The following is a 115,343-nucleotide window of genomic DNA, read 5'->3' as shown; positions in this document are numbered from 1 at the left end:
GGCGTGGATGTTCTTGGTCATCTGGGGTCCTGAATGTGGCCGGATTCATACGGCCGTGTGCCACGGGGTTGGTGGCCGAATGAATTCGGCCCTACAGGATCGGTGTATCCCTTTGTAGGGCGCAATTCATTGCGCCGTGTTTTGGCAGAATGAATTCGGCCCTACAGGGTCGGTGTATCCCTTTGCAGGGCGCAATTCATTGCGCCGTGTTTTGGCCGAATGAATTCGGCCCTACAGGGTTGGTGTATCCCTTTGCAGGGCGCAATTCATTGCGCCGTGTTTTGGCCGAATGAATTCGGCCCTACAGGGTTGGTGTATCCCTTTGTAGGGCGCAATTCATTGCGCCGTGTTCTGGCCGAATGAATTCGGCCCTACAGGGGGCCATGCCCCCCTATAAGTTTGGCCGGGGCGCTGTGCCTAGCGCACCGGGTAGTTCGGCGCCTCCTTGGTGATGGAGACATCGTGCACGTGGCTCTCGGACATGCCGGCCATGGTCACCCGCACGAACTCGGGACGGGTGCGCATCTCTTCCATGGTGCGGCTGCCGGTGTAACCCATGGCCGAGCGCACGCCGCCCATCAGCTGGTGGATGATCGCGGAGACCGGGCCCTTGTAGGGCACGCGGCCCTCGATGCCCTCGGGCACCAGCTTCTCGGCGCCCTTGCTGGCATCCTGGAAATAGCGGTCGGAGGAGCCCTGGGTCTTGGACATGGCGCCCAGGGAACCCATGCCGCGGTAGGCCTTGTAGGTCCGGCCCTGGTACAGCTCCACCTCGCCGGGGGCCTCCTCGGTACCGGCGAACATGCTGCCCATCATCACCGCGTGGGCGCCGGCGACCAGCGCCTTGGCGATATCGCCGGAGAAGCGGATGCCGCCGTCGGCGATCACCGGAATGTCGCGGCCCTCCAGGGCCTCGATCACATTGGCGATGGCGGAGATCTGCGGCACCCCGGTGCCGGTGACGATGCGGGTGGTGCAGATGGAGCCGGGACCGATGCCCACCTTCACCCCGTCGGCGCCGGCCTCGGCCAGGGCCAGGGCCGCGGCGCCGGTGGCGATATTGCCGCCGATCACCTGGATCGAGGGGTAGTCCGCCTTGATCTTGCGCACCCGCTCGATCACGTTGCGGGAGTGGCCGTGGGCGGTATCCACCACCAGCACGTCGACACCCGAGCGCACCAGGGCGGCCACGCGATCGTCGGTGTCGGGGCTGGTGCCCACGGAGGCCCCCACCCGCAGCTGCCCGTAGGAATCCTTGCAGGCGTGGGGGAAACTCTCGGCCTTGTCGAAGTCCTTGACGGTGATCATGCCCCGCAGGTCGAAGTCGTCGTTGACCACCAGGATCTTCTCGATGCGGTGCTGGTGCAGCAGGCGCTGGACCTCCTCGGCGCTGGCGCCCTCCTTCACCGTGACCAGCTTCTCGCGGGGGGTCATGATGCTCGACACCAGCTTGCTGGGGTCGGACTCGAAGCGCACGTCGCGGCGGGTCACGATGCCCACCAGGTCGGGGCCGTCCAGCACCGGCACGCCGGAGATGCCGTTGGCGCTGGTCAATTCGTGGAGTTCGGCGATGGTCGCGTTCTGCTGAATGGTGATGGGGTCCTTGACCACGCCACTCTCGAACTTCTTCACCCGGCGCACCTGCTCGGCCTGCTCGGCGATGGACATGCTCTTGTGGATGATGCCAATGCCGCCCTCCTGGGCCATGGCGATGGCCAGGCGCGCCTCGGTGACGGTATCCATGGCGGCGGACACCAGGGGAATGTTAAGCTCGATATCGCGGGTAAGGCGGGTTTTCAGCGACACATCGGTCGCCACCACCTCGGAGTAGCCCGGCAGTAACAGGACATCGTCGAAAGTCAGGGCTTCCTGGGCTATTCGCAGCATGGGGCACACTCTCCGGCTGGCGGGTTGAGGAAAAACGTGAAATTATAAATCCTCAGCCTACCCCAGGTAAACAAAAGTCAAGCCCACTAAATACACAAGCCAGCGCCTACACAGGCATCCATGCCACCAGCCACAGTGAAACCGTGCCCCCGTGCCCTATTCCAGAGACAGCAGCGACAGCCCTTTCAATAGCCCCCCCCCCGAGACCCTCACCGTCAGCGAGCTCAACCGGCGGGTGCGCCGGCTGCTGGAATCCAGCTTCGACTTCGTCTGGGTGGAGGGCGAGATCAGCAACTTCGCGGCGCCCTCCTCCGGCCACTGGTACTTCTCGCTGAAGGACAACGGCGCCCAGGTGCGCTGCGCGATGTTCCGCAACCGCAACCAGCGGGTGCGCTTCCGCCCCGAAAACGGCGCCCACATCCGGCTGCGCTGCCGGGTGTCGCTGTACGAGGGCCGCGGCGAGTTCCAGCTGATCGTGGAGCACATGGAGCACGCCGGGGCCGGCGCCCTGCAGGCGGCCTTCGAGCAGCTCAAGGCCAAGCTGCTGGTCGAGGGTCTGTTCGACCCGGCGCGCAAGCGCCCCCTGCCCGCGCAGATCGCGCGGCTGGGGGTCGTCACCTCGCCCACCGGCGCCGCCATCCACGACATCCTCACCGTGCTCCGGCGGCGCTGGCCGGCCATGGAAGTCTACATTCTGCCGGTGGCGGTGCAGGGCGAGGCCGCCGCCGGCGAAATCGTCGCCGCCATCGAGCGCGCCAACCGGCTCGCCGCCAGTGGCGAGGTGGCGCTGGACGCGCTGATCGTGGGCCGCGGCGGCGGTTCGCTGGAAGATTTGTGGGCCTTCAACGAGGAAGTGGTGGCCCGGGCCATCGCCGCGAGCACGCTGCCGGTGGTCAGCGCGGTGGGCCACGAGGTGGATTTCACCATTGCCGACATGGTCGCCGACGCGCGCGCGGCCACCCCCTCGGCGGCAGCGGAACTGCTCAGCCCCGACCGCGAGGAGTGGCTGCTGCGCCTGCAACAACTGGAGCGCAACCTGCAACGGCAGATGCAACGCCACCTGGCCGAGGCCCGGCGCCACCTGGAACACCTGCAAAAGCGCCTGCGCCACCCCGGCCAACAGCTGCGCGAGCAGGCCCAGCGGCTGGACGAGCTGGAGCAGCGCCTGGTCCGCGCCCAGCACCACCAGCTACAGCGCCGCCGTGGCGAACTCGCCCTGCTGGAGAGCCGCCTGCAGGCGCGCTCGCCGCTACCGCGCATCCAGCGCCTGGGCGACGAACTGCGGGGACTCCAGCAGCGCCTGGAGGCGGCCATGCGGCGCAAGCTGCAACTCGCCGCCAGCCAGCTGTCCCACCTGGGCCAACTACTGGATTCGGTAAGCCCGCTGGCCACCCTGGACCGCGGCTACGCGATCCTCACCACCGACGGGCAGCAAGTGGTCCGCGACGCCCGGGCGGTCGCGCCGGGTCAGCGCCTGGAAGCGCGCCTGGCGCGGGGGCGCCTGGAACTCACGGTGGATGCCGTGCTAGATAACGAGAAAGGCGACGACGATCAGCAGCGCCGTGAATGAGGCTGTACCGAGCAGGACTGTTTCCGCGACATCGTACTTCTGTGCCATAGCGAACCCTCCCCCTGTCGATACCGGCTCGACGCCGGCCATCGCAGGCAGTCGCGGGTGCCGCAGGCGACCCGCCAGACTAAGCCTAGCAGGCCCGCCGCGAATCGCGGGGGAATTTTCCCGGAGAATGTCGCGCGGCCCGGCATTGACACCCGGGCCGGTGGAGAGGACTAATATTTCGCCGGTAAGCGAGTATTAATTATGATATGCCGGCCCTCGAAGCGGATGTACTCGCCGATGGTGAGGTCCTTGAGGATGCGCGCCACCATTTCCCGGGAGGCGCCCACCCGGTCGGCGATATCCTGCTGGGTGAGCTTTTCCGGGATATAGAGCGTGCCGTCGCCGCGCTCCTCGGAGAGGTCCATCAGCACGTTCGCCACCCGGCCGTACACGTCCTGCAGTGCCAGGCTCTTGACGTCGGCGGTGAGCTTGCGCACCCGCTGGGCGAGATTGCGGATCAGCTGGCGACTGATGTTCGGGTACTGGTCCAGCACCCGGCTGAAGTCGTCCTTGTAGATGATGCAGAACGAGGACTTCTCCACCGTGCGCACGGAGGCGGAGCGCACCGAGTCGTCCAGCAGGGCCAGTTCGCCGAAGTAATCGCCGGCGCCCTGGGTATTCATAATGAATTCCTTGCCGTTCTTGTCGCTGCAATACACCTTGACCTTGCCGCTCTCGATAATGAACAGCGAATCCGCAGGATCGTTCTCGTGGATGACCACCGTATTCTTGGGGAACGACCTGCTGGTACTGCTGGAAGCCAGTGCATCCAATTCTTCCCGGGACAAGCCCTGAAAGATTTCTACCTGTTGCAACATGCGTTCTGTACCTGCCCCGTGTTGAGCCTAGTCCCTGTAGCTACGCGCCAATAGTACCCCAAAGTCCCATGATTGCGCACCCGTGGGGGCGCAAAACGGCGCCCCTATACCACTGTGACGAATCAATCCGGCGTTTCCACACCCCCACGCGCCTCGTTATACTCACAACCCGGCACCGACTGCAGGACAAAACCACGCGTGAGCAGCATTTCCCCACAGGCCTCATCCCTCTGGAGCGACGCCCTGCTGCGCGCCCTGATCGAACTGCGGGAATTCTACGGCCGGCTGGAGAGCGCGCTCGACGCCGACGCCCGGGAGGATTTCGGCAAGCTGTTCGAGAGCGCCGATCGCCTGGAACGGGTCATTGGCGGCGGCCAGGACCGCGAGGGCCGCCACGACCTGATGAACGTGCTGTCGGCGATCCGCGGCTACGCCGAAATGCTGCAGGAGGACGTTGGCGCGCACCAGGCGGAACTGGGCGACAGCCTGACCCGCCTGCTGATGGCCATTCGCACCGCCGACGCCGGCGGGGAATCCTCGGCGGTATCGCGCCGGCCCGCCATCACCTCCGAACCCGGCTTCATCCTCGCGGTGGACGACCGCCGGGAGAACCGCGAGCTGGTGGCGCGCTACCTGGCGCGCTCCGGCCACCTGGTGGTGACCGCCGCCAGCGGCGAGGAGGCCCTGCGCACCCTGGAGCAATCCGACGTGGACGTGGTGCTGCTGGACCTGGTGATGCCGGAAATGGACGGCCGCGAGGTGCTCAGGCGCATCAAGGAGCACGAGGACTGGCGCGCGACGCCGGTGATCGTGATCTCCGGCCACCAGGACATGGAAGACATCATCGACTGCATCGAGGCCGGCGCCGACGACTACCTGTTCAAACCCTTTAACCCGGTACTTTTGCAGGCGCGCATCAAGGCGGGCATCGAGCGCAAGCGCTGGCACGACCGCGAGGAACTCTACCGGCAGCAGCTCGAGCGCAGCGAGAAATTCATCCGCGCCACCTTTGGGCGGTACCTGTCGGACGAGATCGTCACCGACATCCTCGAGCGCCCTGAGGGCCTGGAGCTGGGCGGCGACTTGCGGGAGGTGACCATCATGATGTCGGACATCCGCGGTTTCACCACCCTGAGCGAGCACCTGGAGCCGGCCCAGGTGGTGCGCATGCTCAACCGCTACCTGGGGGCGATGACCGACATCATCATGGCCCACCAGGGCACCATCGACGAGTTTCTCGGCGACGCCATCCTGGCGGTGTTCGGCGCCCCGCTACAGCGCGACGACGACGCCGACCGGGCGGTGCGCTGCGCCCAGGCCATGCAGGCGGCCATGGCCGGCATCAACGCCGAGAACCGGGCCGAGGGCCTGCCGGAGGTACAAACCGGCATCGCCCTCAACACCGGCTGCGTGATCGCCGGCAATATCGGCTCCGAGCGCCGCAGCAAGTACGGCTTCGTGGGGCACCCGATGAACGTCACCTCGCGTATCGAGGACCACTGCGCCGGCGGCGAGATCCTGGTCGCCGACAGCACCCTGCAAAAACTCAGCGGCCACTACGCCGTCGGCGATCGCCGCAGCCTGAAGGTCAAGGGCATTCACCAACCGGTGGTGGTGCACCGGCTGCTGGAGGCGAACTCATGAGCGAGACACGCCCGGTCCTGCTGGTGGAGGACAACGAACTCAACCGCGACATGCTGACCCGGCGCCTGAAACGCGCGGGGCTGGCGGTGATCGCCGCCGGCGACGGCGCCGAGGCGCTGCGACTGATGGCGGAATCCGCTCCCGCGGTGGTGCTGATGGACATGAACCTGCCGGTGATGGACGGATGGACCGCCTGCCGCCGGGCCCGCGAGGACGCGCGCCTGCGCCACATCCCGATCATCGCCCTCACCGCCCACGCCATGGAAGCCGACCGCCGCAGCGCCCTCGAGGCCGGCTGCGACGACTACGCCACCAAGCCCATCGATTTCCCTGGCCTGCTGGCCAAAATAGAGAAGCTCTCCGCTGAATGAGCCTGCGCCGCCGACTCACACTATCGCTGTTCACGATCCTGATCCTGTTCGCGGCCAACGTGGGCACCCATTTCTGGGGCAGCTACGCGCGGAACGAGAGCATGATCGCCTACCGCAACTCGGTCACCGCGGCGCAGCTTTCCACCGAGGTGGAGCAGCTGCTGGACAACCAGCGCCAGCAGATCCTGGTACTGGCCACCCTGCGCGAAACCACCAGCGACCCGCTCGAACCGCGGGAGCTGGCCCAGGCGGAGGCCGATATCGCCAGCGTTCGCGGCAAAATCAGGCAGTTGGGCGATCTCAGCCACGAGGTCACCCAGCACCACTACCAAAAGCTGTGGCAGAGCAGCAACACCCTGCTGGACGGCTGGCTGGCCTACTACCGCAACTACAATGACCCGGACTTTCGCGCCGACATGGACGACCCCATCCCCTTCCTGGAGGCCAACCAGCGGCTGAAGGAGCTGGAGCAACGCCAGGCGTTCATCGCGGTGCAGCGGGCCAATATCATCGACCGCACCATCGCCCTCACCGACCGCATCACGGTGATCGGCTTCCTGGCGTCGATCTTTCTCACCGCGACCCTGGGCTTCTTCCTGGTGCGCTACACCAACCGCTCGCTCAAGCGGCTGAAAACCGGCACCCAGCGCATCGGCAGCGGCGAGCTGAACTACCGCATCAATAACATCGACGACAGCGGCGAACTGGGCGATCTGGCCAAGGCCTTCAACGACATGGCCGACAAACTGCGCAACGCCATCTACGACGTGCGCCAGGCCAAGGAAGCGGCGGACGAGGCCAATGCCGCCAAGAGTATCTTCCTGGCCAATGTCAGCCACGAACTGCGCACGCCGCTCAACGCCATTATCGGCTACAGCGAAATGCTGCACGACGAACTGGACGACAACGCCGAGGTCGACCGCGAGCAGTTCCAGCGCGACCTGGACAAAATCGTGCTCTCCGGCCGCCAGCTGCTGTCACTGATCAACGATATCCTCGACCTGTCGAAGATCGAAACCGGCAAGATGTCGGTGCACTGCGAGGACTTCGACCCCGCGGAAATCCTGCGCCAGGTGTGCGATTCCATGCAGCCGCTGTTGCTGGAGCGCGGCAACCGCCTGCACCTGGAGGGGCTTGAAACCCTCCGCCCCCTGCACAACGACGCCACCAAATTCCGCCAGATCTTTTTCAACCTGCTCAGCAACGCCTGCAAGTTCACCGAGGGCGGCGACATACGCCTGCTGGCGCGGCCGCGGCCAGGTCGCGAGGGCTGGTTTGAATTCGCGGTGAGCGACACCGGCATCGGCATGGACCAGGAGCAGCAGGCGCGGATTTTCGACGCTTTCGTACAGGCCGACTCCTCCACCAGCGCCAACTACGGCGGCACCGGTCTGGGGCTGGCCATCTGCAGGGATTACAGCGAGTTGATGGGCGGCGATATCGCGGTGCGCAGCCAACCCGGCAAGGGCGCGACCTTTACTGTCGAGCTCCCCGCTGACCGAGAGTCAGCTCCCGCAGCCGCTTGAGGGCCTCCTCGCGCTTGGCGAGATCCTCCTGAAGGGTGGCGTTGCTGGCCTCCAGGGCGGTGATGTGCCGGTCGAGCAGCATGAAGGCTTCCAGCGAGTCGCGCATTAGCAGGCTCTGCTCGTGCACCTGCATGCTGCCGCTGTAGGCCGCCTCCAGGCTGCCCCAGCTGGTGCGCGCGGCTTCCGGGTCGAAGAACGGGCTGCCGGGCAACATGCTGACATAGGCGATGCCGATCGCCGCCTCCCAGTCGGCTTCCGGGGAAGATTCCAGGCGCTGGTAGCGCTGGAAGTACTGCACCGCGTCGATATGCTCGCCCCGGGCCAGGGCGGCGTAGCCCCGCTCCAGGAAGGTCAGGTCGCGGGACTCGGTCTCCGCGGCGTCGACCACGCAGCGGCAGTCCTCGCGCTGCCTGGGCAGGTTGAGGGTGAGCTCGGGAACCGCTTGCGGTTGCTCGGAGACCGCAGCTTCCATTTCGGCGTCCGGCGCCGTAGCGCAGGCCTGCAACAGGCCGGCAGCCGCCAGCAGCATCGCCACGGGTAATTGCCTGGTCAGTGTCGCCATCGTCTCACGTTTCCTTGCCATCGCGCCCAGTGTAACACTATCGCCGCGCGGGACCGCCGCTATTGGGGCCGCATGTGCGGGAACAGCAGCACGTCGCGAATCGACGGCGAGTCGGTCAACAGCATCACCAGGCGGTCGATGCCGATACCCTCGCCGACGGTGGGCGGCATGCCGTATTCCAGTGCGCGCACGTAGTCGGCGTCGTAGTGCATCGCCTCCTCGTCGCCGGCGTCTTTCTCTGCCACCTGGGCGCGAAAGCGCTCGGCCTGGTCCTCGGCGTCGTTGAGTTCGGAGAAGCCGTTGGCGATTTCCCGGCCGCCGACGAAGAACTCGAAGCGTTCGGTCACGAAGGGGTCGTCGTCGCTGCGCCGCGCCAGGGGCGAGACCTCGGTCGGATAGGCGGTGATGAAGGTGGGTTGGTCGAGCCGGTGCTCCACGGTCTTCTCGAAAATCTCGATCTGCACCTTGCCCAGGCCCCAGCTGTCCTTGAGTTCGATACCCAGGCCGCGGGCGATGTCCCGCGCCGCCTGGTCGTCGCCCAGCTGGTCCGCCTTGATATCCGGATTGTAGTGGAGGATGGCGTCGAACACGGTCATCCGCGCGAAGGGCCTGGCGAAGTCGTAGCTGCTGCCCTGGTACTCGACCGTGGTGTTGCCGAGCACGTTGGCGGTCAGCTCGCGCAGCATGTCCTCGGTCAGGTCCATGGCGTCGTTGTGATCGGCGTAGGCCCAGTAGAACTCCAGCATGGTGAACTCGGGGTTGTGCCGGGTGGACAGGCCCTCGTTGCGGAAGTTGCGGTTGATCTCGTAGACCCGCTCGAAACCGCCCACCACCAGGCGCTTGAGGTAGAGCTCCGGGGCGATACGCAGGTACATGTCCAGATTCAGCGCGTTGTGGTGGGTGACGAAGGGCTTGGCCGCGGCGCCGCCGGGGATGACCTGCATCATGGGGGTTTCCACCTCCATGAAGGCGCGGCCGTTCATGTAGTCGCGGATAAAGCCGACAATCCGCGAACGGGTGCGGAACACCTCCCGGGACTCGGCGTTCACGATCAAATCGACATAGCGCTGGCGGTAGCGCAGCTCCTGGTCCGCCAGGCCGTGGTATTTGTCGGGCAGCGGGCGCAGGGCCTTGGTCAGCAGGCGCGCCTGCTCCATGTTGATGTACAAATCGCCCTTGCCGGATTTATGGATGGGGCCGGCGGCGGCGACGATGTCGCCCAGGTCCCAGGCCTTGATCGCCGCCAGGGTGTCCTCGTCGAGGGCCTTGCGGTTCACGTACAGCTGGATTTGCTCGGAGCCGTCCTGGATCAGCAAAAACGCCCCGCGATTGCGGATCAGGCGCCCGGCCACCGCATAGTGCTGGTTCAGCTCCTCCAGCTCGGCCTTGTCGCGTTCGCCGTACTCGCGCTGCAGGTCGCCCGCCAGCGCGGTGCGCCGGAAGTCGTTGGGGAAGGGGTTACCGCTCTCGCGCAACGCGGCGAGTTTGGCGCGCCGCTCGGCGATGAGCTTGTTTTCCTCTTCCGCGCTGGGGATGTTGTGGTCGTCGCTCATAGTTTCCAATTCCTGTCTGTCCGGCCGGGTTATGGGCCCGGATGGAGGCCTGTTGTCTGTCCTGCTAGGGTCGCGGCTTGGCGCGCTGTTATCGGCCGAATGCATTCGGCTCTACATGTGGGCGGGCTGGCCCGTCCTTGGTCGAATGAATTCGACCCTACATTGGGGCGGGCTGGCCCGTCCTTGGTCGAATGAATTCGACCCTACATGGGGCGGGCTGGTCCGTCCTTGGTCGAATGAATTCGACCCTACATGAGGCGGGCTGGTCCGTCCTTGGTCGAATGAATTCGACCCTACATGGGGCGGGCTGGTCCGCCCTTGGTCGAATGAATTCGACCCTACATGGGGCGGGCTGGTCCGTCCTTGGTCGAATGAATTCGACCCTACATGGGGCGGGCTGGTCCGTCCTTGGTCGAATGAATTCGACCCTACATGGGGCGGGCTGGCCCGTCCTTGGTCGAATGAATTCGACCCTACATGGGGCGGGCTGGCCCGTCCTTGGTCGAATGAATTCGACCCTACATGGGGCGGGCTGGTCCTCCCTTGGTCGAATGAATTCGACCCTACATGGGGCCTGCGGGTCCTACAGGGGGATGTGCTTGCCCGCTGTAGGGTCGAATTCATTCGACCGAATTACTCCGCAAACCACCCGCCCTCACAACCCGCTTTTCAGCGATGCCTCGATAAACGGGTCGATATCGCCGTCCAGCACCGCCTGGCAATTGCTGGTCTGGACGTTGGTGCGCAAATCCTTGATGCGCTGGTCATCGAGCACGTAGGAGCGGATCTGGCTGCCCCAGCCGATATCCGCCTTGCTCTCCTCCATGGCCTGCTTCGCCGCGTTGCGCTTGAGTATCTCCTGCTCGTACAGGCGGGCGCGCAGCATCTTCCAGGCCTTGTCGCGGTTCTGGTGCTGGGAGCGCTCGCTCTGGCAGGCCACCACGATGCCGCTGGCCTCGTGGGTCAGGCGCACCGCGGAGTCGGTCTTGTTGACGTGCTGGCCGCCGGCCCCGGAGGCGCGGTAGGTATCCTCGCGCACCTGGGACTTGTCGACCTCGATCTCGATATTGTCGTCGATCTCCGGTGACACGAAGACCGAGCTGAAGGAGGTGTGCCGGCGGTTGCCCGAATCGAAGGGCGACTTGCGCACCAGCCGGTGCACCCCGGTCTCGGTGCGCAGCCAGCCGAAGGCGTGATCGCCGGCGAAGTGGATGGTGGCGCTCTTGATGCCGGCAACCTCCCCCGCGGACACCTCTTCCAGGGTGGTCTTGAAGCCGTGGGCCTCGCCCCAGCGCAGGTACATGCGCAGCAGCATCTCCGCCCAGTCCTGGGCCTCGGTGCCGCCGGAGCCCGCCTGGATGTCGAGGAAGGCGTTATTGCCGTCGTTCTCGCCGCTGAACATGCGGCGGAATTCGAGCTGTTCCAGGGACTTCACCAGGGTGTCGATGTCGGCGGCGACCTCCTGCACGGTATCCTCGTCGTCCTCCGCCGCGGCCATTTCCAGCAGGTCGGCGGCATCGGCGGCGCCGGCCTCGAGCTGCTCAATGGTGTGGACCACCGCTTCCAGGGCGGCGCGCTCGCGGCCCAGCTCCTGGGCCCGGTCCGGGTCGTCCCACACGCTGGGCTCGGCCAGCTCCAGCTCTACCTCCGCGAGGCGGTCCTTGCGGTTGGCGAAGTCAAAGATACCCCCTAAGCACGTCGGTGCGCGCCTCGATGTCCTTGAGGGTCTGCAGCAGGGCGTTGGTCTCTGCCATGACGATGGGCACTCCTGTCAAAAAGGCGCGCATTTTAACCGAAAATGCGCCTGTTTCGCACTGTTCGTGCGGGGAGGGGCGGTCGAATGAATTCGACCCTACAGTGGCTTGCGCCCCTTTGTAGGGCGGAATTTATTCCGCCAAACGGCGGTCGGTCGAATGAATTCGACCCTACAGTGGCTTGTGCCCCTTTGTAGGGCGGAATTTATTCCGCCAAACGGGGGCTGGTCGAATGAATTCGACCCTACAGTGGCTTGTGCCCCGCTCCTGGACAGGTTGTTCCCGAGAGGTCGTCGAGGATGGCGCACTCCGGGCCCTCGTCGCCGTTGCAGCGACGGGCCATGTCGTCCAGTTGGCGCTGCATGGCCTGCAGCTCCTCGATGCGCCGGCGGACCTGCCGGCCCTTCTCCAGCACCAGCTCCCGGGCGTGTGCGCTGTGGCGGCCGTGGTCGCGCAGCAGTTCCAGCAACTGCCGGCACTCACCCAGATCGAAACCCACCTGCCGGGCCCGGGACAGGAACAGCAGCTCTTCCAGATCGCTCTCCTGGTACTGGCGGTAGCCGTTGTCGGCCCTTGCGGCGGGGATCACCAGGCCGATCTGCTCGTAGTAGCGGATGGTCTTGGCGCTGAGGCCGCTCTGGCGGGCCGCTTGCGAGATATTCATGGGCTGCGACACTCCTTCCAGTGACTCTGACGGGAAGCTTAAACCTTCCAGCCACTAGAAGGTCAAGGGGCGCGTTCGAGCAGTTCGATCACCAGCTGCACCGAGCGCTGGCCGCGAAATTCGTTCACGTCCAGGCGGTAAGCGGCGCGGACCGTGGTCACCGACTCATCGGGCCACTGCGCGGGGTCGATGTTGAAGGCAATGGCGTCGACCACGGTGTCGCTGTCCGGCAGGGCCAGCACCAACTTAAGGTGGCGCTCACCGACCAGGCGCTGGCTGACCATGCGGAAGTGGCCATCGAATACCGGCTCGGGGAAGTGCTGGCCCCAGGGGCCGGCAAAGCGCAGGGTGGCCGCGGTGTCCAGGTCGAAATCCGCCGGACGCAGCTCGCCGTCGGACTCCACCACCGCCTGCAGGTCCACCGCCCCCGCGTGGCGGGCCACTTCCTCGACAAAGGCTGTGTTGAAGTCCGTGTAGCGCTCGCGCGGCAGGCTGAGCCCCGCGGCCATGGCGTGGCCACCAAATTTGCTGATCAGGCCGGGGTGGCGGGTGGCCACCGCGTCGAGCACGTCGCGGATATGGATACCGGGGATCGAGCGGGCGGAGCCCTTGATCTCGCGACCCGCGTCATCGGCATTGGCAAAGGCGATCGTGGGACGGTGCAGGCGATCCTTGACCCGCGAGGCGAGGATGCCGATCACCCCCTGGTGCCAGTCCGGCTCGTAGAGGGTCACCGCCATGGGCGGGCCGGCCTCGTCCAGGTCCAGGGACTCCAGCATGGTCAGCGCCTGCTGCTGCATGCCCTGCTCGATCGCGCGCCGGTCCTGGTTGAGCTGGTGCAGCTCCCCGGCGATGCGGCGGGCATTGCCCGCATCGGCGCTGAGCAGGCACTCGATACCGATACTCATGTCGTCGAGGCGGCCGGCGGCGTTCAGCCGCGGCCCGGCGGCAAAGCCCAGGTCCGAGGCCACCACGGAGTGCGCGGCGCGGCCCGCCACCTCCAGCAACGCCGCGATGCCGGGCCGCGCGCGGCCGGCGCGAATGCGCTTGAGTCCGGCGTCGACGAGGATGCGGTTGTTGCGATCCAGCGGCACCACGTCGGCCACCGTGCCCAGGGCCACCAGGTCCAGGGCCTGGCCCAGATTGGGCTCAATGATGCCCCGGGCGCCGAACCAGTCGCGCCGGCGCAGCTCCGCCCGCAGGGCCATCATCACATAGAAGATAACCCCCACTCCCGCCAGGGCCTTGCTGGGGAAGGCGCAGTCCGGCTGGTTGGGGTTGACGATCACCTCCGCCGCGGGCAGCTCGGCGCCGGCGAGGTGGTGGTCGGTCACCAGGGTGCGAATACCCCGCGCCCGGGCCGCCGCCACCCCCTCGATACTGGAGATGCCGTTGTCCACGGTGATGATCAGGTCCGGCGCGCGCTGCGCCGCCAGGTCGACGATTTCCGGGGTGAGGCCGTAGCCGTAGTCGAAGCGGTTGGGCACCAGGTAGTCGACATCGACGGCGCCGAAGGCCCTCAGGGTGCTCACCGCCAGCGCGGTGCTGGTGGCGCCATCGGCGTCGAAATCGCCCACCACCAGGATGCGCTGCCGCGCGGCCAGCGCCTCGGCGAGCAGCACCGCCGCCTCCTCGGCGCCGGTGAGCCGGGTCGGGGGCAACAGGGATTTCAGGTCGAGGCCCAGCTCCTCGGCCGAGGCGGCGCCCCGGTTGCGGTAGACCCGCGCCAGCAGGGGGTGCAGGCCGGCCGCTTCCAGGGGCGCCGGGTCGGCGGCTCGCCGGCGACGGATTTGCCGTTCCATCTCAGCCCCCGTGCTCGCGTGGGCCGGACATCAGGCGCCGAGGTTATCCGCCATGAAGGCCTGCACCGCGGCCAGGTCGTTGGGCAGCACCTCGCAGCGCTCGGGGCGCTCGAACAGGTCGCGCAGGTGCAACGGCAGGCCGGGCGTGTCGCCGACCCCCGCCTTCGCCACCGCCTCGGGGAACTTGGCTGGATGGGCCGTGGCCAGGGTGACAACCGGCACCGCCGGATCGAGCCCGGCGCTCTGCGCTGCGTTGACGCCAATGGCGCTGTGCGGATCGAGCAGGTATTCGCAGCGCTCCCAGGTGGCGGCGATCTGCGCGCAGGTCTCCTCGTCGGACACCCGGTGGCTGGAAAACAGCGCCGACGCGCGGGCCATGGCCGCCTCGGAGAAGTGGACATCACCTGCGTCGAAGTCGCGCATCAGCCCGGCAATGGCGGCGCCGTCGCGATCGTAGAGGTCGAACAGCAGGCGCTCGAAGTTGCTGGACACGGTGATATCCATGCTCGGCGACAGGGTGTGCTCCAGCGGCTGGCGGCCGTAGGTGTGGGTGGTCATCACCCGATGCAGCACGTCGTTGGTGTTGGTGGCGATGATCAGGCGCTCCACCGGCAGCCCCATGTTGCGCGCCAGGTAGCCGGCAAAGATGTCGCCGAAGTTGCCGGTGGGCACCGAGAAGGCCACCCGGCGATCCGGCGCGCCCAGCGCCACCCCCGCGTAAAAGTAGTACACGATCTGGGCCATGATGCGCGCCCAGTTGATCGAGTTGACCGCCACCAGGCTGCGGTCCGCGGGCAGGAAGCCGCGGTCGCCGAAGCTGGCCTTGACCATCGCCTGGCAGTCGTCGAAGTTACCCTGCACCGCCAGGTTGTGGATGTTGTCGCCCACCACGGTGGTCATCTGCCGCCGCTGCACCTCGGACACCCGTTGGTGCGGGTGCAAAATAAAGATATCGATGTTGTTGCAGCGCTTGCAGCCCTCGATGGCCGCGGAACCGGTATCACCGGAGGTCGCGCCCATGATCACCACTTTCTGGTGGCGCCGCTCCAGTACGTAGTCGAGCAGGCGGCCCAGCAGTTGCAGCGCGAAATCCTTGAACGCCAGGGTCGGGCCGTGGAACAGTTCCAGCACCCACTGGTTGGCGCCCAGCTGCACCAGCGGCGCCACGGCGTCATGGCGGAAGGCGGCGTAGGTGTCGACGATGATCGCCTTCAGGTCGTCCTCGGGAATGCTGTCGGCCACGAAGGGGGCGATGATGCGCTGGGCCAGCGCCGGGTAGTCCAGCGCGGCCATGTCGCGGATTTCCTGCGCCGAGAAGGTCGGCAGGGTTTCCGGCACATAGAGCCCGCCGTCGGCGGCGAGCCCGGTGAGCAGGACTTCCTCGAAACTGAGTGCGGGGGCCTGCCCCCGGGTGCTGATGTATTTCACGGCTGTTTCCTGTGTTGTACGGCCTAACCGTCCAGCACTTCCACGCGGATGCGGGAAATGCTGTTGCTGATGCTGTCCAGCGCCTCGATCCGCGCCGCCGCCTCGTCCACCTTGCCCTGGGCCGCGCGGTTGGTCAGCAGGATCACCGGCACCCGGGTCGCGCCCGGCGCCGGGGCTTTCTGGATCAGGGCCTCGATGCTGATGCCCTGGTCGCTGAGGATGCTCGCCACCTGGGACAGCACCCCCGGCTTGTCCTCGGCCTCCATGCGCAGGTACCAGGGCGTGACCACGTCGGCCATGGGCACGATGGGCAAATCACGCAGGGCGTCGTCCGTCACCGACAGCGCCGGTACCCGGCTAACCTGGTTGGCGCTGATGTCCCGCGCCAGATCCACCAGGTCCGCCACCACCGCCGAGGCAGTGGGCGCGGCGCCGGCCCCGGCGCCGTAATAGAGGGTGGGCCCCACGGCGCTGCCCTCCACCAGCACGGCGTTTTTGACGCCGTTGACGTTGGCCAGCAGGCGCTCCTTGGGAATCAGGGTCGGGTGCACCCGCAGCTCCACGCCGTCCGCGCCGTGCCGGGCGACGCCCAGGTGCTTGATGCGGTAGCCCAGCTCCTCGGCGTAGTCCATGTCCTGGGGTGTGAGCCGGGTGATGCCCTCGGTGTAAACCGATTCGAACTGCAGGGGAATGCCGAAGGCGATGGAGGCCAGGATCACCAGCTTGTGGGCCGCGTCCACGCCCTCCACGTCGAAGGTGGGGTCGGCCTCGGCGTAACCCAGGGCCTGGGCCTCGGCCAGCACATCGGCGAACTCGCGGCCATGCTCGCGCATCTCGCTGAGGATGAAGTTGCCGGTGCCGTTGATGATGCCCGCCAGCCACTCGATGCGGTTGCCGGCCAGGCCCTCGCGCAGGGCCTTGATGATGGGGATGCCCCCGGCCACCGCGGCCTCGTAGCGCACCGCGACGCCGTGCTCCGCCGCCAGGGCGAAAATTTCGTTGCCAAACTCCGCGATCAGCGCCTTGTTGGCGGTGACGATGTGCTTGCCATTGCGGATCGCGGTTTCCACCAGCTCGCGGGCCACGGTGGTGCCGCCAATCAACTCGACCAGGATATCGACCTCGGGGTCCCGCGCCACCTCGAAGATGTCGCGGCTGACCCGTGTTTCGCTGAGGTCGCACAGCGGGTTGTCGCGGCGCGCGCCCACCAGCGTGATTTCCAGGGGCGCCTGGGCGCGCGCGGCGATCTCCACCGCGTTCTCGCGCAGTACGTTGAACGTGCCACCGCCCACGGTACCCAGGCCACAAATTCCTACTTTGACGGCTTTCAATCTACACCTATCTGTTGTTGTTGCTCGAAGTCACTCGAAGATCATCCCGCGGTGTCGCGCCTCAGGCCTCGACGGCGCCGTCCTGGCGGAACATGCGACGGATATTGCGGATCGCCTGGCGCGTGCGGTGCTCGTTCTCGATCAGGCCGAAGCGCACATAGCCCTCGCCGTACTCGCCGAAGCCCACGCCCGGCGACACCGCCACCTTGGCGTCCTGCAACAGCTTTTTGCTGAATTCCAGGGACCCCATCTCGCGGTAGAACTCGGGCAATTGCGCCCACACGAACATGGTGGCACGGGGCGGTTCCACTGGCCAGCCCGCGGAATTGAGACCGCTGCACAGCACGTCGCGCCGCGAGCGGTACATGGCGTTGATTTCCGCCACGCAGCTCTGGTCGCCCTCCAGCGCGGCGATCGCCGCCACCTGGATCGGGGTGAACATGCCGTAGTCCAGGTAGGACTTCATCCGCGCCAGGGCGCCCACCAGCTCGGCGTTGCCGCAGCAGAAACCCACCCGCCAGCCGGGCATGTTGTAGCTCTTGGACATGGTGAAGAACTCCACCGCCACGTCCCGCGCCCCTTCCACTTGCAGGATCGAGGGCGCCTCGTAACCGTCGAAGCACAAGTCGGCGTAGGCCAAATCCTGCACCACCCAGATGCCGTGCTCGCGGGCCACCGCCACCACCTTCTCGTAAAAGTCGAGTTCCACGCAGTGGGTGGTGGGATTGGAGGGGAAGTTCAGCACCAGCATCTTGGGCCGCGGCCAGCTGTTGCGGATAGCGTTTTCCAGCTCCTCGAAAAACTCCCGCTCGCCGACCATCGGCACGTGGCGGATATCGGCGCCGGAAATCACAAAGCCGTAGGGGTGGATCGGGTAGGAGGGGTTGGGCACCAGCACCGCGTCGCCGGGACCGGTGGTGGCCAGCGCGAGGTGGGCCAGGCCCTCCTTGGAGCCCAGGGTCACAATGGCCTCGGTTTCCGGGTCCAGCTCCACATCGTAGCGCCGGCGATACCAGTCGCAGATGGCCTTGCGCAGGCGCGGAATGCCCTTGGACTGGGAGTAGCGGTGGGTATCGCCGCGCTGGGCGGTCTCCACCATCTTGTCGACGATGTGCGACGGCGTGGGCTGGTCGGGGTTGCCCATGCCGAAGTCGATCACGTCCTCGCCCGCGGCGCGCGCCTGCTGCTTCAGGTCACCGATAATATTGAATACATAGGGCGGCAGGCGCTGGATGCGCTGGAACTGTTTTTCCACGTCGTTTGAACCCGGTCGAATGGCCGCTCGCGGGCGGCGGGATTGTCAAAAAAGGTGGGAAACAGTACTCAGTCCACCGGGGGCTGTCAACGCGCCCGGCGGAGCGGAGGGGGATTCAGTGGAATTCGCGGTATTAAGGCCGCTTATTCGGGCTATTCCAGCCCCAGGGACACCATCAATTCGTCCGCCGACTGGTAGCCGGGGATCATCTGGCCGCTCTCGGTGACGATGGCCGGCGTACCGCGCACGCCCATCTCCTGGCCGAGCTTGTACTGCCTGGCGACGGGATTGCCCGGGCAGACTTTCTCGGGCACGTTCTCGCGGTTTTTCAGGCGGGTCAGCGCGCCCTGGGGATCGTCGGCACACCAGGCGCTGGCCAGCTGGCGGAAGCCCGGGGAACCCAGGCCGGCCCGGGGATAGGCCAGGTAGCGCACCTCCACGCCGCGCTTGTTGAGCTCGGGAACCTCCTTGTGCAGCTTCTGGCAGTAGAAACAGGTGACATCGGTGAACACGGTAATGTGGCCCCGGGTCTCGCCCTCGGCGGCGAACACGATCATGTCCTTGTTTTCCACCCCGGCCAGGCGCTCCAGGCGCATTTTGTCGCGGCGCTGCTCCGCCAGGTTGACGTAACCCTTGGGGCCCACGCTGAACAGGTCGCCCACCACGAAATAACTGCCATCCGCGGTGGCGTAGACCAACGGCCCGTCCTTGAACTGCACCTCGTACATGCCCGGCATTTCGCTGGTGGAAACCGTGTCGATCTTGAGTCCGACGCTCGGGACTTCCATGGCCGAGCGCAGCTTGTCGATCACCGACTTGTCGACGGGCTCGCCGGCGCGCGCCAGGGCGGCCGCCAGGCACAATGCCAGCGCCGGCAGGGTAAACAGGTGTTTTAACGTCATATTGTCGTCCTTATCGCCCCGCCAGCCCGGGGTTGTTGTGTCAAGTATGCCAATTGGAGGCTGCTGCCCGGCTTTAGTTCCTTGTAGCCGGTTGCGGCCGCCCCAGTGCACCCGCCGCGCCCGGCAATGCCGGCCAGCCGATTCGCGAAGGCGCCTGCGCGGGGTCGGGCGCGGCGTCGCGGCGTCGCGGCGTCGCGGCGTCGCGGCGTCGCGGCGTCGCGGCGTAGAGTGTAATACGATAACGGAAGGCCTGGCGAGTCGGGGCACTGCGCGCCGGCGCGCCCTACAGCACCAGGCCCAGCAGCGACTGGTGCTTGAGCTGCTTGATGCAATGCGAGGGAGCGGTGCTCTTGACGCCGGGAATGCTGATCACTTTGTCGTGCAGCACTTCGGTCAGCTCCTCCAATTCCGTGACGTGGATGCAACAGATGATGTCGTGGCGGCCGAGGGTGGTGCAGACGAACGTGATCTCATCGATGGCCGACAGCGCCCGGCAGACCGACCGGCTCATGCCTCCCCGCACCCGCAGACCGACGAAGGCGTCGTTCACCGCTCTCGCCGGAATCGGGTAGGGTGTCGCCATGCTGAGCTGCTTGTTGGCCTGCATGCGCCGGATACGGGTGCGCACCGCGCTTTCCGAGATCGCCAGTTCACCGGCGATGGCGCGGTTGCTCTTGCGCACGTCCTCGGCGAGGCAGTGGACAATCTTCAGGTCCAGCGGGTCCAGCCGGTCGCGCCGCAGCGGCGCCTCGCGGTGGGGCGCGGTGAGCCGCCCCCGCTGGAATTTCCAGACTTCCAGGGCCAGCGCGGAGTCGACATGGGCGACACCGGCGATGGCCACCAGGGACTCCGCCAGCAGGGTGCTGACCGCCTCGCGGCTCTTCACCGCGGCCACCACCTCCACGTCGCAGGCACCCACCACCACATTGACCGTCAGCGCGGGCTCCAGGGCCGCGACATCCCCGGCGACCAGCAGGGGCGAGCGCCCCTCGACCTTGATACCGATAATCAACAGGTACTCGTAGCCGGCGGCGTGCAAATCCAGCACCGGCCCGAGGTGTAGCAGGCCGGCGCCGCGCAGGCGCTCGATCCGGCGCTTGGCGGTGGGGGCGGAAATGCCGATTTCATCGGCGATCTCCCGCGTGGGCCGCCGCACATTGCCCTCCAGGGCCGCCGCCAGGGCGCGGTCGGTATCATCCATCGAGGCTGGGATGGGGGCCGGGGTGGGGGTTGCCGTGTCGTCCATGCAAGATCCGCGGGTTGGCCGGGCGCGGGAACAACAGCGCCCGGCGCACCGGATTACAGGCGATACTTGAAACTCGCCAGGTAAGTGCGGGGCGCATTATAGCTGCCCTCGACGAAGCCGAAAAACCCGGCGCCGTCGAAGCCCGCATTCAGCACGCGCTTGTCACCCAGGTTCAGGCCCTGGAGCGACAGCTGCCACTGCTGGTCTTGCGGCTCATAGCTGAGGCTGGCGTTAAAGAGCGTGTGACCCGCCGGGTGCAGCTGCTCGGTATTGACCGCGTTGAGGTAGTAGTCCGAGGTGTACTTCATATCCGCGCGGGCGAGCACCGAGCCCCTGGCGCCGAGGTCGAAGCGGTAGTCGGCGGCCAGGTTCACGGTCCAGTCCGGGGTTTGCTTGAGCTCGGTGTCGGTGAAGTCGCCGGTGACATCGACCCAGCCGTCGGAATCGTCCCGCAAATAGCCCAGCCCCGCCTGGATTTGCCAGTCGGCGCCCGGCAGCCAGGTGGCCTCCAGCTCGAAGCCGGAGATACTGGCTTTGGAGGCGTTTTCGGTGGCCACGGAACCGGCGCGGGTGATCAGCAGCTGGATATCCTCGTAGTCGTTGTAGAACACCGCCGCGTTCAGCCGCAGGCTGCGCGCCAGCAACTCCGCCTTGAGGCCCGCCTCGTAGCTGGTCAGGGTTTCGGGATCGTATTCCTGCAGGTCGGCGGCGCTGCCGAAGGCCCGGCCGTTGTAGCCGCCACTGCGAAAACCGCGGCTGACGTGGGCATAGGTCATGATGTCGTCGTCCAGCTGGTAGCTGATGCCCAGCTTGGGCGAGGTGTTAGACCAGTCCTGCGAGCAATCGAAGTAGGTCCGTGCCGCGTCAAAGCGACAGCTGCCGACGGGCTGGCCCGGTGCCGGGAACACAAAGGGCGCGTCGAAATCGTAGTAGCTGATTTGCTGCTGGAAGTCCTTCTCCTCCACGGTGTGACGCAACCCGGCATAGAGATTCCATTTTTCGGTCAGGGCGTAGTCGCCGTGCAGGTAGGCCGCGTAGCTGGTGGTTTCCTGCAGGTTGTCGTAGCGCACCGAGGTGCCGATGCCCTCGATAATGATCAGGTCGGTGTTGTCCTGGCTCTCTTCCTCGAAGTAGTACAGGCCAGCCACCCAGTCCAGCGCCCCGTGCTGGCCGGTCAGTTGCAGCTCCTGGCTGAACTGCTCGTGCTCCAGGTCGTGGCTGTCGCCGGTGTAGTTCAGGGCGCTGTTGTCGCCGTCGCGACCGAACAGCGCGTCGGTTTCGCGGTAGCCGGTGATCGCCTTCAACTCCACCGCGCCCAGTTGCCAGGTATTGGTCCAGTTCAGGCCGAGGCCGTCGACGTCGTCGTTCGGCAGGGATCCGCTGGCGCCCGACACATCGATATCGGCATTGGGCGTACAGCAGGGGGTGGCGGGATTCAGGGTGTTCCACAGGTCGCCAAAGAACGAACCGTCCTGGAAGGACAGCATCACGTTGGGATAGCCGGTCTGGTCCTGCTCGTGCCAGTCGATGAACAAGGTCGACTCAAACGTATCCGAGGGTGTCCAGTTCAGAATCAGCCGCGCGGTGGCCAGGTCCACGTCGCCGGCGTCGGGGCCGGGACGGGACTGCCAGCCGTCGGCGTCCTTTTGCAGGTAGGACAGGCTCGCCGCGAGGGTGTCGGTCAAGGCCGTCTGGCCGTAGAACGACAGGCCGCGAAAGTCGCGCGAGCCGGCGCTGAGCTCGATTTCCGCCTCGGTGTTGCCGTCGGGTTTGCGCGTGACCACATTGATGGCGCCGCCAATGCTGTTCTTGCCGAACAGGCTGCCCTGGGGCCCGCGCAGCACCTCGATGCGGCCGACGTCCTTCAATTCCATGTTGGCGCCGAAGGCGCGGGCGATATACACGCCGTCCAGGTACAGGCCGACAGTGGGATCGGTGGTGATGATGAAGTCGGTTTCGCCAACGCCGCGGATAAAGGCATTGACGGTGGAACTGCCGCCGCCGGTGCCGACGGTGAAGGTGAGGTTCGGCGTCTGCCGGTCAATGGCCGTCAGCTGGCTGATACCGGCCTCGGACAGGGTTTCGCCAGTCAACGCGGTGACGGCGATGGGCGTCTGCTGCAGGTTTTCCGCCCGCTTGCGCGCGGTAACGACCACCTCTTCCAGGGCCGCCTGGGCTTGAGGGACGCCAAGCGCCAGGGGCACGGCGACGGTCAGGGGCAGGGCCACTGGGAGGGCCGCGCCAAACAGCGCCGCCCGACCGAGGGATGAAGCTGGGGTTTTCATGGTGTAACTCCTCGCGGTTTTATCCTGGTTTTGTTGTTTGCTCGATGGCGTGCCTATACATCAGGCGTCCGGCATGCGGCTGCCGGCGTAGGTCACCACCGATTGCCCGGCGGCAAAGTCCTGCATTTCCACCGCGGTGACGGTGAAGCGGCTGGCGGTGATCAGCCACTCGCCGTCGACGCGCTGGTAGTGATCGTCGTAGTGGCCGCCCAGTTGTATCCGGGTCTTGTCGCGGGTATTGAGGCTCAAAAAGCGCAGGCAGATTTTCGCCGTGGCCCGGTCCGCGCCCTGCAACTCGACCAGGGGATTCTGGGCGTGGTGCATGTCGACGATGTGTTCGTGGCAACCCAGCTCCTTGAAGACCTCGACGAAGGCCTCGCGGCTGTCGAACTGGCCGATATGGCCGAAGTCGATGGCCACGGGCCCCGGGGCGAAACAGGCCAGCACCTGCTCCGGGCGCTTCTCGTCGCAGGCGTTGAGGTAGCGGTACTTGAGCGCCTTGATGGCATCGATGGCTTCCAGCTGCTCGACGCGCCGGGCCAGTACATTCAGTTCGTTCATAGCGGTTTCCATAATACAAAGCCCTAATCGCGGTGCTCGCCGAGCAGCGGCATGCCGCCATCGACCGGATACACCGCGCCAGTAATGTAGGAGGCCGCCTCACTGGCCAGAAAGCTCACCAGCTCGGCCACTTCCCGCGGCTCGCCCACGCGCTTGAGCATGGTGGTCGCGGCCAGCGGCGAGGCGTTGACCTGCGCCAGGCTGCCGGCGGTGATCATCATGTCGGTGTAGATCGGGCCCGGGCAGATCGCGTTGACGCGAACCCCGCGCGGGCCGAACTCCGCGGCTGCGGCTTTGACCAGCCCGACCACGCCGTGCTTGCTGGCGACATAGGCGGGCAAACCGGCGCTGCCTTCACGGCCGGCGAAGGAAGCGGTGGCGATCACCGAGCCGCCACTTGCGGGCATGATCGGCACCAGGTGCTTGAGGCCCAGAAAGACGCCATTGAGGTTGATGTCGATGACCTGCCGCCAATCGTCCAGGGTACTGTCGAGGATGGCGGTCTGGCGCAGGATGCCGGCATTGAGGTGGATAATCCGCGGCGGGCCCAACTCGCGCGCGACACGCTCGGCCAGGGCCGCGTTGTCCGCTTCGAGGCTGACATCCAGCTCGGCGGCGATAGCCTGCGCGCCGCGCTGGCGGATACCCGCGGCCACCGTCTCGGCCCCCGCCAGGTTGATGTCCGCCACACAGACCCGCGCACCGCGCTCGGCCAGCAACTCGGCGCTGGCGCGGCCGATACCGGTCGCCGCGCCGGTGACCACGGCCACACGGTCGGCGAATAGCTTATTCATTACAAAAACTCTCCAGACAAATATTTTTCGTTTGCGTTTTATTTCTACAAAATTAAACGCATATGGAATATCTGTCCAGAGCCGGCTGGATGCATAGTTAGTCCAGGCGGGCCGGAGAGCCGTCCGCCGGGGCGGCGATGCGGGAGGAGATCGCTCGCGCAGGGCGGAGAACCCGCCCCACAACGAAAAAGCGGCCACTGGGGCCGCTTTGGGGTACTGCTTGGAGAAGGAGTGCCGGCTTAGTTGGCCAGCTTCTCCTTGATGCGGGCCGCCTTGCCGCTCAGCTCGCGCAGGTAGTACAGCTTGGCCTGGCGCACGTCGCCGCGGCGCTTCACCTGGATGCTGTCGACCAGCGGGCTGTAGCTCTGGAAGGTACGCTCGACACCCACGCCGTGGGAGATCTTGCGCACGGTGAACGCGGAGTTCAGGCCGCGGTTGCGCTTGCCGATCACAACGCCTTCAAAGGCCTGCAGGCGCTCGCGGGTGCCTTCCTTTACTTTCACCTGCACAACCACGGTGTCACCCGGGCTGAACTCAGGCAGTTCTTTTTCCATCTGTTCAGCGTCAAGCTGAGAGATAATCTTGTTGGTGCTCATGGTGCGCTCCTGTCGTATCAAACTCGTAGCTTCACAGCTAGCGATCATCTAAAAGCCTTGTCGCGGCGCCGCTCTCATGACGAGGGGTTCTCGCTGAGGTACTCGGCCAGCAATTCCTCTTCCTCGGGCGTCATCGCCCTGCCCTCCAGCAAGTCCGGGCGCCGCTCCCGCGTGCGACCCAGCGCCTGCTTCAGGCGCCAGCGGCGGATCCGCTCGTGATCCCCGCTGAGTAATACTTCCGGCACGACCTTGCCCTGGTAAGCCTCGGGCCGGGTGTAGTGCGGGCAATCCAGCAGGCCGTTGGCGAAGGAATCCTCATCCGCCGAGGCCTCGTGGCCCAGCACCCCGGGCAACTGCCGGGTCACCGCGTCGATGACCACCATGGCGGCCAGCTCGCCACCGGTCAACACGTAGTCGCCGATCGACAACTCCTCGTCCACCTCGGCCTCGATCAGGCGCTCATCCACGCCCTCGTAGCGACCGGCGACCAGGATCAGCGCCTCCTTCTGTGCCAGCGCCACCGCCCTGCGGTGGTCGAAACGCCGCCCCTGGGGCGAGAGGTAGACCACATGGGGCCTCGCCCCGTCTTCTCCCCTCACCTGCTCCCGCGCGGCGGCGATGGCCTGCTGCAGCGGGTCGATCTTCATCAACATGCCCGGGCCGCCGCCGTAGGGCCTGTCGTCCACCGTGCGATGCCTGTCCACGGTGTAGTCACGCGGGTTGCTGTGGCTGATGCCCACCAACGCCTGCCTGACCGCCCGGCCCGTCACCCCGTGCTCGGTGACGGCGCCGAACATTTCCGGAAACAGGCTCACCACTGCGATGCGCATTGTGCCCTGCCCCCGTTTACGTTCACTCCGTCGGTGTCGGTTCCTACTCGTCGGGGAACCAGTCCACCTCTATTCGGCCTGCTTCCAGGTCCACCCTGCGCACGACATCGCCGGGCAGGTACGGGATCAGGCGCTCCCGTTCGTCGATACTCCGCGCGCTGGCTTTCACCACCAGCACGTCGTTGGCGCCGGTCTCGATGAGGTAGTCCACCGTGCCCAACAGGACATCGCCGTCATCGGTACCACACCAGACTTCCAGGCCCTCCAGCTGGTGCCAGTAGAAGTCGCCTTCCTCCAGCGCCGGCAGGCTGCCGGCCGGTACCGCCACTTCCAGGCCCTGGTAGCTCTCCGCCGTGGTGCGATCATCCACACCGCGGATATGGGCCACCAGCCCCTTGCCGTGACGCTTGCCGGCATCGAAGTCGATGGGGCCTGGCCCCTCGCGACGCCGGATTACCCACCCCCCGTACTTGAGGAAGTTTTCCTGGGGGTCGGTATAGGAGTGCACCTTGACCCAGCCCTTGATGCCGTAACAGCCGGTGATCTTGCCGACCGTCAGCAGCTCACCCGGGTCATGGTCTCCCATCGGACGCAAGCACTCAGGCCGCGGCGCTGTCCTTCAGCAGCTTGGCCACGCGATCGGACAGCTGGGCGCCCTGGCCCTGCCAGTACTCGATGCGGTCGGCGTCGATGCGCAGGCGCTCTTCCTGGCCGCGGGCGACCGGGTTGAAGAAGCCGACGCGCTCGATGAAGCGGCCATCGCGTGAGTTGCGGCTGTCAGTCACCGTCAGGTGGTAGAACGGGCGCTTCTTGGCGCCACCGCGCGACAAACGAATTGTTACCATAATTGCGTAAATTCCTGAAAATTAGTGGGGAAATGCGGCGAACCCCACCACAATTCCACGGCAAACACCGGCACCAGGGCCGGAAAGGTGGCGTATCATACGGAAAATCCCGCCGCATGGAAACCCCCGGCGGCGGAAATTTTGCAGCGATTTCGGGGGTTTAGATCGCCCTGTGGGGTGGGATTTTTCTGCCGGGGCGGTCGGGCGGGCGGTGGTCGAATGAATTCGACCCTACACGGACGGTGGCGCATCCCCTGTAGGGCGGACAGCGGGCCCCTCTTTTCGGGTCATTCATTCCGCCGCTTTTGGTCGAATGAATTCGACCCTACACGGATGGTGGCGTATCCCCTTGTAGGGCGGAATTCATTCCGCCGCTTTTGGTCGAATGAATTCGACCCTACACGGACGGTGGCGCCTCCCCTGTAGGGCGGAATTCATTCCGCCGCTTTTGGTCGAATGAATTCGACCCTACAGGGAGAGGGATTAGCGGAAGGGGAAACCGCCCCCCGCGCCGCCGGGGGGCATCATGCCGCCACCGCCGCCGCCCATTCCGCCCAGGCCGCGCATCATTTTCTCCATGCCGCCGCCCTTCATTTTCTTCATCATCTTCTGCATCTGCTTGTGCTGCTTGAGCAGGCGGTTCAGGTCCTGCACCTGGGTGCCGGAGCCCTGGGTGATGCGGCGCTTGCGCGAGCCGGAGATGAGCTCGGGCTTGCGCCGCTCCATCGGCGTCATGGAATTGATCATCGCCTCCATGCGCGCGAACATCTTCATGTCCAGGTTCTGCTGGGCCATCTGCGCCATGTTGCCCATGCCCGGCAGCTTGTCGAGCATGCCGGTGATGCCGCCCATGTTGTTCATCTGCTGCAGCTGGTCGCGGAAGTCCTCCAGGTCGAAACGCTGCCCCTTCTTGACCTTGCGCGCCAGCTTCTCCGCCTTCTTGCGGTCGACCTTTTGCTCCGCCTCCTCGATCAGCGACAGCATGTCGCCCATGCCGAGGATGCGCGAGGCCAGGCGGTCGGGATGGAAGGGGTCCAGGGCGGCGGTCTTCTCGCCCACCCCGAGGAACTTGATCGGCTTGCCGGTGATGGTGCGCACCGACAGCGCGGCACCGCCGCGGGAGTCCGCATCGACCTTGGTCAGGATCACGCCGGTGAGCGGCAGGGCCTCGCCGAAGGCCTTGGCGGTGGTGGCCGCGTCCTGGCCGGTCATGGCGTCGACCACGAACAGGGTCTCCGCCGGATTAACGACTTTGTGCAGCTCGGCGATCTCCGCCATCATCGCCTCGTCCACGGTAAGGCGGCCCGCGGTATCGACGATCAGCACGTCGGAAAACTTCACTTTGGCGTGATCGATCGCCGCCCGGGCGATATCCACCGGCTTCTGGTCGGGCTCGCTGGGGAAGAAATCCACCCCCACCTCGCCGGCCAGGGTCTCCAGCTGCTTGATCGCCGCCGGGCGGTAGACGTCGGCGCTGACCACGGTAACGGACTTCTTGTCGCGCTCCTTGAGCAGCTTGGCCAGCTTGGCCACCGAAGTGGTTTTACCGGCGCCCTGCAGGCCCGCCATGAGGATCACCGCCGGCGGCTGCACCGCCAGGTTGAGGCCCTCGTTGGCCTCGCCCATTACCGACTCCAGCTCGGTCTGGACGATTTTCAGGAAGGCCTGGCCCGGGCTCAGGCTCTTCGTCACCTCCATGCCCAGGGCGCGCTGCTTGACCGCCTCGACGAACTGTTTCACCACCGGCAGGGCGACATCGGCCTCCAGCAGGGCCATGCGCACCTCGCGCAGGGTGTCCTGGATATTGTCCTCGGAGAGCCGCGCTTTGCCGGTGACGTTGCGCAGGCTGTTGGACAGGCGATCTGACAAACTCTGGAACATGGGGAGTCTCTTGGTAAAGCTGCAATGACGGCTTCGCGGCCGGGCCTGAAACCCGGCCCGGGCCCGGGGCTATTGATTCCGCCGGAACACTTAGGTACAAAGGTGCGCAGTATACGCCACCCGAGCCCATCCCCCAAACCCATGCCCTTGCCCTTCATTGCCACCCTGGCCGCCCTGCTCTACCTGGTGGCGACCGGGCTGCAGGTGCTGAGCCTCGCCCAGCGCGCGGCGCACGCCAGCCGCACCCTGGTGCTGGTCACCGTACTCGCCCTCGGCTGCCACGCCCTGGTGGCCTGGGACAACGTCGCCGTCGGCGAGGGGGTCCACCTGGGCTTTTATAAAATCTCGGCGCTGATCTTCCTGGTGATCAATATCGCCTGCCTGGCCTCCATCCTGTGGCGCCGGCCTTTGCAGAACCTGCTGCTGGTCACCTTCCCCCTGTCGGCGGTGGCCGTGCTGGTGTCGACCTTCGGCCCGCAGACCGACACCAGCAGCGGCCAGCTGGGGCCCGGCCTGCTGGTGCACGTGGCCAGCTCCATCCTCGCCTATGCGGTGCTCACCCTGGCGGCGGTGCAGGCGGCGCTGGTGGCGGTGCAGGACTACCAGCTGCGCCACCGCCACCCCGGCGGCATCGTGCGCGTGCTGCCGCCATTGCAATTGATGGAAACCATGCTGTTCGAACTGCTGTGGGCCGGCGTGCTGCTGCTCACCCTGGCCATCGCCACCGGCTTTTTATTCGTGGAGGACCTGTTCGCCCAGCACCTGGTGCACAAGACCACGCTGACCATCATCGCCTGGCTCACCTTCTCCACCCTGCTGTGGGGGCACTACCAGCTGGGCTGGCGCAGCCAGACCGCGGTGCGCTTCACCCTGGCGGGGTTCGCGGCGCTGATGCTGGCCTTTTTCGGCTCCAAACTGGTGCTGGAGCTGATCCTCACCTGACCCTCACCTTTTCCCACCGGGGCGCGAACGGGCTTGCCCCGCCCGGGGATTTTCTTCAAGATAGCCGTTTCCAGAATTTCAGGGGTTCATTCCTGCTTTGAACGAAGCACCGCTGGGTCTTTTAAGCTCAGTTCTGGTAGTCCTCATCCTGCTCTCCGGTTTCTTCTCCAGTTCGGAAACCGGCATGATGTCCCTCAACCGCTACCGGCTGAAACACCTCCGCAAGAACAAGCACCGTGGGGCGCACCGGGCCAGCAAGCTGCTGCAGCGTCCGGACCGCCTGATCGGCTTGATCCTGATCGGTAATAACCTCGTCAACATCCTCGCCTCGGCGATCGCCACCGTGATCGCGATCCGCCTGTGGGGCGACGCCGGTATCGCCATCGCCACCGGCGGCCTGACCCTGGTCATCCTGATCTTCGCCGAGATCACCCCCAAGACCATCGCCGCCCTGCACCCGGAAAAGGTCGCCTTCCCGGCCAGCGTAATACTGCTGCCGCTGATGAAGCTGATGTACCCGCTGGTATGGCTGATCAACTCGGTGACCAACGGCCTGCTGCGCCTGTTGGGCGTGGACCCCTCCAAGGCCGGCGACGAGCACGTGTCCACCGAGGAACTGCGCACCATCGTCACCGAGGCCGGGCAGCTGATTCCCACCCGCCACCGGGGCATGCTGCTCAACATCCTCGACCTCGAGGAAGTGTCGGTGGACGACATCATGGTGCCGCGCAACGATGTGTACGGCATCGACCTCGACGACTCCGACGAGGACATCCTGCGCACCATCCAGTCCAGTTCCCACACCCGCCTGCCGGTGTGGCGCGACGACATCAACAACGTGGTCGGCGTGCTGCACATGCGCAACATCAGCCGTATTATCGACTCCCAGGGCCTGGACCGCGCGGCGCTGGAACGGGAGATGGAGACCCCCTACTTCATCCCCGAGAGCACCCCGCTGCACACCCAGCTGTTCAACTTCCAGAAGAACAAGCTGCGCCTGGGCATCGTGGTGGACGAATACGGCGACGTGATGGGCCTGGTGACCCTGGAGGACATCCTCGAGGAGATCGTCGGCGAGTTCACCTCCAACCTGCTGGATACCGCCGACGTGATCTTCCCCCAGCGCGACGGCAGCTACATCATCACCGGCAACGCCAACATCCGCGAGATCAACAAGTCGCTGGACTGGGAGCTGCCCACCGACGGGCCAAAGACCGTCAGCGGCCTGGTGCTGGAATACCTGGAATCCTTCCCCGACGCCAACGTGGGCCTGGCCATCGACGGCTACCTGCTGGAAACGCAGGAGCTGCAGGGCAACGTGGTACAGGCGGTACGGGCCCGCGTGCAGGCCGCCTGATTCAGCCCAGGCGGATCGGGTTGTCGGCGATCAGGCGCGCCCGGGCGCGCTCGAGGATGGCGCGTTTTTCCTCGGCGCTGGCCATGAACCAGTCGGTGATCTCATCGGCGCTGCGGTAGCAGCCCAGGCACACGTCCTCTTCATTGAGAACGCACACCGCGATGCAGGGGGATTGGGGTTCCGCACTGTCGCTCATGGACGGCCTCAGTCCTGTTCCGCCAGTAGCGCGCTGAACTGCGCGGCGTTGTTGACGTAGTGCTCGGCGTTGAGTTGCAGCATCTTCCGCGCGTCCTCGTCCAGGGTCCGCTTGATCTTCGCCGGCGCGCCCAGCACCATGCTGCCATCGGGAATCTCCATGCCCTCGGTCACCAGGGCGTTGGCGCCGATCAGGCAGTTTTTGCCCACTTTGGCGCCGTTGAGCACCACCGCGCCAATACCCACCAGGGAGCCGTCGCCGATGCTGCAGCCGTGCAGCATGGCGTTGTGGCCCACGGTCACATTCTCGCCAATGACGGCGGGAAAGCCGGGGTCGGCGTGGATCACCGTGCCGTCCTGGATATTGCTGCCGGCACCCACGGCAATGCGCTCGGCATCGCCGCGCAGCACGCAGCTGAACCAGACGCTGGCGCGCTCGCCCAGGGTGACATCGCCGATCACCGCCGCATTGGGGGCGATGAAATGGCCCTCGCCCTCCAGTTTGACCTGCTTGTCCCCGAGGCTGTATTTCATGGTGTTTCCTTCCAGTTGCGTTTCAGATCGAAGCCGGCATCGTAGACCACGTTGACGATCTGGGCCAGCACCGCGGCGGTGACACCCCAGACATTATCGTCGCCGATGCAGTAGTGCGGCACGTGGACCTGCCGGCTGCCGGCGGACATCAACTCCAGGCGGAACAGCGCCGGATCGGCAAAGCGCGCCAGGGGCGGCAGGAACACGCTGTCGAACTCCGCCGGGTCGGCGCTCAGCTCCACGTCCGCGGGAATCACGCCGATGCAGGGGTAGACACAAAAACCCGTGCGGGTGATCAGGGGCGACAGTTCGGCGCGGCGCTTAACCAGCGCCGGCGACAGGGCCACTTCCTCTTGCGACTCACGCAGCGCGGTGTCCCAGGGAGAATGATCCTCCGCCTCGCGCTTGCCGCCGGGAAAGGCGATCTCGCCGGGGTGCAGGGGCAGGTGGTCGGCGCGCCGGCCCAACACCACCCGGGGCGCGGGCTCGTCGGTCAGGGCCACCAGCACGCCGGCCTGGCGCCCCACCCCCTCCCAGGCTTCGCGCCGGCAGGGGTGGCGCTCGGCGAGGCCGTCCAGTAGTCCGTCGGCGCCGGCCATCTAGGCGGGGAACTCCGTCACCACCTGCAGTACATCGTAGGCCGGCTCTTCATAGGGATGGGCCGCCTTCAGGGCGGCGAGTACGGTGGCGATATGCGCCTCGTCGCACACCAGCTCCACCCGGTACTCGTCCACCTGTTCGATTTCGCCCTGTTTGCCCAGGAAGGGGTCACTGCCCGCCAGCGGACGGAACTGCCCCTGGCCGAGCACCTGCCAGCAACAGCTGTCGTAATCGCCGATACGGCCGCCGCCAGCGGCGAAGACCGCGGTTTTTACGGCCTCGACATGGGTTTCCGGCACATAGAAGCAGAGCTTGTACACCCTACACCCCCCGCGCCTGTTGCTCGTAAAAGGCTTCGCTGAACGCTTCCAGCGACCCGTTTTCGATGGCCGCGCGGATACCCGCCATGTGGCGCTGGTAGAAGTGCAGGTTGTGAATGGTGTTGAGCTGGCTGCCGAGGATCTCGTTGCACTTGTCCAGGTGGTGCAGGTAGGCGCGGCTGAAATTGCTGCAGGTGTAGCAGTCGCACTCCTCATCCAAGGGCAGGGTGCTGGTCTTGTGGCGGGCGTTGCGCAGCTTGAGCTGGCCGCGGGAGGTGAAGATAAAGCCGTTGCGGGCGTTGCGGGTGGGCATCACGCAGTCGAACATATCCACCCCGCGGCGCACGCCCTCCAGCAGGTCCGCCGGGGTGCCCACGCCCATCAGGTAGCGCGGGCGGTCTTGCGGCAGGATGGGCTGCATCACATCCAGCACCGCCATCATCTCGTCCTTGGGCTCGCCCACCGACAGGCCGCCGATGGCGTAGCCGTCGAAACCGATGTCGGTAAGCCCCGCCAGGGAGGCCTGGCGCAGCTGCGGGTACATACCCCCCTGCACAATGCCGAACAGGGCGCTGGGGCTGTCGCCGTGGGCCGCCTTGCTGCGGGCGGCCCAGCGCAGGGACAGCTCCATCGACGCGCGCGCCTCCTGCTCGGTGGCCGGATAGGGCGTGCACTCGTCGAAGATCATCACGATATCCGAGCCCAGGCTGCGCTGGATGGCCATGGAGGTTTCGGGGTCCAAAAAGACCTTGGAGCCATCCACCGGCGACTGGAAGCGCACCCCCTCCTCGGTGATCTTGCGCATCTTGCCCAGGCTGAACACCTGGAAGCCGCCGGAGTCGGTGAGGATGGGGCCGTCCCAGGCCATGAAGTCGTGCAGGTCGCCGTGCCGCTCGATGATATCGGTGCCCGGGCGCAGCCACAGGTGAAAGGTATTGCCGAGGATAATCTCGGCGCCGATGGCGCGGATGTCCCGGGGCAACATGCCCTTCACCGTGCCGTAGGTGCCCACCGGCATAAAGGCCGGTGTCTCCACTGTGCCCCGGGGGAAGGTCAGTCGGCCGCGACGGGCGGCACCGTCGCTGCCCAGGCGCTCGAACTGCATGTGGCACTGGCGGCTCATACGCTGCCCTCCGCCTGGGGACCGGGGGTGATAAACATGGCGTCGCCGTAGCTGAAGAAGCGGTACCGCTGGGCGATGGCCTCGCGGTAGGCGGCCAGTACGGTGTCGCGGCCGGCAAAGGCACTCACCAGCATCAGCAGGGTGGACTCCGGCAGGTGGAAGTTGGTAACCATGGCATCGATGCTCCGGAAGCGGTAGCCGGGGTAGATGAAGATGTCGGTGTCGCCGCAGTAGGGCTGCGGCTCGCCGGCGGCGGCGCTGGCGGTCTCCAGGCAGCGCACCGCGGTGGTGCCCACGGCGATCACCCGCCCGCCCCGGGCGCGGGTTCGCGCCACCGCCTCGCAGGCGGCCTCACCGACCTCCACGTACTCAGCGTGCATCGGGTGGTCCTCGATATCGTCCACCCGCACCGGCTGGAAGGTGCCCGCCGCCACGTGCAGGGTGACGAAGGTGCGTTCCACACCCCGCTCCTCCAGCTCAGCCAGCATGGCCTCGCTGAAATGCAGGCCCGCGGTGGGCGCCGCCACGGCGCCCTCGCGCTCGGCGTACACGGTCTGGTAGCGGTTCTGGTCCTCGGCCTCGTCGGCGCGCTCGATATAGGGCGGCAGGGGCATGTGCCCGATCACCTGCAGAATCTCACTGAGGGGCTGACCCTCCGGCGAGCGCAGTGCGAACAGCGGCCCCACCCGCTCCGTCACTTCCAGCGAATAGGGCCCCGGTTCGGCCCCCTGCGCGGGCGCCAGCAGCAGGCGGCTGCCGGGCTTGGGCGACTTGCTGCTGCGGATATGGGCCAGCGCGGTGTCGATGCCGGTCAGGCGCTCGATCAGGATCTCCAGCCGGCCGCCGGTCTCCTTCTGGCCCCACAGGCGGGCCGGTATCACCCGGGTGTTGTTGAACACCAGCAGGTCGTCCGGCCGCAGCAGGTCCAGCAGGTCGTGAAAACGGCGGTGCTCGACCGCCCCGCTCGCCCCGTCCAGGCACAGCAGGCGGCTGCCGCTGCGCTCCGCCAGGGGGTGCTGGGCAATCAGTTCCGGCGGCAAATCGTAGTCAAAATCGCTGCGTTTCATAGGGTGTGGAGAAGCCTGAATACCTCTCGGGTCGTCCCGTTATGGGGCCCCCAAAACAAGAAAGCCGGCCCGAGGCCGGCTTCCATCATAGCGCGAAACGCCCTTACTCGGCGCTTTCCTCGCCAGCGGCCTCTTCACCGCCCTCTGCCGCAGCTTCTTCCTCGGCGGGCTTCTCGGCCGGCGCGGTAACGGTAACCAGGCCTTCCGCGACCAAGATACGCACCTTCTCTTCGCCGTTCACCGGCTTCTTGTCCGCACCTTTCACCGCGTAGCGCTCGTCGCCACGCTGGTAAATGCTGTACTCGGCTGTCTTCTTGACCAGCTTCATTGCCATCTCTTTTCTCCTTGGGTACTCAGAACAGGCCCCTGGGGCCAACATCAATAGCCGCCTGCGGCGGCGGGTGGCGCGCAGTGTACAGGGATTCGGGACCGAGGTTAAGAGCCCTTAAGCCAGTCCACCATTGCACAATGGCCCGCGATTGCTATAATCGCGCGCTCTCACCGGGGCGATTGCAGCCCTTCTCCTGTGCCGGAGTGGTGAAATTGGTAGACACGTCGGATTCAAAATCCGATGCCCTAACAGGCGTGCCGGTTCAAGTCCGGCCTCCGGTACCATTAAAACAACCTGTGCTTTTCAACGGCCAATCCACGTGCCGGCCGAAGCGTCGGACCGTCAAGTCCGGCCTCCGGTACCATTAAAACAACCTGTGCTTTTCAACGGCCAATCCACGTGCCGGCCGAAGCGTCGGACTGTCAAGCCCGGCCTCCGGTACCATTAAAACAACCTGCGCTTTTCAACGGCCAATCCACGTGCCAGCCGAACGTCGAATCGTAAATTCAACCTCCCACACCAGATATACGTACAGACCAAACCATCCCGGGTAACCGTCTCGCCGAACCCGGCTAGCCGTCGTGGTGGTGCTCGACAACCTGCCTCACCATCATCAGCGCCTGCCGAAGCGTCGACAAGTCCACCGAGCCCAGTGCGATACGAATCGCATGTGGCGCATGGGCCGCTATCGAAAACGGCTCGGCGGTCGACACCGATATCCGCTGGTCGAGTAAATCCCGAACCACACGCTCTGCACGAACCTCCTCGGGAAGCGGCAGCCACAGGAAGTAGGACGCCGGATGACTAACGAACCGCAGCCCTTGCAACACTTCCGCTGCGACGGCCTGCCGGGCAGCGGCGTCTTTGCGTTTCTGCGACTCCAGCCGCGTCACGGTCCCGTCTTCGATCCAGCCACAGGCAATCGCGGTCATGACCCCCGGCGTATTCCAGGTTGTGGCGCGGATAGCGCGCTCTATACTGGCAACCCACGCTTGCGGCGCAGCGACAAAGCCGACACGCAACCCGGTGGCGACGCTCTTGGAAAGCCCTGAGACATAGACCGTTCGTTCCGGCGCCAGGGCCGCAAGCGGTGGCGGCGCATCCGCTTCCAGGAAGGCGTAGGGTGCGTCTTCGATCAGCGCCAGGTCGTATCGCCGCGCCAGCGCTACCAGGTCGCGCCGGCGCTGGCGGCTCATCACCCAACCCAGTGGATTGTGAACGGTGGGTTGTACATAGACCGCGCGCACCCGGCGCCGGGCGCACAGGCGTTCCAGGGCGCCCAGGTCCGGCCCCTGCCGATTTGCCGGCACTGGCGCCAACTCAAAGCCGAGGCTTTCGGCGAGTACTTTCATGCCGGGATAGGTCAATGCGTCGGCTGCCACCACCTCACCGGGTTTCAGCAATGCCATGGCGGTCGTCGCCAAGCCATGCTGGGCGCCATCGACAATAACAACGTCGGACGATTCGACACACAGGCCGCGACTGGCCAGGTGTCGGGCGACGCTTTCCCGCTCATGGGCGCGCCCGCCGTGGGGCTGGTAGCGCAACAGTGCATCCAGGTCGCCCGCCGCCGCCAGTCTGCGCAAAGCGCTGCGCAGCAGTTCCGCCTGGTCGGGCAGCGAGGGGTAGTTGAAGTTCAGGTCCACCATGTCATCGGCCACCGCGTGCTGGTCGATGCCCATGCCGCGCGGCAGGGAGATTTCGCGGACGAAAGTGCCGCGCCCCGTTTCACCGATCACCAGGCCCATAGATTCGAGCTCCGCATACACCCGTGAAGCCGTGGCCAACGCAAGGCCATGCTGGGTGGCGAGTTGCCGATGAGTGGGTAGGCGTTCACCCGGCGGCAATTCCCCGGAACGAATCCCGGCGGCAAAGGTGTCGACAACTTGCTTGTAACGGGCACGGGGCATGGCTAATTGTATCCAGTACAATATTTTGATTGTTATAGATATTGTGCCTAGGATGCCTTGAGTGAATCAACATGCCGGAGCCCACCCGATGCATATCGCCATTCTCACCTTTGAAGGCTTCAACGAACTCGACTCGTTTATCGCGCTTGGCATACTCAATCGCGTTGATAAATCCGGCTGGCGCGTATCCATTGCCGCCCCAACACCCCGAATCACATCGATGAACGGTGTTACTGTCGAGGCCCAGGCTTCACTCACTGAAGCGGCCGGGGCCGATGTAGTCCTGGTGGGTAGCGGTTTGCAGACACGGAAGGTGGTGGCGGATTCATCGCTGATGAGCCAGCTACAACTCGACCCCGAACGGCAACTGATCGGGGCCCAGTGTTCGGGCGCCCTGGTTCTGGCGCGGCTCGGCTTGCTCGATAGTACGCCCGCCTGCACCGACCTGACCAGCAAACCCTGGGTCGAGCAGGCCGGTGTTGAGGTGCTCGACCAGGCGTTTTTCGCCGCGGGGAACATTGCCACGGCGGGTGGCTGTTTGGGATCTCAGTACCTGGCCAGCTGGGTCATTGCCCGCCTGGCAGGTATCGAAGCAGCCGAGGACGCGATGCACTATATCGCACCGGTTGGAGAAAAAGACGACTCGGTTGAGCGGATGCTGCGCAATGTCGCACCCTATTTAAGCAAGGAACACTAACCATGCACATCCCCGGCAGTTTTCGCGAAGATCGGATCGAACAGCTCCACGCCCTGATGACCACGCATCCGCTGGGGCTGTTGATAAGCTATGGCGCCAGTGGTCTCCAGGCTTCGCCCACCCCCTTTACGCTGTATCCGCGGGAAGGGGAGCTCGGTGTACTGCGCGCCCATTTGGCCAGGGCCAATCCCCACTGGAAGGTACTGGCGGATTGCCGGGATTGCCTGGTGATGTTTCAGGGCGAGGATGGCTATGTCTCGCCCTCCTGGTATCCCAGCAAGGCGGACGACCAGCGTGCGGTGCCGACCTGGAACTATATCGCCGTGGAAGCGAGGGGAAAGCCGGCAATTATCGAGGACCCCGCCTGGCTTCGCCGACAACTGAACGACCTGACCGCGCAACACGAGGGCGTTCGGCCGCAACCCTGGTCAGTGGCCGATGCGCCGGAGGATTATATTGCCAGCCAGCTAAAAGCAATCGTCGGCATTGAGATGCCCATCGAAGACATCCACGGCAAGTGGAAGTTAAGCCAGAACAAATCCGGGCGGGACCTCCAGGGTGTCATCGACGGCATGGCCGATAGGCACGATCCCCACGGCAATCCGGAACTGGCGAAGCGTATGGAGGGCGGATAGCGCGCAAACCCGCCGGCACCGTCCTCCCGTTCTCCACATACCAATCCCCCGGCATGTACGCCAATCCGGAACCTCGAGCGTTTATCAACGACGTCGATTGCTAAAAATCCACCACCAGCGAAGCCGAAAACCGGCGTTTGTCCTTGAGGCCAAAACTGCGATCACCGAGCACGGACCAGGCAAATTCATTGGTGAGATTCCTGGCCTGCAAACGCATTGTCGCCGAGGAGCCGAAAAGCTCGAAGCGATAGCGGGCGCCCACATCGAGCAAGGTATAACTGGGCAGCTTGAGATCGCCACTGCGCGACGCGGTGCGTTCGCCGTAGTGGGCCACTGCGGCGTCGACGGACCAGCCCGGCGCGAAGGGCATGCGGTACTCGGTATTCATGCGCAGCAAGTCCGCGGTTTCACCCACCGGCCGGTCGCCGATCCTGCCTTCGTCCACGGCTTCCCCCGTGACGCGGGGGTCGATCAACGCGGCTCCGGCAACAATGGTCAGCGCGTCGACGGGACGCGCGGTCAGGCTGACCTCCAGGCCCCGGTTGCGCACGTCGCCGAGTGTCCGGTACACGCCGCTTTCGTCGTTGACGAAATACGGCTTTTCAACCTGGAAAAAACCGGCGATCAAACGCCACTGTTCGCTCGCCGCCCAACGCAAGCCGACTTCCATCTGTTCGGTAATAACCGCGGGCAGCGCTTCGTTGCGGTTCACCGCGTTGTCCGGCGCCACCCCGCTCTCTTCCAGTCCGCGGGTGTAACCGCCATAGAGTGCAAGCCGGGGCCCCAGATAGAGCGCCGAGGTGCCGTAGAACAACAGCGGCTGATCCTCAGTCCGGGTAACGGGCAAACCGGGTTGTGTGACGACCTTTTCGTAATCCGCCCGCTGCACACCCAGCCCCAGCTCGCCGACACCCTGCCAGCGCAGGCCGTAGGCCAAACCCAGGGTCAGTTGACGAACCTCGTCGCGCGAACGTTCACCGTAGTCGAACCGTTCCGGCTCGGGCCAGTCGAAGGAGCTTCCCAGCTGGCGCTCACCCAGATCAATGGGTGTGCCCAAGCCACCGTACAGGCGCTCCACACGGCGGGCACGGGCGGATGCGGTGAATGTATGCAACCGCTTATCGGCACGGACATCCCGGCTAAGACGCAATTCCCCGCTGGTGGATGATGATCGCTGCGCCGGATCGGGTATCAACAGGTTGTGGGTCCTGCCATCCGCTGTGGTGTTGGTATAGAGATCGACAAATTCACGCCGCGCGTCGAAGGACGAACGGAATATGCCGCCCGACAGCACCCAGCCCTCGCCGAAGCGCCCCTTGGCGACCACGCCCGTGTTAATACTGGTGCTGTCCTTGTCGGCCCAGTCCTGACCGAAGAACTTGCGGCGTTCGACCTCCGGGGGCAGGTAATCCCCCGCCGTTTGAATGGTCGGCGGCGTCTCTTCCTCCCGCCCCCTGGTGATCCCAAAAAAAGGCAGTACTTCTATGTTGTCGGTGGGTGTCCAGCGCGGTACCACTCCGGCACGGAAGTACGTGGCCTCGGACCCGTCATAGTACTGCTCCCGGGCATAGGACACACCCGCGGCAACCCCGAGGCGGCCCGTGATCAAGGGCTGCTTGGCGTCGATTTCCAGGTACGGCGCGGCATAGGGGTCCAGCCCCGCGGCAACACTGACAACGGCCTCGTCACCGGCCCTATGCAGGGAGTAGTCGACGATTCCCGTCGGCGCGGGAAACAAATAGCCCTGGGCGGAAAGCCCAACCCTGATGGTCGAACTCGGTGTAAAACGCGGCGAGGTATAGCCCTGGCGGTCGAAGTAGATGCCCTCTATGCGCACATTCCCCGCCTGGATAGGCGAGAAGCCCCGTACCGAGCTGGTGCTATACAGGCCAATACTCTCATTGCCAATGGTGGTGCCAAATGCATCGTCCGCGGCCACCACGGCATTCTCGGATGCGCGCTGGGCATGCGCGGGCACTGTCGCGAGCAGGGCCAACGGATACACCCCGCACAGCGCTCTACTGAAAACGCGCAACAAACCGTGCCTCATGCTCAAAAACTCGAGCTCAGGGTCACTTCGACAGTGCGCGGCGGCGCAACCTGGAATTGCCGCGAATTGACGTCGGTGTACTCCACATAGAACTCATCGCCAAGATTGCGTCCCCTGAGGGTCAACTCGCCGAAGGAAAATTCATAACTGAGCGCCGCGTCAACGGTGGTATAGCCATCCATGCGAATACTATTGGCTTCGTCGGTAAACACGCGGCCGGCGTGGCGGATGCCCGCGCTCACCGTCAACGGGGTACCCGGCACATCGTAGAATGCGAACAGATTCGCCACGGTCTCGGGTACGCGCGGCGGCGTATTCCCTTTGAGACTCAAGCCCTGGGCATCCAGCAGCTCCTCAAACCTGGCGTCGAGCACGGTGTAGTTGCCGTCAACGCGAAGTGAATCCGTCAGTGCCGCCGACAGCGACAGCTCCAGGCCGCGGGAGGACGCGCTGCCGCCCTGCACCCGCATCGTCGGATTGATCGGATCCCGGGTAACAATGTCATCCTGTTCAATCCAGTAGCCGGCCAGCGTCAACTCGGCGCGTTCATTCCAGAAGCTGGACTTGATGCCGGCTTCCACCGAGCGCCCCCGGGTCAGCTCGAATGTCGAGTTGGTCAGGGACATACGCACAAAATTACTGACCGGGGCGATCGCCTCACTGTACTGGGCGAAGACCTGGGTACTGGGCAAAATGTCGAAAACCGACCCCACGCGCCACGACAGTGCGTCGTAGTCGCTCTGGTAGTCGCTATCGGAGGACAGTACCGACCGTTTCAAGTCGATCCAGTCGTTGCGCACGCCGCTTACCAGGAGCCAGCGCGATGTCAGATTCAGGGCGTGCTCGACAAACACCGAGCGTATCTCCACGTCCGACATCTGGTTCTCGGCGGGCAGCGCCGCCCCCGAGCCAAATCCCCCGGGGAAGAGTCCCCGATCCGGCTCGTCCAGGGCAACGGCCAGGCTGGGGTCCCCGAACACAAAGTAGCGACGGGTGGCAAAATCCAGGTCGCTGTACTCTCCTCCGACCGTAAGTCGGTTGCGCATGCCGCCAACCTCGAAATCGGCCGCCACGGCCGCCCTTTCGATGAGGTAATCGAAATCGTGGGTAATGATACCCGAGGACCGGTCAAGCAGGCCGGTATCGACGTTGTAGCTGAACATCTCGGCGTTGATGAAGCGTCGATCCGAGTGGTAATAGCTCAGCTGGTTACGGAACTCCACGCCCTCCGCCAGCTGGTAACTGAGGTGCGAGCGATACCACTGGGTATCCGAGTCGATGATGCCATCGCCGAAGTTGTAGTTGGTGTCGCGTAGCGCGCGATCCACCACCCAGCCATCGGCCGAAGACACTATATTCGACGGTTTGCGGGCAACATCGAGCGGGACCAGGGGCGTGCCGAGATCGGCGACATCGTAGGCATCCTCGTTGTAGTCGAAGGCCAAATCGACCACGAGCCGATCGTGGGGCAGGTAGCGCGCGCTCAACGAGACGCCGGTGAATTCGCTGCCGGCATCGTCGACATAGCCGTCGCCGTGGCTGTGACTGGCCACGACGCGAGCCGCCAGCGTTTCGCCCAGGGGGACATTGATATCACCGGCAATGCGAGCCGAGTCATAACTGCCGTAGCTGACTATCCCCTGCGCACTGGCTTCCGCCATTTGCGGATGCTTCGGTAGCAGGTTGATTGCCCCGCCCAGGGCGCCCTCGCCATACATGACCGAAGCCGGCCCCTTCAACACCTCGATGCGATCGAAAGCCCAGCTGTCGATGGTGCGGGACATCATTGACGGGCTGCCGACCTGCACGCCATCGTAAAGCAACCCCACCGTGGTAAAACCCCGCATCGTGGGGACGCCTGGGCTTGTCGCGGTCAGCGTTGCATTCACACCCGGCGCCCGGTTGAGTGCCTCGAGACTCGATCTCGCCCCGAGTTCAAGCAGCTTGTCGCTGGAGAGAATATCGACAATCGCCGGAAGTTCTCGCGCCGTCAGCCCCAGGCGACTACCGGTTTTCGTCTGCGTGTCCAACAGCCGCTCGCGCTGTGACTGGCCGACGACAATCACTTCGGACAGGTCGCGTTGCACTTGAGCGGCTTCCCTCTCCTGCTGCGCGACAACCGTTACAGGAGCCGCCACAAGCAACGTCACCAGGTAGGAATACCTCAATCCACCAGCCATCGAACTCACATCCATTTGAAGAAAAACAATAAATGATATGTTATATCGTTATGTGCTGATCGAGCAAGTTCCGTGTTCCCGCAGGCGCAGACCCAGTGAACAGGATGTCGCGCCGCACACAGCGGCCCAGGGGAGTGCCTCGCCTATCGCGGCGAGCGACAGCTGCTAGTAGAGCAAGCCCATATCCATGGCCTTGAGTACCGCGCGGGTCCGGTCGCGCACGTTTAACTTACCGAGAATCGACGACACCTGGTTGCGCACCGTACCCACCGACTTGTGGGTGGCGCGGGCGATTTCCTCGTTGGAGTAGCCCGCCGCCACCAGCTGCAAGACCTGCGTCTCGATGGCGGAGAGCGGGGTGTGGACGCTGTCGCTTGCGGGGTATTCAGGCCAGGCGGACGCCACGCGCTCGGTGATCGCCGGCTGCACCCAGTGCTCGCCCCGGGCCACGGTGTGTATGGCCTTGACCAGGGCATCCAGGGTGACATCCTTGCGCAGGTAGCCGCGGGCGCCCAGGCGCAGGCAGTCCAGTACCAGCTCGTGCTCGTCGAAGGTGGTGAGGACCAGGACATTGACCGCGCGCGACGACTCGCCGAGGCTTTCCAGAACTTCCAGGCCCGACATCACCGGCATGCGAATGTCCAGCAGCACCACGTCCACGGGGTGACTGTCCAGGCACGACAGCGCCTGCCTGCCGTCGCTGGCCTCGGCCACCACATGCAGGCCCGGCCGCAGGGCCAGCAGGCTCTTGATACCCTCGCGCACCAGGTGCTGGTCGTCCACCAGCAGGATATTGATCGCTTCCATGTCAGGCGTCCTTGCGCGGGAGCAGTATCTGCAATTCGGTACCGCCGGGGCCGCTGTCGATCCGCAGCTCGCCGCCGCGCGCCTCGACCCGCTCGCGCATCCCGGTGAGGCCGAAGCCAGGGCGCAGCTGGGCGTTCCCGCGACCGTCGTCACTGCAGGTCAATCGCAGCGCCTCACCGCTGCTATCCAAGGCGATGCGCAGGCGCCGCGCCCTGGCGTGACGGCGGGTATTGGTCAGGGCCTCCTGCACGCAGCGCAGCAGGGTCTCGGCATAGCGCGCATCGTCGATGTGCAGCTTGTCCGGGAAGTCCAGCTCCACCTCCAGATCGCTCACCCCCTGCAGTAACTGTTCCAGGGCGGGGCGCAAGCCGGTATCGCTGGCGCTGCGAAAATCGCCAACCGTGGCGCGCACGTCGCTCAACAGCAGGCGCGTGATGCGCTGCGCCAGCGCCACGTGCTGCCCCACCGCCCCGGTGTCGGTGGAGTGCGAGGCCACCTCCAACTGCAGGCTCAGGGCCGTCAGGTGGTGGCCAATGCTGTCGTGTAAATCGCGGGCGATGCGCAGGCGTTCGTCCCGCTTGGCGGTGCTTCCCAACAGCGACTGGGTCGCCTTGAGCTCGCTCAACAGGCGTCGGGATGTTTCCTTTTCCAGGCGCTCGGACTTCAGGGCGAAGCCGAACACCACCACGAACAGGGACATCAGTATATAGAGCACGGCGTCGACCATGGCGAAGGGGTAGCCGGCCATGTGCTCCAGCGCGCCGTCGGTGAGGATGGGCAGTACCGCCAGGGCCAGGCAGCCCCGCAGGGGAAAGTGCTCCACCATCCGCGGCAGGTAGATCACGAACAGCACCGAGTACAACAGGGTGTGGTAGGCCAGCAGCAAGCTGACACAGGCAAGGCCGGCCCAGGCACACAGGTGGCGGGCAAGCGAGTGCCGCCGCTGTTTGTGCAGCCAGTATTCATGGGCAACCAGAAAGGCCAGCACCAGCGCCAGCGCCACCAGGCTGAGCAGGAACGAGGTGGCGGACCAACCCGCGACGGGGCTCAAGGGAGAGTCCGGCGACTTCCAGGCATTGACGGTCAGGCCAACGATCACCGTCCACACCGCAAGGCTCAGGATAAAGTTGATCTGGTGGAAAACCGAGGGGGGGTGTGCGTGCATGGGGGTGATTATGACAGAACCCGGGGCGTTCGCGGATAGGGCGAAAGTCACTGCCTTGCACACGGATGACATTTGACACATGCACCGCGGGGGAGCCTGGCTAGACTAGCGCGCAAGTCCGATAGCTACCCGCCCCGGCGGGGCGCCGGGGAAATCTCCGATCGGCAAGGCTTTTTACAGCGAGATTTTCAATAGCATAGCGAGGTTACAAAATGATGGCTAGACGCGGTTGGCTGGTAGTGGCGCTGGTGAGTTTGTTGGGCGCCTGCGGCGGAAACGACGACCCGGTCCTGGAGGAAATCAACGAGGACCTGGAAGTGGACATCGATCGGTTTTCGCTCAACAAATCAGAGCTGTACCCGGGTGAAACGGTCCATGTACGGTGGCGAACCGAACCCGCCGGCGCCTTTATATTCGATGCCCGACTCTACATCAGCCGCGACGACATCCTGTCCGGCGACGACAAACGCGTGGTGAACGAAGAGTGCGGCGTCGAGTACAACGACCACTGCGCCGCCACGGTGGATGTCAAGTTTGAATGTAAATTCCTGTCCGACAACAGCTTTGACTGCAAGGAGGACGGTGACATGCTGCAGCGCAACGACCTCACCGACTACTTCGACCAGTTGCCGTTCGAGGGTTACCTGATACTCGAGCTCTGCGGCGAGGAAAACTGCGACAAGCGCGCAAAAGCGCTCACTTTTTACTGAGGCGTCACGCCGGGTGACGTCCTGGCGGGAAATCCGTCCCGCCATGCTTGCGCGCAGTTGTCGCAAGCATGGCGGGGAACCAGGGGTTCAGCGCAAGCCCAGCCGTCCCGCGCACAAAACACCCCAAAGCCCAATACCCCAGCAAAGTCCCAAGGCCAGCAGCGCATGCAGACCCACCGACCCGGAGGGCCCCGGGGATGCTTCATACACTGGCCGGTCAGCAAAATCCCGTGCGCCAATCGGCCGGTCTTCGAACAGGTAGGGATAGTAGAACTGGCGAATTTCCCGGTGAAAGCCTGCAATCCGGTCCTGGTAATCCAGCTGTGCCCTCAGGTCGGTATCGGCAACACGGTGCAACAGCGCCTGTGCGCTCACCCCGGGCAGCAACCAGCCCAGCCGGGCCGTCCACTCCTGGCGTGCCTGCAGGCCCGCCCGATAGGCACTCACCTCGTCCGCCACGCTCTCATCGCCCAGCTGGTGAAAGGCGAGATACCACTTCCAGTGGAAGCCGTCCGGCAAGGGTGCGCTGTGCCGCCATTCGGGGTGGCTGTCGTAGAAACGCCGCATGGTGTCCTCGCGCGGGATTTCCCAGGCACCGTGCACGGCCTGGCGTTGCGCCAGCATCAAGTCCACGCCCTGGTGCACGGGGATGGCGCGGGTCAGGGCGACATTGGCCAGGGTCGGCAGGACCAGGGTCAACAGCACCCAACCCCCCATCAGCGCGGTGGCGTTGGCGACCGTGGGCCAGTTGCGCGCGGCCACCAACAGGGACAGACCGCACCAGAACGCCAGGTAGCTGGCAACAACCGCCAGCACCACGCCCATCGCGGCCATCGACGCTCCCGACAGCAGCATGCCCGCGACCACGGGCACCGCCAGGCAGGCGAACAGCAGCGCGTAACGCAGGGCCACCCGGCGCCGCCACAAGCTGCCGCCATCGGCGATGGACAACAGCAGTCGCAAGCGACCCGATTGACGCTCGCCCGACACCAGGTCATGCAGCAATGCGATGACAAACAGCGGCGCCAGGTAAATCAGCACGAAGGCGAAGTCGAAGCGGCCCGACAGGGCCAGCTCCGGATTGAAGGTCTCGCCCTCATAGAGCTGCGATTGCAGGCCCAGGGCCCGCACACGCAGCACGAAGGGCGCCACGTCACGCAGCCCCAGGGCCAGGAACGCCGCGTCCGAGGGCGCGTCCCAGGTGCCGTAAAAGGTATAGTAGGCGTGACTGCCTGGGTCCCCGGTATCCGCGTAGCGGGCGGCGACCGCGGCGGCATCCTGCTCCTGCAGGGGCCCCACCCGCTCGATCGCCTGGTGCTGGCGCGCCACCTCGTGCAAGCCAATGCCCACCGCGGCGGCGGCCAGGGCAAGCAACAGCAGCAAGGCGCACAGCGACAGGCGCGAGCGCAGGATCAAGCGCAGCTCATGAATCAGCCAGCTCATCGCACTGCCCTCCCCAGACGGCCGCCCAGCAGCCAGGTCAATGACGCCAGGGCCGCCAGCCAGGCCAGCAGCATTGCGCCCGCCGGTGCCGCGCGGCGCAGGGCCTGGTCCACAGGGAAAGGCTGGTAATGAAAATCAGGAAACGCCTGCCAGTGTGCGTGTGAAATACGATTCTCCTTATCCGGGTCGGTATCGTCGGCATAAGTGATTTCCCCTGATTGCAGGCGATTCAACCGCTGCACCAGGTCATAACGGTACTGCTCGCCCTGTTCAAGGAAATGGCGGAAACTGGCCAGATCGGTACCGGCCACGGTCATCGACAGGCGCCGCAGCGCCAGGGTGGGACTCAACCAGCCGTACTGGTCAACTAGATGATTTTGGCGCTCCTGCAAATCGAACACCTCCGCCGCATAGCGATTGAACAACTCGGAGGAGCGCCGCTCGCCCTCCGTGCCAACCAGGCCCTTGAAGTTCACCGGCAGTTCCTCAATGCTCGTCACGCCGTATTGCTCCAGTATCCTGTCGCGGAACTCGGCAAACTTCGGATCATCCGGACGGTGAGCATTGCCGAGGGCCTGGTATTCCCGCTCCACGTGGATCGCGTTCTCGAAGCGCGTGGGCATGGCCACCACCGAGCCAGCCAGGTCGGATACCCCGCGGGGCAGCAGGATCACCAATACGGTCCAGGTCGCGAGCAAGCCCAGCAGGGCGTCACGTCCGCGCCGGAAGACGGTGGAGGCCAGGGTCACCAGCAACGACCACAGCAACAGCCAGGCCGCGTAGGCGCAGGCCAGGACCAGGACCGGCGCCCAGGCGGCCTGGCCACTGGCGGCAAGCCAGAGCAGTGCGAGCAGGGCCGGCAATAACACCAACCCGGCGAAACCCAGTAACGCCAGCAACTTTCCCATGACAACCTGGCCGCTGCCGAGCCCCTGCGACAGCAAAACGCGCAGGGTTCCGGACTCACGCTCGCGGGTGACGCAGTTGTGACCGACAAAGACCAGCAACAGGGGCGCCAGTACCTGCAGGATAAAGGCCGGGGTCAGCTGCCCGAAACGCAGCAACAACGAGGACTGTCGCACATCCCCGAAATTGGCGCCGTTTTGCCGGTGCGCCTCCAGGAACAGGGTATGGCCGGTATAGGCGTCGATGCCCGGGTCAAACGCCGCCAGGGGATTGAGTGGCCGGAACACAAAGTGTCCGAAATGCGCGACCCGGTGTGGGTGCCGGTCCGGCTGGTTGGCGAACTCGTCATTGGCCTGGGACTGGTAGCGGCCGCGCTCGGCGTCCGCCGTGCGCCGGTGCTCCGCGGCATTGAGCGCCGCCACCAGTGTCAGGACGGTGAGCAGCAACAAGCCGAGCATCGCCACCCGGTCCCGGGAGAGGGCCCGCCATTCCTCGCGAGCGATACGCCGAACCGGGCTCATGCCGCCTGCTCCGCGTAGCGACGATGCAGGGCGCGCACATTGAAGCGGTCCTCGCCATCGGCCGCGACCTCCTCAAGCAGTCGCCCGCCGTCCAGGAAACCGATACGATCGGCCACATCGGCGGCGCTGAGCAAGTCGTGGGTCACCATCAATACGGCGATACCCCTGTCGCGCAGCACGTCCAGCAAGCGGTTGAATTCACTGGTGGCCTGCGGGTCCAGCCCCGAAGTGGGTTCGTCCAGCAGCAGCGCCGGCACACTGCGCGCCAGGGCCAGCGCAATCGCCACTTTCTGGCGCATGCCCTTGGAAAAACCGCCGACGCGGCGATCGAAGGCCGATCCCTGTAAACCCGCGGCCGCCAGGGCGCGATCGATCGCTTCGTCGCCCTCGTACTGCCCGGCCAGGTCCAGCAGGTAGGCGACGTTCTCGCGTGCGCTGAGGTGTTCGTACAGCGCCACATTCTCGGGAATATAGGCCAGTCGACGCCTGGCTTGCACCGGTTGCGCGACGGGGTCGAAGCCGTCTACCCGCACCCGGCCGGCAGTGGGCTCGACGAAACCCAGAAACAAGCTGAGTGTCGTGGTTTTACCGGCGCCGTTGCCGCCGAGCAGCGCGTAAATTTCACCCGGCCCAATCCGCAGATCCAGTTGCCGCAAAATGCTTCTCTCTCCATAACCTGCCTCGACCGATGATGCCTCGAGGACGTTGCCGGCGCCCTTGCCCGCCTCGACACCACCATCCACGGCGCTTGCCGTCACGGCATTGCCAGTATCTGCGTTCACTTAGTACTCCTTACTCCAAGAATTCGGCCCCGGGGATGTCCGGTCTGGCTGTCCCCACGACAATCAATCGACGGGCAGCCAGGCCAACAACATTCCATCTGGAAGCCAACCGTTGCCAGACTTAAAAGTTACGTTATATCATAGTTTAATTGCGCGACGCCAAAAGTTCCCGCCGGAGCAGTCGCCCAGGCATTTTTCCTGTCGGCCAAGCCGCCACCCCCCGCCCGACTCACCGCGAAGTGAGCGGGTTTTACCTGTTCTAGTGGGATTGACACTATGAAGAAACTTCGCTGTCCGATGAACCGAATACTCACGGCGCTGCTGGCCTCGACCTGCGCCGCGCAAACGCTCGCCCAGGCAAGTCTTGAGTCCACCGGGAGTGCCTCGGGCCTGGAAACGGTGAACGTCACCGCACCGCTGCTCAACAAGGCCCTGGAGGTCAATGCCGGGGCCTTTGGCGCCAAGGATGCAATGGAGATCCCGATCGCCATCCAGAGCTATACGGCCGAATCCATCGCCGCGTTGTCGGCTCGCACGGTGCAGGACGTTCTCGAATACGACCCCTCGATCACCGGTGCATCCAACGGCGGCGGCTTCGACAATTTCCGCATTCGCGGCTTTGTCATGGATAATTTCAACACCATTCGGCGCGATGGCCTGTCCCTGGCACCACACCACGATATGCCGCTGGAGTTGTTCGAGCGCGTGGATGTGCTGAAAGGGCCCTCGGGCTTCCTGTACGGTTTCAATTCACCCGGCGGCACCGTCAATTACCTGCCCAAACGCCCCACGCGCACACCCTTTGTCAACGTTACGGCGCAGGGCTCCAGCCTAGAGGGCCGCTACACCAGCCTCGACAGCAGCAACTCGGCCTTCGACGGCGCATTTGGCTACCGCGTGAACCTTGGCTATGAGAAAAACGGTAATTTCGATCATACCTACGACATGGAGCGCAAATTCATCGGCCTGGCCACCGACTTCCGGCTGGGTGAACGCGGCCTGCTGCAGCTGAGCGCCGATTATTCATCGAAAACCCACCTCGCGGACCCCCTGCTGCGCGCCGACCAGGGCGACAGGGAAGACCCACTGGATCCCGCAAGCTTTGTACTACCGCCCCGCGTCGACCGCCGCGACGCACTGGCCCCCACATGGTTTCGCCACGAAACCGACGGCCACAACGCGGACGCCAGGTTCGAGTTTGCGCTGAACGACGCCTGGACCTCGGTTAGCCAGGCCAATTATTCCCGGGTCGAGCGCCACGGCGGCTACAATGACCTGTTCTCTATCCAGCCCAACGGCGATGTCGGCTACGCGGACTACTATGTCTCCCGCGGTGAAGTGTTCAGCGTCTGGTCACTGCAAAGCTACCTGGCCGGTACATTCCAGACCGGCAGCATCCTGCACGACACGTTCTTCGGCGCCAGCTACAAACGCTTCAAGGACAAAAGCCCCTACTGGGACTTTGTGGAAAGCGGCGGCGAGCTGACCCCCGCCGACGTATCGGTGGGCAATATTCTCGATCCGGTGGATCCACCGCGCTGGCACTGGGGGCCGGAAAACGCCGTGGACTACAAAGCGACCATCACGGAGCGCTCACTCTTTGCCAGTGACCTGCTTTCGCTCAACGATCACGTCCAGCTACTACTGGGCGGGCGGTACATCCAGTATCGCGCCCGGGAACTGTCGGCCCAGGCCCCGCCGCAGGATGACAATGTGTTCGTACCCACTGGCGCGCTGATCTACCGGCCCGGCGACGCGGTGATGACCTACCTCAGCTACACCCGCGGGTTCGAAAAGGGCGAGTACGCGCCCTTTTTTACCAACAACCCCAATCAACCCACTGACGCCATCGAGTCGGAGCAGTACGAGATCGGGCTGAAGGCGAGCATCGATCGCCGGCTGAGCCTCGGCATTGCCGCGTTCAACATCGACCGTGACGCCAACTATGTCAATCTGGACAACGACTTTGTCGGCGGCGGAACCTATCGCCATCGCGGTGTTGAGCTGAGTGCGGTGGGAGAGGTAACCGCCGGCCTGAAGCTGCACGGCAACCTGGCCTATCTCGACACACAACTGACCGGCGTCGCGGACCCGACGGTTATCGACAAACGCAGCGAGGGGGTGCCGCGCTGGAAGGGCACGCTGGGTGCGCGCTACGACCTGGCGGCGGTACCGGGCCTGTCCCTGGACAGCACCCTAAGCTATGTGGGCAACCGCGCGGTGGATGCGCAGAACACCGGCTTTATCCCGTCCTACACGCTTTGGGATGCCGGTATCAGCTATGACACCACCCTGGGCGGCACCCCAACCACCTTCCGCTTGCACGGCAGGAACCTGGGCAATAAATACTACTACGCCAGCGCGCAATACCAGGGTGGACTGATGGTGGGACGCGAGCGCGAAATCTTCCTGTCGGCGAACATCCGCTTCTGATCCGCCACGCGCCGTCGGGCGGGCGGCGCGGGCCCGCACGACGGTGTACGGCAACGGGACTGTTACCGGGCCGGCCCGTCGTGGCGCACCACCTGGCCGTCCTTCATCACAAATACCACCCGCTCGGTGGCCGTGATGTCCTCCAGCGGATTGCCCTCCACGGCGATAATGTCGGCCAGGTAGCCCTCGCGGATCGCGCCGAGATCCTCGCGTTTCATCAGGCCCGCGGCATTCACCGTGGCCGCCTGCAGGGCCTGGGCCTCGGTCATGCCGAAGCGCACCATGCGGGAAAACTGCTTGGCATTATCGCCGTGGGGGTAGATCGCAGCGTCACTGCCAAACACCATTTTCACCCCGGCCTTCACCGCGGCGCCAAAGCCGTCGCGCTGGATTTGCGCGATGGCGGCGTCCTTGGCCAGGTTCTCCTCGGGCACGCCCTGCTCGCGCCCCTTGGCCTGGGTGTATTCCGTGTTGTAGATATCCATGGAAAAGTAGGTGCCGTGCTTTTTGGCCAGCTTGATCGCCTCGTCGTCGAGGATGCTGGCGTGCTCGATACTGTCGACACCGGCGCGAATGGCGGTCTTGATACCCTCGGTACCGTGGGCGTGGGCGGCAACCACCAGGCCCCGGTGATGGGCCTCGTCGGCGATGACCTGCATCTCCTCGAAGGTGTACTGGATGGCCCCGACCTGGGTGCCTCGGGAGAATACGCCGCCGGTAGCGCAGAACTTGATGGTGTTGGCGCCGTACTTGATGTTCTCGCGGATGCGCTCGCGAATAGCCCAGGGACCATCAGCCACGCCCGCGGAGCGAAAATCCATCTCCGGGGGATAGAAATTGTTATCGCAGTGGCCGCCGGTCACTCCCAGCGAGGGGCCCGAGGCCCAAATCCTCGGTCCGTCGATCTCCCCGGCCTCGATAGCATCGCGTACCGCGACCACCGAGTAAGCCGACGCCCCCAGGTTGCGCACCGAAGTGAATCCAGCCATCAGCGTGGTATTGGCATTGCGTACAGCATTTACCGTCTGTCGCGGCACCGACTGGAACATGCCTTCCAGAAAGGGCACGCCCTTGGCCGCCGACGACAGGTGCACGTGCATGTCCATCAATCCCGGCAGCAAGGTGCGTTCGCCGAGGTCGATATGCCGGGCCGATGCCGGCACCTCCAGTTCTCCCTGGCGACCCACCGCCACGATCCGCTGGTCCGACACCACTACCGCCGGGCGCTTGAGCAGCTTGCCGGAGACCGTGTCCACCATGGCCGCGGCGGTGATGTAGAGTTCTTCCGCGCGGGCGGCGCTTATCGCCACATGGAAAAGCAGCAGTACGGAAATCAGCTGTTTGATACCTATCTTCATGAATTGTCCTTTTTCCAGGGAACAGCAATTGCAAGGTGCGCCGGGGCGACATGTCGATTCGCCGGCATCATATCACCGGCCCCGGGCTTGCTGTATCTTGGGGACATTCCTTGTACGGGACGATACAACCATGAAGCCAAGAATCAGCATGATCACACTGGGCGTCCGCGACCTGCCCGCGGCGGTGGAATTCTACGAGAAGGGGCTGGGATTTCCGCGCATGGAGTCGCCGCCCACAGTGGCTTTCTTTACCCTGAACGGCACCTGGCTCGGACTGTACGGCCGCGAGGCACTGGCCGAGGACGCCCAGGTCAGCGCCGCGGGGGAAGGCTTCGCGGGCTTTGCCCTGGCCCACAACGTCCATTCCGAGGCGGAGGTGGACGCGGTCATGGCGCAGGCCGTCGCGGCGGGCGCCACCGAAGTCAAGCAACCACAGAAGGTGTTTTGGGGCGGCTACAGCAGTTACTTCAAGGACCTCGACGGCCATCTATGGGAAGTGGCGCACAATCCCTTTGCCTGGGTTGGCCCAGAGGACGCGCCCGGCTAATATCCCCCGGCTGTACCGGAAAACGCAACTGTGGGCAGCGGCCTGGATTTCGCCGCCGCCAACCGCGCACGCAAGGAGCTGTAGACCAGCCCGGTGCCGGCGGCGGCTCAGGCGGCGTAAACGCCCCGTTCGCGCCGCACCACTTTGGCTGTCGCAGTGGATCGCGCCGAAACCTTGCCCTCGCCGTTGATCAGCGTGCCTTCCAGGAAGGCCGTGCTGCGCCCCATCTTCACCACCCTGCCACGGGCCTTTACCGGACCTGCCAGGGTAGGCTCAAGAAAGCTCACCTTGATTTCCAGCGACGGCAGTCCCGCGATGTCGTCGGCGGTGACGAAGGCCGCGTGTGACATGGCTGCATCAAGCATCACCGTGACATTGCCCCCCTGCACCACATTCACCGAATGGCAGAACTGCTCCGAGACATCAAAAGCCAGTTCGCAGGTGAGGGCCTCATTGTCGAAATCCAGGACCTTTGTGTTAAGCACCTGCAAGCAGGGCGGCAGCAGGGTATTGATGTGGGCGAGCTTTTCCGCTTTGGTCACGGTATCTCCTTGGCATACAGGGGCTAAGTCATACAACCGGCGCATCATAGCACCGGCTATCATTGGCTCACCAGGCACCGGGTTGGCAAGGCTATACTGAGAGAGCTTTTGCGTAGCCACAACATGTTCATCGCACCGCGACCGGGAGGGTCAACACCATGCGCCGTGTTCTCATCATACTGCCCGCACTTTGGGCGGCCATACTTTCAACCACCACAGCCCGCGCCGGCGACACCTGGGTCGACCTCACCCACACCCTCTCCGCCGAGGCCGTGTTCTGGCCCACCGCCGCCCCCTACGCCCGCACCACGGTCTTCGAGGGCCAGACCGAGGGCGGCTACTATTACTCCGCCTATAGTTTTTCCACCGCGGAACACGGCGGCACCCATATCGACGCCCCGGTGCACTTTGCCGAGGGCCGGCGCTCGGTGGACGAGATTCCCCTCGAGCAACTGATTGGCAACGCGGTGGTCATCGATGTCGGCGCCGCGGTGGCGAAGGACCGGGACTACCGCGTCGGCGTGAACGATTTCGAAGCCTGGGAGGCCCGTCACGGCACTATTCCCGAGGGCAGCATCGTGCTGCTGCGCACCGGATTCGATCAATACTGGCCCGACGCAGCCAAGTACCTGGGCACGGCCCTGCGCGGCGAGGCCGGCGCCGCGGCACTGTCCTTTCCCGGACTCTCGGAGGCCGGGGCCGACTGGCTGGTGACCGAGCGCCGGGTCAAGGCCGTGGGCATAGACACCGCCAGCATCGACTATGGCAAGTCCCGCGACTTTCGCACCCACGTGCGGCTGATGGAAGATAACGTCCCGGCCTTCGAAAACGTGGCCAACCTGGGCGAGCTGCCCGCCACCGGTGCTTTCGTGGTGGCCCTTCCCGCCAAGCTCGCGGGCGGCAGCGGCGGCCCCCTGCGCATCGTCGCGCGCATCGGGACACCCTGACCCCCACGCCACCAGGCGTCGATGCGTTGCGCCGGGGATGAGGCGGCCCTACCTATAACCAACTGTCGAAAAACTTTACACTCCTTATAATCAGCCGACATCAAAAAATAAAAATATCCATGAATAACAAGGTATTGTGACTTGTGGCACAGTATTTGCTTTTTAATTAGCATAAACTAGAAAGTAACAATTCCGGGGCACTACAGGCAGTCACCGCAAGGGCGGCTCACTCCTGTCTCTGCTCCGAAAACCGCAATACTGGAGCACTTGAACCATGCGACTCAATCTGACGTTTCTCACCGGCCTGGCAGCGGCAAGCCTGAGCTTGGGCAGCGCCAATCTGCAAGCGAGCCTGCTGACCGGCGATGGCGCCTGCACCACCGATTCAGTCCACATTACCTCGGTCAGCGAGACCGGCAGTGGCAACAGCATCTTCTCCGGCACCCCCGGCATCGCGGCGACCGCCTGCGCGGGTATGTTTGCCGGCGCCAATGACGACGCCCAGGGCGGCAGCAACCCCGACCCCAACATCGGCCAGCTCGGCGATGGCTTCATGAACGGCCAGGTCATCAAGGGCAGCAGCTTCGATTATTTCAACTTCATTTCACCGGCGGACCTGCAGGACCGGGACGGCGACGGCAACGCGACCGACCCGGGCTGGGTTCACCTCGCCCACGTCGACGGCGAAGGCAACACCGCCTACTCCACCATGGGCGAAGACGGCAATGAACTCTACCTGGGTGACATTCTCAATTTCGCGTTTTGCCTCACGGGACCGGAATGTAGCGGGACCGGCGGCACCTGGAGCCTCGATGTGTCCGAGGACAGCTTCGAGCTGGTCACCGACATCCTGGGCCCCAACGCCTTCGACCACCTGACCTTCGTGTTCAAGGCCGGCTCCAACCTTGCCGTGTACGACTTCGATTTCACGCAACTGGCCAATGGCACCCTCGGCATCAACTTCACCACTGCGTACAGCTTCGAGGGTACGTGGAACACCGGCGATTTCACCAATCACAAGGGCAATGCCCAGGCGATTTCGCACATGTCGGTATGGGCTCGGGACCCCGCGCTCCCCACACGCGACATTCCCCTGCCGTCTTCACTGCTGCTATTGATGGCGGGCGGCCTGATGCTGGTGATGCGCCGCCGCTAACAGCTGCCCGGCGCTTCATCCTCCCGATACGCCCGCACGGCCACCTCGCCGGCGGGCGTTGTTGCAATATGCAGCAGAATGGGAGAACAACACACCTGGCAATCCTCGATATAGGCCTGGCTGGCCAGCGAAGTATCGATCAGCACCGTAATCCGTTCACCGCAGTAAGGACAACTGAAGGCTTGTTCATCCAGGCCTGTGATCACGTCTTGCTCCCGCCGTAAACCAGTCTTCGCGTTCGATCATTTGCGTGCGAACCCGCCCCTTCCCCCGGATTCCGCGCTAGGCTCACCCCAGGCACAGCCCCCAAGCGGCTACCAAGGAGTCGACCATGCAAGGACTGCGTGTCATCCCCCTGCTCACGGCACTGGCGCTGCCGGCCACCGCCCCGGCCGCGGACCCGCCGGAGAAAACCTGCCAGCGCCTGAAGGACGCCATCGAGCGCTACACCGACAAGCGCCGCGCCGGCGGCTCGCCCCAGCAGATGGATAGCTGGAAGCGGGCGCGGCAGGACAAGAAAAACGAGTGGGACCGGCTCAAGTGCCGCCGAATCAGCGCCCGGCTGGAGTAGCCCGGGGCACGTTAGCCCGCGGCACGCCAGCCCGGGACACGCCAACCGACAAGAGCCCGGCCGCTACGCCGCCGCCAGCCGGCGCAGCACGTAGTGCAGGATGCCGCCGTTCTCGTAGTAGGTGAACTCGTTGGGCGTGTCGATGCGAATCCGCGCCTCGAAGGTGGTCTCGCCGCCGTCCTGTTTGGCGACATTCACCTCCACCCATTCCTGCCCGGAGGCGACCGCCGGAATGGAAAAGGTCTCGGTGCCGTCGAGGCCCAGGCTGTCGGCGCTGTCGCCGTCCTTGAACTGCAGCGGCAGGATGCCCATGCCCACCAGGTTGGAGCGGTGGATGCGCTCGTAGCTGCGGGCGATGACGGCGCGAATACCCAACAGGGACGGCCCCTTGGCGGCCCAGTCCCGGGAGGAGCCGGTGCCGTACTCCTTGCCCGCCAGCACCACCAGCGGGATGCCCCGCTCCCGGTAGGCCACCGAGGCATCGAAAATCGACTCCCGGTCGCCATTGAGGAAGTTGGTGGTCCAGCTGCCCTCGGTGCCCGGCGCCAGCTGGTTCTTCAGGCGCACATTGGCGAAGGTGCCGCGCATCATCACCTCGTGGTTACCCCGGCGCGAGCCGTAGGAATTGAAGTCCTTCACCGCCACGCCCTCGGCCTGCAGGTATTGGCCGGCGGGACTGTCGGGGGCGATGGCGCCGGCCGGGGAGATATGGTCGGTGGTGACGCTGTCGCCGACCTTCACCAGGCAGCGGGCGCCGTCGATCCCTGATACCCCCGGCTCGATGTTGGCGATACCCTCGAAGAAGGTGGGCTTGCGCACGTAGGTGGATTCCGGCCAGGGGTAGCGCTCGCTGCCGTCCACCGGGAGCTTGTTCCAGTCCTCGTTGCCGGTGTAGACGTCGGCGTACTTGTCGCGGAACATGGCAGTGTCCAGCGCACCGGTGAGAATGCCCTCGATTTCCTGCGAAGCCGGCCAGATGTCGGCAAAGTACACCGGCTTGCCGGCCTTGTCGTGCCCGATCGGATCCTTGTACAGGTCGATGTCCATGGTCCCCGCAATGGCGTAGGCCACCACCAGCGGCGGCGAGGCCAGGTAGTTGGCGCGCACATCCTGGTGAATGCGGCCCTCGAAGTTGCGGTTGCCCGAGAGCACCGAAGTCACCAGCAGGTTGCCGGCGCGGACGGCATCGGTGATATCGTCCGGCAGGGGGCCGGAATTGCCGATGCAGGTGGTGCAGCCGTATCCCACCAGGTAGAAACCGAGGGCTTCCAGGTCGTCCATCAGGCCGGTCTTTTCCAGGTAGCCGGTCACCACTTTGGAGCCCGGAGCCAGGCTGGTCTTGACCCAGGGCTTGGACACCAGACCCAGCGCCCGCGCCTTGCGCGCCACCAGGCCCGCGGCCACCAGCACCGCCGGGTTGGAGGTATTGGTACAGCTGGTAATGGCGGCGATCACCACCGCGCCGTGCCGCAGCTCGAAGCTGTCCGAACCCCGGTCCACGTGCATGCCCTTCACCGCCTCGCGGTGCTCGTCGAGATGGCCGCCCTCGTCCTCCCAGCCGGATTCCGGCTCGGGCACCATCGCCAACTCCTCGAACTCCTTGAGCACACCGGCGAAACCCGCCTTGGCATCGGTGAGGGGGATGCGGTCCTGGGGCCGCTTGGGGCCAGCCAGCGAGGGCACAACGGTGCCCAGCTCCAGCTCCAGGGTGGCGCTGTAGCGGGCGGTGGGCGAATTGTCGTCGTGCCACAGACCCATGGCCTTCATGTAGTCTTCCACCAGGGCCAGCTGTTTGTCGTCGCGACCGGTGAGCCGCATGTAGTCGATAGTCTGGCTGTCCACCGGGAAAATACCGCAGGTGGCGCCGTACTCCGGCGCCATATTGGCAATGGTGGCGCGGTCGGCCAGTGTCAGGTGCTTGAGGCCCGGGCCGAAAAACTCCACGAACTTGCCCACCACGCCGTGCTCGCGCAGCATCTGGGTCACGGTGAGCACCAGATCGGTAGCGGTGGCGCCTTCGGCCAGTTTGCCTTCCAGGCGGAATCCCACTACCTGGGGAATCAGCATGGTCACCGGCTGGCCAAGCATCGCCGCCTCGGCCTCGATGCCGCCCACACCCCAGCCCAGCACCCCCAGGCCGTTGATCATGGTGGTGTGGGAGTCCGTGCCCACCAGGGTATCCGGGTAAGCCAGCGGCTGGCCGTCCTGCTCGCCCGCAAACACACCGCGGGCCAGGAACTCCAGGTTCACCTGGTGCACAATGCCGGTGCCCGGCGGCACCACGCGAAAATTACTGAAGGCCTCCTGGCCCCAGCGCAGGAACTGGTACCGCTCAAGATTGCGATGCAACTCGATACCGGTGTTCTTCTCAAAGGCGTCCTCGCCGCCGAAGTGGTCCACCATCACCGAATGGTCGATGACCAGTTCCACCGGCGACAGGGGGTTGATCTGCCCGGCCTCGCCGCCCAGCTCCACCATGGCGTCGCGCATGACCGCCAGATCCACGATGGCCGGCACGCCGGTAAAGTCCTGCAACAGCACCCGGGCCGGCACGAAGGCGATTTCCTGCGCCGGCTCGGCGGTCGGATTCCAGTTCACCAGGGCCTCCACGTCGTCGTCGGTGACATAGGGCTCGCCGCCGTGACGCAGCAGGTTTTCCAGCAGCAGCTTCAGGGAATACGGCAGGCTCGCCACGTCCCCCAGGCTACCGAGGTGGTCCATGGGGTAGATCGTGTAGCGTCCACCGGCGGTTTCAAGGGTGTCGGTCTTGCTGTGGCGCGTGGTCATCGCTCTCTCCGCTCTGACAGGGTGAGTGTTTCGAGGGGCGCGGCGGCGCCCACGTCCCGCTTACTATAGCAGCTGCACCGCCGCGCCCAAGACCTCAGTAGCGCCAGAACAGCGGAAACAGCAGCGCCAGCACTGTAAAATACTCCAGGCGACCCAGGATCATGGCGGCGCAGAGAATCCACGTGCCCAGGTCGCTCACCACCTGGAAGTTGCTACCCACTTGCCCCAGCCCCGGGCCCAGCACGTTGAGGCAGGCCGCCACCGCGGAGAAAGCGGACAGCAGGTCCAGCCCCGTCGCCATCAGCGCGAGGGTCAGCAGCGCCGTGCTACCGGCCACGAACGAAAAGAAAGCCATGACCGAAAGTCGCACGTCGGTAGCTACCGGCTGCATCTGGTAGCGCACTTTTTTCACCGCCCTGGGATGCAGCGTGAGCAGGAAGTCGCCGCGCACGGTTTTGAAGGCGATGATATTGCGCACGAATTTGCTGCCCCCGGCGGTCGAGCCGGCGCAGCCACCGAGGTAGCCGGCCAGGATCAGGCCCACCGGCGCCGCCACCGGCCAGCTACCCAGATCCTGGTGGCCGAAGCCGGTGCTGGTAATGAAGGAAATCAGGTGAAAGGCCGCGTAGCTCACCGCTTCGAGAAAACCGCCATAGCGCCCGCTGGTGAACAGGTAGAGCGCCAACACCAGGGAAATCGCCGCCACGCTCAACAGGAATACCCGGGTCTCCTCGTCTCTCCAGTAGCGGTGCAGCTGGCCGCTGCGCAGCACCTTGAAATGCAGGGCAAAACTGATCGCGCCCAGCAGCATGAACAGGTTGGCCACCGCGAGGATCAGGTGACTGTCGTAAAAGCCCAGGCTGGCATCGTGGGTGGAAAAGCCGCCGGTGGACACGGTCGTGAAGCTGTGGGCAACGGCGTCGAACACGCTCATGCCGGCGAGAAAATACGCCAGCGCACAGCCCAGCGTGATCAGTATGTACACCAGCCACAGATTGTGCGCCGCGCGACTGACCCGCGGAGAGACCTTCTCGTCCTTGTCCGGACCGGAGGCCTCGGCCCGCAACAGGCGCATGCCGCCCACGTTCAACATCGGCAGTACCGCCACCACGAAAATCACCACACCCAAACCGCCCATCCACTGTAGGAACTGGCGATACATGAGAAACGAGCCGGGCATGTCGTCCAGGCCGGTCAATACCGTGGCGCCGGTGGTGGTGAGCGCGCTGATCGACTCGAACACCGCATCGGTGAAACTGATGCCGGTGATCGCATAGATCGGCAGGGCGCCCAGCACGCCGGTGAGCACCCAGGTCAGGGTCGCGAATACCAGTGCGTCCCGGTAGGAGATTCGCCGGATATCGGTGCGCAGCAGCAGGTGCAGCAGGCCGGCCACCAGGATAATCGCGCCCCCGGGCACAAGGAAGGGCTCGGCCACCGTATCGTCGTGCGCCACCAGGGAAATCGCGCCGAACAGGCATTGCACCACCCCCATCCACAGCGCGGGAGCCGTCAGCAACCTGAGCGTGTTGGGAGTATTTACCATCCCGCGTCGGTCCGGGTTGTCCCGGCCGCGAGCGCCGCCGGGTATTGTCGTTGGCGGCAGTATACTTCGTCGGGGGTTGTGCCAAAATGGGCAACGTTACCATTGTGCAAGAAAAGGTTGAGCCATGAGCACGCTGCAGCAATTTACCGTGGGATTCCTGGAGGTCGGCGCGGTACTCATCGCCCTGACCCTGCTCGCCGGACTGCTCGCGCTGCTGTGGATGTACGTGGCGGACGTCACCCAGACCCGACACGCCATCCGCCGCAATTACCCCGTCATCGGCCGCTTTCGCTATTTTTTCGAGCACCTGGGGGAATTCTTCCGGCAGTACTTTTTTGCCCTCGACCGCGAGGAATTGCCCTTCAACCGCGCCCAGCGCAGCTGGGTCTACCGGGCCGCGAAGGATCTCGACTCCACCATAGCCTTCGGCTCGACCATGCCCCTCAACCAGCCCGGGGACATCCTGTTCCTCAACAGCCTTATCCCCCCGCTGGAGGAAGAGGTACAGCCGCGCAGCAGCATCACCTTCGGCCAGGGCTACGCGCGCATCCCCTATGCCACGACGTCGTTCTTCAATGTATCCGCGATGAGCTTCGGCGCGCTGTCCATGCCGGCGGTGCGCGCCCTGTCCCGGGGCGCGGCCAAGGCCGGCATCTGGCTGAATACCGGCGAGGGGGGCCTGGCCCCCTACCACCTGGAGGGCGGTTGCGACATCGTATTCCAGATCGGCACCGCCAAGTACGGCGTGCGCGACGAGCAGGGGCGGCTCAGCGACGACAGGCTGCGCGAGCTGGCGGCCCACGAGCAGGTTCGGATGTTCGAGATCAAGCTGTCCCAGGGCGCCAAGCCGGGCAAGGGCGGCATCCTCCCGGGGGTCAAGGTCACTGACATCATCGCCTCCACCCGGGGCATTCCCGTCGGCCAGGATTCGATCAGCCCCAACCGCCACCGCGAGATCCACAGCATCGACGACCTGTTGCACATGATCCACCACGTGCGGGAGGTGAGCGGAAAGCCGGTGGGCATCAAGGCGGCCATCGGCCAGACCGGTTGGCTGGATGAGTTTTGCCAGCGCATCCACGACCTGGGGCTGGAATACGCCCCGGATTTCTTTACCGTGGACAGCGCCGACGGCGGCAGCGGTGCCGCCCCGCAAAGCCTGATGGACCTGATGGGCCTGCCGGTGCGGCGCAGCCTGCCCATCGTGGTGGACAAGCTGGTGGAATACGGCCTGCGCCAACGCGTCAGGGTCATCTGCTCGGGCAAGTTGATCAACCCCGCCGGGGTGGCCGCGGCCCTCTGCCTGGGGGCGGATTGCGTCAACTCGGCCCGGGGCTTCATGTTTGCCCTGGGTTGCATCCAGGCCCTGCAGTGCAACCGCAACACCTGCCCCACCGGCGTCACCACCCACAACCCGGAGCTGCAGAAGGGCCTGGACCCCACGGACAAGGCCTCGCGGGTGGCCCACTACGCCCACAACCTGATGCACGAGGTGGAAATTATCGCCCACTCCTGTGGCGCCCGGGAGCCGCGCCTGCTCGACCGCACGCACGCCCAGATCATCAGGGAAGGCGGCCTGCCCGAGCCCTTGGCGACGGTCTACCCCGAACGCGAGATTCGCCCCGAGTACCGGCCGCGAGGATGAGGGCGCGGCCCGGGATTGCGGGCACAAGTTTAGACGTGCTAACTTTTCAACCGGGAACGTGTAACGAGGCACAGCGATGACTGTTGCCGGACGTATCAACGTGGCGGTGGCTGTGGTTGCCCTCCTGGCGGGCAGCCTGATTACAGTGTTTTTCGCGCAACAACAGTACCGGGCCGAACAGCGGCAGGTACTGCGCGATGTGTCCGCCGCCATTGCCAGCCAGCCGCAGCTCCAGGTTGATATCTACCTGCGCGACAGCGCGCGCCTGCAATCCACCCTGCAGTCCCTGCTCGCACTGAACCCGGCCCTGCGCCGCGCCGCGGTACTCGATACCGCCGGCGAGGTACTCGCACTGCGCGAACGCGGAGACGGGCCCTATCCGACACCGTCTTTTACGAGCGCGCGCAACGGCGCCAATGCCGTGGAACCGAGCCGGATATGGCGGCCCGGCGAGCCACCGGCGGACAGGTCCGTGCTGGCCCTGCTCTCCGGGGGCGAACAGGTGCTGTTGGCCACGGAGCCACTGTTCTCGCTGCTCAACCCCCTGGAGCGCGGCCTTACACGCGACGATTTCGGCCGCGCGCTGGCAGACCCGGTATCGATAGAAAGCCGCCATGTGATCGCCTATCTGCAGGTGGCCGTCAGCCGCAGCCAACTACTCGCCAACGCCCTGCCCCCCGCGGGCACGCTGCTCGCCGCCAATATCGCCCTGGTCGCCCTGTGTGTCCTCCTGGCGCGACTCGCCAGCGGACGCATCACCCGGCCGCTGGGGCAACTGGCGGCGGCGGCGGAGAGTATCGCCGCCGGCACCCAGCAACAGGCCATCAATATCCGCGGCAGCAGCGAGATCCGGGACCTCACCTCGGCGCTCAACAGCATGATCGGCAGCATCAGCAGCTACAAGAGTCGCACCGACGTCGACCAGACTTTGTTGCGCATGAAGGTGGAGGAGCGCACCGAACAGCTTTCGCGCCGCAACGAAGAGCTGAACATCGCCGTCAAGCAGGTTACCGAGGCCAAGGACCGGCTGCGCCACATGGCGTACTACGACAGCCTCACCGCCCTGCCCAACCGCCTGCTGTTCACCGAGCAGTTGAACCTGCTGTTGCGGCTCGGCAAGCGCAACGAGCAAATGCTGGCGCTGCTGTTTCTCGACCTGGACAACTTCAAGCGCATCAACGATTCCCTCGGCCACTCCGCGGGCGACCAGCTGCTGCGGGACGTCGCCGGGCGCCTCTCCAGCTGCGTGCGCGAAAGCGATGTGGTGGCCCATTTCGACGAAGCCGAGAAGCGCCTCGGCGTCTCGCGGCTGGGCGGCGATGAGTTCACCGTGGTGCTCAACCAGCTCGACGATCCCGCCGCGGCCGGCCACGTGGCGCAGCGCTTGCTCAACGCCCTGCTCGAGCCCATCTTGATCGAGGGCCACGAAGTGGTGGTGACACCCAGTATCGGTATCGCCATCGCACCGCGGGACGGCAACGACCTGGAGGCCCTGCTGCGGGCGGCGGACACCGCCATGTACCACGCCAAGCACGGCGGCAAAAGCCACTACCTGTACTACGACCCGGCGATGGACGCCGCCGGGGTCGAGCGCCTGCAGCTGGAGACCGACTTGCGCAAGGCGGTCGAGGGCGGGCAGTTGCAGTTCCACTACCAGCCGCAAGTGGACACCCGCAGCGGCACCGTGGTGGGGGTGGAGGCGCTGCTGCGCTGGCAACACCCGGAGCGCGGACTGATCCCCCCCGACCTGTTCGTGCCGCTGGCGGAGGAATTGGGCCTGATTCCGGAGATCGGCAACTGGGGCCTGCAGCAGGCCTGCCGCGACCTCGCCGGCCTCCACCGGGAAGGCTTCGCCCTGCCCAAGGTGGCGGTGAATGTCTCGGCCCTGCAGTTCGGGCCGGAATTCGGCGAACAGGTGAAACGGGCGCTGGAGGACTCCGGACTGCCCCCGCGGGCCCTCTCCCTCGAGGTCACCGAGGGCATCGCCATGGACAACAGCGAGCTCACCCTCCACACCCTGGACGAACTGCAATCACAGGGTGTGCGCCTGTCGATCGACGATTTCGGTACCGGCTACTCCTCCCTCAGCTACCTCAGCCGTTTTCCGCTGGACGAACTCAAGATCGATCGCAGTTTTGTCACCGGCGTCGAAAGCAGCGAGCAGCAGGCCAGCCTGGTGTCCGCGATCATCGCCATGGGCCGCAGCCTGCAACTGGAGCTGGTGGCCGAGGGTGTGGAAACCGCGGAACAATACCACTACCTCACCCGCAACGGCGCACGGGTGATACAGGGTTACCTGTTCAGCAAGCCGGTGGTGGTCGACGAACTCAAGGCCCTGCTCGGGCGCGGGCACTTCGCGGCGCGGATCATGGATATCACCGGTGTGGTCAGTGAAATGGACAGCGCGATGGCCGGGGAACTGTCCTAGACCAGGCCCGGGGCCACCCTAAAATGACGGCGCTCAGTCCTCGCGCGCCAGCAGTTCCCGTCCCAGCGCCAGGGTTGCCGACACCAGCGCCTCCAGGTCGCGCCAGCGGGTGCGGTGGTTGGTGATGGCCACGCGGATCGCCGAGCGGCCGCGCAACTCGGTACTGGAGGGCGCGGCAATGCCCCGGCACTGCAGCTCGACCACGATGCGCCGGTTCAGGCGGTTCAAGGCCTCCCCGGACAGCGCCGCCAGTCGGTAGCGAAAGCACACGATATTCAGCGGCACCGGCGCCAGCAGCTCCAACTCGCCCTCGGCCGCCACGGCCTCCCCCAGGCGCTGCGCCTGCAGGCAGTTGCGATGGATGGCCCGCCCCAGGCGCGCGGTGCCCATTTCCCGCAACTGAAACCACACCGCCAGCGCCGAGAAGCCCCGCGACAGTTCTATGCCGAAATCATTGGGCCAGGGCGAGCCGCCGGCCATGCCCTGGCGCTCGCCCTGCAGGTAGGCGTGGGAAGTCTGGAAAGTCTCCCGGTGGAGTTCGCCGTCGGCCACCAACAGGCAGCCCGCGGCATAGCCCACGTGCATCCACTTGTGGAAGTCAAAGGCGATGGAGTCCGCTTGCTCAATGCCCGCCAGCCGGGGCCGCAACGCCTCCGACAGCACGCACAGCGCGCCGAAGGCGCCGTCCACGTGGTGCCAGATCCCGTGCTGGCGACACAGGCGATTGATGGCGGGCAGGTCATCGATGGCGCCGGAATTGACACTGCCCACCGTCGACACCACCGCACAGGGTGTGTGGCCGCTGCGGATATCCGCCTCGATACACGCGGCCAGGGCCGTCACGTCCATGCTGTAGTCGTCGTTCTGCGGCACCGAACACAGGGCATCGGTACCCAGCCCCATCATCTCCACCGCCTTGTCCACGGAGACGTGGGCCTGCCCGGAGGCATAGACCCGCAAGCCCTGCGCGGCGCGGTTGCCCTCGCGGCGCACAGTCTCGCCGGCCGCCCGCCGCCGGGCGATGGCCAGGCCCAGCAGGGTGGCGGTGGAGGTGCCGGTGCAGATAATGCCACTGGCGCCAGCGGGCATGCCGAACAGCTGGTGCAACCAGCGGATCACCTGACGTTCGAGGTAGATCGGCGCGTGATCGCGCCCGCCCATGTTGGCGTTGATCGCGCCCATCATCAGCTGCGCCACCACCCCGCCGGCGCTGCCGCTACCGTTGACCCAGCCCCAGAATCGCGGATGGGTATTGCCCAGCGTGTAGGGCAGCAGGTCCCGCTGCAATTCCTCCACCAGGGCCGGCAGCGCCTCCCCCTCCCTGGGCAGCGGCGCGTCGACGGCCTTGACGGCTTCGGGGATTTCCTGCCAGACGGCTTGCAACGGTCGCTCGCGCACGAAGTCCAGGGCCACGTCCAGCGCGGCGTGGGCGTCGGCGCGGAAGCGCTCCCAGTCCGCGGGATCGAGCAACGAGGGCGCGTCGAGATCGGGGGCTTGTTCGGTCATAGGATTTGGTGCCGCCTCGCGGCGCGTGCCGCGAGGTGAAATTGAAGGGAGGGACGTCCCGCGGAGGCTACTGCTGCTGTTGTTTTTGCTGCAGTTCCTCGCGCTTTGCCTGCTGGATGTTCAACAGGTTTTGCCGGTAGGCATCAGTCACCTTGTCGATGCCGGACTCGTTCAGGCCACCGCTGTTACCGGCCACGGTGTAAGTGGTGTACACACCGGAAGCCGTCATCAGCGCCGCGGAAATCACCCGCGTCGGCACGCCTTCGTTCTTCATGGTGTTGGCCAGGTCGATAAAACGCTGCATGCACTGCTTGTGGTACTCGGAGTCGTTGGTCGCCATCGCGAAACCCTCTGCTGAATGATGTGGCGCCAATTCTAGCATTTCCCCGGGCCGTGGGGGGAACCGCCGCTCATTCGGCGACTGTCATGGGACGCGGCCTGCACCAGGGCGCGGAACAGGCCGAGCTGGCCACGGTGCGAGGGCAGGTACTCCGGATGCCACTGTACCCCCAACAGGAAGCGCCGGCCCGGCATTTCCACGGCCTGCACGAAGCCGTCCAAATCGCGGCCGCAGATCACCAGGTGGTCGCCCAGGTGATCGATCGCCTGGTGATGCAGGCTGTTGATGCGCACTTGGTCCTCCCCCAGCAGGGCGTGGAGTTCGGTACCGCGACTCACCGCCAGGGTCTTGCGCGCCAGCGGCGTGCGGCGGTTGGAGGTGTGCCGGCGCAGCGGGCGCAGGTCGGTGTGCAGGTTGCCGCCCAGCACCACGTTCATCAGCTGCGCCCCGCGGCAAATGCCCAGCACCGGCATGTCGGTGTCGATCACATGCCGCAGGGCGTCGATCTCGAAGCGATCCCGCTCCGGGTCCATCGGCGCGCGCTCCGGCGCGTGGGGCAGGTAAAGCGCCGGATCGATATCGTCGCCGCCGCTGATCACAATGCCGTCCAGCGAGGCGAGTTGCCCGGGGCTGGACGGCGTCATGCGCAGCGCCCGCGCGCCCACCCGCCACAGCGCCCAGCGGATAAAATACCAGGCCAGGTGCGGGCCGCGGTCGGGGCCGGTGACGCCGATCAGCGGCGCGCTCACAGCAGCTCGGGCAACAGCCAGCGGCTGCAGGCCTCCGGCCAATCCTGGAACAGGCCGCCAACCGGGCCGTTCAGGTGGCGGCGATAGCCGCGGCGGATGCGCTCCAGGCGCGACGGATCGCAGGCCAGGACCTCCACCTGCAGCCAGTCGCGCCAGGGCCTGGCGAGGCTCCAGTTGGGTTCGTCCACCTGGCAGTTGGGCAGCCTGTAGTGCAATGCGGGCCGCGCCTTCACCCGGTCGTCGTCCACCACCGCGCGCACCCGCTCGGGGTCAATGTGGCTGAACAGCGGCAACAGGTCCAGGGCGCGATTGCGGGTCGGGTTGTAACGCAGGTAGTCGTCAATCAAGCCGGCCAGGTCCGGGGCGTAATCCTCGGCGATAACTCGCTTGACATAGTCCCGGGGGAAAGGGTCGATATAGGGTGTCAGGCGGCGGCTCAAGTTGACATGGCTGCGTTCCAGCAGCCACTCATAAAGGCAGAGGAAGGCGCGCAGGTAGGCGAGGATGGTCGCCGCGGACAGGTCGGGCATCTCGTGGTTGAGGTGCAGGCCGAAGGCGTAGATGGGGGCATGATTGGTACCCCGGGCCCCGGCCAGCCGCAGGCGTGTGAGCAGCTCCCCCAGCCGCCACAATCCGCTCATGGCGATCGGCGCGGTGACGATTTCATAGGGCACCACCTGCTCGGCCAGCAGTTTCAACAGGGATTCCCCCAACTGGTCGAGCTCGTTCACTTCCGCCGTCGGGTCCCGTTCGCGACCCAGGCGCTTGAGATAGCTGTAGTCGAGTTCCAGCCCGATATCGCCGAGCACGGTACCCGCGACCTGCTGTTCGTAGGGCGAGATCACATGGGCCCGGCCGCCCAGCTCCGCCACCACCAGCTCGGCGATGCGCTCGATGGCCAGGCCGGCAAACTCGATTTCCACCCCCACCCGCCGCATGCCGCCAGCGGAGGTGCGTGTCCTGGGCGGCAGCGGCCAGAGACCCGCCCGGTAGTTGTCGTCACACCGTGTATTCACCAACTTGCCACGCCCCTGTACCATGTCTGATCGGGCCATTGATTTCACCGCCCCACCCGGGCTGTACTTCCCGACCCTTTCGACTATACACCACTCGACCCGGTTCCAAGATGCCACGCCTGATATACGCCTGTACCCTACTGCTGGTTTCACTGTTTCTCTCGTCCGCGCCCCGCGCCGAATCCCTGCTACTGCGCGACGCCAGGGTGGTGGACGTCGAAAACGGCGCCATTACCCGCGGCGACGTCCTGCTGCGCGACGGCGTCATTGCCTCCCTGGCTCCCGATGCCGCGGACGCCGAGGCCGCGGACAACCGCCTCGACCTGCAGGGCCGCTACCTGATCCCCGGCCTGTGGGACATGCATGTGCACTTCGAGGGCCGGGAACTGGTGGAGGACAACGCGCTGCTGCTGCCGGTTTACCTGGCCTACGGCATCACCGGAGTGCGCGAGGCGGCCAGCAACCTGGCGGGCACCGTGCTGCAATGGCGCGGCGAGGTCGCCGATGGCGAGCGCCTGGGGCCACGCATTTTCACCGCCGGCCGCAAGTTCGAGGGCATCGACTCCCTGTGGGACGGCGACCGGGAAGTCGGCACCGCGGCGCAAATACGCGCCGGCATGGACGAACAGCAGGCGCTGGGGGTCGACTTCATCAAGATTACCGAAAACACCCTGCAACCGGAGTTGTTCCTGGAAACAGTGCGCGAGGCCCGGCGGCGCGGCTTGCTTGTCTCGAGCCACGTGCCCCTGGGGCTGGATATCTTCGAACTGACAGGCGCCGGACTGTCGAGCATCGAGCACGCCACTTACCTGCTGCGGCTGGGACATCCCGGGCAGGCCGGCATCGCGCGCGCGGTGCGCGCCGGCGAGATGAGCGCCGAACAGGCGCGGGCGGCCTACGACGACAGCTTCAACCAGGCGACGGCCGACGCGGCCTACCGGCGCCTGGCCGCGGCGGGCGTCGCGGTGACACCCACCCTTATCGGCGGCCGCAAACTGGCCTGGCTGCACGAAACCAACCACGACGACGACGCCTTCCTGGCTTACCTGACCCGCGACTTCACCGCCCAGTACCAGTGGCGCATCGAGCGCATGGCTGGCGAGACCGCCGCCGAGCGCGAGGCCCGCCAGGCCCGCTATCGCCTGGTCGCGGCGCAGGTGCCGGCCCTGCAGCGCGCCGGCGTGACCCTCCTCGCCGGCAGCGACTCCGCGGCACTGAACACCTACGTCTACCCCGCCGCGGCCTTGCACGAGGAGCTCGCCCTGTTCACCGAGGCCGGCCTCAGCCCGCTGCACGCCCTGCAGGCGGCGACCATCAATGGCGCCCGCTTCATGGGACTGGCGCGGGACTACGGCAGCGTGAGTGCCGGCCGGCGCGCCGACCTGGTGGTGCTCAACCGCAATCCGCTGGCCGATATCCGCGCCACCGCGGATATCCACGCGGTCATCCGCGGCGGCGAGGTCTTCGACCGGGCGCGCCTGGACGCCCTGCTGGCGCGGGCGGCGGCGCGCAAACAGGCCCTGGACAACACCCCCCGCGATTGAGGCCGCGTCCGCCCTCGGGTATGATGCGCGCCCTCCCTCTCGCCCCATAACAACAGCCCGGTCGAAAGGTTCCGACACCCCCTTCACCTGCCCCGCGCGGGTGCCTAGCGGAGAGCGCGCCATGTTCGAGATTCGCCCCAGCCGGGTCACCAGCGTCAAGAACGACCTGCTGTCCGGCCTCACCGTCGCCCTGGCCCTGGTACCGGAGGCGGTGGCCTTTGCCTTCGTCGCCGGCGTGGAGCCGCTGGTGGGCCTGTATGCCGCCTTTATGGTGGGCCTGATCACCGCCTGTATCGGCGGCCGGCCGGGCATGATTTCCGGCGCCACCGGCGCGCTGGCGGTGGTCATGGTGTCGCTGGTGGCGGAGCACGGCGTGGAATACCTGTTTGCCACCGTGGTGCTGATGGGGCTGCTGCAGATTCTCGCCGGCGCCCTGCGCCTGGGCAAATTCATCCGCATGGTGCCGCACCCGGTAATGATGGGCTTCGTCAACGGCCTGGCCATCGTGATTTTCCTGGCCCAGCTCAGCCAGTTTGGCGAGAAGGGCCAACCCGGCTGGGCCGAGGGTACCTTCCTCGAGGGCTCGGTGGTGGACGTGGCCTGGCTGCAGGGCGAGGCCATGTACCTGATGCTGGGCCTGGTGCTCCTGACCATGGCCATCATCCACTTCCTGCCGCGCCTGACCCGGGCGGTGCCCGCCTCGCTGGCGGCCATTGTAGCGGTGAGCCTGCTGGTGATCGGCCTGAACCTGGACACCCGGGTGGTCGGCGACGTGGCCTCGATCAAGGGCGGCCTGCCCAGCTTCCACATTCCCTCGGTGCCGCTGAACCTGGAGACCCTGGGCATTATCTTTCCCTACGCGGTGATCCTGGCGGCCATCGGCCTGATTGAGTCACTGCTCACCCTGCGCCTGGTGGACGAGATCACCGAGACCCGCGGCCGCGGCAACAAGGAGTGCGTGGGCCAGGGCGTGGCCAATACCGTGACCGGCTTCTTCGGCGGCATGGGCGGCTGCGCGATGATCGGCCAGAGCATGATCAACGTGAACTCCGGCGGCCGCGGTCGGCTGTCGGGTATCACCGCGGCGCTGTCGCTGCTGCTGTTTATCCTGGTGGCCTCGCCGCTGATCGAGCAGATCCCGCTGGCGGCCCTCACCGGGGTTATGTTCATCGTGGTGATCGGCACCTTCGAGTGGAGTTCCTTCCGGGTGCTGCGCAAGATTCCGCGCTCGGATGCCCTGGTACTGGTGCTGGTATCGGCGGTGACCGTGGCCACCGACCTGGCGGTGGCGGTGATCGTCGGGGTGATTATCTCCGCCCTGGTGTTCGCCTGGGAGCACGCCAAGCACATCCAGGTGGAGAGTCGCCAGGACCACAAGGGCTCCACCGTGTACGCGGTGAACGGCCCGCTGTTTTTCGGCTCGGTGAGTTCCTTCCTGGAGCAGTTCGACCCGCGGCGGGACAACGACGACGTGATCATCGACTTCGCCGATTCACGGGTGGCGGACCACTCCGGCCTGGAGGCCATCGACACCCTGGCCGAGCGCTACCTCAACGCCGGTAAAACCCTGCACCTGGTGCACCTGTCCGCGGAGTGCCGCAAGCTGCTGCGCAAGGCCGGCGACCTGGTGGAGGTGAACGTGATTGAGGACCCGAAATACTTCGTGGCCGAGGACAGCCTGGGCTAATCAGCCCCCGCGCCCAGGCAGCTCATTTACCTGCGCGGGCATCCGGCCTAGTATGGAGCCTGCCTAGCAAACCTGGACGATTGCGTCGCCGCGTCCGATGAGCCACGTACAGCACACCGCCAACGCCCTGTACCGCGTTCTCGCCGGGGAGGACGTGCCCGAGGCGCAGATCGAGCGCGCCAGCGCCTGGGTCCAAGGGCTGGACACGCCGCTGGACCATCGCAGCTTCATGAATTACGTGCGCACCCTGCAAGGGGCAACGCTGCCGGCCTCAAGCCCGCTGGCGGCACTGGTCCCGCATTGGCGCGAGGCCTGGTGCGAGCGCGACGGTTTCAGCGAGGCCGACGCCGAGGCCTTCCTGCGCGACTACCTCACCCACCTGGACCCGAACCTGCTGTTCCGGGCCCCCATCACCGCCGGCTACGCCCTGTGGAACACACCCAGCCTGGAGCGTGGATTCGCCTACGGCAGCCACAGCGAACAAGCCTGGAGCCTGCTGTACTGCGACCGGGGTGGCGCGCGCCTGCGTGCGGGGGGGCGCGACCTGGCCATTGAGCCGGGGCAGGTCCTGCTGGCGGCGCCCGGAGCGCTGTACACCCTGCAAGCGCTGCCGGAGCATGCCGACTGGGGCTACCATTGGGTAGTGTTTCATGCGCACCCGCGCTGGCGGGACTGGCTTGACTGGCCGCACTTTTCCGGCCAGATAAGCCACCTGCGCCTGTCGGCGTCGGCGGAGCCGGCGATCACCACCGCCTTTAGTGAACTACAGGACTGCCTGCGATCGGGGCGGAAGCTCGCCGGTGAGCTGTCCCACAATCTGCTGGAACAACTCATCCTGCGCTGCCGGGCCAGCCTGCCTCCCAACTCGCGGCCCCGGCTGGACCCGCGCATCCAGCGCGCCCGGGACTTCATCGACGCGCATTACAGCGAGAACTTCCAAATACAAGAGGTGGCCCGCGCCGCCAATATATCGGCATCAAGGCTGGCCAGCCTGTTCCGGACACAGTGTGGCCAGACTGTGCTGGCCTATCGCGACGAGCTGCGCATGGCGCAGGCGGCCCATCTGCTGCGCAACAGCTCTCTGGGCATCGCCGCGGTGGGCGCCGCCGTGGGCTACCCCGACCCGGCCTTTTTCTCGCGCACGTTCAGCCGTCACGTGGGCGTGACGCCGCGGGACTACCAGAAACAGGGCTAGTCGATAGCCCGGCCACCATCGCGGCGACAGCGAACGATCACCCCCGCGTCCGGACATCTCCCCCTGTCAGGGCTGGGGCACGACCGCCCGCCGCGCCGCCCGGCGCTGGCCGAACTCCAGCACAATAACGGTCAGCGCGGGCAGCATGGTCAGGGTCACCAGCGCCGCGCCGAGTATGCCGAACATCACGATGGCACCCACGCCGCGATACAACTCGGTACCCGCCCCCGGGATCAACACCAGGGGCGCCAGGCCGCATATCGTGGTGATGGTGGACATGGCGATCGGCCGCAAGCGGGCCTCCACCGCCTCCCGCACCGCGGGCACCGGCGCCATACCCTGCGCTTTCACATTACCCACCGCCCGGTGGACGATAAGAATCGGATTGTTGACCACGGTGCCCATGAGGATGAGAAAGCCCAGCATGGAAATCATGTCGAAGGGCTGCACGACCGGCGCCAGGCCCACCAGCGGCAGCAGGCTGCCGACGCCGTTGAGCAGGGCCAGGCCGACGATACCGCCGGCAATGCCCAGGGGAATGGAAGTCATGATCAGCAGCGGGTAGCCCCAGTGGGTGAAGATGGCGACCATCAGCAGGTAGATGATCAACAGGGCAATGGCGTAGTTGCTGCCCAGGGCCTCCCGGGTGGCGTCGAGCTGGTCCGCGGCGCCGGAAATGTCGATGCTCACGCCACTGGGTATCTCCCCGCGCTCGCGCAGGTATTGCACCAGCTCTTGCCGGACCCGCGCCACGCCCACTTCCAGGGGAATACTGCGCGGCGGAATGATGTTCAGGGTGACGGTGCGGCTGCCGTTGACGCGGCGCAGGGAGTCGGTGTCCACCGTTTCCTCGATATTGACCAGCGCCCCCAGGGGCAGCACGGCGCCACGTGGGGTGTACACCGGCAGTTGCGCCAGGTTGTCCAGCTCCGCGCTCTGGCCCACGTCGGAATAGAGGTAGATATCGATCTTGTCGTCCTGCAGGAAAAACTCGTCCACATAGCTGCCGTCGGTCAGCGCGGCGACGGTGAAGCCGAGTTCGTCCGCGGTCAGCCCCAATTCGGCGGCGCGCTCCCAGTCGGGACGGATCTCCACCATCGGCTGCGCCAGGGTCAGTGACGACGGGCGGCTCTGGATACGCGGATTGTCGAAGATGTCCTCCGCGCGCCGGTAGGCCGCCAGCGCCACGCGGTAGATGTCCTCCAGTCGCGGGCCGCTGATATCGAGGTTGATGCTGCGCGTGCCGCCATCGTTGCTGGTGATAATGGAGCCCCGGGCGGCGAAGGCGCGCATGCCCGGGTACTGCTGGTACTTGTCGCTGAGGGCGTCCATCAGCGCTTCGATGTCCGCGGCGTCCACCGGTTCGGAAATGATCCGCAAATTGTCCGCCTGCACGCGCATATTGAGGTACTGCATCGCGGGCACGGGCGACTGGCCGTCATGGAAAGCGGCGGGATCGGCGCCGACATGGGGCTGGAGGTAGGCCTGGACCTCTTCGCCAATCTGCTGCATGGCGGGGAGATTGTAACCCGGCGGCGCGATCATCGAGGCGAACACCTTGGGCTCCTCGCCCTCGGGCAGGTATTCCGCCGGCGGTGTCAGCAGCGCAATGACGCCAAAACTCAGCAGGAAAGTCAGCGCGATACAGCCGTAGCGACGCCCCGGCGTGGCCAGCAGCGCACTCACCGCGCCCAGCGTGGCCTCGCGCATACGCAGGCCGGCGCCACCGGCCGTGCCCCGCGCGCCCTCCTCCCGGGGCCGGATACTGAGCCGCGCCGCCGCCGTGGGCAATACGGTAATGGCCACCAGCATGGAAGCGAGGATGGCGGCGGATATGGCCATGGCCACATCGGAGTACAGCTGGCCCGCTTCCTGCTCGACGAAAAGCACCGGCACGAACACCAGTACCGTGGTCATGGTGGAGGCGAATACCGCCGGCCATACCTGGCGCACCCCCTCGATCGCCGCGCGCATGCGGTCGGCGCCCCGCCGCCGCTCCAGCTCGATGCTCTCCAATACCACGATACTGTTGTCGAGGGTCATGCCGATGGCGAAGGCGATACCCGCCAGCGAAATCACATTGATGGTGCGCCCCGCCAGCAGCAGGCCGAGGAAGGCGACGATGATACAAATGGGAATGCCGATCACCCCCACCAGCGTGGTGCGAAAAGAGCGCAGGAAGAGGTACATGACGGCGGTGGCCAGCAGCGCGCCGAGAATCAGGTTTTGCCATACGTTGCGCACCGAGTCCTCGACGTAGCGCACGTCGTCGGACATCAGCTCCATACTCAGCCCCGCGGGCTCCAGCACTTCGCCGCGCAGGGCGTCGAGATCGGCGAGGATGGCGCGCTTGATCTCGATCACGTTGGAACCGGACTCCCGGCGCAGGGCGATCATGATGCTGTCGCGACCGTCGATGGTGGAGATACCCCGCTTCTCGAAGTGATCCAGGCGCACCCGCGCCACGTCGGCCAGGCGGATGACCGCGTCGCCCCGGCGCGCCAGTACCAGGCCGGTCAGGTCCTCCACCGAATCGAAGCGGCCCACCGTGCGCAGCAGGTACTGGCGTTTACCGGATTCGATCTCGCCGCCGGAGCGGTCGCGGTTGCGGCCGCGAATGGCGCTGCGCACGTCGGACAGACTCAGGCCGCGCTGGGCCAGGCGCGCCGGATCGATCAGGATCTGCACCTGGCGCTCGGCGCCGCCCCAGACGCTGACCTCGGACACCCCGGGCACGCGCGCCAGCCGCGGTTTGACATTGTCCTCAAGGAAATCCCGCATCAGGTCCATGTCCAGTTGCCGCGGGTTGCCGGGCAGCGGCGTCACATTGAAAAACATGAAGTTGTTACTGGAGAAGGAGTTGGCGTAAATCCGCGGCTCGTCGACATTTTCCGGGTAGGACGGCACCTGGCTGAGGGCATTGTTGACCCGGATCAGCATCTCGGTGATATCGGTGCCGAAGGGAAATTCCAGCTCCACCTCCGCCGAACCGCTCTCGGCGGAGGCCTCGATGCGCGACAGGTTGGGCAGGTTGCGCAGGTACTCCTCCTGCTCGATCAGAATTTCCTTCTCCACGTCCTGCGGCGTGGCGCCGGGCCAGTTGGTACGCACGCTGATCGCCCGCACGTCCAGGTCCGGAATCATCTGCACGGGTATGCGCAGCGCGGCGACCACGCCCAGCACGCAGATGATCAAGGTGATGACCGTCGTCAGGGTACCGCGCTGAACGATCTTCTCGAACACGACTCTATCTCCGGCTCGCCGTGGCGCGGATCCGCACCGCCTGGCCCGCCTGCAGGGACTCGTTGCCCTCGACTACCACCCGGGTACCGGGCTCGAGACCGGCGCGGATTTCCACCATGCCGTCGAACTGCAGGCCCGGCTCCACCAGGTTTTCCACCACACGCAGCTCCCCGTCCCGGCTGTGCACGGTCCACACCACGGTGCGGCCGTCGGGATAGCGCAGGGTCGCGTCCCGCGGCACCACCAGACCCTCGCGGTCGGCGGGCAGGGCCAGGGTGGCGCGCACCGACATGCCGGGTTTCAACAGGGGCGCGCCGGCCCCCGGCTCCACCCGCAACAGAAAGGTGCGCGCGCCGGGGTCGGTCACCGGCACCACCGTGGCGACCGTGCCGGTATGCGTTTCCCCCGGGCTGGCATTGAGGCTGTAGCGAACTTCGCCGCCGCGCTCGATCGCCGGCAGGAAATCCTCCGCCACCGGGAAGTCCAGCCGGACCGTATCAGTGGCCACCAGCTCCAGCACCGCCTGCCCGGGCGCTACCCACTCCCCCAGGTCGGTGAGGCGGGCGCTGACCACGCCGTCGAAAGGCGCGCGCAATTTATGGCGCTCCAACAGCGCGCCCTGATAACCCGCTTCCGCCTGCGCCTGCCTGAGGGCGGCCTCGTCCTCGGCCACTTCCGCCTCCAGGTCCCGCACCGCGGTTTCGGCGATACTGCGCTGGGGAATCAGCTCCCGCGCCTCGCTGAGGCGGCGGCGGGCGTCTTGCAGGGCATTGCGCAACTGCTCGGCCCGGGCCTGCGCGCTTTCCAGCTGCAGGGCCGCCAGTTCCGCATCCAGCGCCAGCAACACGTCTCCGGCGACCACGCGCGAACCCGCATCCACGTTCAGCGCCTGCACCAGGCCGCTGGTGGCGGGCGACAGGCGCGCATTGCGCAGGGAAGTCACCGTGCCGGTCAGGGGCACTTGCCGGAAGATGGGCATGCGCCGCGCCTCCACCACCGTGACGGGTACGCCATCCCGGGCATGGGCAGTAGCGCCCTGCAACAGGAACAGGCAGGCAAACAGTGTGCTGCCCAGCGCAGCGAATCGGGAATAAAAATACGGCAACACGTCGGGTCCAGGTCCTGGTAGTCGTGGGCAATCGCTGTCATGCAACGGAGTCAAGAGTATAGGACAGCGCGTCGTTCTGCATTATCCGCCCGGGGACATTCTGGCAATTCCCTGGGCAACTCCATAACATGAAGCGTCATCACCAATGACAGCGAGCGGCATCAATGAACCCCGCATTGGCACTGTTGGACTGGCTGGTGATCGGGGGCTACCTGGTGTTCCTCGTGCTGTTCGCCCTGTGGCTGGCCCGGCGCCAACGCGATCGCGCCGACTACTATGTGGGCGGGCGGCGACTGGGTGCCTGGCCCGTGGCCATCTCGGTGATGGCCACGCAGTGTTCCACCAACAGTATCCTCGGGGCCCCGGCCTTCGTCGCCTTTGCCGCCGGCGGCGGCCTGGTGTGGCTGCAGTACGAGCTGGCTCTGCCCCTGGCCATGATCGTGCTGATCCTGCTGGTGATGCCCCTGTTCCGCCAGTTGCAACTGGTATCCGTCTACGCCTATCTGGAGCACCGCTTCGATCTGCGCACACGCTTGCTGCTGTCCGCCCTGTTCCAGTTCGCGCGCGCCTTCGCCACCGCGGTGACCGTGTTCAGTATCGCCATCGTCATCGACCTGATACTCGGCATCGGTTTTTTCTGGTCGGTGGTTATTCTCGGCGTGTTCACCGTGGTATACGACGTGCTCGGCGGCATCCGCGGGGTCATCTACAGCGACGTGATCCAGATGGCGATCCTGGTGGCCGTGCTGGGCCTGTTGCTGGCGCTGCTGGTACAGGACAACGGTGGCTTCGCGCACATGCTCGACGCCCTGGACCCGGCCCGGCGCCGGGCCCTCGATTTCGGCCACCACGGCTTCGGCGACGGTGAAACCTTTTCTTTCTGGCCGATGCTGGTCGGCGGCCTGTTTCTCTACCTCGCCTACTACGGCTGCGACCAGAGCCAGGTACAGCGCCTGCTGTGTACCCGCGATATCGACACCACCAATCGCGCGCTGTTGATCAATGGCCTGCTGCGCTTTCCGCTGGTGGCACTGTACTGCCTGGTGGGTGCGGGCATTGCGGTGTATGCCGCCGGCAGCGGGGATTTCCTCGCCAGACTGCCGCTGCACGGCGGGCAACCCCAGTACAACCTCGCCGTACCGCGCTATATGATCGACACCCTGCCGCCGGGTCTGGTGGGCCTGGCCCTGGTGGCCCTGTTCGCCGCGGCCATGTCGTCCCTGGACTCGGTGATCAACTCCCTCAGCGCCACCACCATGGAGGATTTCGTGGTGCGCTTTTGCCGCGAACCCCTGAGTCAGCGGCGGGAGCTGCTGCTGTCGCGATTGATCACCGTGGCCTGGGGCGTGGTCACCCTCACCCTGTCCTTCTTTGTCGGCGATATCGCGCCGACGGTGCTGGAGGCCATCAACAAGATCGGCTCGCTGGCCAACGGCCCCATCCTGGCGGTTTTCGCCCTGGGCCTGTTGAGCCGCCGCGCCAGTGGCGTCGGCGCCTGCATCGGCCTGCTGCTGGGCATCGCGGGCAACGCCCTGTTGTGGCGCTACGCACCGGGTATTTCCTGGCTGTGGTGGAACGCGATAGGCTTCGCGCTCACCGGGCTCGCCGGCCTGCTGTTCAGCGGAGGTCAGGCGCGACCGTCCGTGACCGACACCGCCCGCAATATCCTGCGCGAACAGTCGCGGGTCAACTGGCCGCTGATGTGCGGCCTGCTGGCGACCTGGTTCGTCCTGCTGTTCGCGCTCCTGGCATCCCTTGGCTAGTGGGCCATCACCCCGGTCACCAACTGTTGCAGACGCTCCCGCATCCAGCGGCTGGCCGGGTCGCCCTCCGCATTGCCGTGCCAGAACAGGTGCCAGACCAGCGGCTCCACCGCGAACGGCAGCGGACGCCAGGCCAGGTCCAGCAGCGGTAGCAGCACCCGGGGCACGGTCCACAACAGATCGGTCTGCTGGGCGATGCGCGCCGCCACCAGGTAATTCTGCACGCGCATTACCACCCGGCGCCGCGCGCCGCGATTGTGCAGCGCGATATCCACCTGCCCCCGCCCCCGGCGCCGGCTCGACACGTGCAGGTGCTCGCCCTGCAGATAGGCCTTTTCCGTCAGCTTGCGCCGCGCCAGCGGATGGCCCCGGCGCATCGCCACCACATAGGGGAACTCACCCAGGCGCTGCTGCTCGAGGCCGCGGGCGTTGAACACCGGCGCGTCCAGCAGCAGATCCGAACGCCCGGCTTTCAGCTCCTCCGCCGCGCCGTCGCGGCTGACATAGTAGCTGGAGATGGACAGGCGCGGCGCCTGTTCGCTGACAATGGCTCGCAAACCCGGCAGCAACAGGAACTCGGCGAGGTCATTCATGCCCAGGCGGAAGGTCTTCTCCGACGTCGCGGGATCGAAGCGCGCGTTGACCCCGGCGCTGCGACGCAGCAGGGCCAGCGCCTCGCGCACGTCGCCGACGATGTTGTCGGCCACCGGCGTCGGCGCCATGCCGTCCGGGGTGCGCACGAACAGGGGATCGTCGAAGGCCTGGCGCAGACGCGCCAGGGCGTTGCTCACCGCCGGCTGGGTCAGGTTGAGGAGCACGGCGACGCGGGTCACGCTGCGCTCCTGGTACAAGGCATCGAACAGGATGAACAGGTTCAAATCGAGCTTGTCCAGGCGCATGGCGGGGCTCCGGCGGGCAATACAGACATCACTAATATCAATACAAATATATCAAAAGAATAAATTTTTGTGATGCCTATACTGATAATAAGATAGTCGCCATATCCGGCAGCGTCATGCCCTTGCCCACCGTCTACCACACCAGGAGAACGCCATGTTTGAATTCAGTGAAGCGTCCCGACACTACCAGGCCGCCCTGTCCGATTTTATGGACCGGCACATCTATCCCAACGAGGAGGCCTACGTCCGACAACTGGCGGAGTCCCCCTCCCGTTTCGCCGCCCTGCCGCTGATGGACGAGCTCAAGGCGAAGGCCCGGGCCGAGGGCCTGTGGAACCTGTTCGTACCGCCTTCCCTGGCGCAATTTTGCGACCACGACGGCCTGTCCAATCTCGACTACGCGCCGCTGGCGGAATTGATGGGCCGGGTACTGTGGAGCCCGGAGGTATTCAACTGCAACGCCCCGGACACCGGCAACATGGAAGTGTTCATGAAATACGGCAGCCCGGAACAGCAGGAGCGCTGGCTCAAGCCCCTGCTGGCCGGGGAAATTCGCTCTTCCTACGCCATGACCGAGCCCCAGGTCGCCTCCTCCGACGCCACCAACATCGAACTGCGCATCGCCCGCGATGGCGACGACTATGTGCTTAACGGCCGCAAATGGTTCATCACCGGCGCCATGTACGAGCGCTGCCAGATCTTCATCGTGATGGGCAAGTCCGACCCGGACAATCCCAGCCGCCACAAGCAGCAATCACAAATCCTGGTACCCAAGGGCACGCCGGGAATCACGGTGCTGCGCCCGCTCACCACCCTGGGCTACGATGACGCGCCCATCGGCCATGCCGAACTGGTATTCGAGAATGTGCGCGTGCCGAAGGAAAACCTGCTGCTGGGCGAGGGCCGGGGTTTCGAGATCGCCCAGGGCCGCCTGGGACCGGGCCGCATCCACCACTGCATGCGCCTGATCGGCGCCGCCCAGCGCTCGCTGGAGCTCGCCTGCCAGCGGGTCACCCGGCGCAGCACCTTCGGCCGCGAATTGAGCCAGCACCAGTCGGTACGGGAGGACATCGCCAAATCCTTCGCCGAGATCGAGATGGCGCGCCTGCTGGTGCTCAAAACCTGCAAGCGCATGGACGAGGTGGGCCCTAAGGGCGCCATGGACCTGATCGCCGCCAGCAAGATCAGCGTGCCCATAATGGTGCAGACCATTATCGACCGCTGCATGCAGATGCACGGCGCCGGCGGTCTCACCGAGGACTACTGCATGGCCGAGGCCTTCAACTACGCCCGCTGGTGCCGCCAGGCGGACGGCCCCGACCAGGTGCACCAGATGGCCCTGGGCAAGCAGATCATCAAGGCCTACGCCGAATAGAGTGGGAGTACCATCGTGAATAGCCTGGAACAGTTTTCACTACAGGGCCACGCCGCCCTTATCACCGGCGCCTCCAGCGGCATCGGCCACACCCTGGCCAAGGGCCTGGCCCAGGCCGGGGCCACCGTGGTGGTCGCGGCGCGCCGCGCCGAGCGCCTGGAAGCTTTAGTCGGAGAGATTGAGGCCGGGGGCGGCAGCGCCCTCGCGGTGTCGATGGATGTCACCGACAAGGCCAGCGTCGCCGCCGCCTTCGAGCGCGCCGAGCAGGCACTGGGCGCCATCGACATTATCATCAACAACGCCGGCGTCGCCGACCCCAAGGGCTTTCTCAAGATCGACGACGAGTCGCTGGATTTTGTGATGAACACCAACTTCCGCGGCGTGTGGCACGTGGCCCAGGAGGGCGCCCGGCGCCTGGTCGCGGCCAAGCGGCCCGGCAGCATCATCATTATCGGCTCCGTGCTCGGCCTCGGCGCCCACCCCGGCCAGACCGCCTACTGCGCCTCCAAGGCAGCGGTCATCCACCTCACCAAGAGCCTGTCCCTGGACCTGATGAAGCACAACATCCGCGTCAACGCCATCGCCCCCGGCTGGTTCAGGACCGAGATCAACGCCGACTTCTTCGACGCGCCCGCCGGCAAGGCCTACATCGAGCAGATGCCGGCCAGGCGGCTGGGGAAAGTGGAAGAGCTGGTGGGGCCTGTACTGCTACTGGCCAGCGACGCGGGCAGCTTCGTCAACGGCACCGTGCTGGCGGTGGACGGGGCGCATTCGGCGAAGCTGGTGTGATGCCGACTCAGTCCCGCTGATAGGTTCCCACCAGCCGGTTCATTCCCAGGATGTGGGGCTCCACCTTTTCCAGCAGCTCGGGCAATTCCAGCCCGTCCTGCAGGTTGGGCTCCACGTCCAGGGCCAGCACCCAGAAATAGTACTGGTGCCGGCCGTGCCCGGGCGGGGGCATCGGGCCGCCGTAGCCGATATTGCCGAAGTCGTTCTTGCCGCGGGCGTAGTCGCCCACCCCTTCCTCCAGCTGACGCACCGACTCGGGAATGTTGTAGAGCACCCAGTGAACAAAGCCGTAGGTGCCGCGCCCGGAGACCAGCGGCGCGTCGGGGTCGTGGCAGAACACGGCGAAGGAGCGCGTGCCCTCGGGCACCTTGTCCCACGACATCGCCGGGGACAGGTCTTCACCCTCGCCGGTGTATTTGGTGGGAATCGCGCCGCCATGGTCGAAGGCGGCGCTGGTTAGCGTGATATCGGACAGTGCAAATCCCATGGTACTTACCTCTTGTCGGATTGCTCGGCGATGTAGGGTCGAATTCATTCGACCAACGGTCGGTTCCATCCGGCCCCACAGAACAGTGACGCAATAGTAACAAAGGACGCCACCAACAGGCCAAATCCGAGGCGACGACAACAACCGCCGCCACCTCGGAACTGGTTCAAGACGTGACCGCCCCCGGCAGGCACTCGGGCTCCTGTCGCACCGACGACCAGTCGGGCCGCGACAGCCGGGTGGACAGGGCGTACAGCAAGCCCACCGCGCCGCAGAGCACGAACATCACCGCGTACAGTACCGGCCCGCTACCCCACTCCAGAATCAGCCCGCCCGCCAGCGGCGCCAGTGCCCAGCCCAGGGCGTAAAACGACGAGGCGCCGAAGTAGCTGCCGCGCAGGTGGTCCGGCGCCATCTGGTCGACCTGCACGCTCATGGTGGGGAACAGGATCGCCTCCGCCACACTCACCACGAAGATCGCCCCCAGCCAGCCTGCGTACCAATCCACCGGGTTCAGCGCGCACCACAGTTGTCCCAGCGCCAGGATGGCCAGGCCGATCAGCACCCGCTGGGTCACCGGCAGCGGCCCCAGCAGCGACAGCAAGGGAAACTGCAACACCATCACCGTCACCGCGTTGACCAGGATAATGCTCGAGATCAGCGCCACCAGATCCGGCGCTTCCGCCCGGGTCAGGTACTGCACCAGGCTGGAATCCGCCTGGGCAAAGATGAAGAAAGCCAGCACGTTGGCCAGGATCACCACCAGGAACATGTGATCGCGCCCCAGTACCCGCAGGGTGTCGCGGAAACGGGCGCTGCGGTTACGCCGCTGCCGCGCGATGCGTCCGCTCACGGTGTGCGCGAAGCCCCAGATAAACGCCAGGTTGAGCAGCAGGTAGCTCAGGGCAGTCAGCCCGAACGTCTCCTGTTGCGCGCTGAGCCCGGCCCACACGCCGATCATCGGTCCCAGCGCCGCCCCCGCGTTGATCAGGAAATAGCGCAGCTGCAGCGCCAGTTCCCGCGCCTGCCGGCCGGGAATGAGATCGCCGATCAGGGCGCTGGCTGGCGGCTCCCACACCGCCCGGCCCACCGAGCACAGGCTCATCGCCACCACGAAGGCGGACAGGCTCTCGGCCACGGCCAACAGGGCGAAGGCGAGGCAGCTGATGGCGGTCCCCAGCAACAGGATCGAGCGCCGCCCGCAGCGATCCGACAGCGCACCCACGTAAAACCCGAGCAGCGCGGCACCCACCGCCGAGGCGCTGAGGATCAAGCCGATCTCGGCGGCCCCGAGGTCAAACCGCTCGTACAGCAGGATCGCCAGGAACGGCCACACCATGAAGTAGGTGCCGCGCCCGAAGAAGCTGCCCAGCAGGATGATCCACACCAGTGGCGGGAAGCCCTGCAACTGCCGCCACTTTAAAAGGTTCATTGTTGTTTCCTCCCTATCCGTTTGTTGATTGTTTTATTTGCCGGACCGTCGCTCCGGGACGCAGGGACGCAGGACCGCCGGACCGCCGGACCGCCGGCATCCATGCCTCCCGCGACATACCGCCTGCGCGGCCCGGCCCTTCCATGGACATAAAAAAACCCGGGAGGGGACGCCTTCCGGGTTTTTTGGGGGAGGAAGGCGTCACACCTTCCTTTGCCTTAAGCTTGGGTCAGGTGTTCACGGGTTTCTGGCTGCTCACCGGGCGCATGCGTTTTGTAAACGCGGTAATCACACGGGTTTCACCACCGGCACACAGGCACAGGTCCGCCGACAGCGAATACTGCCAACAATACTGTGCGTGAATGTGATGTTGTGTGCGGTTCATGGAACGACCTGTTTTTGATCCAGTGGCTTAACTATAAACCCGATTGGTATATATACAAACGTAAAGCTTGGCGAATTATTCCCATTTCGCGCTTTTTTTATTGCAATTTGGTCGGGGAGATTAGAAGAAGCTTACATTCCTTCGCGCCAGTTTCTGTTTTGCGACTTTCTGGAGGCGGCCTGGTGGCCGCTGCGTCGTGCCCCGGCAGGCGGTACCTCTTTTGTTCCTCTACGGGGAGCATGCGGCACAAGACCAGGCTATGTTGCTGTCATCTTCCAGGGAGGCGGCCTGCGGCCGCTGCGTCGTGCCCCGGCAGGCGGTGCCTCTTTTGTTCCGCTACGGGGAGCATGCGGCGCGTCTGCCTCCTTACTTCTTAATGTGGCGAGTTGCTCCTAACTTCGAATGGCCTGATTGCCGGGCATGGCTTTAGGGCTTCGTAACCTCGGTAGTCCGCTGGAGGGTGCCGCGGTCGCGTTGCCACTAAATCGATGCGGCACTCGCACCGACTCCCCTGCGCTGCACAAAAGAGGCACCACCCACCGCGTCCCAACGCGGGGGCGTTGACGATGCGTTCAATGCAAATTTCGCTACATCCCGTGTAGGGTCGAATTCATTCGACCGAAAAGCGGCGGAATGAATGACCCGAAAAGAGGGGCCCGCTGTCCGCCCTACACAGGGCAGCCCCCCCCTGTAGGGTCGAATATACTCGACCGAAAAGCGGCGGAATGAATTCCGCCCTACAAGGGCAGGTGCCCCCCTGTAGGGTCGAATTTACTCGACCGAAAAGCGGCGGAATGAATTCCGCCCTACAAGGGCAGACGGCGCACCCCCTGTAGGGTCGAATTCATTCGACCAACCCCAGACCGGACATTTGCACCCTCACCCACCGATTGGCACCCCGCGTTGATCCGGGGTAGGTCAGGTCTTTTTGGCCCGGCGCGCAGGGGTCGGTGCGAACACCACATCCGCTTAGCGGCAACGCGGCTGCAGCATCCTCCAGCGAACTAGTGAAGTTACGAAGCCCTTTCAGCCCTGGTCGGCAATCAGGCCATTCGAAGTCAGGAGCAACTCGCCACATTAAGAAGAAAAATGGCAGACGCACCGCATGCCCCGGAGCAGAGGGCCGAAAAGCACCTGGCCTGCGCCGGAGCGACGCAGCGGCCGCAAGGCCGCCCCCCACGAAGTAGCAACCCAGCGATGTGGCAAGTCCACAAACAAAAACGCCCGACTCAAACCGAGCCGGGCGTTCCCGATGCACTCAGCCTAAACTATCAGGCAGAGAGATTCTCATTGACGAAGTCCCAGTTCACCAGGGCCCAGAAAGCCTCCAGGTACTTCGGACGGGCATTGCGATAATCGATGTAGTAGGCGTGTTCCCACACATCCACTGTCAGCAGCGGCTTCGCGTCACCGGTCAGCGGAGTATCCGCGTCATCGGTATTCACGATCGCCACCGAACCGTCAGCGTTCAGCACCAGCCAGGTCCAGCCGGAACCGAAGTTGCCCACCGCGCTGGCGTTGAACTCTTCCTTGAACTTGTCAAAGGAACCGAAAGCCGCGTTGATCTTCTCCGCCACCGCGCCGGTGGCCTCGCCGCCGCCGTTGGGGCTCAGGCAGTGCCAGTAGAAGGTGTGGTTCCAGATTTGCGCCGCGTTGTTGAACGTGCCGCCGGATGATTTCTTGACGATGGTTTCCAGGTCGGCATCCTGCAGGTCGGTGCCCTCGATCAGCGGGCCCAGCTTGTCGACATAGGTGGCGTGGTGCTTGCCGTAGTGGTATTCCAAAGTCTCCTGGGAAATATGCGGCTCCAGTGCGTTCATCGCATAGGGGAGATCGGGAAGTGTAATAGCCATGGATCAGAACTCCTGTGTTGTCATTGGCAGAACCCGTAGCGGGTGCGGTCAGCGGGTGCGTACTATAACGGAAAAGCGATGACATTTGGCATCAATGCCACGGCAACGCCCGCGGATGGTGGCGCCGGGGTCCTGTGCTCCGGCGGGGGCGTCGGGGGAAGTACCGCTACAACGCTCGTGGAACCCAGACAGGCAAATGCACACCCTGCCGGGGCAAATTCAGGCCACGATAGCAGCACGTGGCTGCCTACGAGGGTACAGGATGCCAAGTCTGGCGCCAGCATTCAAACCCCGGTCAAAAACCGAGCAGGTCCTCCGCCACCGTTCTCGCCAGCATACCTCGAGCAAGCAGGTCCCGGGCGGCCTCGATATCCGGGGCGAAGTAGCGGTCCTTGTCGTAGAAGGGCACCGCCTCCCGCAGCAGGGCCCGGGCCGCGTCGAGCGGCGCGCTGGGGCGCAGGGGGCGGCGGAAATCGAGGCCCTGGGCCGCCGCCAGCCACTCCACCGCGAGGATACCCGAGACATTCTCGAAGATATCCAGCAGGCGGCGGCCGGCGAAGGTCGCCATCGACACGTGGTCTTCCTGGTTGGCGGAGGTGGGCAGCGAGTCGATGGAGGCCGGGTGAGCCAGGGTCTTGTTCTCGCTGGCCAGTGCCGCCGCCGTCACCTGGGCGATCATGAAACCCGAGTTCACGCCGCCGTTCTCCACCAGGAAGGGCGGCAGGCCGCTGAGGGAGGAGTCGATCAGCAGCGCCATGCGCCGCTCGGACAGCGCCCCGATCTCCGCCAGGGCGATGGCCAACATGTCCGCGGCCATGGCCACCGGCTCGGCGTGGAAGTTGCCGCCGGAAATGATATCGCCGCCGTCGCTGAACACCAGCGGATTGTCGGAGACGCCGTTGGCCTCGTCCAGCAGGGTTTGCGCGGCGAAACGCAGCTGCTGCAGGCAGGCCCCCATCACCTGGGGCTGGCAGCGCAGGGAGTACGGGTCCTGGACCTTCTCGCAGTCCTCGTGGGAGCGGCCGATCTCGCTCTCTGCTTCCAGCAGTGCCCGGTACAGGGTCGCCATGTCGCGCTGGGCGGCGTGGCCGCGAATGTCGTGGATGCGCGCATCGAAAGGCACCCGGGAGCCCCGGGCCGCCTCAACCGCCATGGCGCCGATCACCGCCGCGGACTTGAGGGCGTTCTCGGCGGCGAACAGCCCCTGCAGGGCGTAGGCGGTGGACGCCTGGGTGCCGTTGAGCAGGGCCAGGCCCTCCTTGGGCGCCAGTTGCACCGGCGCCAGGCCGGCGATCTCCAGGGCGCGGTCGGCGGTGATGCGCTCGCCGCGGTACAGGGCCTCGCCCTCCCCCAGCAACACCGCGCTCATGTGCGCCAGGGGCGCCAGGTCGCCGGAGGCGCCCACCGAGCCCTTGCGCGGGATGGCCGGATAGACTTCCGCGTTCAACAGCGCCGCCAGATGCCCGATCACCTCGCGGCGGATGCCCGAGTAACCCCGGGCCAGGGAATTGATCTTGAGCACCATCATCAGGCGCACGGTGCTCTCGTCCATGAAACTGCCCATGCCCGCGGCGTGGGACAGCACGATACTGCGTTGCAGCTCCTCCAGCTCATCGGGCTGGATACGGGTATTGGCCAGCAGGCCAAACCCGGTATTGATGCCGTAGACCACGCGGCCCTCGGCGATCACCTCCGCCACGGTGGCGGCGGCGGCGTCGACCGCCGCGTGGCAGGCGGGGTCGAGGGCGATATGATGCGGCTCCCGATTCACCCGGCGCAGTTCGGCCAGGGTCAGCGCGCCCGGGGTAATGGTCAGCGTTGCCGTGCTCATGCCTGCTCCTCCCCCGCTCCGGTGATCATGGGCAGATCCAGGTGGTTGCGGCGGGCGCAGTCCAGGGCGATGTCGTAGCCGGCGTCGGCGTGGCGCATCACGCCGGTGGCCGGATCGTTGTGCAGCACCCGGGCGAGGCGGCGGTCGGCGGCCTCGCTGCCGTCACAGACGATCACCACCCCGGCGTGCTGGCTGAAACCCATGCCCACGCCGCCGCCGTGGTGCAGGCTGACCCAGGTGGCGCCGCCGGCGGTATTGAGCAGCGCGTTGAGCAGCGGCCAGTCGGATACCGCGTCGGAACCGTCGCGCATGCTCTCGGTTTCGCGGTTGGGCGAGGCCACCGAACCGGAGTCCAGATGGTCGCGGCCGATCACCACGGGCGCCTTCAATTCGCCCTTGCGCACCATCTCGTTGAAGGCCAGGCCCAGGCGCGCGCGGTCCTCCAGGCCCACCCAGCAGATGCGTGCCGGCAGGCCCTGGAAGCGGATGCGCTCCCGGGCCATGTCCAGCCAGTTGTGCAGCTGCGGGTTGTCGGGAATCAGTTCTTTAACCTTGGCGTCGGTGCGGTAGATATCCTCCGGGTCGCCGCTCAGCGCCACCCAGCGGAAGGGCCCGATACCCTCGCAGAACAGCGGGCGGATATAGGCCGGCACGAAACCGGGAAAGTCGAAGGCATTGTCGACCCCCTCCTCCAGCGCCATCTGGCGGATGTTGTTGCCGTAGTCCAGGGTGGCGGCGCCGGCGGCCTGCAGCGCCAGCATGGCCCGCACCTGCACCGCCATCGAGGCCTTGGCGGCCCGCACCACGCCGGCGGGGTCGCTGTCGCGTTGCGTGACCGCCTGCGCCAGGGTCCAGCCCGCCGGAAGATAGCCGTTCAGCGGGTCGTGGGCGCTGGTCTGGTCGGTGACCACGTCGGGGGTGACACCCCGCTCCACCAGCGCGGGAAAGACCTCGGCGGCGTTGCCCAGCAAGCCGACCGAGATGGCCTCGCCGCGCTCGCGAGCGGTGTCGATCATGGCCAGCGCCTGGTCCAGGTCGGTGGCTTTTTTATCCACGTAGCCGGTGCGCAGGCGGAAGTCGATGCGGCTCTCGTCCACCTCCACCGCCAGCATGCTGTAGCCGGCCATGGTCGCCGCCAGGGGCTGGGCGCCGCCCATGCCCCCCAGGCCGCCGGTGAGAATCCAGCGCCCCGTCGCCTCGCCGCCGAAGTGCTGTCGGGCCACCGCGGCGAAGGTTTCGTAGGTGCCCTGCACGATGCCCTGGGAGCCGATGTAGATCCACGAGCCGGCGGTCATCTGCCCGAACATCATCAGGCCCTTGCGATCGAGTTCGTTGAAATGCTCCCAGTTGGCCCAGTGGGGCACCAGGTTGGAATTGGCCAGCAACACCCGCGGCGCGTCGGGGTGGGTCGGAAACACCCCCACCGGCTTGCCGCTCTGGATCAACAGGGTTTCGTCGTCACCCAGGCGCTTGAGGACCTCGACAATGGCGTCGTAGCTCTCCCAGTCGCGGGCCGCGCGGCCGATACCGCCGTAGACCACCAGGCTCGCGGGGTGCTCCGCCACCTCCGGGTCCAGGTTGTTCATCAACATGCGCAGGGGCGCCTCGGTCAGCCAGCTGCGGGCCTGCAGGGTGCTGCCGGTGGCGGCCTTGATCTGACGGGAAGGGTCGTTGCGGGTCATCGGTCAAGCCTCTTTTATGCTTGTCTGGGAAGGGTGTTTGTCAGCTGTCGATATGGCTGCCGAGCCGGTAGCGGTCCCCGGGGTGCACCAGCTCCGCCAGGGAAACCACGCCGCGATGGGAAAAGGTTCGGCGGGTGATTTTGAGGCAGGGCTGGTCGGGGCCGATATCCAGGGCCTCGGCCTGCGCCGGCGACGGCAACACCGCCTCCACCGTCTGGTCCGCCTCGGTCAGCGGCGCCACCGCCGACAGATAGGCGCTGGGGGTGACGCGGGCCAGATCCTGCTCCAGGTAGGCCGGGGCCAGCTGGGCAACCACGTGGCGGCTCTCGTACTGCAGGGCCTGGTCATTCTCCAGGTGCACCAGCACACTGTGGAACAGGGGTTCGCCCTCCGCCAGGCCCATGCGCGCGGCGAGCGTCGCGTCGGCCAGCACGGCTTCCAGCGCCAGCACGCGGCAGGCGTGACAGTGGCCGCGCTGGTGGATCTCCTCGGCGATATTGCGGATCTGGGTGATCGAACTCACCGGCCGGCGGTCGGCGACGAAGGTGCCGAGCCCCTGGGTGCGCTCCAGCAGGCCCTCCTCCGCCAGTTCCAGCAGGGCGCGCCGGGCGGTCATACGGCTTACCCCGAACTCACCCACCAGCTGGTTTTCCGAGGGTACCCGGTCTCCCGGGCACAGCGCCCCGGTCTCGATGCGCTGGCGCAACGCGACCTTGATTCTGGCGTACTGTGGTGACGACATAGGCTAGCCTGATGAGTACAGTAGGCATGAGTTTAGCTTGTATATACCTGTATATACAAGATAGCATTTCCCCCACCCACCAAACAGGGAGCAAGCGATGACACAGCAGTGCGACTGGCTGCTCGGCAATCTGCGCCTGGCCACGCTGACGGACAGCGAGATCCCCTACGGCGCCATCGAGGACGGGGCCGTGGCCCTGGCGGGAGATCGCGTCATTTACGCCGGTCCGGCCACCGACATGCCCGACCTGGCCGCCCGCCGGCGCCTGGACGGCCGCGGCCGCTGGGCCACCCCGGGCCTGGTGGACTGCCATACCCACCTGGTGTACGGCGGCAGCCGGGCACCGGAGTTTGAACAGCGCCTGCGCGGCGCGAGTTACGAGGAGATCGCCCGCGCCGGCGGCGGCATCCTCAGCACCGTCGCCGCCACCCGGCTGGCCGGCGAGGACGAGCTCTACACCAGCGGCAGGCAACGGCTGTTGCGACTGCTGGAGGAAGGGGTGACCACGGTGGAAATCAAGTCCGGCTACGGCCTGGACCTGGAGAGCGAGCTGAAAATGCTGCGGGTGGCGCGCCGCCTGGGCGAGGATCTGCCGGTCACCGTGCGCACAACGTTTCTCGGCGCCCACGCCCTGCCGGCGGAGTACCGCGAGCCCGGCGCGGATGCCTATATCGATATGCTGTGCCGGGACATGCTGCCCGAGGTGGCCCGGCAGGGCCTGGCCGACGCGGTGGACGTGTTCTGCGAGGGCGTGGGCTTCAGTCCGGCCCAGACGGAGCGGGTATTCGAGGCCGCCGCCGCCCACGGGCTGCCCGTGAAGGGCCACGTCGAACAGCTCAGCGACCTCAAGGGCGCGGTGCTGGCGGCGCGCCATCGGGCGCTGTCGGTGGACCACCTGGAGTACCTGGCGGCGGCGGATACCAACGTCCTGGCGGAAGCCGGCACCGTGGCGGTATTGCTGCCGGGCGCCTTCTACTATTTACACGAAACCCGCCTGCCGCCGGTCGCCGCCCTGCGCGAACGCGGCGTGCCGATGGCGGTGGCCACGGACCTGAACCCGGGTACCTCGCCCATGGCCTCGCTGCTGACGGCGATGAACCAGGCCTGCGTGTTGTTCCACCTCACTCCCGAGGAGGCCCTGCGCGGCGCCAGCGTCAACGGCGCCCGCGCCCTGGGGCTGGACGACCGCGGCCAGCTGGTGGCGGGGCAGCGGGCCGACCTCGCCCTGTGGGACATCGACAGCCCCGCGGAGCTGAGCTACGGCCTGAACTACCACCGCCCCGGCGCCCTGTTCCAGGGCGGAGTGCTACAGCATGATCACTGAACCATCTCCCTGGCGCGGACGCGTCGACAGCGAGGACGGAGAGGCCGGGCGGCGCTGGCACCAGGTCGTCGAAATGGCGCCTCAACACCCGCTGCCGGGCCCGGCAAATGCACTGCTGGGACTGGCCTCGGACCGGGGGGTGCGCCTGAACAAGGGGCGCCCGGGCGCCGCCGGGGGGCCGCGGGCGCTGCGCGCGGCCCTGGCCAACATGGCCTGGCACCACGAGCTGCCGCTGTTCGACGCCGGCGATATCCCGGTCGACGACGACCTGGCGACGGGCCAGTCCGCCTACGCCGCGCGCGCCGCGCAACACCTCGACGCGGGGCACTTCGTCGTCGGCCTGGGGGGCGGTCACGAAATCGGCTGGGCCAGCTACCAGGGTTGTCGCCGCCATCTCGACGGGGCCGGCGCCGGCCAGCGCCTGGGCATCGTCAACTTCGACGCCCATTTCGACCTGCGCCTGCCCGCCCCCGACCCCAGCTCCGGCACCCCCTTCTACCAGGCGGCCAGGGACTGCGAAAACCGCGGCCAGCCCTTCGACTACTTCTGCCTCGGGGTGGCGCCCACCGCCAACACCGCGGCGCTGTACCGCCGGGCGGAGCAGCTGGGGGCGCACTACCTGGGCGATCTCGACTGCCGCGGCGAGTGCGCCACCCGGCCACTGGAGCGCTTCCTGGCACAGTTGGACGCCCTCTACGTGACCATTTGCCTGGATGTCTTTCCGCCGGCCCACGCGCCGGGTGTCAGCGCCCCCGCGGCCCCCGGCGTCGACCCGGGCTGGGTGCTGCGCACCCTGTCGCAAATCGGCCGCCTGTGCCGCCGGCTCGACGTGCGCTGGCTGATGGCCGACGTGGCCGAGCTGTCCCCGCCCCTGGACCCCGACGGGCGCACCGCGCGCCTCGGGGCGCGGCTGGTGGATGCCTGCCTGGCGGCTCGCCGTGGCTAGGCCTTGATCGACTCCTCGAACAGGGCCTCCAGGGTGCGCGACAGGCGGCGCAGGTCGGCGGGCTCCGACAGCCGGTGGTCGCCGGCCTTCACCAGCTGCAACTCCACATCCGTCGCACGCAGCCTGTCCAGCAAGTCCAGCGACAGCTGCCAGGGCACCGCGTCGTCGCGCTGGCCGTGAATCACCCGCACCGGTACGTCGATGGCAATCCCGGCGCCCAGCAACTGGTGTGACCGGGCCTCTTCCACAAGCTTGCGGGTGATGATGTAGGGCTCGGGATCGTAAGCCGACACCATTTCGCAGTAGCCCTGCCGCTCCAGCGCGCGCAGCTGGTCGCCGTCGAGGCGCTCGCGGTACAGCCGCTCGGTGAAATCGGGGGCCGGGGCGATCAACAGCAGCCCGGCCACCCGTTGCGGCCGGGCCAGTGCCGCGAGCAGGGCCAGCCAACCGCCCATGGAAGACCCCACCAGGACCTGGGGACCCCCGGCCACCTGGTCGAGGATCGCCAGCACATCGTCACGCCACATGCCGATGGTGCAATCGGCGAAGTCACCGCCGGAAAGCCCGTGGCCCCGGTAGTCGAAACGGGTGTAGGCCCGGTCGTTGCGGCGGCACCAGTCGGCCAGGGCCTCGGCCTTGGTGCCGCCCATGTCCGACTGGAACCCGGGGCAGAACACCAGCCCGGGGCCGCGCCCGGACTGGCTTTGATAGACCAGGCGCCCACCGCCCGGCAATTGCAATGTCTGGTGCTCGCTGTCCGACGCCGTCATACCGCTGTCGCTCTCCCTTGTGATTAGTCGCGCTGCTCCCCTCCCGCCGCCATGGACTCGTCGAAGACCTCGTCGCCGGTGGGCTCCACATGATACGTGTCGTTCATCCGCTGGCGGAAGCGCGACAACTCGTAGTACATGCGCCGGCGAGCGCGGCTCTGGTTACCCAGGGGGCGGTGCTCCGCCAGGCAGTGCCAGGGGTTGATCGTCAGTTGCCGGGTAAAGGCGAACTGGGCGGGCGAATCGAAAACCTGCCGCGGAATGTGAATCCGCGCCGCGGGAATCCACGGCGACAACTTCTCCGGCCAGCGCACCGCGGCGTTTTCAATGGGCATGCGATGGGGATCGGTCTGCAGCTGGATGAGCAGATCGAAATCCACGCTTTTGTGCGCCAGGGTCTTCACCATGTTGTCGCGCAGGTAGTTGTCCGGCACTTTGCCAAAGGGCACCCCCGGGATGCGCCGCTCGACGGTTGTGCGCGGTGCGAAAGAGTACATCATCGCCTGCCCCTCCCCCAGCAGGTAGGGCACGCAACTGAAATAACGCTGCCCCAGGGGGTTGTACTGGGTTTCGTTCCACAGGGACTGCATGAGGAAATCGAGAACGTGGCTGTCGCTCGGGTCGAAGAAATAGTACAGCGGCATATCCCGCAGGCTCCAGTCCTGAAGGCGGGCGTTGCAGCGGCTGTTCGGGGTCACGAAGGTGGGTGTACACACGCAGGCCATGTCCTGGGTGAACTGCTCATCGTCCATGAGTTTGGGACCCGGCACGTCCATGAGCTTCATCGCCATGCTGCCGAAGCCCACATCCTGGATATCCCTGGGCACGTCGGGGCCGGGGCCCGAAAAGCGAATCCACGCGGGGTAGGCGCGCTGTTCGGCGAAAATACCCCGGCGCATGTGGGCCGGGAGGTCGTCGCGCACCGTCACCGTGCCGCGCACCAGGCCGTGAGTCTTGGTGTTGCCGCCGCGCTCGAACCGACCCGGTTGGAAGTGGCCGCGCATCTGCTGCGCCATCAGTTCGATGATGTCGTCCAGGGCCGCCTCCTCCCAGGGGTAGATACGCTCCTCGGCCAGGCCGAGGCCCTCGTCGACCCGGCGCCAGTTGATCAAGCACTGCAACAGCGCCGCGCTGGGCTCGCGCAAAACATGATTGAGTGCCGGCCGGAAGAAGGGCTCGAGCCGGCGCTCCACTTCAAGGGTGCGGACCAGGACCCGGTGGATGAACTCAAGCACCATTGCCTGATTCCCCGCAGCCAGCGATAAAGCGCAGCGCGCGTATGCCCGGCAGGAAAAAATAGCCGGCGCCGCGCAGGGTCACAAAACGGGGCAATCCAGTCAGCCGCGCGGGCTCCGCTCCGGGACGGGTATCGTGGAAATTGTCGGTCGGTTGCCCGCCGAGCTGCGGCTCCCGGCTGCCCAGCAGCGGGTCCGCCTGGCCCTGCAGGCCGGCAAAGGTGGCGCTGGCCATCCAGGCGGCCTGCACGAACTCGAACTGGCGGGCGATATCCGCCCCCAGGCACATGAAGTGCAGCCCGGTATCGGGGGCCTCGCCGTAGACCCGGCCACGGCGCACCAGGCGATGGAAGCGGGTGGAGGCCACCAGGTCCTCGCCGCGATGACGCCGGCCGAAACCCAGGGTAGCCCGCAGGCGGGACAGCGGGCCGTCGGCCCGCGGCGGAAAGTCCCCGCTGCGCGGGTTGGCGCGGCGCACATGGGCGGCCAGCGGGCAGGCGCGGCCCAGGGGGTCGTCGTCATAATCGAAATCGTTGATGCCGCCCGGCGCCGGACGCCCCCCGGGAAGCAGTGGCGCGCCGTCGCGCCGGCGCCCCACCAGGGCGCAGGCCAGGGACTCCGCACCCGCGTCGTCACCGCCGGCCTGTTGCTCCAGGTAGCGCCAGAAACCCGCCACGTCCTGGGCCAGCTGGCGCACCACCAGGTAGGAGCCGTTGCGCCCCAGGTCGTGCAAACCCGGGGCATCGACCGCCGGCGCCAGTTCATCCGCCCCCGGGTACCGCCGCGGGTCCAGCAGCGGGCGGTCGCAGAACAGGCCGTACTCATTGCGGTAGCCCAGTGCCAGCTCACCCAGGGCCATGTCGTGGCGAAAATCCGCGCGACCGCCCACCTCAAGTTTCAGCGACTGCCCCCAGTCCACCACCGGCTGGCTGACACCGTCGGCAAAACCGAAGGGCTCGGTGCGGGACATTCGCGAATCCGGGGGCCGGTGCAGTACCTCGAACGCCGTATCGAAACCCTCACCCACAACCTCGTTTTCCCAGGTGTCGAGGTCTCCCGGCGCGGCATACAGCATCAGCAGCAGGTGGGCCTCGGGTCCGGCGCCCCCCCAGCGCCAGTGTTGCGGCGCGTTGGCGCCGGTATCGCCCAGGCGCCGGCTGCGATTGGCGTCGCCGGCGACCCCGCCGAGGAAGGGTTCCGGGAAGGCCGCAAGCACGTCCGCCGGCAAGCCCAGGGCCGTTAAACCCGCCGCGGTCAGCGCGAGCTGCACCGCGTGCCGCGGCAGGCGGGGAGATTTTTCCGCGCTCAGCACCGGCACCCGCGCCAGCCACCGCCGGGCCTGTCGCGGCTCGCGCACCCGCAGCAACAGCAGGCGACAACCCGCCAGGTGGGCGTGGGAAAAACGCAGCAGCCCCTGCATGTCGGCGTATTCCACCGGGTTGGCGGCCGCGCCGTTCACAGCAGTTCCAGCCAGCGGCTGGCCGCCGCGCGAGTCGGCCGACGCAGCGCGAGCCCCGCGCGAACCTGGGCGTTGCGCGCCAGGTCAACCGCGGTGAGCCCGGGGTAGGCTTTGTACCAGCACTGCGAGGGCAGCTGGTTGCGCCGCAGGGTGTACTTGTACTTCTGCTCGTGCTTGGCGCCGCCGAGGACCAGCCAGCGGCAGCGGGGATAGCCCACGCCGTTGCCGAACACCAGGTTCAGGCCCCAGGCCACCTTGTTGATGAAGTCGTCCATGTAGCTGTCGGCGCTGCCGTCGTAGTTGCTGGCGAAGTAGACCCGGCGCCCCCCATCCAGCAGTACCCAACGCGCGAAATGGATGGTCTGCACCCTTGTGAGGTAGCCGCGGCGATACACGTGCCGGGCCGAGTAGTCCAGCAGGCCCAGCAGCACACGGATGGTAAGGCGGCGAAAGCGACCGGGCTTGACCTGGCCGAACACATTGAACTGGTTGCTCACGTCCAGGTCTTCCTGCTCCGCCAGACGCGCCAGGTGCGCCCGCCCCGGCCGCTCGCGATTCTCCGGATCGGCGCGCTCCAGGCGCCGCAACCGCCACAGGTAAACCGGCGCCGCCAGCACCAGCAGCGGCGACAGCAGCAACAGCACCAGGGGCCAGGCCAGCAGGTGAAGGATGTTGGCCAACCACCAGGGCGCGGGCGTGGGCTCCGGCTCGCTGAGCCGCAGCTTCCCCTCGGCCACGGCGATGTCCACCCGGGCTTTCAGCGCGGCGTGCTGGGCAAGCGGGTGGCCGCGCATGGCGACCAGCTCCGGGCTGCGCAGGTGGGCCCGCAAGCGCTCCACCAGCGCCGCCTCCTCGCGCACCTGGCGCAGGGTACGCCCCCGCCAGTTGACGTAATTGGCCGCCGGACGCCGGTTGTGGTCGCGCATCCACGCGAGCAGGTCGCTGTGCCCTGCGGAAAAATCGACGCAGTGGTCGAAGATCCGTGTCAGCCCTTCCCCGGCGCGCACCGCCAGTTCCGCCAGGAACCACTCGCCGTCGCCGTCCACGTCACCGAGGAAGGCCAGGGTCGGCGGCCAGGGGCGCGGCTCCTCGCCGTGGGCGCGGATATCGTCGTTGGTCAGCGCCTCGATAATCACCAGGCGCGCCACGTGCAGCGTGCCGAATTGGTAAAACGGCACCAGGGTATTGCGCGGGTCCGCCAGCCCCGGCGCCCGATTCATACCCGCCAGCAGTTCGCGCAGGGCGTCGAGCCGTCGCTCGTCGACCGGGGCGGTGATCATGAAGGTATCCTGCGGCGTCACGACCGGGTCAGTCCACGCGACTCAGGGCGAAATCCAGAATTCGCGTGCGCCCCCACCACACCTTGCCCAGGTACACGCCGGGCTCCACCTCTCGAATCTCGTCGCGAATATAGCGGGCAAAAAAACTGGTTTTCGAATAGTCGATGACAATGGTTTCGCGCCCGTCCATCCAGCTCGCGTCACGATAGACCTTGGCCACGATGAAAGTCAGGCCGAAGGGGGTGATCTTGTTGACCAGGATGCCCTTGTCGTAGTCCGGCGGGAACAGGTCAAAGACCTTGCCCTGCCAGGCGAACAGGCGCGCGAAGCGGGCATAGCAGCGCGCCAGCAGGCTGCCGGCGACAATGGCCGTGCCCCGGGTGTCGCCACGGGGAATCGAGCCCGCGTCCGCGCGGCAGTACACCGCGTCCAGCTCCGCCCGGTCCATCTCCAGCCACTTGCCGATTTGCGCGTGCATGGCGTTCTCCCTGTTGAGCGCGTCGATGTCCCGTCGTGGCGTTGCGCTGCCGCCTAGTTTTCACCCTTGCCGCGGCGCGCATTGGTGGCCGCCCGAAAGCGCGCCAGCTCCGCATACACCGCCTTACGCACCCGGTTGATGCCACCCAACGGGCGGTGTTCCGGCAAGCTCTGCCAGGGATTGAAGGCCATCGCCTCGCAGGCCGACCGCCGCGCGGGGGCGCGAAAATCCTGCGGCGGGATACGCAGCTCGGCCACCGGCAGGAAGGGCGAGGCCTCCTCGGGCCAGGTCACCGACGCGTTTTCCACCGGCATCGCCCGCGGGTCCCCCTGGAACTGCACCATAAACCGCAGGCACGCCGGCCCATCCGCCAGGGTCTGGGCGACGGCGTCGGCGAGAAAATCCGCCTGGTCCCGCGCACCCGCGGCAAACTGGACACCGTCACAGGGCCGAACGGAATACTTCACCGCCGTGCCTTCGTCCCCAAACCGATAGGGCGTGGTGCTCCAGTAAGTGATGGCCAGAGGATTGTCGATGACCTGTCGGCCCCGCAGCAGGATCGGCAGGGAGTACCAGTGGCTCGGATTGGCCAGGTAGCGCCAAATCGCGCCATCCCGGGTGGCACGAATAAAATCCAGGAAATCGCCGGGATTGGCGGCAAACAGTGCCGGATGGCTATTGAGCAGGAAATCCTGCTCCCCGGGGCGGCCCCAAAGGGGATCCCCGGCCACGCCACGCACCTTCAGGGAAAGACCGTGGAAGTCCTTGTCGCGATCGTCCCACTCGCTGGCGCGAGCCAGGCGCAGGGTGGCCGGGTAGTCCCCGGGCCGCGCGAACAGGCCCCGGGCCCGCTGCGGCGGCAGGTCCGGCGGCACCGAGAACGTCGCCTCCAGGCAGGCCAGGCCCTTGACCTGGTTGAAACGGTGCAGGGTGCCCCCGGGGTCGCGCGCCAGGCTGATCGCCTCGATGGCCTCGACCATCTGCCCGGTGATCGCCGCCTCGCGGGTATCCGGGCGCTCCTGTCCCGGCGCCAGCGGTTCGCGGCGATCGCAGCCCGCCAGCAACAGCAGGCAAAGCAGCAGCGGTAGCGCACACACCCGCCGCACGCTAGCGATCCCCGAAGGCGGGGTCGGCTTCCGCCCCGGGGCGCGGCACCCAGTCCAGCGAATAGTACTCGCCGCGGTCGCGGGCCCAGGGGTCGAAGACGTTGACCACCGTCTTCAGCTCCTCCCGCAGTTCGGGCAGATTGCGCAGCAACAGGCGCTTCATCGGCGACACCATGATCTTGTGGCCGTTGTCCAACTCCGGTTCGTTGCAGACCTCGCGCCCGTCGGCCATCTCCTGTAGGGGGTAGGGACAATCCGACAGTGGCCCGTTGTCCATCACCCAGTCGTAGCCCAGCCGGGAGTAGAACTCGGGCCGGAAGCTGGAGGTAAAGAAGCGGTCGCTGAACAAGCGCCTGGAGGCGTTGATGATAAAAATGTGGAACTGGGTTTCGGAGATGGCAAAACCGTGGGGCCGGGTGTACTCCGCCAGCCAGCCCACCACTGTGTCGACATCCTCGATATTGTCCACGCGACTGCCGTGTGGGTGGCCGAGGCAGTCGGTGATCCACTGTCCCTCATCGTCCTTTTGGGCGTGCGAGATCACCTTGCTCGCGTCGCAGACATGGGTACCGTAGATGGCGCGCAACTTATCCACCACCGCCTGCTGGTCCCGGCGCGCGGGGCTGTCCCCGGGCAGGCGCTGGTCGATGAAGTCGTCAAAGCCGGTCAGGCTTTTGAGGCCGATCTGGCGGCGGAACTCGTTGAACCGGGGCACGCCCCGCTCGCGATCGCGGATCAGGTCCAGGGCGACGATGTCCAGCTTGCCGGTCTCGGAGTCCAGGTGCGGCATCGCCAGGTTCTGCAGGAACAAGGGATGGTTGTTCAGGTGCAGCGCGCCGAGGCGCTGCCGCCCCATGGCCAGGGCCCAGTTGGCGATGCCGTGCTCGCGCATTTCCGCGGTGGCCTCGCCGCGCACCGTCGCCACCACCGGCACCACCGCCTCGATACTGTTGGGCTCGCGGTGATCGCGCATTTCGATCAGGTCCGGCACCAATGGGTGCAGGCGGTACACCGTGGTGAATTCCTCGGGAAAGTTGAACGGTGAGCCGAAGTGATTGACCCCGCCATTCAGGTCCTTGGGGTTGGTGATGTCCCAGGCGTCGTGCTTCCACCACAGCGCGCCCTCCTCGCGCCGGTTGTTGAGCCCGAAGATGCCGGCGCCCGAAGCGAACACCGAATACCAGGCATTGTTGCGAAAGCCCTCCTCCCGGTCGCGGTGTTTGCCCGCCAGGCGGGCGGAAACCCGGCTCAACAGGTTTTCGTCGCGGCCAAAAACCCGCTTCAGCACCTGCGATACCCGGTCCTCCTCGACATTGAACAGGCCGAACCAGTTCGAATTCATTGCCAGGAACAGCGGCTCGTCGTAGAGCAACTGGGTGGTCCACTCGATGGTGTGAATCTTGGCGATTTCCGCGGAGACCACGAGACGGGCGACCTGGAACAACTCCTCGTCACCGACCTCGGCGTATTCAATGGGCTCGTCCGGGTTCCCGGGGTCGCGCAGGCCCGAGTCGCGCTCGGGGTGATCGCGCTGCATGCGGCGGAAGGCGTCGACAAAACTGTTGTGCTCGCGCACGAACAGGTTGTGGTAAAAGCTCATGCCGATATTCCAGTTATCGGCAAAGGCCGCCACCTCCTGCCCGCGCCACTGGGGCTGGGAGGGGCAGTTGGGCCGGCAGTCGGAAAACAGCGGCAGGTAGCCGTCGGGTTGCCACAGCCGGGCGGCGTCGCCGGGGTCGCGCAGGACGCGCCGGCGGGAGGTGTCGTCGAAGCCGTAGATCTGGGAGCCGTCCCACCAGGCGGTGACCGTGTTCTCGGTAGTGCGATAGGCGCGCTTGAGGCGCTCGCCATCGCCGCTTTGGAACGTGCCGGGATCTGTGTCGTGGGCGAAAAAACTGCCTTCGAGACGATCCCCCGGGCGGCAACCGGTGGCCGGGTCATCGCAGCCCACTTCCCGCAATCCGGGCGCGTTGCGGCCCTCGCGCATGTGCGAGAACCAGTCGTGGGTCATGAACTGGATCCAGAACGCCGCCAGCACATTGAAAAACGGCGCCTTGATGTAGTCGCAGTGCGAGGCCGCGGGATCGTCGCCGGCGCCGCGGCCGGCGTTGCAGGCGCCGGGTTGCGCCTGGCGGCGCGTGAACAGTTCGCGGCTGATGCGCTGGGGGTCGGGCTTGTACAGGCCCAGCCGCGGGCCGTTCCCGGGATCGCTGTGCCGGGCCACCGCGAGGGCGTTTTTCTGCAGCCGGGGGTAGGTGGATTCGAACTCCACATTGCGGGCGAACAGGGTTCCGGTGGACCCCATTTTCGGATTCCAGATGTCATTGCAAATGCCGGTGAGGGTGCGGTAGCGGATCAGCTCGCCACCGCACTCCTGCGGGCCGCTGCCGCCCACCGCCTGGTAGGCCGGGTGTCCTGGCTCCAGGCGCATCTCTCGCCACTGATTGACCGTCGCTCCCGGCTTGCCCCCCAGGCCCTTGACGTAGGTCTCGTAGGTGTAGTTGTCGAACAGGTTGAACTTGATCAGCTCGATGCGCTGGAATTCCAGATCCAGCAGGGAACCGTCGATGCCGCGGCCATTGGGCTTGACGTGTTCACCCAGCAGGGTCCTGGCCTCGGAGCCCTCCTTGCGCGAACTGGCGTCGCCGGTGGCCCAGTAGTTGGCCCAGTCCACCCAGGGGGTATGCCGGTACGCGAGGGCCTGCTGTCCGCCGCGGCACAGCGCCGTGTCCCGTTCCACCTTGCCCAGGAAACGCTCGGCGCGGTCCTCCGGAATCTCCAGCAAACCGTCCCGCGCCATCGAGGCGCAGGCTTCCAGTTCCTCCCTGGGAGATTCAGTACACGCGGGCAGCAACAACAAGGCCGGTGACAGTAAAGTTGCGATGAGTACTTTTTTCATGAACGCGCCCCGACCCTGTCGATTTCCAGCGCGCGCCCACACGGAGAGCTCGTCGTTGTCACCGCCGTCCCCGACCGGCCCACCCCGGTTTGCGCCCGTTTTGGAAAGAGTGGAAAGACCTGCCTTGCTCTGAAAAAAAGTAGCCCAAAATGCCGTACCACGCCACAATAGGCGCCTGGCGTACCAGTTTCCGTGGCGCCAGTAAAACTTGTGGGGCCGCCGACTCTTGGTTAGGCTTCGCCCTGACCGGAAAGGACTTCAAGGATCAGCCCGACATGCGACTGCCCCCCGGCCTGGGCTTTATGCTGGTGTTTGTTTGCTGGAACTCAGCCCAGGCGGCCGAAAAGCCCAAGGACCGGGCTGCGCAGTTCTCCGCCGAAATCGCGGTGGGCGCGGAGTACGACAGCAACGTGGCGGTCGAGGAGCTCGACGCCAGCAGCAACGAAAGCGACTACGCCGCCACCATAGACGCCGAGGTGTCCGTGGACAAGCCCCTGTCCGACAGCACCGAACTGGGACTGTCCTACGACTTCAGCCAGAACATCTACCACGAATACAACGAGGTCAATCGCCAGACCCACATTCTCGGCGCCAACCTGGAGCAGGATTTTAACGGCGCCGACGGCGGACTGACGGTGTTCTATATCAACTCCCTGCTGGAGGGCGACAGCTTCCTCAAGCTGCTTCGGATATCGCCATCGGTTTCGGGCTTTCTGGGCAAGAAGTGGTTCGGCCGCGGCGCCTATGTGTACTCGGACAAGGCCCTGGACCAGAACAGCCTGCGCGACGCCACCACTCACGCCGGCGAGGCCGACCTGTACTACTTTCGCCGGGGTTTGCGCAGCTACTTCAATGTCGGCTACCGATTCAAGGACGAGAACGCCGCCGCCGAGCGCTACGACTACCGCTCTCACAATATCAAGCTGCGTTACATCCACCGCTTCGAGTTGCCGAACCGGTCGGTCAAGCTGGAACTCGCGTGGCGCTATGAGGACCGGAACTACCTGTCACCGACCCCGAGCATCGGAGAAAAGCGCAGCGACGAGCGACAACGCTGGCAGGTGGATGTGGAAATCCCGGTCTGGGAACAGGCCGCGATACAGGTCTACACCACCTATGGCGACTACGTATCGAACTACGACCCTTCCGACTACAGCCAACTGGTGGCCGGCAGCCGCTTTATCTACCGCTGGTAACCACCGGCAGCGGCCGCAGCAGGCCGTAACCGTAAATCTCGTCGCGCCCCGGCGGGCCGAGGTCCTCGGCGCTGCGGTACAGGCTGTCGAGCACATTGACGCCGGGCTCGAGAAGCCGCAGGCGCGCGGCGGCGGTGGTGGCGAAGGGCACCGCGAACGAGGTGCCGGAGGACGTGGCGTAGCCCCCGCCGGCCCTGGCGTGCAGCATGCCCACCCCGGGAGCGGCAATATCCAGGTAATCACCGCGATTGGCGAGGCGGAATATTCGGCCCCGGGCATCCACCGCGGTCACCGCCACCACGGTGTCGTAGGCCGCGGGATACATCGGTTTTGCCATCGGGCCGCCGTTCCCCGCCGCCGCCAGCACCAGCACACCCTTCTCTGAGGCCCGCTTCAGGGCGGTCTCGAGCAGGCGGTTGGGCGGTCCGGCCAGGCTCACGTTCACCACATCCACGCCCGCGGTAACCAGCCAGTCCAGGGCCCGCACCAGGCTCACGGTACTGGCCACCTCTCCGCGCTCGTCGTCCAGCTCAAACACCCCCGCGGCGTAGAGCTGGGCCCGCGGCGCCAGGCCCCGGTAGTCCGGGGCATTGGCGGCGATGATGGAGGCGATGGCCGTGCCGTGAAAATCGGGCACCTTGTTGCCCGCGCGCACAAAGGACTCGGCACTGATGCGCGACTGCGCCAGGGCCGGGTGCGCGGTATCGACCTGGCTGTCGATCATGCCGATCTTCAGGGTCATTTCGTCCATGTCGGCGGGGAATGGCACCGCGTTGCGTGGCGGGATGCCCTCCACTGAGTGGGTGATCGGCGAACCGGCGGTATAGAAGTGGTTCAGGTCCACATCGGCGCGGCCGGAACCCACCACGTCCACCACGCCCTTGCGCACCTCGGATATCTCGAAGCTCGAGGGGGCCGCCACCTCCGCCAGCCGCAAACCCATGCCGGGCAGTTCGGTGACCCGCTCGAACAGGTAACCCCGCTCGGCGAGTTCCTCGAAGGCCTCGGGCTCGGCCATCACCAGCCACTGTTCGGTCTGGATACGGGCTTCGTCAACCTCGAACTCGCTTTCGATTTCATCGAGGATTTCGTCGATCTTGTTTTCCAGGCGGCCCTCGACGGCCTCGGCGACCCGGGCCTCGACGTCCTCCTCGACACTGCCTTCCACGCTGTCCTCGACCGAGGATTCCACCGCGGTTTCGACCTGGTTTTCGACGGAGTCCTCCACCGCGACCTCGACGGTCTCCTCCACCGACGCCTCGACGCTGGACTCGACCGCGAACTCAACGCCTTCCTCGACCGATTCCTCGACATCCGCTTCCACGGACTCCTCGACACCGGTCTCCACCGAGTCCTCGACCGCGACCTCCAGGCTTTCCTCCACGCTGTCTTCCACCGAGTCCTCGACCGCGAGTTCAACGGTTTCTTCCACGGATTCCTCGATACCCGCCTCGACGTCCTCTTCCACGGAGGCCTCGACGACCTCCTCGACGCTGTCCTGTACGTCGTCCTCGATGCTGGCCTCGATATCCTCCTCGATATTATCCTCGATGGTCTCCTCGGCGCCCTCCTCGACCTGGTCCTCGATTTCGTCCTCGACGCTGTCCTCCACCTCGTCCTCGGTCTGGTCCTCGACCTCCTCGGCGACCTGATCCTCGATATCCTCTTCGATCTCTTCCTCTGGCACCATGCAACAGGGGACCTGCGCCAGCGCCTGCGGGACCTGGGACAGGGCGAACAGCAGCGCCAACAGCGTGCCGCCGCGAACAAGGAAGGCGGTGAAGGGGGAGGTACTCGGGCCGCTGGGGATCGCCGCGCCCCGGAAAGCTGCATCAGACATAGTCGTGCCCGCCGATTTCGGAGTAGTGCATCAGGATAACGGCCCAGGACGGGATAAATTCCTTCAGATGGAATAGAATCCCCGCCCAGTACGTCATGACCATAACAGGGACATTATGCCATCACTCAGCGGCTCGCAGCGAGCGGCACTGCTCGATGAGCTGAGTGGGTTGCGCAGATTTTGCTTCTCGCTGACCGGGAGTCAAGCCGATGCAGACGATTTGTTGCAAGCCACCGTGGAAAAAGTTCTCGAGAAAGGCATGCCCGATGACGCCCACCCGGCAAAGTGGGCCTATCGCGTGTGTAAGAACGCCTGGATCGATGAATTGCGCGCCCGCGAGGTGCGGCAGCGATATCCCGAGCAGGTGGAGGAGCCCGACGGCGCCCCCTCCGCGGAGCTGGTGGCCGGCCGGGAGCGCCAGGTGTCCGCGGTAGGCGAGGCCATGGAGGCACTCCCCACCGAACAGCGGCTCGCGCTGACATTGGTCGCGGTGGAGGGTAAAACCTACGCCGAGGCGGCGGACATCCTGGAAGTCCCCGTGGGCACCATCATGAGCAGGATTGCCAGGGCGCGGCGCCAATTGGCGGACACCATTGACGTGTCCCATGACGATTGACCGGGATGTGACATGACTGAACACGACTTTGAACTGTTGTCCCAATACCTCGACGGGGAACTGGGCGACGCGGAGGCCGCGGCCCTCGAACAGCGCCTGGCAAACGAGCCCGGGCTGCGCTCGACCCTCGACAGCATGCGTCGCGTCGACGACGACCTGCGCGCCGCACTGCACCCGCCGGGTTGCGACCGGGTACCGCGCCATGTCGCGGCCCTGCTGGAGGAGGCGGGCGCCAAATCCAATGTTGTACCCTTTCCCTCCCGTCGCGGCAGGGCCGGCGTCGGACTGGCGGTGGCGGCCTCGTTGCTGGCCGCCGTCGGCCTGTGGCTGGCGCCACAATGGCAAGTCGCGGAGCGCGGCGCCCACCCCGCCGACGCCGCTAACGACCTGGTTGCCCAGGCCCTGGAAAACACCCCCTCCAGCGCCGATGAGTGGACCCCCCTGGACGACGGCGGACAGCTGCGCGCGGTATTGAGTTTTGCCGGCGCCAGCGGCCAGTGGTGCCGCGAGTACCAGCTGGGCCGCGGGACCGAGCAGTGGCGCGGCGTCGCCTGCCGGAGCCGCGACAGCGGCGCCTGGCACACCCAGGTACTGGTGGAGGAACACAGCGCGGCCGCCGCCACCGGCGCGGACTATCAGCCCGCCGGCGCCGGCGACCTGGACACCATCTCAAACTATATTGGCGAGCACGCCACGGATATCCCCCTCAGCGCCAGCGAGGAATCCGAGCTGATCGCCAACGACTGGCAATAAGCTCCCGCTCTCGCCGGGGCGGGACCCGCCCCGCCCCCCCACGCCCTCTTCCCCGATATTGCCGACCACAATTCCCGCAATAATCGGGCGCGAACACCCCTCCCGGTCGCCGCCCGGCCCAAGCCGGCCAGATCGCGAATCGAATAAGGCTTAACCGCGAGCAATGGCGGGATACAGGGGGAAGCTGGAAAAAACGAGAAACGAAGGGAGAGTGGCAGAGCTTGCCGCCCCATGTCGACGGCAAGCTCTGGAGTACAGACCCAGAGGGCTAGCGATCCCAGGGCCTGTGTCCCGATGCCAGTTTCGCCTTACAGCTCACTGACGAACGTCACAGTTACATCATCGGCAACTGCGACAGGCGATTGAATATAAAATTGAGGCGGGAAATGCCGGCCACGCCCCCTGTTCTGCTGGCCAGGAAAGACGTACCCAATGGCGCGACACCCCCGCTCCCAAAGCGGTTTCACTCCACTATCATGCCGTTGACGCGCCACCGCACGGGTTTATTCCCCCGACACGTCAGTTTTTTGGCGCCTGGGCCGCCGCGGCCGGCGGCAATTGGTTGACCGCGCGTTCTACCTTAAGATGGAACCGCGGGCCGGACGCGGTACACCGGTGCCCCCACCCACTGACGGCGGCCGCCGGGAGGCAAAGGCATGCACCACCGGGTTTTGCAAGCGTTCCCCATCGTATTGGCCCTGGGCCTGGCGCTGTTGCGCACCCCCTTCGCGCTGGCAGGCGCGCTACCCGAAGACGCGACCATCCAGGGCGTCGTCGACCGCGCCTACCGCGACCACAAAGCCCTGCGCGATGGTGCGAACGCGGACTACATCCCGGCCCTCGCGCGGGTGAATCCCGACACTTTCGGCATCGTGCTGGTGACCGCGGATGGTCGCGTGTTCAGTGCCGGGGATACCGACACCGAGGTATCCATCCAGTCGATTTCCAAGGTCTTTACCATGGCGCTGGTGATCCAGCAGTCCGGCCCCGATGCAATTTTTAACAATATGGGCGTGGACGCCACCGGCCAGCCCTTCAACTCGATCACCGCGATCGAGCAGTACCACGGCGGCGAAATGAATGCCCTGGTCAATCCCGGCGCCATCGCCGCCACCAGCATGGTGGCGGGCGAGGACGGCGCCGCCGTCTGGGCGAACATACTCGACTACTACAGCACTTTCGCCGGCCGCGAGCTGTCGGTGCTGGATGATATCTACCGCTCCGAGGCGGCCACCAACCAGCGCAACCAGTCCCTGGCCATGCTCATGCACGCCTACGGCCACATCGATGGCGACCCCCTGGAGGCGACCGACATCTACACGCGGCAGTGCTCCGTCGGGGTCAACACCCGGGACCTGGCGATGATGGCGGCCACCCTGGCCAACGGCGGACGCAACCCCCTGACCGGCAAGACCCTGGTGGACGCCGGACACATACCGGAAATCCTGGCGGTAATGGCCACCGCGGGCCTGTACGACGATGCCGGCAAGTGGCTCTATCGCACCGGACTGCCGGCCAAGAGCGGGGTCGGTGGCGGGCTGATCGCGGTATCGCCGGGCAAGTTCGGTATCGCGGTGATCTCGCCTCCCCTGGACAAGGCCGGCAACAGCGTCAGGGGGCAGCGGGCGATCGCCGATATCTCCGGCGCGCTGGGAGGCAATCCCTACGCCACGCGGCCGAGGTAAGTACGCCCCGTGTCCGCCGAGCGCCTGTGCCGCAACTGCCAGGCCCCCTTGCGGGGTGAATACTGCTATCGCTGTGGCCAGCGCGAGGGCCGCCGGGACCTGGTGTTCAGTGAAGCGGTGGGCGAGGCGGTCGGTGACCTGTTCAACTGGGATTCCCGCTTCTGGCGCACCCTGTTGCCACTGCTGTTTCGCCCCGGCTTCCTCACCGCGGAGTTCATCGCCGGACGCCGGGCGCGCTATGTGCCGCCCTTTCGCATCTACCTGATCATTAGTTTCGTCTTGTTTCTGGTGCTGTCGCTCAACGCGAGCAGCGAATTCGAGATCGCCGTGGATGACGATGGCGCGCCCCAGGCACGGGAACCGGCAACCGGGGCCGCCGACCCGGCCACCCAGAGCCTGGACCTCGGCCTGGACCCCAACGACCCGGGCACCCCGGCCTGGCTGACGTCGCTGGGCAAGCGCCTGGAAACCAACGCCGGGCGCGTGTCGGAAGACCCGCGGCTGTTTCTCGACGAGTTGCTGGAACACCTGCCCCAGACCATGTTCGTGATGCTGCCGCTGTTTGCGCTGCTGTTGCTGTTTTGCTACGCGCTGTCGCCGTTCCACTATATACAGCACCTGGTGTTCGGCCTGCACTACCACAGCTTCGTCTACCTGCTGTACCTGCTGGTCGGCGCCCTGGAGCAGTTCGGCCTGCACGCCAGTACGCCCGCGATGTTGGCGCTGCTGGCCTACCTGCCGCTGGCCCTGCGCCGGGCCTACGGCTCGGGCATCGGTGGCGCCATCGCCAAGTCGCTGGTGATCTACCTGGTGTATGGCCTGCTGTTGCTGTTCGGCCTGGTGCTGGTGTCGGTCGCCGTGGTGGCGCTGATGTAGCGCAGCCGCCCGAAAGGCTATTTCAGCGCCTTGCGAATATTGTCCGCCATGGCCAGCAGGGCATCCCGCCGGGGCATGTCCAGCAGGCCGTCGAACATCGCCCGGTTCTGCTCGCCGGCCACGTAGACGGGGCCCTGGTCCAGGTTGTCCAGGGCCAGCCGCGCCACGTCGCGGGGGCTCATCATACCCTCGAGGGTACTGCGGTCGATGCCCTGCTTGTCGTGGGCCTCGGTGTCGGTGCTGCCGGGGCACAGGGCCAACACGTCGATGCCGGCCGGGGACAGCTCACCCCACAGGCCCTCGGCGAGGCTGTTGGTAAAAGCCTTGCTGGCGGCATAGGCCGCGGAGTACGGCACGCCGATCAGCCCCTCCACCGAGCTGGTGATCAAGATGCCGCCGCGCCCTCGGGCGCGCAGGCGCGGTATGAAGCGGTGGCTCAGTTGCAGCGGTGCCTGGCAGTTGACCTGCAGCATATCCGCCATCACTGCCGGGTCGTTGCCCTCGTGCGCCCCCTTGAGACCGAAGCCGGCATTGCTCACCAGCAGCCCGACATCCATCTCGCGGGCCGCTGCAAAGACCCTGTCCGCCGCGCCGGTTTCAGCCAGATCCAATTCCAGCACCGTCACCGCCACCCCGCGGTCGCCGCGCAAGCGCGCCGCCAGCGCATCCATCCGCTGCCGGCGCCGCGCGACAAGCAGCAGGTCCAGGCCGCGCTCCGCCAGCAGCTCGGCGAAGGCCACGCCGATCCCCGAGGAGGCCCCGGTGACCAGGGCGACGGGGCCGTAGCGCTCACCGAAGTCCGTCATGGGATCACCTTGCCGTCGTGCAGGTCTTCAAACAGCTCCACCAGCACCGGGTCGTCCTCCCGCTCGAGGTAGGCGACCGCCAGGCCCTCGCCGAAGCGGGTTTGCCAGATACTGCGGTAGCCCAGCGCCCGAGCCGCGGCCACCTTGTCCTCCAGCCGCGGCACGCGAAAGCGGATATGGTGCATGCCCTCGCGGCCGGCGTCGAGAAACTCCTTGTGGGGCGAGCCGCCGGACACCCACTGGATGAACTCAATCTCCAAATCGCCGCTGCGGGCGAAGGCGATCCACAGCTCGCAGGGTTCCGGCCGCCCGCGGTAGTTGTACTCATAGCGGTCGAACTTGTGAAAGCTGAAGGGCCCGAACACCGGCTCATAGCGGGCCATGGCCGCCTCCACATCGCGAAACACGAAGCCCACCTGGTCCATGGGGCCGAGGTCGAGCTGCGTGCGAATGGCGTCGTTCATGGGTCTCTCCCGGGGCCGGACATCGCGGCCATCAAGGTCGTGTTTATCGTTATATATCGTCACCCGGTCAGCCGCCCTCCCCGGGACCCGCTCAGTCCAGGCCCGCCACCAGTTCCGCGGCGGACTCCATGGCGCCTTCAATGTAGCCCACGCCGTTGCAGTCGCCGATGGTGTGCACGGTGAAGTCCTGCTCGCGCAGCTGCTCGGCCAGGGCCTGGTCGCCGGTGGCGCCCTGGGCGACAATCACCTGTTCCGCTTCCACCTGGCGCCGCTGCCCGCGGTAGTTGCGGTAGCTCACCCGCTGTTCGCCGATGGCGATATCCCGGGCGCGGTTGACCATCACCACACCCAGTTCACGCAGCTCGTGCAGCAGGCGCATGCGCCGCACCAGGTACAGGCCCGCGCCGGCGCGAGCGGCGCTGTCGATCACGGTTACCTCGCGCCCGCGGTGCGCCAGGTATTCGGCGAGCTCCAGGCCCACCAGCTCGGCGCCGATCACCACGATACGCCGACCCAGCGGCAGCCAGGCACGGGACACCTGGCGCAGCAGCCAGGGGTGGCGGTTGGCGCCGGTCACCGACCCGGCGCGGGTCAGGGCGCGGGTCAGGCCGGAGGTCTTGCGCCGCAGGGAGTCGCCCTGCTCCCCCAGCACCAGGGCGCGCATCTCGTCGCCGCTGAATACGAAATCCCGCTCCTTGCCGGGAATGTCCGGCAGGTCGCGGCGGGCGCCGGTGGCCACCACCACTTCATCCGCGCCCAGCTGGCGCAGCAGCGCGGGCGTGGCCTGGGTATTCAGGCGCACATCCACCGCGGACTGTTGGGTCTGCCGCCGCAGCCAGCGCAGCAGGCGTTCGTTCGGCTCGTAGGCGATACTGGCGAACTGCAGGGTGCCCCCGAGGCGATCCGCGGCTTCCAGCAGGGTGACCCGGTGCCCACGCCCGGCCAGGCGTCGCGCCGCCTCCATGCCGGCGGGGCCGCCGCCGACCACCGCGAAATGCCGCGCCGCGCTGGTGGCGATGAGGGCGCGGGTGGTTTCAAACGCCGTCTCCGGATTCACCGCGCACTTGATCGAATTGAGGGTGTAAATCTGGCTCACGCAACAGTAGCAGTACACACAGGGCCGGATATCATCCAACCGGCCCGCCATGACCTTGTTGGGCAGATCCGGGTCCGCCAGGATCTTGCGCCCCATGCCCAGCATATCGAAATGTCCGGCGGCAATGTGCCGGTCCGCCGCCTTCGGTTCGATCCGGCCGGAGGTAATCACCGGCACCGAGACCGCGGCCTTGATAGCCATGGCGCCGGCCACCAGGCGCTCGGGGGTGTGGGGAATGTTCGATTCGGAGTGGTTCACCCCCATGGCGGCGTTGTGATAGGCGCTGACGGTAATGGCGTCGACACCGGCCCGCTCCAGCAACACCGCCGTGTCGCGGGCGTCGGCCAGGCTGATGCCCTCGTCGTGGCCGAATTCGCCGGAGTCGATCTTGCACCACAGTGGGTAGTTGGGCCCCACCGCCTCGCGCACCGCGGCGACGATCTCCAGCAGGAAACGCGCGCGGTTCTCCAGGCTGCCGCCGTACTCGTCGTCGCGCTGGTTGGCCAGCGGCGACAGGAACTCGGAGATGATGTAGCCGTGGCCGCCGTGAATCTCGACGCCGTCGATACCCGCCGCCACCGCCCGCTTCGCGGCGGCGGCAAAATCCGCCACCAGCTTGCCGATGTCGTCCTTGGTCATCACATGGAGCCGGGGCTCCGGCGCCTCGGGATCGAACATGGCCTTGAGCTCGGACTCGAGGAAGGCGTCCTGCATATCGCCCGCCTTGACCTCCGGGTAGGAGGGCACCCACATCGGCCGGCCCTCGGCCCGGTCCTGGGCCGCCACCAGGCCGCCGTGGTGCAGCTGCGCCGCCAGCTTGCCGCCGTGGGCGTGCACCGCGTCCGCCAGCTTCTTGAGCGAGGGAATGTGCGCGTCCCGGGAGATCGCCAGCTGCCGGGGCTGGTTGCCCCCCGCCGGCCAGCTCACCCCCACCGAACCCAACACGATGAGCCCGGCGCCGCCGCGGGCCTGGCGTTCGTGAAAGGCGTGAAGACGCTCGCTGCAGCCGCCGTCCTCGGCCCCCAGGTTGGTGCCCATGGCGGTGACGATCATGCGGTTCTTCAGGGTCATCTTGCCGATGCGGCAGGGCGACGACAGACTCGCGAGGTGTTTACTCATGCGGCGGATCCCGTGACAGCACTGGTGTTTTGACCGGCATGGTAGCCAACATCCCCGGTGGCATCGCCTGTTTCGCGGCCCGGGGCCGGCAATAGACAACCCCGGTTCAACTATATAATCGGGGGTACGAACCTCGCGTCCGGGCGGCCTCATGCGGTACCCAATCGCCGCTGCGGGGCCTATGCTGCGCCAAACCGAACAGGGTGACTGGAGGGGATATGGAATTCTGGCAACCCGTGGCCTGGGTGGAACCGGACCAACTGGTGCCGGTGGCCCGTTTTGCGGAGGAACTGGGCTTCGACGGCATACTCAGCGTGGACCACGCGGTCTACCCCGAAACCGTGCGCGCCCCCTACCCCTACGCGCCCGACGGCAAGCCGCCCATGGACGCCGGCGACCCCTACCCCGACTGCTGGGTCAGTATCGCCTTCATGGCCGCGGCCACCACCCGCCTGCGCTTTTCCACCGCCGTGTATGTGCTGCCGCTGCGCAATCCCTTCGAGGTGGCCAAGGCCTGCGGCGCGCTGTCGCTGCTCAGCGGCGAGCGCTTCGCCCTGGGCATCGGCGCCGGCTGGATGGCGGACGAGTTCGATATTTACGGCGTGCCCTTTCGCGCCCGCGGCAGGCGCATGGACGAGATGATCGAGATCATGCAAAGCCTGTGGGACGGCGGAATGGTGGAGTACCACGGCGAATTCTACGACTTCCCGCGCCTGTGTATCGAACCGGCCCCGCCATCGCGCGTGCCCATCTTCGCGGGCGGCGACAACCCCGCCGCCCTGCGGCGGGCGGCGCAGCGCTGCGACGGCTGGATCGGCGCCGGCAACCTGCCACAGGAGGTGCCCGATATCCTCGCGCGACTGAAATCCCTGCGCGCCGCGGCCGGGCGCGACTGGGCGGGCTTTGAAACGCTGATCGGCCTCAAGGCGGAGCCCGGTGTGGGCCAGCTCCAGGAACTGGGTGAACAGGGCATGACCGGGGCGCTCAACGCGCCCTTCGCCTTCACCCTGGGCAAGCGCTCCTCCCTGGCGGACAAGCAGCGGGCGATGGAGCGCTACGCCGAGACTGTGATTCGCCACTTCCGCTGAAACCCCGCCACCCCGGGATAGCGCGGTTCGACGGCGGCGGACGGTTGACCCGCGCCCGGGTCTCTGCGACTCTGCCGGTCCCTTATGCGGCGTTACGTGCCCGTTGCCACGTTGCCGAGCCCGCGCGAACTTGCAGAGCCCGTTCATGCCCCGAAAAATCATCGACCTGCCCGACACCTTTGTTTTCCGTACCGACTACGTGGTGCTCTACAGCGACGTCAACAACGCCAACCACCTGGGCTCGGACCGGGTGCTGCCCATCGCCCTCGAGGCCCAGCTGCGTTTCATCAAGCACCTGGGACACCGCCACGCCATCGCCTTCGAGGACGCCGGCCTGATCATGGCCCATTCGGAAATCGCCTACCTCGCCGAGGCCCACCACGGCGACCAGCTGAGCGTCGAACTCGGCGCCGACCACTTCGAGGACAAAAGCTTCCAGTTGCGCTACCGGATCAGTAAGCTGGACAGCGGACAGGAGGTCGCCCGGGTGGTGACCACCATGCTGTTCTTCGACTACGAACGCAGCGCGGTGATTCCGGTGCCGGCGGAATTCCGCGCGCACTTTCATCGCGAACCCTGAATCAACAGCCAACGGAGCCACGGACCATGCGCCTTGCCCTGATCGCCGCTATTGCCCTGTTTTCCACCCAGGCGGGCGCGGCACCGCCCGCCGCCGCCCTGGCGGACGATATTGCCGCCGTCGAGTCGAAAGTGATCGCCTGGCGAAGGGACTTCCACCAGCACCCTGAGCTGTCCAACCGGGAGTTCGACACCTCTGAAAAGATCGCCGCCTTCCTGCGCACCCTGGACCTGGACAGCGTGCAGACCGGTGTCGCCCACACCGGCGTGGTCGGCACCCTGGTGGGCGGCAAACCGGGTCCGGTGATCGCCCTGCGGGCGGACATGGACGCGCTGCCGGTGCAGGAGCGCACCGGCCTGCCCTTCGCCTCCGAGGCCACCGGCGAGTACAAGGGCGAGGAGGTCCCGGTGATGCACGCCTGCGGCCACGACACCCATATCGCCATGCTGATGGGCGCGGCGCAGGTGCTGGCCGATAACCGCGAGCAGCTGGCCGGCACCGTCAAGTTCGTGTTCCAGCCGGCCGAGGAGGGCCCGCCCGCGGGCGAGGACGGCGGCGCGGCGATGATGATCGCCGAGGGCCTGCTGCGCGGCGACGACGCGCCGGAGGCCATTATCGGCCTGCACGCCTGGCCCGACGACGCGGGCACCCTGACCTATCGTGCAGGCGGTTTCATGGCCGCGGCGGACACCCTGGAAATCACCGTAACCGGCCGCCAGACCCACGGCTCGTCGCCCTGGCTGGGGGTGGACCCCATCTACACCGCGGCGCAAATCGCCACCGCCCTGCAGGGCATTCCCGGCCGCCACCTGGATATCACCCGCGGGCCGGCGGTCATCACCATCGGCAGCATCCACGGCGGGGTACGCGGCAATATCATCCCCGACACGGTGAGTATGTCCGGCACCATCCGCACCTTCGATATGGGCGTGCGCGACGACCTGCACGCCAAGCTGCGCCAGACGGTGGCGGATATCGCCAGCGCCAACGGCGCCACCGCCGAGGTCGACATCAGCGCCGCGGCCCCGGTCACCACCAACGACCCGCAGCTGCTGGGGCGCATGATGCCCACCTTCGAGTGGGCCGCCGGCGAGGGCAAGGTCCGCGAAGGCCACGCCATCACCGGCGCCGAGGACTTCGGCTACTTCGAGCAGCATATCCCGGGCCTGTTCCTGCACCTGGGCGTGGGAGACCCCGCGGTGCCGCGGGCGGAGCGTCCCTCCAATCACTCGCCGATGTTCGACGCCCGGGAGGATGCCCTGATTGTCGGCGTGCGCGCCCTGGTCGGCTTCGCCATGGACTACGCCGCGCGCCAGTGACCGGCCCGGGCCGCCGGAGCTAGATCGGCAGGGGGATAAACACGGTGGAGGCGGTGTGCACGGCGGTGGTGATCAGCCGGTCGTCGGCATCCGCCGCCACCCGGGCCAGCAGGTCCTGCAGGGCGATCAGCTTGCCGAACAGGCGCTCGAAACTGAGGTTGTCCACCACCCCGCCGCGCTCGTGGGTAATCAGGTAGGGCCGCCCGTCGGCGCGTCGCGACTGCTTCAGCTTCCACACCAGGACCTCGATATTGCGCGCGCTGGTGGCCAGGGCCTCGGCGTTGAGCTGGTCGACCATGAACATCTCGGGCTTGTAGCCGTAGGACTGGCGCAGCATGTCGGCCAGCCCGGCCACCAGGGCGAAAACCCGGTCGCCCTGGTAAACGGGGTCGAA

The 115,343-nt window shown here is 65.9% G+C and carries 98 protein-coding genes and 1 tRNA gene (2 of these 99 cut by a window edge); 33 read left to right on the top strand and 66 right to left on the bottom strand.

The genetic code is table 11. The features are described 5' to 3' along the window. Together guaA and guaB are read right to left on the bottom strand one after the other, a co-directional pair. Positions 1 to 21, bottom strand: partial view of a glutamine-hydrolyzing GMP synthase gene (gene guaA, locus JYP50_RS05635; protein ID WP_206559506.1) — the 5' end (the start) only. It extends 1,557 nt beyond the left edge of the window; 21 of the gene's 1,578 nt are visible here — the first part of the coding sequence; it begins with the start codon at positions 19 to 21; the stop codon falls past the left edge of the window. Positions 22 to 417: 396 nt separating this feature from the next. Continuing rightward, a complete protein-coding gene (gene guaB, locus JYP50_RS05630; protein WP_206559505.1) occupies positions 418 to 1,887 on the bottom strand; it encodes an IMP dehydrogenase in 1,470 nt (489 codons plus the stop codon). A gap of 151 nt (positions 1,888 to 2,038) precedes the next feature. Between guaB and xseA the strand changes: the two genes are divergently transcribed. Next, positions 2,039 to 3,457: an exodeoxyribonuclease VII large subunit gene (xseA, locus tag JYP50_RS05625; RefSeq protein WP_206559504.1), complete on the top strand. Its 1,419-nt coding sequence runs from the start codon at positions 2,039 to 2,041 to the stop codon at positions 3,455 to 3,457. 218 nt (positions 3,458 to 3,675) lie between these two features. Here xseA and JYP50_RS05620 read toward each other — a convergent pair whose 3' ends face one another. Further along, positions 3,676 to 4,323: a Crp/Fnr family transcriptional regulator gene (locus JYP50_RS05620; protein WP_206559503.1), complete on the bottom strand. Its 648-nt coding sequence runs from the start codon at positions 4,321 to 4,323 to the stop codon at positions 3,676 to 3,678. A gap of 198 nt (positions 4,324 to 4,521) precedes the next feature. On the opposite strand from JYP50_RS05620, the gene JYP50_RS05615 reads away from it, so the two are divergent. From JYP50_RS05615 to JYP50_RS05605, 3 genes are read left to right on the top strand one after another with little or no spacing between them, the layout of a single operon-like run. Continuing rightward, entirely contained in the window at positions 4,522 to 5,967 is a 1,446-nt protein-coding gene (locus JYP50_RS05615) for a response regulator (protein ID WP_206559502.1), read from the top strand. Continuing rightward, positions 5,964 to 6,338 (top strand): response regulator, encoded by a 375-nt coding sequence (locus JYP50_RS05610; protein WP_206559501.1) that lies wholly within the window; start codon positions 5,964 to 5,966, stop codon positions 6,336 to 6,338. The genes JYP50_RS05615 and JYP50_RS05610 overlap by 4 nt, the downstream gene beginning before the upstream one ends. After that, positions 6,335 to 7,864, top strand: a complete 1,530-nt coding sequence (locus JYP50_RS05605) for a sensor histidine kinase (protein ID WP_206559500.1) — start codon at positions 6,335 to 6,337, stop codon at positions 7,862 to 7,864. Before JYP50_RS05610 ends, JYP50_RS05605 begins: the two co-directional genes overlap by 4 nt. On the opposite strand, the gene JYP50_RS05600 is transcribed toward JYP50_RS05605, so the two are convergent. From JYP50_RS05600 to ffh, 18 genes are all read right to left on the bottom strand, one after another. Then, complete coding sequence (locus JYP50_RS05600) at positions 7,815 to 8,426, bottom strand: hypothetical protein (RefSeq protein ID WP_206559499.1); 612 nt, start codon at positions 8,424 to 8,426, stop codon at positions 7,815 to 7,817. The two genes, JYP50_RS05605 and JYP50_RS05600, sit on opposite strands and share 50 nt — an antisense overlap. Positions 8,427 to 8,485: 59 nt before the next feature. Then, on the bottom strand, positions 8,486 to 9,979 hold the full coding sequence (lysS, locus tag JYP50_RS05595) for a lysine--tRNA ligase (protein WP_206559498.1): 1,494 nt from the start codon (positions 9,977 to 9,979) through the stop codon (positions 8,486 to 8,488). 655 nt (positions 9,980 to 10,634) lie between these two features. Continuing rightward, a protein-coding gene (gene prfB, locus JYP50_RS05590; protein WP_206559497.1) for a peptide chain release factor 2 occupies positions 10,635 to 11,733 on the bottom strand; the annotation gives its coding sequence in 2 pieces (ribosomal slippage) (positions 10,635 to 11,657 and positions 11,659 to 11,733; 1,098 coding nt in all). Between the two features lie 244 nt (positions 11,734 to 11,977). Then, positions 11,978 to 12,397, bottom strand: coding sequence for a Cu(I)-responsive transcriptional regulator (gene cueR, locus JYP50_RS05585; RefSeq protein WP_206559496.1), 420 nt, complete (start codon positions 12,395 to 12,397; stop codon positions 11,978 to 11,980). A 62-nt stretch (positions 12,398 to 12,459) separates the two neighbouring features. Then, positions 12,460 to 14,199: a single-stranded-DNA-specific exonuclease RecJ gene (gene recJ / locus JYP50_RS05580; RefSeq protein ID WP_206559495.1), complete on the bottom strand. Its 1,740-nt coding sequence runs from the start codon at positions 14,197 to 14,199 to the stop codon at positions 12,460 to 12,462. Positions 14,200 to 14,229: 30 nt separating this feature from the next. Beyond that, entirely contained in the window at positions 14,230 to 15,627 is a 1,398-nt protein-coding gene (thrC, locus tag JYP50_RS05575; protein ID WP_206559494.1) for a threonine synthase, read from the bottom strand. A gap of 23 nt (positions 15,628 to 15,650) precedes the next feature. Beyond that, positions 15,651 to 16,958, bottom strand: a complete 1,308-nt coding sequence (locus JYP50_RS05570; RefSeq protein WP_206559493.1) for a homoserine dehydrogenase — start codon at positions 16,956 to 16,958, stop codon at positions 15,651 to 15,653. A 61-nt stretch (positions 16,959 to 17,019) separates the two neighbouring features. After that, positions 17,020 to 18,213, bottom strand: a complete 1,194-nt coding sequence (alaC, locus tag JYP50_RS05565) for an alanine transaminase (RefSeq protein ID WP_206559492.1) — start codon at positions 18,211 to 18,213, stop codon at positions 17,020 to 17,022. 152 nt (positions 18,214 to 18,365) lie between these two features. Further along, positions 18,366 to 19,115 (bottom strand): DsbC family protein, encoded by a 750-nt coding sequence (locus JYP50_RS05560; RefSeq protein WP_206559491.1) that lies wholly within the window; start codon positions 19,113 to 19,115, stop codon positions 18,366 to 18,368. Positions 19,116 to 19,398: 283 nt separating this feature from the next. Beyond that, on the bottom strand, positions 19,399 to 20,361 hold the full coding sequence (locus JYP50_RS05555; RefSeq protein ID WP_206559490.1) for an Lrp/AsnC family transcriptional regulator: 963 nt from the start codon (positions 20,359 to 20,361) through the stop codon (positions 19,399 to 19,401). 53 nt (positions 20,362 to 20,414) lie between these two features. Then, the gene (locus JYP50_RS05550; RefSeq protein WP_206559489.1) at positions 20,415 to 22,646 is read right to left on the bottom strand and encodes a TonB-dependent receptor; all 2,232 of its coding nucleotides are present in this window, start codon (positions 22,644 to 22,646) and stop codon (positions 20,415 to 20,417) included. A 60-nt stretch (positions 22,647 to 22,706) separates the two neighbouring features. Further along, positions 22,707 to 23,207, bottom strand: coding sequence for a nuclear transport factor 2 family protein (locus tag JYP50_RS05545; protein ID WP_206559488.1), 501 nt, complete (start codon positions 23,205 to 23,207; stop codon positions 22,707 to 22,709). Positions 23,208 to 23,230: 23 nt separating this feature from the next. Continuing rightward, a complete protein-coding gene (locus JYP50_RS05540) occupies positions 23,231 to 24,001 on the bottom strand; it encodes an SDR family NAD(P)-dependent oxidoreductase (RefSeq protein ID WP_206559487.1) in 771 nt (256 codons plus the stop codon). Between the two features lie 239 nt (positions 24,002 to 24,240). After that, complete coding sequence (rplS, locus tag JYP50_RS05535) at positions 24,241 to 24,597, bottom strand: 50S ribosomal protein L19 (protein ID WP_206559486.1); 357 nt, start codon at positions 24,595 to 24,597, stop codon at positions 24,241 to 24,243. Between the two features lie 74 nt (positions 24,598 to 24,671). Beyond that, complete coding sequence (trmD, locus tag JYP50_RS05530) at positions 24,672 to 25,427, bottom strand: tRNA (guanosine(37)-N1)-methyltransferase TrmD (protein ID WP_206559485.1); 756 nt, start codon at positions 25,425 to 25,427, stop codon at positions 24,672 to 24,674. 43 nt (positions 25,428 to 25,470) lie between these two features. Beyond that, positions 25,471 to 26,013 carry a ribosome maturation factor RimM gene (gene rimM, locus JYP50_RS05525; protein WP_206559484.1) on the bottom strand — a complete coding sequence of 181 codons (543 nt, stop codon included), beginning with the start codon at positions 26,011 to 26,013 and terminating at the stop codon, positions 25,471 to 25,473. Positions 26,014 to 26,026: 13 nt separating this feature from the next. Further along, positions 26,027 to 26,272, bottom strand: coding sequence for a 30S ribosomal protein S16 (gene rpsP / locus JYP50_RS05520; protein WP_206559483.1), 246 nt, complete (start codon positions 26,270 to 26,272; stop codon positions 26,027 to 26,029). Between the two features lie 483 nt (positions 26,273 to 26,755). Next, positions 26,756 to 28,153: a signal recognition particle protein gene (ffh, locus tag JYP50_RS05515; protein WP_206559482.1), complete on the bottom strand. Its 1,398-nt coding sequence runs from the start codon at positions 28,151 to 28,153 to the stop codon at positions 26,756 to 26,758. Between the two features lie 141 nt (positions 28,154 to 28,294). Between ffh and JYP50_RS05510 the strand changes: the two genes are divergently transcribed. Continuing rightward, on the top strand, positions 28,295 to 29,095 hold the full coding sequence (locus JYP50_RS05510) for a cytochrome C assembly family protein (RefSeq protein WP_206559481.1): 801 nt from the start codon (positions 28,295 to 28,297) through the stop codon (positions 29,093 to 29,095). Positions 29,096 to 29,192: 97 nt separating this feature from the next. After that, a complete protein-coding gene (locus JYP50_RS05505; protein ID WP_206559480.1) occupies positions 29,193 to 30,452 on the top strand; it encodes an HlyC/CorC family transporter in 1,260 nt (419 codons plus the stop codon). Position 30,453: 1 nt separating this feature from the next. Here JYP50_RS05505 and JYP50_RS05500 read toward each other — a convergent pair whose 3' ends face one another. The 7 genes from JYP50_RS05500 to JYP50_RS05470 all read right to left on the bottom strand — a co-directional run bounded on the left by JYP50_RS05500 (position 30,454) and on the right by JYP50_RS05470 (position 34,625). Beyond that, entirely contained in the window at positions 30,454 to 30,648 is a 195-nt protein-coding gene (locus JYP50_RS05500) for a DUF1289 domain-containing protein (RefSeq protein WP_206559479.1), read from the bottom strand. An 8-nt stretch (positions 30,649 to 30,656) separates the two neighbouring features. After that, positions 30,657 to 31,181: a gamma carbonic anhydrase family protein gene (locus JYP50_RS05495; RefSeq protein ID WP_206559478.1), complete on the bottom strand. Its 525-nt coding sequence runs from the start codon at positions 31,179 to 31,181 to the stop codon at positions 30,657 to 30,659. Then, the gene (locus JYP50_RS05490; protein WP_206559477.1) at positions 31,178 to 31,780 is read right to left on the bottom strand and encodes an NUDIX hydrolase; all 603 of its coding nucleotides are present in this window, start codon (positions 31,778 to 31,780) and stop codon (positions 31,178 to 31,180) included. Before JYP50_RS05490 ends, JYP50_RS05495 begins: the two co-directional genes overlap by 4 nt. After that, positions 31,781 to 32,101 (bottom strand): YqfO family protein, encoded by a 321-nt coding sequence (locus tag JYP50_RS05485; protein WP_206559476.1) that lies wholly within the window; start codon positions 32,099 to 32,101, stop codon positions 31,781 to 31,783. Between the two features lies 1 nt (position 32,102). Further along, positions 32,103 to 33,206, bottom strand: a complete 1,104-nt coding sequence (gene tgt / locus JYP50_RS05480) for a tRNA guanosine(34) transglycosylase Tgt (RefSeq protein WP_206559764.1) — start codon at positions 33,204 to 33,206, stop codon at positions 32,103 to 32,105. A gap of 14 nt (positions 33,207 to 33,220) precedes the next feature. Then, positions 33,221 to 34,291, bottom strand: coding sequence for a tRNA preQ1(34) S-adenosylmethionine ribosyltransferase-isomerase QueA (queA, locus tag JYP50_RS05475; protein WP_206559475.1), 1,071 nt, complete (start codon positions 34,289 to 34,291; stop codon positions 33,221 to 33,223). Between the two features lie 103 nt (positions 34,292 to 34,394). Further along, on the bottom strand, positions 34,395 to 34,625 hold the full coding sequence (locus JYP50_RS05470; RefSeq protein ID WP_347136726.1) for a hypothetical protein: 231 nt from the start codon (positions 34,623 to 34,625) through the stop codon (positions 34,395 to 34,397). Between the two features lie 194 nt (positions 34,626 to 34,819). Between JYP50_RS05470 and JYP50_RS05465 the strand changes: the two genes are divergently transcribed. Further along, positions 34,820 to 34,906: transfer RNA gene (locus JYP50_RS05465), tRNA-Leu, on the top strand. 288 nt (positions 34,907 to 35,194) lie between these two features. Here JYP50_RS05465 and JYP50_RS05460 read toward each other — a convergent pair. Continuing rightward, positions 35,195 to 36,532, bottom strand: coding sequence for a PLP-dependent aminotransferase family protein (locus tag JYP50_RS05460; RefSeq protein WP_206559474.1), 1,338 nt, complete (start codon positions 36,530 to 36,532; stop codon positions 35,195 to 35,197). Positions 36,533 to 36,620: 88 nt separating this feature from the next. On the opposite strand from JYP50_RS05460, the gene JYP50_RS05455 reads away from it, so the two are divergent. After that, a complete protein-coding gene (locus JYP50_RS05455; RefSeq protein ID WP_206559473.1) occupies positions 36,621 to 37,229 on the top strand; it encodes a DJ-1/PfpI family protein in 609 nt (202 codons plus the stop codon). 2 nt (positions 37,230 to 37,231) lie between these two features. Next, the gene (locus JYP50_RS05450) at positions 37,232 to 37,864 is read left to right on the top strand and encodes an FMN-binding negative transcriptional regulator (protein ID WP_206559472.1); all 633 of its coding nucleotides are present in this window, start codon (positions 37,232 to 37,234) and stop codon (positions 37,862 to 37,864) included. Between the two features lie 100 nt (positions 37,865 to 37,964). On the opposite strand, the gene JYP50_RS05445 is transcribed toward JYP50_RS05450, so the two are convergent. The 4 genes from JYP50_RS05445 to JYP50_RS05430 all read right to left on the bottom strand — a co-directional run bounded on the left by JYP50_RS05445 (position 37,965) and on the right by JYP50_RS05430 (position 44,066). After that, positions 37,965 to 39,914 carry a TonB-dependent siderophore receptor gene (locus JYP50_RS05445; RefSeq protein WP_206559471.1) on the bottom strand — a complete coding sequence of 650 codons (1,950 nt, stop codon included), beginning with the start codon at positions 39,912 to 39,914 and terminating at the stop codon, positions 37,965 to 37,967. 2 nt (positions 39,915 to 39,916) lie between these two features. Next, positions 39,917 to 42,001, bottom strand: a complete 2,085-nt coding sequence (locus tag JYP50_RS05440; protein ID WP_206559470.1) for a TonB-dependent siderophore receptor — start codon at positions 41,999 to 42,001, stop codon at positions 39,917 to 39,919. A 258-nt stretch (positions 42,002 to 42,259) separates the two neighbouring features. Then, positions 42,260 to 42,901 carry a response regulator gene (locus tag JYP50_RS05435; RefSeq protein WP_206559469.1) on the bottom strand — a complete coding sequence of 214 codons (642 nt, stop codon included), beginning with the start codon at positions 42,899 to 42,901 and terminating at the stop codon, positions 42,260 to 42,262. Between the two features lies 1 nt (position 42,902). Continuing rightward, a complete protein-coding gene (locus JYP50_RS05430; protein ID WP_206559468.1) occupies positions 42,903 to 44,066 on the bottom strand; it encodes a sensor histidine kinase in 1,164 nt (387 codons plus the stop codon). Between the two features lie 212 nt (positions 44,067 to 44,278). On the opposite strand from JYP50_RS05430, the gene JYP50_RS05425 reads away from it, so the two are divergent. Next, on the top strand, positions 44,279 to 44,776 hold the full coding sequence (locus JYP50_RS05425; RefSeq protein WP_206559467.1) for a hypothetical protein: 498 nt from the start codon (positions 44,279 to 44,281) through the stop codon (positions 44,774 to 44,776). A gap of 87 nt (positions 44,777 to 44,863) precedes the next feature. Here JYP50_RS05425 and JYP50_RS05420 read toward each other — a convergent pair whose 3' ends face one another. The 3 genes from JYP50_RS05420 to JYP50_RS05410 are packed head-to-tail and all read right to left on the bottom strand — an operon-like array spanning position 44,864 to position 48,428. After that, positions 44,864 to 46,219 carry an ABC transporter permease gene (locus JYP50_RS05420; protein ID WP_206559466.1) on the bottom strand — a complete coding sequence of 452 codons (1,356 nt, stop codon included), beginning with the start codon at positions 46,217 to 46,219 and terminating at the stop codon, positions 44,864 to 44,866. Beyond that, positions 46,216 to 47,646, bottom strand: coding sequence for an ABC transporter permease (locus JYP50_RS05415; RefSeq protein WP_206559465.1), 1,431 nt, complete (start codon positions 47,644 to 47,646; stop codon positions 46,216 to 46,218). Before JYP50_RS05415 ends, JYP50_RS05420 begins: the two co-directional genes overlap by 4 nt. After that, complete coding sequence (locus tag JYP50_RS05410; protein WP_206559464.1) at positions 47,643 to 48,428, bottom strand: ATP-binding cassette domain-containing protein; 786 nt, start codon at positions 48,426 to 48,428, stop codon at positions 47,643 to 47,645. Before JYP50_RS05410 ends, JYP50_RS05415 begins: the two co-directional genes overlap by 4 nt. A 297-nt stretch (positions 48,429 to 48,725) precedes the next feature. Here JYP50_RS05410 and JYP50_RS05405 point away from each other — a divergent pair, with 297 nt between their 5' ends. After that, entirely contained in the window at positions 48,726 to 50,861 is a 2,136-nt protein-coding gene (locus JYP50_RS05405; RefSeq protein WP_206559463.1) for a TonB-dependent siderophore receptor, read from the top strand. Positions 50,862 to 50,923: 62 nt separating this feature from the next. On the opposite strand, the gene JYP50_RS05400 is transcribed toward JYP50_RS05405, so the two are convergent. Further along, entirely contained in the window at positions 50,924 to 52,219 is a 1,296-nt protein-coding gene (locus JYP50_RS05400) for a metal-dependent hydrolase family protein (protein ID WP_206559462.1), read from the bottom strand. Positions 52,220 to 52,349: 130 nt separating this feature from the next. Here JYP50_RS05400 and JYP50_RS05395 point away from each other — a divergent pair, with 130 nt between their 5' ends. Next, on the top strand, positions 52,350 to 52,766 hold the full coding sequence (locus JYP50_RS05395; protein WP_206559461.1) for a VOC family protein: 417 nt from the start codon (positions 52,350 to 52,352) through the stop codon (positions 52,764 to 52,766). A gap of 107 nt (positions 52,767 to 52,873) precedes the next feature. Here JYP50_RS05395 and JYP50_RS05390 read toward each other — a convergent pair whose 3' ends face one another. Next, positions 52,874 to 53,308, bottom strand: coding sequence for a hotdog fold thioesterase (locus JYP50_RS05390; protein WP_206559460.1), 435 nt, complete (start codon positions 53,306 to 53,308; stop codon positions 52,874 to 52,876). A gap of 158 nt (positions 53,309 to 53,466) precedes the next feature. Here JYP50_RS05390 and JYP50_RS05385 point away from each other — a divergent pair, with 158 nt between their 5' ends. Then, on the top strand, positions 53,467 to 54,255 hold the full coding sequence (locus tag JYP50_RS05385; protein WP_206559459.1) for a cyclase family protein: 789 nt from the start codon (positions 53,467 to 53,469) through the stop codon (positions 54,253 to 54,255). Between the two features lie 274 nt (positions 54,256 to 54,529). Then, positions 54,530 to 55,411 (top strand): hypothetical protein, encoded by an 882-nt coding sequence (locus JYP50_RS05380; protein ID WP_206559458.1) that lies wholly within the window; start codon positions 54,530 to 54,532, stop codon positions 55,409 to 55,411. Here the strand turns inward: JYP50_RS05380 and JYP50_RS05375 are convergent. Beyond that, complete coding sequence (locus JYP50_RS05375) at positions 55,408 to 55,617, bottom strand: CPXCG motif-containing cysteine-rich protein (protein WP_431311289.1); 210 nt, start codon at positions 55,615 to 55,617, stop codon at positions 55,408 to 55,410. The genes JYP50_RS05380 and JYP50_RS05375 overlap by 4 nt on opposite strands. Before the next feature lie 125 nt (positions 55,618 to 55,742). On the opposite strand from JYP50_RS05375, the gene JYP50_RS05370 reads away from it, so the two are divergent. Continuing rightward, positions 55,743 to 55,982, top strand: coding sequence for a hypothetical protein (locus tag JYP50_RS05370; RefSeq protein ID WP_206559457.1), 240 nt, complete (start codon positions 55,743 to 55,745; stop codon positions 55,980 to 55,982). 63 nt (positions 55,983 to 56,045) lie between these two features. On the opposite strand, the gene acnA is transcribed toward JYP50_RS05370, so the two are convergent. Together acnA and JYP50_RS05360 are read right to left on the bottom strand one after the other, a co-directional pair. Next, entirely contained in the window at positions 56,046 to 58,769 is a 2,724-nt protein-coding gene (gene acnA, locus JYP50_RS05365; protein ID WP_206559456.1) for an aconitate hydratase AcnA, read from the bottom strand. A 94-nt stretch (positions 58,770 to 58,863) separates the two neighbouring features. After that, on the bottom strand, positions 58,864 to 60,315 hold the full coding sequence (locus JYP50_RS05360; RefSeq protein WP_206559455.1) for a TrkH family potassium uptake protein: 1,452 nt from the start codon (positions 60,313 to 60,315) through the stop codon (positions 58,864 to 58,866). A 124-nt stretch (positions 60,316 to 60,439) separates the two neighbouring features. Here JYP50_RS05360 and JYP50_RS05355 point away from each other — a divergent pair, with 124 nt between their 5' ends. Both JYP50_RS05355 and JYP50_RS05350 read left to right on the top strand, forming a co-directional pair. Then, the gene (locus JYP50_RS05355) at positions 60,440 to 61,960 is read left to right on the top strand and encodes an FMN-binding glutamate synthase family protein (RefSeq protein ID WP_206559454.1); all 1,521 of its coding nucleotides are present in this window, start codon (positions 60,440 to 60,442) and stop codon (positions 61,958 to 61,960) included. 76 nt (positions 61,961 to 62,036) lie between these two features. Continuing rightward, positions 62,037 to 64,388, top strand: a complete 2,352-nt coding sequence (locus tag JYP50_RS05350; protein WP_206559453.1) for a putative bifunctional diguanylate cyclase/phosphodiesterase — start codon at positions 62,037 to 62,039, stop codon at positions 64,386 to 64,388. A gap of 33 nt (positions 64,389 to 64,421) precedes the next feature. Here the strand turns inward: JYP50_RS05350 and JYP50_RS05345 are convergent, their stop codons facing one another. The 4 genes from JYP50_RS05345 to JYP50_RS05330 form a co-directional block, all read right to left on the bottom strand. Then, complete coding sequence (locus tag JYP50_RS05345) at positions 64,422 to 65,894, bottom strand: pyridoxal phosphate-dependent decarboxylase family protein (RefSeq protein ID WP_206559452.1); 1,473 nt, start codon at positions 65,892 to 65,894, stop codon at positions 64,422 to 64,424. Between the two features lie 67 nt (positions 65,895 to 65,961). After that, positions 65,962 to 66,234, bottom strand: a complete 273-nt coding sequence (locus tag JYP50_RS05340) for a DUF3144 domain-containing protein (protein ID WP_206559451.1) — start codon at positions 66,232 to 66,234, stop codon at positions 65,962 to 65,964. A gap of 35 nt (positions 66,235 to 66,269) precedes the next feature. After that, positions 66,270 to 66,983, bottom strand: coding sequence for a gamma-glutamyl-gamma-aminobutyrate hydrolase family protein (locus tag JYP50_RS05335; protein WP_206559450.1), 714 nt, complete (start codon positions 66,981 to 66,983; stop codon positions 66,270 to 66,272). Next, complete coding sequence (locus tag JYP50_RS05330) at positions 66,980 to 67,999, bottom strand: amidoligase family protein (RefSeq protein ID WP_206559449.1); 1,020 nt, start codon at positions 67,997 to 67,999, stop codon at positions 66,980 to 66,982. The genes JYP50_RS05335 and JYP50_RS05330 overlap by 4 nt, the downstream gene beginning before the upstream one ends. Before the next feature lie 110 nt (positions 68,000 to 68,109). On the opposite strand from JYP50_RS05330, the gene JYP50_RS05325 reads away from it, so the two are divergent. From JYP50_RS05325 to JYP50_RS05315, 3 genes are all read left to right on the top strand, one after another. Continuing rightward, positions 68,110 to 69,543: an amidohydrolase family protein gene (locus JYP50_RS05325; protein ID WP_206559448.1), complete on the top strand. Its 1,434-nt coding sequence runs from the start codon at positions 68,110 to 68,112 to the stop codon at positions 69,541 to 69,543. Between the two features lie 121 nt (positions 69,544 to 69,664). Beyond that, entirely contained in the window at positions 69,665 to 71,230 is a 1,566-nt protein-coding gene (locus JYP50_RS05320; protein ID WP_206559447.1) for a SulP family inorganic anion transporter, read from the top strand. 97 nt (positions 71,231 to 71,327) lie between these two features. Further along, complete coding sequence (locus JYP50_RS05315) at positions 71,328 to 72,425, top strand: helix-turn-helix domain-containing protein (RefSeq protein ID WP_206559446.1); 1,098 nt, start codon at positions 71,328 to 71,330, stop codon at positions 72,423 to 72,425. A gap of 66 nt (positions 72,426 to 72,491) precedes the next feature. Here JYP50_RS05315 and JYP50_RS05310 read toward each other — a convergent pair whose 3' ends face one another. Both JYP50_RS05310 and JYP50_RS05305 read right to left on the bottom strand, forming a co-directional pair. Then, positions 72,492 to 75,668 carry an efflux RND transporter permease subunit gene (locus JYP50_RS05310; RefSeq protein ID WP_206559445.1) on the bottom strand — a complete coding sequence of 1,059 codons (3,177 nt, stop codon included), beginning with the start codon at positions 75,666 to 75,668 and terminating at the stop codon, positions 72,492 to 72,494. 4 nt (positions 75,669 to 75,672) lie between these two features. Continuing rightward, positions 75,673 to 76,776, bottom strand: coding sequence for an efflux RND transporter periplasmic adaptor subunit (locus tag JYP50_RS05305; protein WP_206559444.1), 1,104 nt, complete (start codon positions 76,774 to 76,776; stop codon positions 75,673 to 75,675). Between the two features lie 164 nt (positions 76,777 to 76,940). Between JYP50_RS05305 and JYP50_RS05300 the strand changes: the two genes are divergently transcribed. Continuing rightward, on the top strand, positions 76,941 to 78,539 hold the full coding sequence (locus tag JYP50_RS05300) for a sodium:solute symporter (RefSeq protein WP_206559443.1): 1,599 nt from the start codon (positions 76,941 to 76,943) through the stop codon (positions 78,537 to 78,539). Here JYP50_RS05300 and JYP50_RS05295 read toward each other — a convergent pair. Beyond that, on the bottom strand, positions 78,536 to 79,438 hold the full coding sequence (locus JYP50_RS05295) for a LysR family transcriptional regulator (protein WP_206559442.1): 903 nt from the start codon (positions 79,436 to 79,438) through the stop codon (positions 78,536 to 78,538). The genes JYP50_RS05300 and JYP50_RS05295 overlap by 4 nt on opposite strands. Before the next feature lie 154 nt (positions 79,439 to 79,592). On the opposite strand from JYP50_RS05295, the gene JYP50_RS05290 reads away from it, so the two are divergent. Continuing rightward, on the top strand, positions 79,593 to 80,813 hold the full coding sequence (locus JYP50_RS05290) for an acyl-CoA dehydrogenase family protein (RefSeq protein WP_206559441.1): 1,221 nt from the start codon (positions 79,593 to 79,595) through the stop codon (positions 80,811 to 80,813). Positions 80,814 to 80,828: 15 nt separating this feature from the next. Next, the gene (locus JYP50_RS05285) at positions 80,829 to 81,602 is read left to right on the top strand and encodes an SDR family NAD(P)-dependent oxidoreductase (protein ID WP_347136725.1); all 774 of its coding nucleotides are present in this window, start codon (positions 80,829 to 80,831) and stop codon (positions 81,600 to 81,602) included. Positions 81,603 to 81,609: 7 nt separating this feature from the next. Here the strand turns inward: JYP50_RS05285 and JYP50_RS05280 are convergent, their stop codons facing one another. The 6 genes from JYP50_RS05280 to hutC form a co-directional block, all read right to left on the bottom strand. Continuing rightward, positions 81,610 to 82,089, bottom strand: coding sequence for a YbhB/YbcL family Raf kinase inhibitor-like protein (locus JYP50_RS05280; RefSeq protein WP_206559440.1), 480 nt, complete (start codon positions 82,087 to 82,089; stop codon positions 81,610 to 81,612). Positions 82,090 to 82,255: 166 nt separating this feature from the next. After that, positions 82,256 to 83,521, bottom strand: coding sequence for an MDR family MFS transporter (locus JYP50_RS05275; RefSeq protein WP_206559439.1), 1,266 nt, complete (start codon positions 83,519 to 83,521; stop codon positions 82,256 to 82,258). Positions 83,522 to 85,177: 1,656 nt separating this feature from the next. Next, positions 85,178 to 85,759, bottom strand: coding sequence for a superoxide dismutase (locus JYP50_RS05270; protein WP_206559438.1), 582 nt, complete (start codon positions 85,757 to 85,759; stop codon positions 85,178 to 85,180). Positions 85,760 to 86,054: 295 nt separating this feature from the next. Next, complete coding sequence (gene hutH, locus JYP50_RS05265; RefSeq protein WP_206559437.1) at positions 86,055 to 87,590, bottom strand: histidine ammonia-lyase; 1,536 nt, start codon at positions 87,588 to 87,590, stop codon at positions 86,055 to 86,057. Next, on the bottom strand, positions 87,587 to 89,272 hold the full coding sequence (gene hutU, locus JYP50_RS05260; protein WP_206559436.1) for a urocanate hydratase: 1,686 nt from the start codon (positions 89,270 to 89,272) through the stop codon (positions 87,587 to 87,589). Before hutU ends, hutH begins: the two co-directional genes overlap by 4 nt. Before the next feature lie 40 nt (positions 89,273 to 89,312). Next, positions 89,313 to 90,014, bottom strand: a complete 702-nt coding sequence (gene hutC, locus JYP50_RS05255; protein ID WP_206559435.1) for a histidine utilization repressor — start codon at positions 90,012 to 90,014, stop codon at positions 89,313 to 89,315. 97 nt (positions 90,015 to 90,111) lie between these two features. Between hutC and hutI the strand changes: the two genes are divergently transcribed. Both hutI and hutG read left to right on the top strand, forming a co-directional pair. Further along, positions 90,112 to 91,338 (top strand): imidazolonepropionase, encoded by a 1,227-nt coding sequence (gene hutI / locus JYP50_RS05250; RefSeq protein ID WP_206559434.1) that lies wholly within the window; start codon positions 90,112 to 90,114, stop codon positions 91,336 to 91,338. Then, positions 91,328 to 92,284 carry a formimidoylglutamase gene (gene hutG, locus JYP50_RS05245; RefSeq protein ID WP_206559433.1) on the top strand — a complete coding sequence of 319 codons (957 nt, stop codon included), beginning with the start codon at positions 91,328 to 91,330 and terminating at the stop codon, positions 92,282 to 92,284. Before hutI ends, hutG begins: the two co-directional genes overlap by 11 nt. On the opposite strand, the gene JYP50_RS05240 is transcribed toward hutG, so the two are convergent. From JYP50_RS05240 to JYP50_RS05210, 7 genes are read right to left on the bottom strand one after another with little or no spacing between them, the layout of a single operon-like run. Continuing rightward, a complete protein-coding gene (locus JYP50_RS05240; RefSeq protein WP_206559432.1) occupies positions 92,281 to 93,054 on the bottom strand; it encodes an alpha/beta hydrolase in 774 nt (257 codons plus the stop codon). The two genes, hutG and JYP50_RS05240, sit on opposite strands and share 4 nt — an antisense overlap. 23 nt (positions 93,055 to 93,077) lie before the next feature. Continuing rightward, entirely contained in the window at positions 93,078 to 94,292 is a 1,215-nt protein-coding gene (locus JYP50_RS05235) for a catalase family protein (RefSeq protein WP_206559431.1), read from the bottom strand. Then, a complete protein-coding gene (locus JYP50_RS05230; RefSeq protein WP_206559430.1) occupies positions 94,282 to 95,748 on the bottom strand; it encodes a Dyp-type peroxidase in 1,467 nt (488 codons plus the stop codon). Before JYP50_RS05230 ends, JYP50_RS05235 begins: the two co-directional genes overlap by 11 nt. Beyond that, positions 95,745 to 97,028 (bottom strand): hypothetical protein, encoded by a 1,284-nt coding sequence (locus JYP50_RS05225; protein WP_206559429.1) that lies wholly within the window; start codon positions 97,026 to 97,028, stop codon positions 95,745 to 95,747. Before JYP50_RS05225 ends, JYP50_RS05230 begins: the two co-directional genes overlap by 4 nt. Positions 97,029 to 97,056: 28 nt before the next feature. Continuing rightward, positions 97,057 to 97,506, bottom strand: coding sequence for a hypothetical protein (locus tag JYP50_RS05220; RefSeq protein WP_206559428.1), 450 nt, complete (start codon positions 97,504 to 97,506; stop codon positions 97,057 to 97,059). Between the two features lie 53 nt (positions 97,507 to 97,559). After that, positions 97,560 to 98,612 carry a catalase family protein gene (locus JYP50_RS05215; RefSeq protein ID WP_206559427.1) on the bottom strand — a complete coding sequence of 351 codons (1,053 nt, stop codon included), beginning with the start codon at positions 98,610 to 98,612 and terminating at the stop codon, positions 97,560 to 97,562. 1 nt (position 98,613) lies between these two features. Beyond that, a complete protein-coding gene (locus JYP50_RS05210) occupies positions 98,614 to 101,511 on the bottom strand; it encodes a peroxidase family protein (protein ID WP_206559426.1) in 2,898 nt (965 codons plus the stop codon). A 275-nt stretch (positions 101,512 to 101,786) separates the two neighbouring features. Here JYP50_RS05210 and JYP50_RS05205 point away from each other — a divergent pair, with 275 nt between their 5' ends. After that, the gene (locus JYP50_RS05205; protein ID WP_241262863.1) at positions 101,787 to 102,707 is read left to right on the top strand and encodes a surface lipoprotein assembly modifier; all 921 of its coding nucleotides are present in this window, start codon (positions 101,787 to 101,789) and stop codon (positions 102,705 to 102,707) included. Here the strand turns inward: JYP50_RS05205 and JYP50_RS05200 are convergent. Next, positions 102,691 to 104,547 (bottom strand): S8 family serine peptidase, encoded by a 1,857-nt coding sequence (locus tag JYP50_RS05200; protein ID WP_241262862.1) that lies wholly within the window; start codon positions 104,545 to 104,547, stop codon positions 102,691 to 102,693. The genes JYP50_RS05205 and JYP50_RS05200 overlap by 17 nt on opposite strands. Positions 104,548 to 104,662: 115 nt before the next feature. Between JYP50_RS05200 and JYP50_RS05195 the strand changes: the two genes are divergently transcribed. The 4 genes from JYP50_RS05195 to JYP50_RS05180 all read left to right on the top strand — a co-directional run bounded on the left by JYP50_RS05195 (position 104,663) and on the right by JYP50_RS05180 (position 108,477). After that, positions 104,663 to 105,163: an RNA polymerase sigma factor gene (locus tag JYP50_RS05195; protein ID WP_206559425.1), complete on the top strand. Its 501-nt coding sequence runs from the start codon at positions 104,663 to 104,665 to the stop codon at positions 105,161 to 105,163. Positions 105,164 to 105,175: 12 nt separating this feature from the next. After that, positions 105,176 to 105,916 (top strand): hypothetical protein, encoded by a 741-nt coding sequence (locus tag JYP50_RS05190; protein WP_206559424.1) that lies wholly within the window; start codon positions 105,176 to 105,178, stop codon positions 105,914 to 105,916. Positions 105,917 to 106,572: 656 nt separating this feature from the next. Further along, positions 106,573 to 107,601, top strand: a complete 1,029-nt coding sequence (glsA, locus tag JYP50_RS05185) for a glutaminase A (protein ID WP_206559423.1) — start codon at positions 106,573 to 106,575, stop codon at positions 107,599 to 107,601. Between the two features lie 9 nt (positions 107,602 to 107,610). Next, positions 107,611 to 108,477, top strand: coding sequence for a DUF3667 domain-containing protein (locus tag JYP50_RS05180; protein WP_206559422.1), 867 nt, complete (start codon positions 107,611 to 107,613; stop codon positions 108,475 to 108,477). 17 nt (positions 108,478 to 108,494) lie between these two features. Here the strand turns inward: JYP50_RS05180 and JYP50_RS05175 are convergent, their stop codons facing one another. The 3 genes from JYP50_RS05175 to JYP50_RS05165 form a co-directional block, all read right to left on the bottom strand. Next, positions 108,495 to 109,283, bottom strand: a complete 789-nt coding sequence (locus JYP50_RS05175; RefSeq protein WP_206559421.1) for an SDR family NAD(P)-dependent oxidoreductase — start codon at positions 109,281 to 109,283, stop codon at positions 108,495 to 108,497. After that, positions 109,280 to 109,747: a VOC family protein gene (locus JYP50_RS05170; RefSeq protein ID WP_206559420.1), complete on the bottom strand. Its 468-nt coding sequence runs from the start codon at positions 109,745 to 109,747 to the stop codon at positions 109,280 to 109,282. The genes JYP50_RS05175 and JYP50_RS05170 overlap by 4 nt, the downstream gene beginning before the upstream one ends. 91 nt (positions 109,748 to 109,838) lie before the next feature. Further along, on the bottom strand, positions 109,839 to 111,962 hold the full coding sequence (locus JYP50_RS05165) for an FAD-dependent oxidoreductase (protein WP_206559419.1): 2,124 nt from the start codon (positions 111,960 to 111,962) through the stop codon (positions 109,839 to 109,841). A gap of 218 nt (positions 111,963 to 112,180) precedes the next feature. Between JYP50_RS05165 and JYP50_RS05160 the strand changes: the two genes are divergently transcribed. From JYP50_RS05160 to JYP50_RS05150, 3 genes are all read left to right on the top strand, one after another. Continuing rightward, positions 112,181 to 113,050 carry a TIGR03619 family F420-dependent LLM class oxidoreductase gene (locus tag JYP50_RS05160; protein WP_206559418.1) on the top strand — a complete coding sequence of 290 codons (870 nt, stop codon included), beginning with the start codon at positions 112,181 to 112,183 and terminating at the stop codon, positions 113,048 to 113,050. 145 nt (positions 113,051 to 113,195) lie between these two features. Further along, positions 113,196 to 113,630, top strand: coding sequence for an acyl-CoA thioesterase (locus tag JYP50_RS05155; protein WP_206559417.1), 435 nt, complete (start codon positions 113,196 to 113,198; stop codon positions 113,628 to 113,630). Positions 113,631 to 113,656: 26 nt separating this feature from the next. Next, positions 113,657 to 114,949, top strand: coding sequence for an amidohydrolase (locus JYP50_RS05150; protein ID WP_206559416.1), 1,293 nt, complete (start codon positions 113,657 to 113,659; stop codon positions 114,947 to 114,949). 19 nt (positions 114,950 to 114,968) lie between these two features. Here the strand turns inward: JYP50_RS05150 and JYP50_RS05145 are convergent, their stop codons facing one another. Beyond that, positions 114,969 to 115,343: the 3' portion of a hypothetical protein gene (locus JYP50_RS05145; protein ID WP_347136724.1), read on the bottom strand. The gene runs 339 nt beyond the window's last position; the window shows 375 of its 714 coding nt (coding positions 340–714); its start codon lies off the right edge, out of view; its stop codon occupies positions 114,969 to 114,971.

This window comes from Parahaliea mediterranea, assembly GCF_017255185.1.
Taxonomy (GTDB): Bacteria; Pseudomonadota; Gammaproteobacteria; order Pseudomonadales; family Halieaceae; genus JAFKCZ01.
Note: the sequence above shows the minus strand (reverse complement) of the source record. Positions and strands in the feature narration are given on the sequence as shown.

What these genes read in the sequence shown, in the direction of transcription:
- guaB (WP_206559505.1), bottom strand. Translation starts at nt 1,887, where the DNA reads ATGCTGCGAATAGCCCAGGAAGCCCTGACTTTCGACGATGTCCTGTTA.
- JYP50_RS05620 (WP_206559503.1), bottom strand. Translation starts at nt 4,323, where the DNA reads ATGTTGCAACAGGTAGAAATCTTTCAGGGCTTGTCCCGGGAAGAATTG.
- JYP50_RS05610 (WP_206559501.1), top strand. Translation starts at nt 5,964, where the DNA reads ATGAGCGAGACACGCCCGGTCCTGCTGGTGGAGGACAACGAACTCAAC.
- JYP50_RS05605 (WP_206559500.1), top strand. Translation starts at nt 6,335, where the DNA reads ATGAGCCTGCGCCGCCGACTCACACTATCGCTGTTCACGATCCTGATC.
- JYP50_RS05600 (WP_206559499.1), bottom strand. Translation starts at nt 8,426, where the DNA reads ATGGCGACACTGACCAGGCAATTACCCGTGGCGATGCTGCTGGCGGCT.
- lysS (WP_206559498.1), bottom strand. Translation starts at nt 9,979, where the DNA reads ATGAGCGACGACCACAACATCCCCAGCGCGGAAGAGGAAAACAAGCTC.
- cueR (WP_206559496.1), bottom strand. Translation starts at nt 12,397, where the DNA reads ATGAATATCTCGCAAGCGGCCCGCCAGAGCGGCCTCAGCGCCAAGACC.
- recJ (WP_206559495.1), bottom strand. Translation starts at nt 14,199, where the DNA reads ATGGAACGGCAAATCCGTCGCCGGCGAGCCGCCGACCCGGCGCCCCTG.
- JYP50_RS05560 (WP_206559491.1), bottom strand. Translation starts at nt 19,115, where the DNA reads ATGACGTTAAAACACCTGTTTACCCTGCCGGCGCTGGCATTGTGCCTG.
- JYP50_RS05555 (WP_206559490.1), bottom strand. Translation starts at nt 20,361, where the DNA reads ATGGACGACACGGCAACCCCCACCCCGGCCCCCATCCCAGCCTCGATG.
- JYP50_RS05550 (WP_206559489.1), bottom strand. Translation starts at nt 22,646, where the DNA reads ATGAAAACCCCAGCTTCATCCCTCGGTCGGGCGGCGCTGTTTGGCGCG.
- JYP50_RS05545 (WP_206559488.1), bottom strand. Translation starts at nt 23,207, where the DNA reads ATGAACGAACTGAATGTACTGGCCCGGCGCGTCGAGCAGCTGGAAGCC.
- JYP50_RS05540 (WP_206559487.1), bottom strand. Translation starts at nt 24,001, where the DNA reads ATGAATAAGCTATTCGCCGACCGTGTGGCCGTGGTCACCGGCGCGGCG.
- rplS (WP_206559486.1), bottom strand. Translation starts at nt 24,597, where the DNA reads ATGAGCACCAACAAGATTATCTCTCAGCTTGACGCTGAACAGATGGAA.
- trmD (WP_206559485.1), bottom strand. Translation starts at nt 25,427, where the DNA reads ATGCGCATCGCAGTGGTGAGCCTGTTTCCGGAAATGTTCGGCGCCGTC.
- rimM (WP_206559484.1), bottom strand. Translation starts at nt 26,013, where the DNA reads ATGGGAGACCATGACCCGGGTGAGCTGCTGACGGTCGGCAAGATCACC.
- rpsP (WP_206559483.1), bottom strand. Translation starts at nt 26,272, where the DNA reads ATGGTAACAATTCGTTTGTCGCGCGGTGGCGCCAAGAAGCGCCCGTTC.
- ffh (WP_206559482.1), bottom strand. Translation starts at nt 28,153, where the DNA reads ATGTTCCAGAGTTTGTCAGATCGCCTGTCCAACAGCCTGCGCAACGTC.
- JYP50_RS05510 (WP_206559481.1), top strand. Translation starts at nt 28,295, where the DNA reads ATGCCCTTGCCCTTCATTGCCACCCTGGCCGCCCTGCTCTACCTGGTG.
- JYP50_RS05500 (WP_206559479.1), bottom strand. Translation starts at nt 30,648, where the DNA reads ATGAGCGACAGTGCGGAACCCCAATCCCCCTGCATCGCGGTGTGCGTT.
- JYP50_RS05495 (WP_206559478.1), bottom strand. Translation starts at nt 31,181, where the DNA reads ATGAAATACAGCCTCGGGGACAAGCAGGTCAAACTGGAGGGCGAGGGC.
- JYP50_RS05490 (WP_206559477.1), bottom strand. Translation starts at nt 31,780, where the DNA reads ATGGCCGGCGCCGACGGACTACTGGACGGCCTCGCCGAGCGCCACCCC.
- tgt (WP_206559764.1), bottom strand. Translation starts at nt 33,206, where the DNA reads ATGCAGTTCGAGCGCCTGGGCAGCGACGGTGCCGCCCGTCGCGGCCGA.
- queA (WP_206559475.1), bottom strand. Translation starts at nt 34,291, where the DNA reads ATGAAACGCAGCGATTTTGACTACGATTTGCCGCCGGAACTGATTGCC.
- JYP50_RS05470 (WP_347136726.1), bottom strand. Translation starts at nt 34,625, where the DNA reads ATGGCAATGAAGCTGGTCAAGAAGACAGCCGAGTACAGCATTTACCAG.
- JYP50_RS05460 (WP_206559474.1), bottom strand. Translation starts at nt 36,532, where the DNA reads ATGCCCCGTGCCCGTTACAAGCAAGTTGTCGACACCTTTGCCGCCGGG.
- JYP50_RS05455 (WP_206559473.1), top strand. Translation starts at nt 36,621, where the DNA reads ATGCATATCGCCATTCTCACCTTTGAAGGCTTCAACGAACTCGACTCG.
- JYP50_RS05450 (WP_206559472.1), top strand. Translation starts at nt 37,232, where the DNA reads ATGCACATCCCCGGCAGTTTTCGCGAAGATCGGATCGAACAGCTCCAC.
- JYP50_RS05445 (WP_206559471.1), bottom strand. Translation starts at nt 39,914, where the DNA reads ATGAGGCACGGTTTGTTGCGCGTTTTCAGTAGAGCGCTGTGCGGGGTG.
- JYP50_RS05435 (WP_206559469.1), bottom strand. Translation starts at nt 42,901, where the DNA reads ATGGAAGCGATCAATATCCTGCTGGTGGACGACCAGCACCTGGTGCGC.
- JYP50_RS05430 (WP_206559468.1), bottom strand. Translation starts at nt 44,066, where the DNA reads ATGCACGCACACCCCCCCTCGGTTTTCCACCAGATCAACTTTATCCTG.
- JYP50_RS05425 (WP_206559467.1), top strand. Translation starts at nt 44,279, where the DNA reads ATGATGGCTAGACGCGGTTGGCTGGTAGTGGCGCTGGTGAGTTTGTTG.
- JYP50_RS05420 (WP_206559466.1), bottom strand. Translation starts at nt 46,219, where the DNA reads ATGAGCTGGCTGATTCATGAGCTGCGCTTGATCCTGCGCTCGCGCCTG.
- JYP50_RS05415 (WP_206559465.1), bottom strand. Translation starts at nt 47,646, where the DNA reads ATGAGCCCGGTTCGGCGTATCGCTCGCGAGGAATGGCGGGCCCTCTCC.
- JYP50_RS05405 (WP_206559463.1), top strand. Translation starts at nt 48,726, where the DNA reads ATGAACCGAATACTCACGGCGCTGCTGGCCTCGACCTGCGCCGCGCAA.
- JYP50_RS05400 (WP_206559462.1), bottom strand. Translation starts at nt 52,219, where the DNA reads ATGAAGATAGGTATCAAACAGCTGATTTCCGTACTGCTGCTTTTCCAT.
- JYP50_RS05395 (WP_206559461.1), top strand. Translation starts at nt 52,350, where the DNA reads ATGAAGCCAAGAATCAGCATGATCACACTGGGCGTCCGCGACCTGCCC.
- JYP50_RS05385 (WP_206559459.1), top strand. Translation starts at nt 53,467, where the DNA reads ATGCGCCGTGTTCTCATCATACTGCCCGCACTTTGGGCGGCCATACTT.
- JYP50_RS05380 (WP_206559458.1), top strand. Translation starts at nt 54,530, where the DNA reads ATGCGACTCAATCTGACGTTTCTCACCGGCCTGGCAGCGGCAAGCCTG.
- JYP50_RS05370 (WP_206559457.1), top strand. Translation starts at nt 55,743, where the DNA reads ATGCAAGGACTGCGTGTCATCCCCCTGCTCACGGCACTGGCGCTGCCG.
- acnA (WP_206559456.1), bottom strand. Translation starts at nt 58,769, where the DNA reads ATGACCACGCGCCACAGCAAGACCGACACCCTTGAAACCGCCGGTGGA.
- JYP50_RS05360 (WP_206559455.1), bottom strand. Translation starts at nt 60,315, where the DNA reads ATGGTAAATACTCCCAACACGCTCAGGTTGCTGACGGCTCCCGCGCTG.
- JYP50_RS05355 (WP_206559454.1), top strand. Translation starts at nt 60,440, where the DNA reads ATGAGCACGCTGCAGCAATTTACCGTGGGATTCCTGGAGGTCGGCGCG.
- JYP50_RS05350 (WP_206559453.1), top strand. Translation starts at nt 62,037, where the DNA reads ATGACTGTTGCCGGACGTATCAACGTGGCGGTGGCTGTGGTTGCCCTC.
- JYP50_RS05345 (WP_206559452.1), bottom strand. Translation starts at nt 65,894, where the DNA reads ATGACCGAACAAGCCCCCGATCTCGACGCGCCCTCGTTGCTCGATCCC.
- JYP50_RS05340 (WP_206559451.1), bottom strand. Translation starts at nt 66,234, where the DNA reads ATGGCGACCAACGACTCCGAGTACCACAAGCAGTGCATGCAGCGTTTT.
- JYP50_RS05325 (WP_206559448.1), top strand. Translation starts at nt 68,110, where the DNA reads ATGCCACGCCTGATATACGCCTGTACCCTACTGCTGGTTTCACTGTTT.
- JYP50_RS05320 (WP_206559447.1), top strand. Translation starts at nt 69,665, where the DNA reads ATGTTCGAGATTCGCCCCAGCCGGGTCACCAGCGTCAAGAACGACCTG.
- JYP50_RS05315 (WP_206559446.1), top strand. Translation starts at nt 71,328, where the DNA reads ATGAGCCACGTACAGCACACCGCCAACGCCCTGTACCGCGTTCTCGCC.
- JYP50_RS05300 (WP_206559443.1), top strand. Translation starts at nt 76,941, where the DNA reads ATGAACCCCGCATTGGCACTGTTGGACTGGCTGGTGATCGGGGGCTAC.
- JYP50_RS05295 (WP_206559442.1), bottom strand. Translation starts at nt 79,438, where the DNA reads ATGCGCCTGGACAAGCTCGATTTGAACCTGTTCATCCTGTTCGATGCC.
- JYP50_RS05290 (WP_206559441.1), top strand. Translation starts at nt 79,593, where the DNA reads ATGTTTGAATTCAGTGAAGCGTCCCGACACTACCAGGCCGCCCTGTCC.
- JYP50_RS05280 (WP_206559440.1), bottom strand. Translation starts at nt 82,089, where the DNA reads ATGGGATTTGCACTGTCCGATATCACGCTAACCAGCGCCGCCTTCGAC.
- JYP50_RS05275 (WP_206559439.1), bottom strand. Translation starts at nt 83,521, where the DNA reads ATGAACCTTTTAAAGTGGCGGCAGTTGCAGGGCTTCCCGCCACTGGTG.
- JYP50_RS05270 (WP_206559438.1), bottom strand. Translation starts at nt 85,759, where the DNA reads ATGGCTATTACACTTCCCGATCTCCCCTATGCGATGAACGCACTGGAG.
- hutH (WP_206559437.1), bottom strand. Translation starts at nt 87,590, where the DNA reads ATGAGCACGGCAACGCTGACCATTACCCCGGGCGCGCTGACCCTGGCC.
- hutU (WP_206559436.1), bottom strand. Translation starts at nt 89,272, where the DNA reads ATGACCCGCAACGACCCTTCCCGTCAGATCAAGGCCGCCACCGGCAGC.
- hutC (WP_206559435.1), bottom strand. Translation starts at nt 90,014, where the DNA reads ATGTCGTCACCACAGTACGCCAGAATCAAGGTCGCGTTGCGCCAGCGC.
- hutI (WP_206559434.1), top strand. Translation starts at nt 90,112, where the DNA reads ATGACACAGCAGTGCGACTGGCTGCTCGGCAATCTGCGCCTGGCCACG.
- hutG (WP_206559433.1), top strand. Translation starts at nt 91,328, where the DNA reads ATGATCACTGAACCATCTCCCTGGCGCGGACGCGTCGACAGCGAGGAC.
- JYP50_RS05240 (WP_206559432.1), bottom strand. Translation starts at nt 93,054, where the DNA reads ATGACGGCGTCGGACAGCGAGCACCAGACATTGCAATTGCCGGGCGGT.
- JYP50_RS05235 (WP_206559431.1), bottom strand. Translation starts at nt 94,292, where the DNA reads ATGGTGCTTGAGTTCATCCACCGGGTCCTGGTCCGCACCCTTGAAGTG.
- JYP50_RS05225 (WP_206559429.1), bottom strand. Translation starts at nt 97,028, where the DNA reads ATGATCACCGCCCCGGTCGACGAGCGACGGCTCGACGCCCTGCGCGAA.
- JYP50_RS05220 (WP_206559428.1), bottom strand. Translation starts at nt 97,506, where the DNA reads ATGCACGCGCAAATCGGCAAGTGGCTGGAGATGGACCGGGCGGAGCTG.
- JYP50_RS05210 (WP_206559426.1), bottom strand. Translation starts at nt 101,511, where the DNA reads ATGAAAAAAGTACTCATCGCAACTTTACTGTCACCGGCCTTGTTGTTG.
- JYP50_RS05205 (WP_241262863.1), top strand. Translation starts at nt 101,787, where the DNA reads ATGCGACTGCCCCCCGGCCTGGGCTTTATGCTGGTGTTTGTTTGCTGG.
- JYP50_RS05200 (WP_241262862.1), bottom strand. Translation starts at nt 104,547, where the DNA reads ATGTCTGATGCAGCTTTCCGGGGCGCGGCGATCCCCAGCGGCCCGAGT.
- JYP50_RS05195 (WP_206559425.1), top strand. Translation starts at nt 104,663, where the DNA reads ATGCCATCACTCAGCGGCTCGCAGCGAGCGGCACTGCTCGATGAGCTG.
- JYP50_RS05190 (WP_206559424.1), top strand. Translation starts at nt 105,176, where the DNA reads ATGACTGAACACGACTTTGAACTGTTGTCCCAATACCTCGACGGGGAA.
- glsA (WP_206559423.1), top strand. Translation starts at nt 106,573, where the DNA reads ATGCACCACCGGGTTTTGCAAGCGTTCCCCATCGTATTGGCCCTGGGC.
- JYP50_RS05175 (WP_206559421.1), bottom strand. Translation starts at nt 109,283, where the DNA reads ATGACGGACTTCGGTGAGCGCTACGGCCCCGTCGCCCTGGTCACCGGG.
- JYP50_RS05170 (WP_206559420.1), bottom strand. Translation starts at nt 109,747, where the DNA reads ATGAACGACGCCATTCGCACGCAGCTCGACCTCGGCCCCATGGACCAG.
- JYP50_RS05165 (WP_206559419.1), bottom strand. Translation starts at nt 111,962, where the DNA reads ATGAGTAAACACCTCGCGAGTCTGTCGTCGCCCTGCCGCATCGGCAAG.
- JYP50_RS05160 (WP_206559418.1), top strand. Translation starts at nt 112,181, where the DNA reads ATGGAATTCTGGCAACCCGTGGCCTGGGTGGAACCGGACCAACTGGTG.
- JYP50_RS05155 (WP_206559417.1), top strand. Translation starts at nt 113,196, where the DNA reads ATGCCCCGAAAAATCATCGACCTGCCCGACACCTTTGTTTTCCGTACC.
- JYP50_RS05150 (WP_206559416.1), top strand. Translation starts at nt 113,657, where the DNA reads ATGCGCCTTGCCCTGATCGCCGCTATTGCCCTGTTTTCCACCCAGGCG.